At 39.7% G+C, this 105,883-nt stretch carries 90 protein-coding genes and 2 tRNA genes; 47 read left to right on the forward strand and 45 right to left on the reverse strand.

Translation table 11 applies throughout. From position 1 onward, the window contains the following. Positions 1–19: 19 nt before the first annotated feature. Complete coding sequence (locus EHO58_RS09660) at positions 20–1,153, reverse strand: putative glycoside hydrolase (RefSeq protein WP_135628834.1); 1,134 nt, start codon at positions 1,151–1,153, stop codon at positions 20–22. Between the two features lie 92 nt (positions 1,154–1,245). On the opposite strand from EHO58_RS09660, the gene EHO58_RS09665 reads away from it, so the two are divergent. The 7 genes from EHO58_RS09665 (at position 1,246) to EHO58_RS09700 (ending at position 10,867) form a co-directional block, all read left to right on the forward strand. After that, positions 1,246–2,172, forward strand: a complete 927-nt coding sequence (locus EHO58_RS09665) for a histone deacetylase family protein (protein ID WP_135679770.1) — start codon at positions 1,246–1,248, stop codon at positions 2,170–2,172. A gap of 82 nt (positions 2,173–2,254) precedes the next feature. Next, a complete protein-coding gene (locus tag EHO58_RS09670) occupies positions 2,255–2,485 on the forward strand; it encodes a hypothetical protein (protein WP_207766685.1) in 231 nt (76 codons plus the stop codon). A gap of 455 nt (positions 2,486–2,940) precedes the next feature. Further along, on the forward strand, positions 2,941–4,980 hold the full coding sequence (locus EHO58_RS09675; protein ID WP_135679771.1) for a 6-bladed beta-propeller: 2,040 nt from the start codon (positions 2,941–2,943) through the stop codon (positions 4,978–4,980). After that, a complete protein-coding gene (locus EHO58_RS09680) occupies positions 4,977–6,998 on the forward strand; it encodes a tetratricopeptide repeat protein (RefSeq protein ID WP_135679772.1) in 2,022 nt (673 codons plus the stop codon). Before EHO58_RS09675 ends, EHO58_RS09680 begins: the two co-directional genes overlap by 4 nt. A gap of 35 nt (positions 6,999–7,033) precedes the next feature. Continuing rightward, entirely contained in the window at positions 7,034–7,531 is a 498-nt protein-coding gene (locus EHO58_RS09685; RefSeq protein WP_135679773.1) for an SRPBCC family protein, read from the forward strand. Between the two features lie 529 nt (positions 7,532–8,060). Continuing rightward, positions 8,061–10,469 carry a TonB-dependent receptor gene (locus EHO58_RS09695; RefSeq protein ID WP_135679775.1) on the forward strand — a complete coding sequence of 803 codons (2,409 nt, stop codon included), beginning with the start codon at positions 8,061–8,063 and terminating at the stop codon, positions 10,467–10,469. 8 nt (positions 10,470–10,477) lie between these two features. Continuing rightward, positions 10,478–10,867: a hypothetical protein gene (locus EHO58_RS09700; RefSeq protein ID WP_135679776.1), complete on the forward strand. Its 390-nt coding sequence runs from the start codon at positions 10,478–10,480 to the stop codon at positions 10,865–10,867. A gap of 1 nt (position 10,868) precedes the next feature. On the opposite strand, the gene EHO58_RS09705 is transcribed toward EHO58_RS09700, so the two are convergent. Next, complete coding sequence (locus EHO58_RS09705) at positions 10,869–11,315, reverse strand: methylglyoxal synthase (protein ID WP_135679777.1); 447 nt, start codon at positions 11,313–11,315, stop codon at positions 10,869–10,871. Positions 11,316–11,408: 93 nt separating this feature from the next. On the opposite strand from EHO58_RS09705, the gene EHO58_RS09710 reads away from it, so the two are divergent. Beyond that, positions 11,409–12,215 (forward strand): FcpA-related putative periplasmic flagellar protein, encoded by an 807-nt coding sequence (locus EHO58_RS09710; RefSeq protein ID WP_425269439.1) that lies wholly within the window; start codon positions 11,409–11,411, stop codon positions 12,213–12,215. Between the two features lie 197 nt (positions 12,216–12,412). Here the strand turns inward: EHO58_RS09710 and EHO58_RS09715 are convergent, their stop codons facing one another. The 3 genes from EHO58_RS09715 to miaB form a co-directional block, all read right to left on the reverse strand. Further along, positions 12,413–13,249, reverse strand: coding sequence for a hypothetical protein (locus tag EHO58_RS09715; RefSeq protein ID WP_100723149.1), 837 nt, complete (start codon positions 13,247–13,249; stop codon positions 12,413–12,415). 74 nt (positions 13,250–13,323) lie between these two features. Continuing rightward, complete coding sequence (locus tag EHO58_RS09720; RefSeq protein WP_135679778.1) at positions 13,324–15,105, reverse strand: LptF/LptG family permease; 1,782 nt, start codon at positions 15,103–15,105, stop codon at positions 13,324–13,326. Beyond that, entirely contained in the window at positions 15,102–16,451 is a 1,350-nt protein-coding gene (gene miaB, locus EHO58_RS09725) for a tRNA (N6-isopentenyl adenosine(37)-C2)-methylthiotransferase MiaB (protein WP_135679779.1), read from the reverse strand. The genes EHO58_RS09720 and miaB overlap by 4 nt, the downstream gene beginning before the upstream one ends. Positions 16,452–16,564: 113 nt before the next feature. Between miaB and EHO58_RS09730 the strand changes: the two genes are divergently transcribed. Both EHO58_RS09730 and EHO58_RS09735 read left to right on the forward strand, forming a co-directional pair. Beyond that, on the forward strand, positions 16,565–17,209 hold the full coding sequence (locus EHO58_RS09730; protein ID WP_135628851.1) for a J domain-containing protein: 645 nt from the start codon (positions 16,565–16,567) through the stop codon (positions 17,207–17,209). Beyond that, entirely contained in the window at positions 17,181–17,822 is a 642-nt protein-coding gene (locus tag EHO58_RS09735) for a hypothetical protein (protein ID WP_135628852.1), read from the forward strand. Before EHO58_RS09730 ends, EHO58_RS09735 begins: the two co-directional genes overlap by 29 nt. 31 nt (positions 17,823–17,853) lie before the next feature. Here EHO58_RS09735 and EHO58_RS09740 read toward each other — a convergent pair whose 3' ends face one another. The 6 genes from EHO58_RS09740 to ribH form a co-directional block, all read right to left on the reverse strand. Continuing rightward, on the reverse strand, positions 17,854–18,489 hold the full coding sequence (locus tag EHO58_RS09740) for a hypothetical protein (RefSeq protein WP_135679780.1): 636 nt from the start codon (positions 18,487–18,489) through the stop codon (positions 17,854–17,856). A 121-nt stretch (positions 18,490–18,610) separates the two neighbouring features. Further along, positions 18,611–19,018 (reverse strand): GxxExxY protein, encoded by a 408-nt coding sequence (locus EHO58_RS09745; protein WP_135679781.1) that lies wholly within the window; start codon positions 19,016–19,018, stop codon positions 18,611–18,613. A 102-nt stretch (positions 19,019–19,120) separates the two neighbouring features. Further along, entirely contained in the window at positions 19,121–20,437 is a 1,317-nt protein-coding gene (locus EHO58_RS09750; RefSeq protein WP_425269440.1) for a HEAT repeat domain-containing protein, read from the reverse strand. A gap of 20 nt (positions 20,438–20,457) precedes the next feature. After that, positions 20,458–22,527 carry a tetratricopeptide repeat protein gene (locus EHO58_RS09755; protein WP_167483205.1) on the reverse strand — a complete coding sequence of 690 codons (2,070 nt, stop codon included), beginning with the start codon at positions 22,525–22,527 and terminating at the stop codon, positions 20,458–20,460. After that, positions 22,475–22,939, reverse strand: coding sequence for a transcription antitermination factor NusB (nusB, locus tag EHO58_RS09760; protein ID WP_135628859.1), 465 nt, complete (start codon positions 22,937–22,939; stop codon positions 22,475–22,477). The genes EHO58_RS09755 and nusB overlap by 53 nt, the downstream gene beginning before the upstream one ends. 3 nt (positions 22,940–22,942) lie before the next feature. Continuing rightward, positions 22,943–23,404 (reverse strand): 6,7-dimethyl-8-ribityllumazine synthase, encoded by a 462-nt coding sequence (gene ribH / locus EHO58_RS09765; RefSeq protein WP_100723158.1) that lies wholly within the window; start codon positions 23,402–23,404, stop codon positions 22,943–22,945. Between the two features lie 47 nt (positions 23,405–23,451). On the opposite strand from ribH, the gene EHO58_RS09770 reads away from it, so the two are divergent. Next, positions 23,452–24,255, forward strand: coding sequence for a tetratricopeptide repeat protein (locus EHO58_RS09770; protein WP_135628861.1), 804 nt, complete (start codon positions 23,452–23,454; stop codon positions 24,253–24,255). Between the two features lie 62 nt (positions 24,256–24,317). On the opposite strand, the gene EHO58_RS09775 is transcribed toward EHO58_RS09770, so the two are convergent. Together EHO58_RS09775 and EHO58_RS19560 are read right to left on the reverse strand one after the other, a co-directional pair. After that, positions 24,318–24,707, reverse strand: a complete 390-nt coding sequence (locus EHO58_RS09775) for a GxxExxY protein (RefSeq protein ID WP_135679782.1) — start codon at positions 24,705–24,707, stop codon at positions 24,318–24,320. 123 nt (positions 24,708–24,830) lie between these two features. Then, positions 24,831–24,998 carry a hypothetical protein gene (locus tag EHO58_RS19560; protein WP_167483206.1) on the reverse strand — a complete coding sequence of 56 codons (168 nt, stop codon included), beginning with the start codon at positions 24,996–24,998 and terminating at the stop codon, positions 24,831–24,833. Between the two features lie 76 nt (positions 24,999–25,074). Between EHO58_RS19560 and EHO58_RS09780 the strand changes: the two genes are divergently transcribed. After that, positions 25,075–25,653, forward strand: a complete 579-nt coding sequence (locus EHO58_RS09780) for a hypothetical protein (RefSeq protein ID WP_135628862.1) — start codon at positions 25,075–25,077, stop codon at positions 25,651–25,653. Further along, positions 25,647–26,981, forward strand: coding sequence for a peptidoglycan recognition protein family protein (locus EHO58_RS09785; RefSeq protein WP_135679783.1), 1,335 nt, complete (start codon positions 25,647–25,649; stop codon positions 26,979–26,981). The genes EHO58_RS09780 and EHO58_RS09785 overlap by 7 nt, the downstream gene beginning before the upstream one ends. Here EHO58_RS09785 and EHO58_RS09790 read toward each other — a convergent pair. Further along, positions 26,962–28,182 (reverse strand): helix-turn-helix domain-containing protein, encoded by a 1,221-nt coding sequence (locus tag EHO58_RS09790; protein ID WP_135679784.1) that lies wholly within the window; start codon positions 28,180–28,182, stop codon positions 26,962–26,964. The genes EHO58_RS09785 and EHO58_RS09790 overlap by 20 nt on opposite strands. Before the next feature lie 324 nt (positions 28,183–28,506). Between EHO58_RS09790 and EHO58_RS09795 the strand changes: the two genes are divergently transcribed. Further along, the gene (locus EHO58_RS09795) at positions 28,507–30,810 is read left to right on the forward strand and encodes a hypothetical protein (RefSeq protein WP_135679785.1); all 2,304 of its coding nucleotides are present in this window, start codon (positions 28,507–28,509) and stop codon (positions 30,808–30,810) included. 104 nt (positions 30,811–30,914) lie between these two features. On the opposite strand, the gene EHO58_RS09800 is transcribed toward EHO58_RS09795, so the two are convergent. The 3 genes from EHO58_RS09800 to lon form a co-directional block, all read right to left on the reverse strand. After that, positions 30,915–31,382 (reverse strand): Dps family protein, encoded by a 468-nt coding sequence (locus tag EHO58_RS09800; RefSeq protein WP_016543993.1) that lies wholly within the window; start codon positions 31,380–31,382, stop codon positions 30,915–30,917. Between the two features lie 176 nt (positions 31,383–31,558). Continuing rightward, positions 31,559–32,674, reverse strand: coding sequence for a DegT/DnrJ/EryC1/StrS aminotransferase family protein (locus EHO58_RS09805; protein ID WP_135679786.1), 1,116 nt, complete (start codon positions 32,672–32,674; stop codon positions 31,559–31,561). Positions 32,675–32,769: 95 nt separating this feature from the next. Beyond that, complete coding sequence (lon, locus tag EHO58_RS09810) at positions 32,770–35,229, reverse strand: endopeptidase La (protein ID WP_135679787.1); 2,460 nt, start codon at positions 35,227–35,229, stop codon at positions 32,770–32,772. A 176-nt stretch (positions 35,230–35,405) separates the two neighbouring features. On the opposite strand from lon, the gene EHO58_RS09815 reads away from it, so the two are divergent. After that, the gene (locus tag EHO58_RS09815) at positions 35,406–36,830 is read left to right on the forward strand and encodes a pectin acetylesterase-family hydrolase (RefSeq protein WP_135679788.1); all 1,425 of its coding nucleotides are present in this window, start codon (positions 35,406–35,408) and stop codon (positions 36,828–36,830) included. Between the two features lie 63 nt (positions 36,831–36,893). Then, a complete protein-coding gene (locus EHO58_RS09820) occupies positions 36,894–38,414 on the forward strand; it encodes a pectin acetylesterase-family hydrolase (RefSeq protein WP_135679789.1) in 1,521 nt (506 codons plus the stop codon). 4 nt (positions 38,415–38,418) lie between these two features. Here the strand turns inward: EHO58_RS09820 and EHO58_RS09825 are convergent, their stop codons facing one another. Beyond that, a complete protein-coding gene (locus EHO58_RS09825) occupies positions 38,419–38,976 on the reverse strand; it encodes an O-acetyl-ADP-ribose deacetylase (protein ID WP_135628875.1) in 558 nt (185 codons plus the stop codon). 470 nt (positions 38,977–39,446) lie between these two features. Between EHO58_RS09825 and tmpT the strand changes: the two genes are divergently transcribed. Then, positions 39,447–40,076, forward strand: a complete 630-nt coding sequence (gene tmpT, locus EHO58_RS09830; RefSeq protein ID WP_135679790.1) for a thiopurine S-methyltransferase — start codon at positions 39,447–39,449, stop codon at positions 40,074–40,076. Between the two features lie 51 nt (positions 40,077–40,127). Here the strand turns inward: tmpT and EHO58_RS09835 are convergent, their stop codons facing one another. Then, positions 40,128–40,523 (reverse strand): DUF4345 domain-containing protein, encoded by a 396-nt coding sequence (locus tag EHO58_RS09835; protein ID WP_135679791.1) that lies wholly within the window; start codon positions 40,521–40,523, stop codon positions 40,128–40,130. Positions 40,524–40,565: 42 nt separating this feature from the next. Continuing rightward, a complete protein-coding gene (locus tag EHO58_RS09840) occupies positions 40,566–42,065 on the reverse strand; it encodes a hypothetical protein (protein WP_135628878.1) in 1,500 nt (499 codons plus the stop codon). A 331-nt stretch (positions 42,066–42,396) separates the two neighbouring features. On the opposite strand from EHO58_RS09840, the gene EHO58_RS09845 reads away from it, so the two are divergent. Further along, positions 42,397–44,109 (forward strand): methyl-accepting chemotaxis protein, encoded by a 1,713-nt coding sequence (locus EHO58_RS09845; protein WP_135628879.1) that lies wholly within the window; start codon positions 42,397–42,399, stop codon positions 44,107–44,109. Here EHO58_RS09845 and EHO58_RS09850 read toward each other — a convergent pair. Continuing rightward, the gene (locus EHO58_RS09850) at positions 44,106–44,840 is read right to left on the reverse strand and encodes a hypothetical protein (RefSeq protein ID WP_135679792.1); all 735 of its coding nucleotides are present in this window, start codon (positions 44,838–44,840) and stop codon (positions 44,106–44,108) included. The two genes, EHO58_RS09845 and EHO58_RS09850, sit on opposite strands and share 4 nt — an antisense overlap. A gap of 66 nt (positions 44,841–44,906) precedes the next feature. Then, positions 44,907–45,941, reverse strand: a complete 1,035-nt coding sequence (locus EHO58_RS09855) for a zinc-binding dehydrogenase (RefSeq protein WP_135679793.1) — start codon at positions 45,939–45,941, stop codon at positions 44,907–44,909. A 195-nt stretch (positions 45,942–46,136) separates the two neighbouring features. Here EHO58_RS09855 and EHO58_RS09860 point away from each other — a divergent pair, with 195 nt between their 5' ends. The 3 genes from EHO58_RS09860 to EHO58_RS09870 all read left to right on the forward strand — a co-directional run bounded on the left by EHO58_RS09860 (position 46,137) and on the right by EHO58_RS09870 (position 47,959). Then, positions 46,137–46,715, forward strand: coding sequence for a PaaI family thioesterase (locus EHO58_RS09860; protein WP_135679794.1), 579 nt, complete (start codon positions 46,137–46,139; stop codon positions 46,713–46,715). A gap of 76 nt (positions 46,716–46,791) precedes the next feature. After that, on the forward strand, positions 46,792–47,223 hold the full coding sequence (locus EHO58_RS09865; protein WP_135628883.1) for an MAPEG family protein: 432 nt from the start codon (positions 46,792–46,794) through the stop codon (positions 47,221–47,223). Positions 47,224–47,341: 118 nt separating this feature from the next. After that, entirely contained in the window at positions 47,342–47,959 is a 618-nt protein-coding gene (locus EHO58_RS09870) for a glutathione S-transferase family protein (protein ID WP_135616695.1), read from the forward strand. A gap of 42 nt (positions 47,960–48,001) precedes the next feature. On the opposite strand, the gene EHO58_RS09875 is transcribed toward EHO58_RS09870, so the two are convergent. From EHO58_RS09875 to EHO58_RS09910, 8 genes are all read right to left on the reverse strand, one after another. Then, the gene (locus EHO58_RS09875; RefSeq protein ID WP_100723180.1) at positions 48,002–48,385 is read right to left on the reverse strand and encodes a hypothetical protein; all 384 of its coding nucleotides are present in this window, start codon (positions 48,383–48,385) and stop codon (positions 48,002–48,004) included. Positions 48,386–48,468: 83 nt separating this feature from the next. Next, on the reverse strand, positions 48,469–50,370 hold the full coding sequence (locus tag EHO58_RS09880; protein WP_135628885.1) for a sensor histidine kinase: 1,902 nt from the start codon (positions 50,368–50,370) through the stop codon (positions 48,469–48,471). 70 nt (positions 50,371–50,440) lie between these two features. Then, on the reverse strand, positions 50,441–52,552 hold the full coding sequence (locus tag EHO58_RS09885; protein WP_135628886.1) for a sensor histidine kinase: 2,112 nt from the start codon (positions 52,550–52,552) through the stop codon (positions 50,441–50,443). A 136-nt stretch (positions 52,553–52,688) separates the two neighbouring features. Next, positions 52,689–53,417: a histidine phosphatase family protein gene (locus EHO58_RS09890; protein ID WP_135679795.1), complete on the reverse strand. Its 729-nt coding sequence runs from the start codon at positions 53,415–53,417 to the stop codon at positions 52,689–52,691. Between the two features lie 2 nt (positions 53,418–53,419). Continuing rightward, on the reverse strand, positions 53,420–53,815 hold the full coding sequence (locus EHO58_RS09895; RefSeq protein ID WP_135628888.1) for a DUF6285 domain-containing protein: 396 nt from the start codon (positions 53,813–53,815) through the stop codon (positions 53,420–53,422). A gap of 10 nt (positions 53,816–53,825) precedes the next feature. Then, positions 53,826–54,869: a phosphotransferase family protein gene (locus EHO58_RS09900; protein WP_135679796.1), complete on the reverse strand. Its 1,044-nt coding sequence runs from the start codon at positions 54,867–54,869 to the stop codon at positions 53,826–53,828. Positions 54,870–54,871: 2 nt separating this feature from the next. Then, complete coding sequence (locus tag EHO58_RS09905; protein ID WP_135679797.1) at positions 54,872–56,047, reverse strand: acyl-CoA dehydrogenase family protein; 1,176 nt, start codon at positions 56,045–56,047, stop codon at positions 54,872–54,874. A gap of 21 nt (positions 56,048–56,068) precedes the next feature. Next, on the reverse strand, positions 56,069–57,289 hold the full coding sequence (locus EHO58_RS09910) for an SMP-30/gluconolactonase/LRE family protein (RefSeq protein WP_135679798.1): 1,221 nt from the start codon (positions 57,287–57,289) through the stop codon (positions 56,069–56,071). A gap of 32 nt (positions 57,290–57,321) precedes the next feature. On the opposite strand from EHO58_RS09910, the gene EHO58_RS09915 reads away from it, so the two are divergent. From EHO58_RS09915 to EHO58_RS09930, 4 genes are all read left to right on the forward strand, one after another. Next, the gene (locus EHO58_RS09915; RefSeq protein ID WP_135628892.1) at positions 57,322–57,954 is read left to right on the forward strand and encodes a Crp/Fnr family transcriptional regulator; all 633 of its coding nucleotides are present in this window, start codon (positions 57,322–57,324) and stop codon (positions 57,952–57,954) included. A gap of 3 nt (positions 57,955–57,957) precedes the next feature. Beyond that, positions 57,958–59,154 carry an acyltransferase family protein gene (locus EHO58_RS09920; RefSeq protein WP_135679799.1) on the forward strand — a complete coding sequence of 399 codons (1,197 nt, stop codon included), beginning with the start codon at positions 57,958–57,960 and terminating at the stop codon, positions 59,152–59,154. Positions 59,155–59,284: 130 nt separating this feature from the next. Then, positions 59,285–60,271, forward strand: a complete 987-nt coding sequence (locus EHO58_RS09925; RefSeq protein ID WP_135679800.1) for a hypothetical protein — start codon at positions 59,285–59,287, stop codon at positions 60,269–60,271. A 91-nt stretch (positions 60,272–60,362) separates the two neighbouring features. Continuing rightward, on the forward strand, positions 60,363–61,016 hold the full coding sequence (locus EHO58_RS09930) for a response regulator (protein ID WP_244241124.1): 654 nt from the start codon (positions 60,363–60,365) through the stop codon (positions 61,014–61,016). Here EHO58_RS09930 and EHO58_RS09935 read toward each other — a convergent pair. Then, entirely contained in the window at positions 61,013–63,343 is a 2,331-nt protein-coding gene (locus EHO58_RS09935; protein WP_135679802.1) for a sensor histidine kinase, read from the reverse strand. The two genes, EHO58_RS09930 and EHO58_RS09935, sit on opposite strands and share 4 nt — an antisense overlap. 104 nt (positions 63,344–63,447) lie before the next feature. Between EHO58_RS09935 and EHO58_RS09940 the strand changes: the two genes are divergently transcribed. Beyond that, positions 63,448–63,521: transfer RNA gene (locus EHO58_RS09940), tRNA-Ile, on the forward strand. A gap of 84 nt (positions 63,522–63,605) precedes the next feature. Continuing rightward, positions 63,606–63,678 (forward strand) — tRNA-Ala (locus tag EHO58_RS09945). 7 nt (positions 63,679–63,685) lie between these two features. On the opposite strand, the gene EHO58_RS09950 is transcribed toward EHO58_RS09945, so the two are convergent. Beyond that, the gene (locus EHO58_RS09950) at positions 63,686–65,329 is read right to left on the reverse strand and encodes a hypothetical protein (protein WP_244241125.1); all 1,644 of its coding nucleotides are present in this window, start codon (positions 65,327–65,329) and stop codon (positions 63,686–63,688) included. Positions 65,330–65,405: 76 nt separating this feature from the next. Between EHO58_RS09950 and EHO58_RS09955 the strand changes: the two genes are divergently transcribed. Then, on the forward strand, positions 65,406–66,662 hold the full coding sequence (locus EHO58_RS09955; RefSeq protein ID WP_208728760.1) for a PQQ-dependent sugar dehydrogenase: 1,257 nt from the start codon (positions 65,406–65,408) through the stop codon (positions 66,660–66,662). Between the two features lie 33 nt (positions 66,663–66,695). On the opposite strand, the gene EHO58_RS09960 is transcribed toward EHO58_RS09955, so the two are convergent. Next, positions 66,696–68,336, reverse strand: a complete 1,641-nt coding sequence (locus EHO58_RS09960) for a hypothetical protein (RefSeq protein ID WP_135679804.1) — start codon at positions 68,334–68,336, stop codon at positions 66,696–66,698. A 63-nt stretch (positions 68,337–68,399) separates the two neighbouring features. Between EHO58_RS09960 and EHO58_RS09965 the strand changes: the two genes are divergently transcribed. The 5 genes from EHO58_RS09965 to EHO58_RS09985 all read left to right on the forward strand — a co-directional run bounded on the left by EHO58_RS09965 (position 68,400) and on the right by EHO58_RS09985 (position 76,051). Beyond that, positions 68,400–70,667 (forward strand): NAD(P)-binding domain-containing protein, encoded by a 2,268-nt coding sequence (locus EHO58_RS09965; RefSeq protein WP_135679805.1) that lies wholly within the window; start codon positions 68,400–68,402, stop codon positions 70,665–70,667. An 84-nt stretch (positions 70,668–70,751) separates the two neighbouring features. Further along, the gene (locus EHO58_RS09970; protein WP_135679806.1) at positions 70,752–71,243 is read left to right on the forward strand and encodes a TfoX/Sxy family protein; all 492 of its coding nucleotides are present in this window, start codon (positions 70,752–70,754) and stop codon (positions 71,241–71,243) included. Positions 71,244–71,286: 43 nt separating this feature from the next. Then, positions 71,287–71,646, forward strand: a complete 360-nt coding sequence (locus EHO58_RS09975; protein WP_208728762.1) for a hypothetical protein — start codon at positions 71,287–71,289, stop codon at positions 71,644–71,646. A 42-nt stretch (positions 71,647–71,688) separates the two neighbouring features. Further along, positions 71,689–72,978 (forward strand): TolC family protein, encoded by a 1,290-nt coding sequence (locus tag EHO58_RS09980; protein WP_167483207.1) that lies wholly within the window; start codon positions 71,689–71,691, stop codon positions 72,976–72,978. Further along, on the forward strand, positions 72,944–76,051 hold the full coding sequence (locus tag EHO58_RS09985; protein WP_135679807.1) for an efflux RND transporter permease subunit: 3,108 nt from the start codon (positions 72,944–72,946) through the stop codon (positions 76,049–76,051). The genes EHO58_RS09980 and EHO58_RS09985 overlap by 35 nt, the downstream gene beginning before the upstream one ends. A gap of 24 nt (positions 76,052–76,075) precedes the next feature. Here EHO58_RS09985 and EHO58_RS09990 read toward each other — a convergent pair whose 3' ends face one another. Beyond that, entirely contained in the window at positions 76,076–76,645 is a 570-nt protein-coding gene (locus EHO58_RS09990) for a hypothetical protein (protein ID WP_135679808.1), read from the reverse strand. Positions 76,646–76,724: 79 nt separating this feature from the next. Here EHO58_RS09990 and EHO58_RS09995 point away from each other — a divergent pair, with 79 nt between their 5' ends. After that, entirely contained in the window at positions 76,725–77,117 is a 393-nt protein-coding gene (locus EHO58_RS09995) for a MerR family transcriptional regulator (protein WP_135628905.1), read from the forward strand. 9 nt (positions 77,118–77,126) lie between these two features. On the opposite strand, the gene EHO58_RS10000 is transcribed toward EHO58_RS09995, so the two are convergent. Further along, positions 77,127–78,323: a DUF3095 domain-containing protein gene (locus tag EHO58_RS10000; protein ID WP_135679809.1), complete on the reverse strand. Its 1,197-nt coding sequence runs from the start codon at positions 78,321–78,323 to the stop codon at positions 77,127–77,129. 113 nt (positions 78,324–78,436) lie between these two features. Between EHO58_RS10000 and EHO58_RS10005 the strand changes: the two genes are divergently transcribed. From EHO58_RS10005 to EHO58_RS10025, 5 genes are all read left to right on the forward strand, one after another. Continuing rightward, positions 78,437–79,858, forward strand: a complete 1,422-nt coding sequence (locus EHO58_RS10005; protein ID WP_244241126.1) for a proline dehydrogenase family protein — start codon at positions 78,437–78,439, stop codon at positions 79,856–79,858. Continuing rightward, on the forward strand, positions 79,855–81,435 hold the full coding sequence (locus tag EHO58_RS10010; protein WP_135679810.1) for an aldehyde dehydrogenase family protein: 1,581 nt from the start codon (positions 79,855–79,857) through the stop codon (positions 81,433–81,435). The genes EHO58_RS10005 and EHO58_RS10010 overlap by 4 nt, the downstream gene beginning before the upstream one ends. 67 nt (positions 81,436–81,502) lie before the next feature. Then, complete coding sequence (locus tag EHO58_RS10015; protein WP_135679811.1) at positions 81,503–82,258, forward strand: alpha/beta hydrolase; 756 nt, start codon at positions 81,503–81,505, stop codon at positions 82,256–82,258. 63 nt (positions 82,259–82,321) lie between these two features. Then, positions 82,322–83,056: a hypothetical protein gene (locus tag EHO58_RS10020; protein WP_135679812.1), complete on the forward strand. Its 735-nt coding sequence runs from the start codon at positions 82,322–82,324 to the stop codon at positions 83,054–83,056. A 69-nt stretch (positions 83,057–83,125) separates the two neighbouring features. Next, complete coding sequence (locus tag EHO58_RS10025; protein ID WP_135679813.1) at positions 83,126–83,977, forward strand: alpha/beta fold hydrolase; 852 nt, start codon at positions 83,126–83,128, stop codon at positions 83,975–83,977. A 1-nt stretch (position 83,978) separates the two neighbouring features. Here the strand turns inward: EHO58_RS10025 and EHO58_RS10030 are convergent, their stop codons facing one another. After that, a complete protein-coding gene (locus EHO58_RS10030) occupies positions 83,979–85,052 on the reverse strand; it encodes a winged helix DNA-binding domain-containing protein (protein WP_135679814.1) in 1,074 nt (357 codons plus the stop codon). Between the two features lie 173 nt (positions 85,053–85,225). On the opposite strand from EHO58_RS10030, the gene EHO58_RS10035 reads away from it, so the two are divergent. Both EHO58_RS10035 and EHO58_RS10040 read left to right on the forward strand, forming a co-directional pair. After that, positions 85,226–86,347 carry a DNA alkylation repair protein gene (locus tag EHO58_RS10035; RefSeq protein ID WP_135679815.1) on the forward strand — a complete coding sequence of 374 codons (1,122 nt, stop codon included), beginning with the start codon at positions 85,226–85,228 and terminating at the stop codon, positions 86,345–86,347. 9 nt (positions 86,348–86,356) lie between these two features. Then, entirely contained in the window at positions 86,357–86,812 is a 456-nt protein-coding gene (locus EHO58_RS10040) for a DMT family transporter (protein WP_135679816.1), read from the forward strand. A 232-nt stretch (positions 86,813–87,044) separates the two neighbouring features. On the opposite strand, the gene EHO58_RS10045 is transcribed toward EHO58_RS10040, so the two are convergent. The 3 genes from EHO58_RS10045 to EHO58_RS10055 all read right to left on the reverse strand — a co-directional run bounded on the left by EHO58_RS10045 (position 87,045) and on the right by EHO58_RS10055 (position 90,140). Continuing rightward, the gene (locus EHO58_RS10045; RefSeq protein ID WP_135628914.1) at positions 87,045–88,541 is read right to left on the reverse strand and encodes an ABC-F family ATP-binding cassette domain-containing protein; all 1,497 of its coding nucleotides are present in this window, start codon (positions 88,539–88,541) and stop codon (positions 87,045–87,047) included. Between the two features lie 337 nt (positions 88,542–88,878). After that, positions 88,879–89,286, reverse strand: a complete 408-nt coding sequence (locus EHO58_RS10050; protein ID WP_135679817.1) for a GFA family protein — start codon at positions 89,284–89,286, stop codon at positions 88,879–88,881. A 182-nt stretch (positions 89,287–89,468) separates the two neighbouring features. Continuing rightward, the gene (locus EHO58_RS10055) at positions 89,469–90,140 is read right to left on the reverse strand and encodes a TetR/AcrR family transcriptional regulator (protein WP_167483208.1); all 672 of its coding nucleotides are present in this window, start codon (positions 90,138–90,140) and stop codon (positions 89,469–89,471) included. A gap of 178 nt (positions 90,141–90,318) precedes the next feature. Between EHO58_RS10055 and EHO58_RS10060 the strand changes: the two genes are divergently transcribed. Then, a complete protein-coding gene (locus EHO58_RS10060) occupies positions 90,319–91,206 on the forward strand; it encodes an NmrA/HSCARG family protein (protein WP_135679819.1) in 888 nt (295 codons plus the stop codon). A gap of 279 nt (positions 91,207–91,485) precedes the next feature. After that, a complete protein-coding gene (locus EHO58_RS10065) occupies positions 91,486–92,337 on the forward strand; it encodes a metal-dependent hydrolase (RefSeq protein ID WP_135679820.1) in 852 nt (283 codons plus the stop codon). A 72-nt stretch (positions 92,338–92,409) separates the two neighbouring features. Here the strand turns inward: EHO58_RS10065 and EHO58_RS10070 are convergent, their stop codons facing one another. Further along, positions 92,410–93,156, reverse strand: coding sequence for a sterol desaturase family protein (locus EHO58_RS10070; RefSeq protein WP_135679821.1), 747 nt, complete (start codon positions 93,154–93,156; stop codon positions 92,410–92,412). 79 nt (positions 93,157–93,235) lie between these two features. Between EHO58_RS10070 and EHO58_RS10075 the strand changes: the two genes are divergently transcribed. Beyond that, complete coding sequence (locus tag EHO58_RS10075; RefSeq protein ID WP_135679822.1) at positions 93,236–93,751, forward strand: hypothetical protein; 516 nt, start codon at positions 93,236–93,238, stop codon at positions 93,749–93,751. A gap of 164 nt (positions 93,752–93,915) precedes the next feature. On the opposite strand, the gene EHO58_RS10080 is transcribed toward EHO58_RS10075, so the two are convergent. Beyond that, entirely contained in the window at positions 93,916–95,340 is a 1,425-nt protein-coding gene (locus EHO58_RS10080; RefSeq protein ID WP_135679823.1) for an MATE family efflux transporter, read from the reverse strand. Positions 95,341–95,761: 421 nt separating this feature from the next. On the opposite strand from EHO58_RS10080, the gene EHO58_RS10085 reads away from it, so the two are divergent. Beyond that, entirely contained in the window at positions 95,762–96,373 is a 612-nt protein-coding gene (locus EHO58_RS10085; RefSeq protein ID WP_135679824.1) for a hypothetical protein, read from the forward strand. Between the two features lie 239 nt (positions 96,374–96,612). Continuing rightward, complete coding sequence (locus EHO58_RS10090) at positions 96,613–97,509, forward strand: HTH domain-containing protein (RefSeq protein WP_135679825.1); 897 nt, start codon at positions 96,613–96,615, stop codon at positions 97,507–97,509. Positions 97,510–97,528: 19 nt separating this feature from the next. Here EHO58_RS10090 and EHO58_RS10095 read toward each other — a convergent pair whose 3' ends face one another. Genes EHO58_RS10095 through EHO58_RS10110 form a run of 4 tightly spaced genes read right to left on the reverse strand, consistent with a single transcriptional unit; the run spans position 97,529 to position 104,727 of the window. Beyond that, positions 97,529–100,672 (reverse strand): type I restriction endonuclease subunit R, encoded by a 3,144-nt coding sequence (locus EHO58_RS10095; RefSeq protein ID WP_135679826.1) that lies wholly within the window; start codon positions 100,670–100,672, stop codon positions 97,529–97,531. Beyond that, entirely contained in the window at positions 100,669–101,706 is a 1,038-nt protein-coding gene (locus EHO58_RS10100; protein ID WP_135679827.1) for a virulence RhuM family protein, read from the reverse strand. The genes EHO58_RS10095 and EHO58_RS10100 overlap by 4 nt, the downstream gene beginning before the upstream one ends. After that, on the reverse strand, positions 101,703–103,103 hold the full coding sequence (locus tag EHO58_RS10105) for a restriction endonuclease subunit S (RefSeq protein WP_135679842.1): 1,401 nt from the start codon (positions 103,101–103,103) through the stop codon (positions 101,703–101,705). Before EHO58_RS10105 ends, EHO58_RS10100 begins: the two co-directional genes overlap by 4 nt. After that, positions 103,093–104,727: a class I SAM-dependent DNA methyltransferase gene (locus EHO58_RS10110; RefSeq protein ID WP_135679828.1), complete on the reverse strand. Its 1,635-nt coding sequence runs from the start codon at positions 104,725–104,727 to the stop codon at positions 103,093–103,095. The genes EHO58_RS10105 and EHO58_RS10110 overlap by 11 nt, the downstream gene beginning before the upstream one ends. A 299-nt stretch (positions 104,728–105,026) precedes the next feature. Between EHO58_RS10110 and EHO58_RS10115 the strand changes: the two genes are divergently transcribed. Further along, positions 105,027–105,779: a hypothetical protein gene (locus EHO58_RS10115; RefSeq protein ID WP_135679829.1), complete on the forward strand. Its 753-nt coding sequence runs from the start codon at positions 105,027–105,029 to the stop codon at positions 105,777–105,779. Positions 105,780–105,883: the final 104 nt, after the last annotated feature.

The raw sequence follows: 105,883 nt of genomic DNA on the forward strand, positions 1-105,883 counted from the left end.
CAACATGGCGATTTACATATCAATCCTCTATCTTCAACTTTCCATTCTGTATACTTTCCTCGATCGCTCTAAAAGTATCTCCGTATTTTCCTACGATATTCCAGACAACAAAACCGTCGCTATCGCTATCCACACTTGCTTCGATCTGAGCCTTGATATAATCTTTCAAAGATTTTCCGGAAGGACCAAGACTCATTCCAAAACCTTGGATCCAACCGACCACTTTCGTTGTTGATAAAGATCTTTTTCTAGTATTTTTCAAACCATCATAAACAGTTTGGTAAGGATTTGCGATACGACCAGGTTGGCCGTAAAAATGAGAAGGATATAACATAGGATAGATCACATCCACAAGCTGAGCGAAATTTTCCACCTTCTGCCCGATCTGATCGTCACGATTAAATGGAATTCTACCAAAAATATCCGCACCTAAGTAAGGAAGTTTTTCACATTGATTCGCTTCCCCACGAATCCTTGTCACAATCTCGTTGATATTATTATATTTTTCCTTCAAAGAAAGATCTATATCAGTAACATCCGCATAACGTATATAATCCAATTGAACTTCCGGAAATCCGGAAAGACATGCCTTTCTAACATAACCCAAAATAGAATTTAATCTTTCAGGACTAGGATACTTAGTCTTAAGGCCGCCGTCGAAATTTACCAATCTTCCCACGGGATAAAAACCCATTCCTTTAATACGAGAGATCTCTTCCGGAGAAGGAGTTTTAGGTTGGAGATCGATCACTAAAACATTCACTCCGTAATCGGAAGCATCCTTTAATAAGGACTCCCATTCATTCTTACGGGACTTATCCGAAACTAAAGAATTATTCACATAAAGACCACGATAGAATTTAGGACGATCTCCATAAGTCCCCTTGCTCGTAGACCTTGTAAAAAACTTTTTAAGTTTCTCTTTTGGAGCTTCCTTTTCGCTTTCCTCCTGAGTGTTTCTGGAAGAAAGTCGTATCTCCTTCTTCTCCTTTTCTTTGGAAACAGATTGGGGTTTGGTTTTCATTTCCGGAGACGATTCTAAAACAGGAATTTCCTTTTTATTAGAATTCTCGGGATAAGGAATAGTGAACTCTGCACAGACCGGAAAAGCGGTAAGAACTAAGATAGGAAAAAGTGAAAACGGTTTGCGCACAAATTTACTCCGGGTCTATATTATAATATCGAACCGGAGACCTCGGTACTTGTCCTCTTTGTAGGACTTCCAACAAAAAACGGGAGAAGAAAATGAAACTCGGCTACGCCTATGACGATACATTTTTGCTGCATGATACCGGGACATTCCACCCTGAATCCCCTCAAAGATTGGAATCCATACTCAATCGACTACATAAGACCTCCTATTTTAAGGACATGCATTGGATTAAACCGAATAAATTACCGTTAGAACTGATCGAGTCTGTACATGATCATCGACATAGAGAAAGGTTTTCAGTCATCCAAGGGAAAAGAGGAAGTTTCGACGGAGACACACCATATTCAGAATCCAGTTTCGATGCTGCACTCTTAGCGGCCGGGAGCGGAGTGGATCTCGTAAATAAGATCCGATCCAATGAAATAGAATCAGGGATCGCGCTCGTAAGACCGCCAGGACATCACGCAGAAACAGGAAGGTCCATGGGTTTTTGTTTGCTAAATAATATAGCCATCACCGCTGGTTATCTTCTTACACAAGGAGTGGAAAAAGTTTATATACTGGATTGGGATGTGCATCATGGGAACGGAACCCAGGAAATATTTTACGACTCAGACAAAGTATTCTTCACTTCACTACATCAATATCCATATTATCCCGGAACAGGTTCAATCCATGAAAGAGGAGAAGGAAGAGGAGAAAACTTTACATTAAACATCCCGTTGCCAATGGGCTCAGGAGATAAAGAATACCTGCATTATTTCCAAGAAACGGTGGTGCCTTCCATGTTGGAATTCCAACCAGAGTATGTATTAATCTCAGCAGGATTTGACGGACATAGAAGAGATCCATTAGCGGGTATGAACCTAAGCACAAATGCATTCGCAGAATTCACACGTTTAATATTATCCGCAACAAATCAGATCGGTGCCAAAACAATTTCCTTCTTAGAAGGAGGTTACGACCTGGATGCTTTGGCCGAAAGTGTAGAAGCCCATGTAGCTGTCCTCGCAGGCTAACAGCCCGATTTCTTTTTTATTTCCGCCCTAAAATTCCGAGAAAAAATGCCTCTTCCCACCCTCTCGGGCCGATATGAAAACCATGCAGGAACTTTCCTCAAACACCGACCTGGCCCTGCGATTCAGAAACTATGTGATCTTATTGGACCGATTGATGAGAGAGGTCGAAGAGGAACTCCAACAAAACCAATCCGTCCGCAACGAATGGTCCGAATGGCATTCCAACTGGAAAAACGCCTGGCTCTCCCCTACGGGCAATTCCCCTTCATCCAATCTAAAAGAAAGATTCTCAGTCAAAAGAAGACTCGGATAATTTTTAGGGCGGCCCTTCGCTTCGCTCAGACCGAGCTACTACGGGCTTCGCTATCGCTTCGGTCCCTTCGCAGCGACCCATAGGGAGCGAGAAGACGACCGTCTTTGACGAGTCGGTGGCTGAAGGCCAATCTTAAGTCGCTGCGATCGGACTTCCCCTTCGTATCTCTGCCGCAGTCTTGTAATGATGATTTTTTCTATGTAGGAACTCCGACTTGGTAGGGATCTCGGGCCCCGCCCGATTTGGGTGGGGGCCGGAGCGTAGCGGTGGAGAAAAACGGACATTTTCATAAAACGCCGATTTCCACAATCTAATTTATTACTGCCAGCTTGTAGGAGCTCCTACAAAATCATGGCCTTAAATCGCTTGCAAGAGTGATAAAACCCTAATAGAAGGCCTGAAAAATGGGTTGAAATTATGTCTCTTAAGCTGTTCTATCGACTGAGAGGATTAGAATGGGGAGACATACGCAAACAAAACTTCTAGTTTTCATTCTACTCTTAGGAATTCTCACCCAATCCGGATGGTCCGAACCTCTACCCAATTTCGGACTAAAAGAAAAAGAAGCCAGAACATTCTTCAAGCGAGGTCTCGCTTATTATAATAAGGGAGAATTCGCGGCTGCCAGAGAGAATTTTGTCCGTTCCCTTTCCATCAAACCGGATTTCGTTCATCCAAAGTTCTTTCTCTCGGAAGCATATTATCTTAGCGGAGATTGGCAGGAAAGTCTTTCCGAATTGGAACAATTAGAATCTTCTAATAAACTAGATTTGATCAGCAAAAATCGTTTAGATGCGCTTAGATACAGACTAGGCGGCGGAAATAGAAAAGATAATTTAGAATATTATAAATCAATTTTCGGAGATGATCTAAGAAGATTTCGCTTCAGGAATCCTTCTGACTTAGCGGTAGATGAAGAAGGATATCTTTACGTAGTAAGTTTCGACACAGCTAATATTGTAAAATTCGATGCAAACGGTTTTCCGGTCGAAAATTTCAAAGGTTCATTCGGTAGAAATTTAGAAGGGCCGGTCGGGATCAGCATCCGAGGTAAATCTATCTTCGTAGCGGATTATGCTGGAGATAAAATTTATGAATTTGATACCAGAGGCACTTATGTAAATCGTTTTGGGTCTACTGGAAAAGACCCCGGAAGTTTTCACGGACCGGCAGGACTTTATTTTACCAAGGAAGGATTTTTATATGTTTCCGATATGGGGAATAATCGGATCCAAAAACTTTCCAGAACAGGGGAACCTCTCCAAGAGATAGGTGTTGGGATCTTAAAACAACCTGCGGGTATCAAAGTTAATAATCGTGGAGAAATTTTCGTAGCAGATCGAGGAAACAAAAGACTCGTCGTGTTCGATCACGAAGGAAACTTTTTAAAAGAGATCAACAATCCTTCTTTCAAAAGACCCAGAAACCTTTCTATTAAAGACAATAAGGTAGTAGTCGCGGATGAAACCGCAGGACTTTTTATATACGATTCCGTTTCTAAAACTTGGTCGGGTTTTGATAATTTTAAGGATTCCAAAAATACGGTCCGAAATTTCGACCAAGCATTTTCCGTTACTTTTGATTATACCGGCTCCATGTTTGTTGCAGATTTTAACAGACATAGGATTGAGTCCTTTTCTCCCAAAGGACAACTTTCTTCCAACTTGGATCTGATTGTGGAAAGAACTATTAGTTCCGATTATCCTGATGTCTCTTTAGTTCTTCATGCGAAAGATAGACATGGGGTTCCAGTAAAAGCAATTCCTAGGGATTCTTTCCGCATCTATGAGATGGACAATCTTTCTCCTTTAATCGGTTTAACCGATATGAAAAAATATAATAACAGAGTTAGTGTTTCTATCGTTGCGGAAAATTCTCAAATCGTATCTGATTCTTATGCTACAATAGAGAAAGCGATCCGTCCTTTTTTATCAGAGATCAGAGTAGACGATAAAATCCAACTTCTACGCTCCGGAAGAGACACTCAAACCGCCTACCCTTTCGGAAAAAGTATGTATGATATCCTGAAAGCGTTACGCTCCTTTGTCCCGGAAGAAGAATCTCAAATCGGGAAATCATTGCAAAGAGGGATCACGGATCTATTGGATAGTTTAGGTCCAAGAGCAATTGTAGCAATCGTTTCCGGAAAAGATTCTAAAGCGGCATTCACACAATTTTCACCTACAAAGATCATTCGTTTCGCGGTGGCTCATGATATCCCTATCTACTTTCTATGTTTAGGAGAAAATGGAGAATCAGTTTCCGTGTATAAAGAAATCGCGGAAAAAACGGGAGGAAAGTTCTTAACAATTCCTTCCGGCGGAACCGAGAAAAATCTAAGAAGCTGGATAGATTCCAAAAAAGACAGAAGGTATCTTCTTTCCTTCAAAAGTAGGATCAATCCAGAAGGAATGGATGTCTATGTCCCTGTGGTTGTAGAAGCTATTTTCAGGAATTCTAATGGAAAAGCGGAGACCGGATTTTTTACGCCATGATATTCGGATCCAAAATCTTAAATAAACATCTAGGCTTAAAACTCCTTTTACGGAATTTTGCGGTTCTTCTCGTTTTATCTTTTTCCTTCTCCCTTTCTTCCAAACAAACCATAGATTGGATCAAAGAAGGAGAAGCAGCATTAGCTTCCAGAAATTATCCTGCAGCGTATGATTCGTTTAGAGAAGCGGTAAACTTAAATCCTCTTTCTGTTCGTTCCAGACTGGGGCTTGCAGACTCAGCATTAAAACTTCATAAAGAAAAAGAAGCATTACAGTCTTTAGATAAAGTCCTCGAATTAGAGCCCAAAAACAAAAAAGCAGTCCGCGAAAAAGCGATCACACTTGCAAAATTAGGACGTTATGAAGAAGCATTTTTGATCCTAAAGCCTTTCTTGGAAGAAGATAGATATGATTCCGATCTATTTCCTATCTATATAGAAGTACAACTTGCCTCCGGAAAGACCCAAAAAGCAAGTTTCGAATTTCATTCCGCTTATTCGAGGATCCCTAAAAATAAAGAAGTCAAAACCTTAGAGGCAAAAGTAGAAGCATTCGATGGTAACTTTACTAAAGCTTCATCTCTTAGAAATCAACTAGAAGCGGAAGCTTCCGATGATCCCGGGATCTTTTTAGAATCGGGGAAATTTTTATTGATCTGGGCGGAAAAATCCCAAGGTAGTAAACGAGATTCTAAAATTGCGGAAGCTGCCGAAAAATTCGAAAGATCCGTTTCTTTACATCCTAATGAAGAAGAAGCTCTTAAACTTTTAGCGAAAACTAGGATCTATTTTGGAAGATACCAAGAATCGGAAGAATATTTAAATCGTTTATTAGGCCTCTTTCCGAATTCCACGGAATATTTATACTTACGCTCGTACGCAAGATTGAAAAAGGATCCTGCCTCTAAAGAAGCCAGAACCGATTTAGAAAAATTAATCTCCTTAGATGACCTAGATCCGATCGCCAGAAATCGTTCGGAATTATATGCGTTGGAAAACCTACCAGAGGGAAATTCACTTAGAAGAACCTTAGGAGAGTACAGGCTCCAAAGATATAGGGCGAATAAAAATGCATTCTTATATGATTTAGCTTGGTATCATTTAATCAGAGCAAAAGAACTTCTTCCGAATCGCCCTGAAATCTTAGTTTTAACATTAGAAGAATATAAAAGAAGAGGACTTTTTCCGAGCTACTTTAACTTACTTCTGCTTTTAAGAGATAAATTTCCGGATAATAAAAAATACGGATATTCCGTAGAGAACAACTTGGAAGGTTTTAAAACTTCCTTAAGTTATAGAGAAGGTCTTGTTAAGATCGGGGAATTCGGCATCCAAGAAGATTATGGAAGAACTCCTCCTGAAGTCCTCGTATTCGATCCGGATGGAGAAGATTTTTTAGCAAAACATACGGACCTTCCCGCTTTAGCAGGAAAAGTTCTTCGCCATTTCCTAAACTCAGATCCAAGAATCCGTAATATCGATTTAGACAATATTAGAAAGTCTGAAAGTTTAGAATCGGAGCCTTATTCTGGGGCCATCCACAAGACGGAAAGAAACTATTCCTCTATTAAAAACTCCAGAGGCGAGAATATTCGTTTCGTCGTGAGTGGAAAAATTTCCTTCCAGGATGGTAACTTGCGTATAGAATGGAGCCTCAGAGATCATAAAGAAGAGAAAATTTTAGGCAAATTTAGGATCTATGCAAAAGGTAGAGATGCTTTAGCAGAAGCCACCTTAAGAGCTAGAGACAAAATTCTCGCCTTAATTCCTGCAAGTGGTAAAGTGCATAGAGTAAAAGAAGATTCACTGATCGTAAATGCAGGAATCATAGACGGGCTCAAAAAAGGAACAACTGTATACTTCTTCAATTCAGCTACTCTACTCGGAGAAGGGACCGTGACCGAAGCAGATCTTTATACTGCAAAAGTGGTTCCGAAAAACCAAGATGCTGTATTAAGAAACATCGCAGTAGGAAATAAGGCCTACTGGAAAAAGACAGAAAACTCTGCTACCAATTAGGAACATTCTGATTCTATAATATTTCAGGAATTCTCATGATATTCATTTGTCGTTCCGAATTCGATTGTAAGGCCTCTGAATTATTCGAATTTCATGCGGGCCTGGACGGATTTTCTTCCCTAGTAGGCTCTTCTAAAAAAGCACAAGTCATTTCCCCTCCTCCTTCTTTGGAGCCTGGCTCAAAAGCGGTTGTTAAAGTAAAAATTTTTCCCGGGATTTCTTTTCGCTGGGTAGCCTTACATACTGAATTAGATCCGGGGAAACGTTTTGTAGATACACAAGAATCCGGCCCCTTTTCGAAATTCAAACACGAACATATTTTTATCCAGACCGATAAAAACACTTCGGTCTTGGAAGATCGGATCACTTGTATTCCTCCTTGGTATGCGAATCATTTTTTGTTTGAACTCCTACTCGAGAAAACCATGAAGAACGAATTTTACACTAGGCATAAGATTACTGCGAAACAGATCGGTTGTAGCTACAGGACTGATTTTTGCGGAAAAATGAAAGATTTCCCTACCTCAGCGTAGCCAGATAAGCCGCCATTTTCCTTGCCTTTACGAAGATAAGAGATGGCCAAAAAATTGATTGCTTATTAATAACGATTTATCATTATTGAGAAAATGGGAGTTTTGGCAAAAAGGCGAAAAAACGGACTTAGATCCTTCTTTGCGTTGTTCGCGTTTTGTGGCGGACTTTTACTTACCAGCGCCCACTCACATTTGGATATATCCGAAAAAGGGATATTCTCAAAACACTCCTCCAAAATTTCCTCGGAATCCTGTTTTGTTTGTCTTCATTCTCAAATCACTTCCGGCGCGGAATTCGTCCAAACTCCGAGATCAAAACAGCCCCTTCTTGAATATAATGAATTTATAATTTTTGATTTTATTCCTATTCAAATTTCCCGATCGGGGATCTTGAGAGGACGAGCCCCTCCTTATTTTTCCTAATTTATCTGCATCTACTGTTTTCAATAGCTTTCGCAGTCGCGATCGACTTTGAATTTTATTTTGTATATGAAGAACCCGACCTTAATAGGTCTGGAGTTTAGGAAGAATGAAAAGTATTTTATATAAATTTAATTTATTATCTGTTTTTATTGGCTTATTTTTGCCTTTTTCAGAAGTTTTTTCCCTGGATGTGAATGTCAAAGGAACTATTAAAGATTCGGAAGGGCGCCCAATTATAGGCGCCAAATTATTCCTTACGGAAAACAAGTTTGTAGCAAGATCCGACAAAGACGGTAGTTTCGAATTCCAACATGTTTCTCCGGGAAGTTACACGTTAGTTGCTTCTTCCCCGAATTATGAATTAAAAGTGGAAAGATTCGAAGTGAAGGATCTGGATAAAGTTTTGGATATCGTTTTAAAACCTTCTCTATTAGAAGGTGTGGCGATCAACGTCACGGCCAAAACCTTGGCATCCGACTTTTTATCCACTCCACAACCCACAACGGTTTTAGAAGGCAGGCAATTACAAAGATTAAGAGGGCAGAACGTGATGTCTGCCTTGGAAAATACTCCGGGAACTGCGACCTTAACTACCGGTGCAGGAACTTCTAAACCGGTAATTCGAGGTCTGACAGGCCAAAGAGTTTTGGTGATGACTGACGGAGTAAGGCAAGAAGAGCAACAGTTTGGAGATGATCATACTGTCGATTTAGATGCATTTAATATAGATAAGATGGAAATTGTTAGAGGCCCTGGATCTGTTCTTTACGGTTCCGATGCTTTGGGAGGTGTGATTAATGTAATCCGTTCCAAGGCACCTACTGCAAAGGATGGTGCTCCTTTATTAGGTGGAACGATTTCCACAAATAGTTTTTCGAATAATAAACAAGACGCAGGTGCCCTCTCTCTCTTCGGTTATCATAAAGATACAAATTTCGGATATAGAGTGCAGACGGATACTCGAAAGGCCGGAAGAATCACTACTCCAAAGGGAACTCTTCCCAATACCGGTTTTCATGAAAGAAACGTAAATGCATCTTTGGGAACGGATGGTTCTTGGGGAAACTTCTATGTGGATTCTTTTCAAAGATACCAAGAACAAGATTTATATGATAATCCGAACGAATCTCCAGGCGCGAGCGCTTACCAGACAGTTCTTCACCAAAAAACTCATGTGCATGCTTTCTTCATTCTTCCTTTTGTGAATGTGGAATTAGATGCGGCTTACCAAAGAAACAATCGTAGAGAGATCGAAGATAAAAATAGATATATGCCGATCAAGGATACACTATTAGATCCTTCCATCGATTCTTTCACTAAAGCCGCTTCTGCTTATCAAGTGAATAAATATGATTATAAGCAGGGTTTAAACCTTTCCTTGGATACCACGACTGCAGATGCAAAAATCCATCATAAAGAATGGAAAGGGCTCAAAGGTACGGTTGGTATTTCGGGTATGCAACAAAGAAGTAATACTATCGGAACCGAACCTTTGATCCCTGGTTATGGGTTAAACAATATCGGATTTTTCCTTTTTGAAGAATGGAAACTAGGAGACTTTAGTTTTTCTGCAGGTGCTAGAACTGATAAAAGAAGTATGGACATCAGAGCGAATGCGGATCTTGGGAATTTAGAACAGACCAGAAATTATTCCGCAAGCACGGGATCTCTCGGAACCGTCTGGAGATTTGCAAAAGATTTTTCTTTAGCTCTAAATGCCGGTCGAGGTTTTAGAGCCCCGACTCCTTTCGAATTATTCGCCAATGGGGTTCATGAAGGGAGCGGTCGATTCGAGATCGGTAAAGATAGTTTAAGACCGGAAACTTCTTTGAACTATGATGCTTCTGTCCGTTTTGCTAACGATAAATTTCAAGCAGAGCTAAGTGTTTTTAGGAATAAAATAGATAATTACATTTATTCAGTAAGTGCAGGTGCTATCGATTCCGATTCCGGCCTTCCTGTTTACAGATACAGACAAGATGCTGCAAAATTAGAAGGTGGAGAATTCAGCTTCCAAGCCCAAGCAACTTCTTGGTTAGTCCTCACTGGTGGTATTGACATTCTTAGAGCTACTATCCAAAAAAATATTCCGCCGGAAATCGCTCTAAATCCGGGAGGTACCGATCCTAATTCAGTATATTCCGATATTAGAAATAAATATCTTCCAAGGATGACCCCGAATCGTGCTCGCTTGGGCCTTAGATTCACCACGAATAAACTTTTAGGAATTTCCAAACCCTATATTTCAGTGAACGGCACTTTCGTTCAGTCCCAGTATAAGGTGGATAAATTAGAAACTCCAACCCAAGGTTATAATTTATATGATATCGGTTTCGGCGGAGAAATTCCCGGTTTAACGAACGGAACCGAGTCCGCGACCTTTGACATCGCGGTCCTGAATATCTTCAATAAGGAATACGTGAATCATCTAAGCCGCTATAAGGAATACGCCTTGAACCCTGGGACAAATGTCACTTTCAAAACGACTATCCCATTTACTTTGATTTCTGAATGAGGAATTTTATGGAATTTAGATATTTTCCACTTTATATATTTATAATATTTTTACTTTCTTTTTGTATTTCCGATCCGCAAACGAAAAAGGAGAAGGAGGACTATCAAAATCAATCCTTGATTTCCGCCGCATTAAACGGAAACGAAAGGTCTGATTGTATTTATTGTTCGGATACTCGAGCTTTCGAAGGAAATTGTTCCTGTTATAAACAGATCCCGGTTTTTTCTTGCGCAGGCATTCCTTCAGGTAAAGGCAAATCAAACTCCTATAAGATTTCTTGCGATGAGTTGATAGAATCAGGGATTTGGAGCCAAACTTCTTCCGAATCTTATTCTTGTAGTTATCTAACCTGCCCTCCCGAAGCATATCGGGCGGCATTTACGGAAGAGGGTAAATAACTTAGTAAATCGGAAGTCCTGTATTATAATCGATTGTAGTTTTTTTATAAGACGTAGCGAGAAGGTCAGAAGAGATTAAATAATCAGCGGATCTTCTATTATTCGCAATTGGAATATTATAAAGTACTGCAATCCTTAAAAGAGCTTTCACGTCCGGGTCATGAGGTTGAGCAGTTAATGGATCCCAGAAGAAGATTACCACATCTATCTCTCCATCTACGATCTTCGCGCCGATCTGTTGGTCCCCGCCGAGTGGTCCGGACAAAAATCTATGAACAGGCAGATCCGTTTTTTCATGGACGATCTTTCCGGTTGTCCCTGTCGCATAGAGATGATGTCTGGAAAGTATGTCCTTATGTAGTTGCACCCATTCCACTAAATCTTCTTTTTTATTATCATGTGCGATAAGCACGATACGTTTCGTTTTCGGGACTTCGGGGCTTTGCATATTCTGCTCCTAAATCAAATTCATCGGAAGGCTTTCCGAATGAAACCATTTTTATGGTTTATCTCTCGAAGTGATTTCCCGATCCTAGTGCTAATGAAACTCGTTAAGCTTTCATGCTTAAGATCTTTATTCTTAATCCTTCTGATCGCCTCTTCTTCCTATCTATTTTCCCAAGAAGACCCTCATGATCGCCCCAAAAAACTGGAGATTCTGATCCCTGAATCCGCAAAAGAGGGTCCTTGGAGCGACGACCCGAATGAATTTAAAGATATAGATTTCTTAGGAGATTTTTCAGAAGGAAATTCCAAACAGGCTCTAGAAAAAACGGAAGAATATCTCTCCGCCGCATTGGACGGTTTCAGAAAAGTTTCAGATAATATCAAATCCAAAAGAGAAAAAGAAGAAGGTAAACTTTTAGATTCGGAAAGATTCCCCTGGCAAAGAAAAAGCAGGCTGGAAAACGCAGAAAGAGCCTGGAATAGAGAGTTAACCAGGGCAAGATTGGATTCGGTCAAAAATCTTTCTCTCGCAATGAAAAATCTGGACAAAATCGCAAATCCAAACATTAGAAAATCTGAATCTTTTTTGGAACTACAAGCGGGAGTTTACAGAGAATTTATTAAGCACCAGTATGCTCTAAAAAATTTCAACCAGTCCGCGGAGTTCTTGGAAAAGTATATCTCCCTGGACCCTAAGTTTAACGACGAAGCTGAACCTCATCGTATTTTATCCCATTGTTATGAGAGACTTTATCTATCAGCGAAGAAGTCCGGCCATCCAGAAGGTATGGACTATTATAAGGATAGAAGAAAGAAACACGGGATATTATACGCAGAAAAAGCCTACGGTAGGAACTCCTACGAATTCAAAAAAGTTTTGGAATTGTTTGCGAGAGAATAGATCAATAAACTCTGTGTTTGGACAAGTAGAAGATCCGAGCTTGTTGGAATTCCAACAAGGATTAGTGGTAGAAAATTCTGTTGTAAATTTTGAGGAAATGTGATAGCGGGAAAGGAGCTCTCCCACGGGCCACTCCCCCCTCCCTATGCAGGGCGGGGGCGAACTCCTAACTCGTGTAGGAGTTCCAACATATAGTTCTAATTATTCTCAGGAAGTCCTAGTTCTTTTCTAAGACGTTTATTTTCCTCAACTAGATCTTTGATCTCTTGCTCGGTGTATTCGAACAGTTTAGTATGAGCTTCGAGGATATTTTTCATTTCGATCTCTTCGATACTGGAATATTCCAAGGCCCTTTCAGTTGCTTTTTTCAACTCAAGCGCATGTTTTAATTCCATCGTTTTGAGATTATCTATGATCTCGGAAACTTTCAATCTTTCGTGAAGTGTAAGAAGCTCTTGGTTCTTGAGTTCATTCACTCTTTCGATCGCTTTATTAATATCTTCGTTATTCTTTTTAATCTTTGCTTCGAACTCGAGGATGGCATGAAGAGCTGCATTCGCCTTGTGAGTATCTTTATATTCTTTATTAGCGAGTTCGAAAACTCCTTCAAAGAACCCCACGTTTGCCAGGCAGCTGTTCCCAATCTCATTCGCTACCATTTTGAAAAACTCGGTTTGGATCACTCTATCCAAAATGATCCTTAAAGACCTAGGCTGAACCGGATATTCTAAAACTTCGGTTTTACCCTTAGGAGAAAGTTTATTATAAATTTCTTCCGCCTCAGGAGAAGAGATAATGGTAAGCGCAACGAAAGGATGTAGTTCAAAACGTTTTAGAAAATCGTCTTTAATGTCTGTCCATTCTTTCAGGTTCGTATTCACATAGAATACGTTGATATCCTGAGCATCCAATTCTATCGATCTATAGTCCTTTAATTGGACTTTGCGAAGTTCGATATTAATTCTCGGATGTTTCCATATATGTACGGGGAATTCAGCTCCGGAAGTTATGTGCCAAATATTCGCGGTTTTCAAAGCCGACTCTCCCCCTTACTCGACGTCATAGATAAGACGTCGAAAGCCGATCCCGTCCTTCTAAAAAACGGAAATCAGTATCGATTTTCTCGATTTCTCCATAAGGATAATTTTTTGAGTCCCTCTGTCAATTTTGTTTTTAGGGAAGAAAGGGGTCCTTGTATCCGGGCAAAAACGCGGGCAACGGGGGAAAAGAACTTAGCAAGGATTTGAAAGAAATTTACTACAGCTAGCGGAAAACGCATATCGGTTCGTTTTAACATAACAACTGAACCAATGATCGCGATCGCAATATTTCCACTCCAAGGTCCGAGCCAAACCGGAAACTTGGAATTTTCAGAAACATTCGATCCAAATGTGAAAAGTGCCCAATACACGATGATCAGTACCACCGCCATTGTAAAACTCATCCCTTTTCCGGAACGTTTTACTACGAGACCCAATGGTAAGGAAACTAAGGAAAAAATAATACAGGAAATAGGGATTACGTATCTTCTCTGGATCTCTACATCGAATTGAGAGACTCTTTTTTTAGCCTCTTTTAATAAAGTAGTCAGCTGAAGAACGATAGTGACACTTTGAGACTTTTGGGCATCCGAAATTGTAGGATCCTCCATGATCTTCGGCAATTCAAATTGTAGGCGCAGAACTCTATCTTTTAAATTTTCAGATCCATCCGAAGGAATTCCCATCTCTTGTAATATTTCAAGTCCTGGAATCTTTTCCAATCTTCCCGCTTTTATATTATCCCGGATATCGATCAGTGTCCAGAGAGTGAAAGAGCCTGGATCTACATTGATAACTAGGCTTTTTTTCTCTTCGGTTTTTGGAATATTATAATCCATCTCACCTTTTCGAAGATCACCGACCGAAAATTGTTGTTTGGCTCTATCCCATTCTAAGATCCAAGCATCTTTCAATCGAATTGATTTTTCGAATTCACCGTCAGGCCCCTTCTTCTCCACTAACGTTCCCTTTTTAGCGGATATAATTTGTGTAATATAAGATTCTCCTAATTGAATAGGACGACTCGCGGCCCCCATAGAAAGAAGAAATGGATCTTGGTTTTGCGGAATAAATACTGTCCACTCCCGGATTTGAACTCCGGAAAGTTCTCCGGTCTTTGCATTTACTCCTTCCGTGTACATCGCGATCGCTTTTTCGGAGCCGGCATTCTGAACTTGATCCCCCGCAAACTGACCAGGAGTTAATGCAAGAAGGGGATTATAAGCCAAAACCCATTTATTGAACTCGGTCATTTTTCGAGTATTAATGGGAGAAAGATAAAAACACAAGAACGCAACTACAGCAGCCAAGAATACGCCGAAGCCTACGAACACTACATAAATCCGGGAAAATCCAATTCCAGCAGAACGTATCGCAGTGATCTCAGAATCACCGGAAAGCCTTCCCGCTGCCATAACACCACTCATCAAACAAGCAAGAGGCGCAGTTGTAGGAAGAATATTCCCCAATAGATAACCGAAATAATCCAAAAGTCGAAAAGGATCTACACCCTTCCCCACAAAAAGACCGATCATACTTTTAAGTGCGATGGCCATATAGATACTTGTGAAAAATAGAAGTGCAACTAAGAACGAAGGAATAATTTCAGAAAGAATGTATCGATCCAAGATAGGAAGCCATCTCCAGAACTTCTCTCTATCCGTATGGACAAAAAAACCGGGAGGAAGGTCTGCAACGCTATGCACCCTTACTGAACGTAGATCTTTTCCTTCCGCTACCTTTCCGGCGGCTTCTGTTCCAAAACCTGTAGTATCACTCCGATGGACTGCCTCGGACTTTTTTTTCTTAGGAGAGGAATCGCCTCCCGAAGCACGGGAGATCTTCTTCACTCTATCACCTCTCCTTTGAGAGTAGCACTAGTAGCAAAATTGATCTTAACGGAAACAGTCTTCCCGATCAGAGAATCTACGCTAATATTCTCCGGTAATTTAAAAACTGTCATTCTTCCACAAGGAGTACGACCACAGGCTTCCTTAGAAGATTTTTTGGAAGCGCCTTCTACCAAAATAGGAAACGTTTTACCGATCCTTGCTTTGTTCTGCTCTGCGGAAATAGAAGTTTGAAGATCCACCAACTTGGTTAGACGTTCTCCCTTTACTTCTTCCGGCACGTCGTCAGGATATCTTTTCTGAGCGATAGTACCTTCTCTCTCGGAATACTTGAACATGAATGCCATATCGAAGCCAACTTTGCGAACCATGTCCAAAGTATCCTCGAACTGCTCTTCCGTTTCCCCAGGAAAACCTACTATAATATCTGTCGTAAGTCCAACATCTGGAACGATTGTTTTGATCTGTTCCACTACTTCCAAAAATTCCTCTTTGGAATAAGTCCTTTTCATATTCTCTAACACATCCGTATTTCCGGACTGTAATGGAAGATGAATATTAGGACAAAATCTAGGATTTTCAGCCATAAGCTCCAAAAGATGCATCGGAAAATCTTTAGGGTGGGGAGAAGTAAAACGAATTCTCTCTATATCAGTTTCTTCTAATAGAAGTCGAACAAGCCCTGCAAAGTCTACACCTTCCGACTTGTAAGAGTTCACATTCTGTCCGAGCAAAGTAAGTTGTTTTACACCTTGTGCAACAAGATCACGAGTTTCTCTTACGATAGAATGAGGATCTCTACTTCTTTCCCTTCCTCTCGTATAAGGAACCACGCAGAATGTGCAAAAATTATTACAACCTCTCATGATCGTAACAAATGCTTGGATGCCATTTACGACTCTAGGTTCTATCTCATCATAAGTTTCGATCTTAGAAAGACGTGTTAAAGAAACAGGTTGTTTGTCTGAACGAATCGTTTGGATCAGTTCAGGAAGAGTCCTATAATTATCAGGACCAACCACCAAATCCAAAGGAAGTTCCTGATGAAAAAGATCATCGCCCAGGTTCTGGGCCATACATCCAAGAACTCCAATGACCAGGTCGGGATTTCTTTTTTTCAGATATCCAAGACCTTGGAGTCTTGCATAAATTTTTGCGTGAGCATTTTCACGGATTGCACATGTATTTAAGAAAATAACGTCAGAAAGTTCCGGGTCCGAAACTGTCTCAAACTGAGCGCCTTGCATCAAACTGGACACGATCCCCGAATCGTATTCGTTCATCTGGCAACCATAGGTCTCTATATAAACCTTACCGGCCTTTTTCTCTACTTCAAGCACGCTCATAGGTCCAGTTTTGGAGAAGGAAAGGCCCTGTCAACCCGCTCGAAACCTTAAAAAAAAGTTTCCTTTCCCGCTAAGATAGGATCATAATCAGAATTCTTCTAAAGACGAATAAGATGAATCGATCCGGAGCAGGACTCAGCCGTAAAACGGACTATTATGTACTATTGGATCTTTCCAGAGATGCCTCTCCCCGAGCTGTGGAAGAAGCTTTTCATCAATATGTACAAAATTTAAAAGAACATTCTTGGGTGCCTTGGAAAGAGGCGGAATTGAGAGAAGGCGCTGAGGCATACTATCATCTATCAGATCCCATAAGACGAAAACGTTATGATTCTTCCTTAGATTATGAATTGGTGCTTCCGGATCCGGAAGGCGTGCCGGAAGAATTCGAACAATATTTCGAAGTCCAAAAAATTTCAACACCTAAGGAATATGAAAGATTATACAAACAATTCCTAATGTTAAAATACGAAAGAGAAGATAAACTCTGGATATTCAGAGCCACAGTCTATTTTATACTGGCCTGTTTTTCCGCATTGGTACTTTCTTCTCTCGTTTTTGTAGTATTCCAGAAAAACGGCTGGCTCTCCACAAGCGCAGACCTTTTCTATCGTAGATGGGGACTCTTATTTTCCTGTACGTTTATGGGAACAGCATATACTCTGTTCCGAGTATTCTATTTGGAAAAAGTGATCTCCCATAGAGAGAAAAAAAGAGAAATAGAGCAAAATGAAGAAGTCTCGGACATCGGACCCTAAAGCCTTAACGGAAGACGAAATACAATATTATTATACGTTACTTCAAGAAGAAGTCACGGAATACAACTGTGGAAGTTTATGTGCTCCTTCCAACGGAGGGGTTCCCGTATGTTGCCAAGCGGACAATGCTCTCCCTGCATTATATAAAGCGGAATATGAAATGTTATCCAAAAGAACCGACTTATGGAAAGCATATGTTCCGATGACAAGGGAAGAAAAAAAAGAATTTGCAGTATATGATCATAGGAAAATTACATTTTGCGAATGTAAGGGAGTGGCTCATTGTGAAAGAGAAAATCGCTCCATTAGCTGCAGGACTTTTCCATTAGAACCTTATTTGGATACGAGAGGAGTTTTGGTAGGACTTGTATTCATGCAAGAATTCCAAACAAAATGTCCTTTAACTTCCAGAGCCAAAGATGTAAGGCAAGAATTCATAGATAATCATTTCTTATTTTGGGAAAAACTTCTGTTTAGAGTCGAATCAGAATACGAAGTTTATACTGATTCCAGTAAAGCCTATCGCAGAAAAAGAAAGCGTACTGGTGTTGAATTTCCTATTTTATATCCGAGTCATTTAAAAGGGAAAGAATACTTAAAGCAGTATATTTAAGTGATGTTGGAATTCCAACAAGCTATTAGTTCTAATACTCGAATAAAAACCTAAACGTAAAAAGTTCAAAACTCAAAATCTGAACTTCCAACGGATTCGGACCCTTTTGAAAACAGGATTCCGGAAACGCTGCTAAAACCTTTTTAGTCTCTTCTTCATAAGAATTTTTAGGTTTCACTTTTACGGAGGAAGAAGAAGGTTTAGAATTTTCGAATTTGTGTTTTGTGATCTGGCTCTTACCGTCTCGTCCCCCGCCATTCTCTACAGGGAAAAAATAATACGTATAAGGAAATTCTATCTTATCTTTCCCTTCACACTCGCCTAAACGAATACCGATCTCTCCTAAAGAATCCACTGGGCGATAAATCGTATTAGGGCGAATATCCACCAAGAACACTCGTTTGCCCTTAGGGTCCCAGCCAAGATCCGATTCCAAAAGACTTTCTTTGGATTTAGCAACAGTCGTATTATTATTAGGATCTTCTAATATATTTCTTAAAATTTCCCCTCTGACTTCCCAGACCCGGACATCGTATGCAAGTCTTTCTCCTTCGGAACGTTCCGCTCTTCCTTCCTTCTTATCCCAGGAACTCTCAGGCAAATATTTGCGTTCTAAAGTGGTTTTACAGGAAGCTATAAGTAAAATAATAAAGATAAGAAATCTCATAACTTTTTCAGTTTTTTATCACAGTCCAGCTAAAGCAAATATCTTCTTCCCTTAGCGGCTTTGCGTGGAAATTATATAGAGATGATTTTGGTTCACGCAAAGGCGCTAAGATAAGAAGGTACTATTCTTGAAGTTCAGTTTCTACATAACGATTTGCAATCCTAAAGATACCGTCTCTCATAAAGGCCGTTCCAAAATTTAACAAAAATCCGATCTTTAAATCCATTAGTCTTAAATATGTAAGAACTTGCTTAAAGTGAACAGGCTGAGTTCTTTCGACAGATTTCAGCTCAACGATAATACAATCTTCCACAAGTAAATCTGCCCTAAACGCATCATGAAAAACTACTTCTTCATATTCGATTGTTACAGGCTTTTGGGAAACTACTCGCAATCCTCTTTTTCTAAGTTCACGAAAAAGTATTGTCTCATAAACCGATTCCAATAATCCAGGGCCTAAATTTTTATGAATCGCCATCGCCGCATCTACGATCTCTTTTGCTGTTTGTTCAATATGTTCTGACTCCATGACTTACCTCTTCATAACCAGGTAACGTTGAGTCAAAAGTGCGTGTACTTTTTATAAAATTTTTTTCTTATCTTTGCGGCTTCGCGTGAAAATCTTCCAAGTTTACTTAGAGACTTTAATAGAAATGATCTCTCTGACTGCTTTTTCCATTTCAGATTTTACTTCGGGAGTTTTTTCGATTACATAAGCATCAAATAATGCAGGCAAACATTCCGGATCACCAATAATCCGAACGGTATCGACGGCCTGTAAACGAAGGGGAAGATATTCTTTTTTATTATTAGAAGCAAAAGAGATCAAAGCTGGGACAGAAGTTTTGTCTTTCAATTCTCCCAATGCTTTTAAAAGAGAAAGTTTGACTTCGTTTACTTTTTCTTTTTCGAAGATACGTTTGAGTTCGTTTGTTCCAGGATTAAATCCTAGTTTTCCCATTACTTCTGCAGCGCGAGAACGAAGACCTGGATCTTTGTCTCCATCAAGAACTGTAAGTAATCCCTGACCTCCGCCATGTGCGCCAAGCTCCAAAAGTAGATCGATCAATCTTGCTTTGAGCCCTGGAACGGTTTCTTTTACTAATTGTTCGGAAACCGATTTAGCTCCTTGTTTATCATTCAGATAAAATAATGCCTCAGTGCAGATTTTTCTAAGATCCGGATTCGGCTCCGTAATCCCTTTATAGAAAAGAGAAATATACTGCCTGCTTTTTCGATTTTTCAGGATCTCCAATCCGTGAAGACGAACGTCCTCATCCGGATCCGCAGCCGCCATTCGAGGAATATTCCCGCGGTTATCAGGTATATTATTCTTATTTAATACTGTAAAAAATCTTCTGCGAAGAGCAGGAATATCGTCCGTAGCGAATTTATTGATCAGGTTCTGGACCCTTTCATCTTTGATCCAGATAGCAGATTCTAAAAAATATTCTCTATATACCGGATTATTTGAAACTGCAAGATCCAAAACATGAGGCATTGCTCTGTCGTCTTTGATCCCTTGCACATATCTATAAGAAGACTGTCTGACTTCAAAATCAGTATGGGTGAGTCCCGCAATCACCGCGTAGATCAGTCTTTTTTCTTTTTTTCGATCTGCGAGTTCGAGGATCCTTGTTTGGATCTCAATGTTTCGAGTAATTTTAAAAACAGTGTCTAACTCATTCGCCCAATATGGAGCGAGTGAATCCAAATCTTCTAACTCGGAAAATAACGCTAAGGAAGCGAAGATACTATCTTCTCTCGCTTCCGGTTCTGAAATAATTTTAGGAAGTTCTTTAACTAGATCCAAACGATTCTTGGATTTTATTTCGGAGATAGCTCTGGCCTGGGATCTTCCTTTGGAAAGGACGGACTCCTTAAATGGATCCTTTTGTTCTTCGGCGAAAATATTTCCGCCGAAATATAAAGTGAAGAATAGAACCAGACAAAAGAATGGAATTCTTTTCAGAAAAGACCGTCCCTCTTGGAGGAATCCTCCAATGCGGCCGTCGCGGCTCGCTTATTATCGTAAGCTTCCGTATTGGACGGATCTAAGTCTATTGCATTTTGGAAGGAACGGACCGCCTTTTTATATTCTCCATTCTTGTAAAATGCGACGCCCAGATAATTATAAGCGGTAGATGCAGTCTTAGGTTTTACTTCCGATCTTACGATCGAGGTCAATTCCTCGATCGCTTTTTCACGATCCAAAACCGAATTGGAATCCAATAGAATTTTAGAAAGAACCAAACGTCCTTCGTAATCTTCCGGATCCATATGAGCGGAACGATATGCCTCGTCTTTCGCTCTATTTTTCATATCGGGATCTTTGGATTTATTATATAGAAGTGCGAGCTTCTTATGAGCCTGTTTGATCTCATTTGAATTTCTGGATCTGTTCAACACTTGTAATAAGATCTTTTCAGCACTGGAAGATTCTCCCGTGCCCATATATGCTTCTGCAAGTTTCAAGGCTACTTTGTAGTAATCTTCTTTTTGTTTAAAGAGTGCGGAATATTCTTCTATAGCTTCTCTATAAAATTTATTTTCCAGATAATAATCGCCCAAGGCTTCCTTAGGTTTTATATCGTCCGGATCTAAATAAGATGCCTTGCGGAAATTCTCGATTGCTTGGGTTCCGTTGCCTGTATGTTTATAAACAAGACCTAAATTATAATATGCTTTTGCATTTTTAGGATTTAGATCTAAAACTCGGTTCAGATAGGTGATCGCTTCTCCATATCTTTCCATTTGATCTAAAACAACGCCTAAGTTTAATAATGCTGTCTCCGTAAAACTATCTCCAGGAGTAGAATCTACTATCCTTCTGTAAGTTTCTTCTGCAGCGAGAAGGTCCCCTTTATTATAATATGTTTCTGCGAGTTGGAATAATAAATCCAGATTGTTGGGATTATACTTCAGACCTTTTTGGAGTGCATTGATAGATTGCTCTCCTTGGTTCAATTGCTCGAAACCTTCTGCAATGGAACGGAATAATTCCGGATCGTTGGAACCGGCTTGGTTAGCAAGCTCCAGATATTTTACGGACTCTTCTAACTTACCGTTTTTCTTCAAGACGATAGAAAGATTATACAATGCCTTTGCATCGTTAGGAGTTATAGTTGCCGCTTCTCTAAAATAATGTTCTGCGGAAACATAATCCCCTCTATTATAGGAAATATTACCCAGATAAGAATTAGAAAGTGCTGCGAGTTTTCCTCCTCTCGCTCTCATCACCACAAGTTTGAAATGTTCTTCCGCCTGTGGGATCTCTCCTTTTTTAAAATAACTTAATGCAAGGTTATAAGTCAGATAAGGATCATCCGGAGAAGAGGAAAGTCCCTGCTTATATGCATCTATTGCTGCATCCGGATCATTGATCTCGTTAAAAAGATTCCCGGCCATTAGAGCAATACGGGGATCATTAGGCGCAATCTCTCTTGCTTTTAAAGCGGTACTTCTTGCAGCAGAATTTTGTCCGCTATGAGCATAGGCTAAAGTTAAATTATAATAAGCGTATACATTATTCCCATCTAGGGTGATTGCCTTCTGCAATGAATCGATCGCTTGAGGAAATCTTCCGTCCTCATCGTAGATCACTCCAAGCACTGTTAAGGCCAATGACTTCTCCTGGCTTGTAGCTGGACCGGTCAAAAACTCCGTGCAATAATCGAATGATTGCTTTCTATAATTCTGTTTATATAAAGTAACACATTTAGTCAGAAGTGGATTGTTTGTGCCATCAGGGAGATAAGGTCTTTGTAATTCCTGAGCCAAACTTCCCTTAGGCATCAAAGGAGATTTGCCGTCAGCGACTCCAGTTCCGAAACCTGGTTTACCTTCTCTGAAAAAAGAATACCAAATCGCAAGACCGATCAAAAGAAGAAGAGACGCAGCTAAGGCTCCCCAAGCAAATGCGGTCGGATTATAATGACGTCTGGGACGAAACTCTTCCGGTTCGTCTCCGTAATAATAAGAAGGTTTAGGTTCTTCCGTCTCCAGGAAGATTCGGTTCTTGCGGATCGGGTTTTCCATATCGGTTCGTCTCGTACTGAAGGATGGAATCCAAGATCCCGTTGATAAACGGAACCGAATTCTCGCTTTCAAATTCCTTAGTCAACTCGACCGCCTCGTCGATGGTGACTCTGGGCGGAATTTCCTTGGAATGCAATAACCCATAAATGGACAAACGTAGAATACATTTGTTCACCGGAGAAATTCTAGCAAAATCCCAATTCCTCGAGTACTTCTTGATGAGAGTATCGATTGTTTCCGCGTTTTTCACAACACCATTTATGATAGAAATGGCAAAATCCCTTTCTTCAGTTTCTATCTTTTTGTCGTACCAACGGAATTTTAGGACCTCAGACAATGCCGAATTCACCAGTTCCAACTGGTATAAAGCCATTAATGCGATTTCGCGGGACTTCCTTCTGGAAGAAGACATAGATTAGAGAAGCTTAAGAAGATTTGTCATTTCCACCGCAGTCAAAGCAGCCTCGTAGCCCTTATTACCTGCCTTGGTACCGGCTCTTTCAATGGCTTGCTCGATTGTATCTGTGGTCAAAACTCCGAAAATCACAGGCACTGAGTGTTGCACTCCGATAGAACCTACTTTTGCAGATTCTCCGGCAACAAAATCAAAATGAGCAGTAGCTCCTCGGATCACTGCGCCTAAACAAATGATGGAATCGTATTTTTTACTCTGTGCAGCTTTGGAAACTACGATCGGAAGTTCGTATGCTCCCGGGATCCTTACTACAGTGATATCTTTATCTTCGACTCCAGTTGCATGGAGTCCATCTATGGAACCTTTCAAAAGGCTTTCGACTATGAATTCGTTAAAACGGGAGACAACTATACAATGTTTTTGTCCCTTTCCGTCCAGCTTGGCTTTCAATTCTTGAGGCATCTGTTTCCTGGTTGCTTCTTATATCGAGAAAACACAAGTTACCCTGAGTGGCAACCGGAAAAGAAGCTTCCAAATCCAAATTCTGCATATTCCTGATCTTATTAGGAGTCCAGGTTTTCACCCTCTCTTCCTGTGAGACCATTCGATCTTTCTGGAAACCAAAAGACGCATTCATAAAAAGTTTAGATCTACCGGATTGGGTGCTTGAATCCTCCATCAAGCTCCGAATATTCAATGATTCTCCCAATGTAATCAATCCGGAAGACGCAATGCCGGAAGATGATATCGCTTCTTACGGAAACCAACTCAGAGTATTACTCGCAGTTTCACCTGCAGCGATGAGAGACATATATGAGATGGCAGGATGTTTGGACGGAAGCGATCTCATCAAGGTCCGCGGAAACAAAATGACGGATAGCGGAGAAGATATTTGGTTCGGACTGTGCAAGAGTGGAGCTCAAGACGCGATCGTATTCAGAGTATTAGAGATGGGAAACAACCAACTCTATTATTTATACGAAGAAGAGCTGATCAAAACCTGGGACGAATCCAAGAAGAATGCAAAAACAAATCCAGATAAATCGATGAGGCTCGCCACAAAGATCATAGAACATGAACCTGCTCATCCAGGTGCCAGACGATTATTGGGAAGTTTATACCTAAAGAACGGATATTGTCCCGGAGCAGTTCGCAATTATAGGATTTATTTGCGGATACTTCCACACTCTGCTGAAAAATCTAAAATAGATTCTCTACTTAAAAAAAGTTGCGGAGACACTTTGGTCCCTAAAAAACCGGAGCCAAAAGAATTTTCAGATGAATTGCCTACGATAGAGGAATCAGCGCCTTAGAGACACAGAGTTTCGAAGAGTCGCTGAGTTTTTTCACGCAGAGGCGCAGAGACGCGAAGGGTTTAACTCGGATTATATTGATTTACGATCCTATGAATCCCATCTTTCATTAATGCCATTCCGAAATTTAATAAAATCCCTACCGGATTGTTCATTAATTTAAGGTACGTAAGCAATTGTTTTGAGTGAACTGGAAGGATCTTTTCGAGAGATTTAATTTCTATAAGTACAGTTTCTTCTACTAAAACGTCTATTTTAAAAGCATTTTTAAAAACCATACCTTCATATTCGAAGGATATATATTTTTGAGTCTCGATTTTTAATTTTCTAAGCTGAAGTTCTCGGACGAGAACCATTTCATAAACGGATTCTAAAAGCCCTGGTCCGATTTGTTTATGAATTTTTATCGCCGCGTCGATAATCTCTTTTGTAATTTCATTTATATTATCCATATTAAAACCCCTAATTTTCCGGGTTTTAAGGATATAATTTCGCGCGTACTTTTTTAAAAACTCAGCGGCTCCGCGTCTCTGCGTGAGAAATCTTTGTTTCTCTTAATTCTCTGCGTCTGCGCCTTAATCTTTCACTCTTAACACAAGAGTGATCTTGCCGTCTGCCTTTTCCACTACTTCGAAACCTTCTTCCCTAAGAGTTTTTTTGATCCGATAAAATCCAAGGTTCACGACTTTAGGCGGGTCGGATTTACGGGAAGAAGAAGGTAAATGTTTCGCAGAAGCATCCATCACTATTTAGTTTCGGCTTCGAGAAGGTCCGTCTTGACCTTGACAGAAAGAAAACCTTTTCATAAATGAGAAAGAGATGAGGCGATTTCTTGCTCTCGTATTATTTTTAATCCTATTAGCCCTAGGGGGCTCGGCCTTTTATTTTCAAGAATGGTTCGATTCTCCTGGATTCCGCTGGGTCATCTCCAAGTTTTCCTTTTGGGTCTTTTTATCCGTTCTGATTCTTTCTGCTTTGGCAATGCTCCGGATTTTCAGAAGAGCCAAAAAGGCAATCCACACACAAAGACAGGCCATTGAAAAACATTTAAGCGGAATTTTGGAAGAGCTGGTCCAAGACTCCCAGGCATTAAGCGAATTCCTAAAAATAGACCTTCCTCAGATGGAAGAACGTATCAAAGTTTCCAGAGATAAACTCCCGAAAGAGATCTATTCTTCTTATACTGCAAATTGGACTAAGATCAGAACGGATGCAGAAGCTTCTCTTAGAGATCTGGAAACACTTCCCTTAGAGCCGGACTTCGGAGAAGAAAAAAACCGAGCGGTCCCTGAATATAAAGATCTTCTAAACAAACATACTAAAGCGAAATCCATTTTAGAAAGAGTCAGATCCGACCTTTCTCTATTAAAAGAAAAACTAACGGAGAAAGGATGTTGAGAACTGTCCTTCTATTACTCACTATCTGTATTATATCTAGTTGTTCTTCTCTTCCTGAGACAAACTTTTCTATCGCAGAGTTTGCTTCTCCCATCCATCCGCTCTCTCAGCTATTGCCTAAAGATAAAAGTGCCTCTTCCCTTTCGACACTTCGTAAAAAGACAAAGGTAAGCGGAATATTACTCCATCATACCAAGGGACTTTCCAGCGAAGAATATATTACAAAAAGTGCAAATTCTGGATGGTTGGTTCACTATATCGTAGATAAAAAGGGCAAGATCTACGGAGTAGAAGATCCCGGAACTTCTCTTATCAAGGCCGCGCCAAAAACAGATACAAGTATGATCCATATTTCTTGGGAAGGAGATAAGGAAGATATACTCAAACGTCCCGCTCAGAAAAAATCTTTGCTCTATGCTATTGCAAAGACCTCCCAAGAATTCGGGATCCCGGTCACAAATTTTGACGTGGGTAGTCGTTCCGGGATATTCACACATAGCCAGGCCAAAAAGAAGTTCGGTGGTTTCTTAAATGGAAGCGATTGTGGAAATGAGAATGTTCTAAAAGCGCTTCTGGAAGAATTAAAAGGTTCCTACTTTTCCGAAATGGAATGGAAGGATAGATATGGAGAATGGGTCCTCAGAAAAGAAAAACCATTTGTAGGACAAAACGGAGAAATTAAAGATCCGAGCTATGATAAAGGTAGATCCGTAACTCCTACTCCTAAAGCGGAGCTGGAGAGTATCGAAAAAACTGCAGACGGACTTCTTCCGGAAGAAAAAAGACTCAAATACAATTATAGAGGTGCGATCACTGCCGATTGTGTTGTATTACATTTCACTGCAATCAACGATTATGATGGAACTCTAAGAGTATTAGAAAAACGGAATTTAGCAGCCACATTCCTCGCAGATAAGGACGGAAAAATCTACCAATTATTGGATTCTCCGCTTCATATGGCTGCGGCCGCCACAGGCACAAACCGAAATTGTTTCCAAATAGAAATTGTGGGCAAAGACACTGAAATGTTACTTGCAAACCCTGCACAAACTGCCGCGGTTTCAAAACTTGTACATGAACTTTGTCAAAAATACCAAATCCCTTTAAATAACCAAAGAATTGAATCTCTAAAAGGAGTATTCTCCCATACTCAGGCTAAGAAAAAATGGGGAGGCTCTATCTTTTTGGATGCACAGGACTTCGATCCAGGTGAACCATATATGAAAAAAGTAATAGAGACCCTGGGCGGGACTTATTATTCTGAAAAAGATTGGTACGATAGAAATGGAGAAGAATGGATACTTCTCTTTACCGATTTTCAGCCTTGATCGGGCGATTTCTCACAGAAATCCGCTCTGGATCTCCGAGCTCCACCATACCACCCAACCCTTTTCCTAGAGGAGGAACTCCTGTGCGGGCAGTATGTAGTTTTTGTTTTTCAGGAATATCCGACTTCTTCTGACGAAGTTGTGTGGGAGTTTTTCCAGTCACCTTTCTGAATGCATCATTAAAAGAGGATTTGGAATTGAATCCTACAAAATAGCAGATGGAAAGAATATCCTGATCCGGCTTTTCTTCCAGAAGATTGACTGCTTCTTCTATCCTAAAACCGTTTATATAATTATGAAATCCTGTTTGCAAATGTTCGTTTAAAAATTCAGTCAACTGATATGGTTTGATCCCCAAGTCTTCCGACAAAGAATGAAGAGTTAGCTCGGGATCTCGATACAGTTTATCTTCTCTCATTAATTCTTGGATCCTAAGTTCTAATAGATTCAGATCCAAACCGATCAAAAGGGATTTTTCATACTTCTTCTTTCTTACTTCTCTAGTCAAAGGAGCAAAAAAATCCGGATACCTAGAGGGAGCCAAAAATAGAAGTGTCACAATCCCGGTCACAAGAAGTCCACCGACTCTAAACAATACATCCAACCCGAACATAAATCCGAAAACCAGAGAGTACATTGCAAATACTGTAATGGTCGCCAGAATAAAAATGAATCTGATCTGTGACTTTAACTCGGGGATTGAGATCACAGTTATTAACATTCTATATCTAAATCCAAAGTAAGCAGTAGTAAGCGCAGTTGTTAGAAAAAATCCCCAAGAAAGATAATGTTTATATCTGATATTTCTAAAGTCGCCCAAGTCCGAGATGATAGAATCCCAAGGCCTTCCAAAAAAAAGTAACTCACCTAATAAAAAAAGACCAGGCACAAGAAAGTGAAGTCGTATGTCCCTATACAAAGTCTGATTTGGGTATATCAAAGAATGTGTATATAGTAAAGATAAGGGTCCGATGGCTGAAAAAGAAGTGAGTAATAAGAAGATTGCATGTGGATAAGTCCTATCTATTTCCAAGACCACATTCGCAACGGTGAATAGTATGATCCCCAACGAAAGAAACAGAAGGGCTCCAATCCTGTCTTCTCTACGTTTTATAGGTGGAATTAACTTTTGGACCACCAATAAAAAGGAAAGGCCACTTCCGAAGTAGAATATAGGAGTTACCACTTCGGGATTTAACATAGGCGGTATATTAAGAAAATACCAAGGCTTGTCAAGTGTTCTCATCCGAAACGAATGATAGAACGATTTGAGATCCAATAAAATAAGTGAAAAATTTTTATTTCGAACACTTGCATTCTTCTTAATTTTCAGAAATTGAATCCGCTATTCTCTTATATCTTACTTATTTTATAAGTTTTGATTTTTACACAACTGTTCGAATAATGAAACTCGAACGTTCGAATTCCGTGGTTCGGACGACCCAATTTTTATTTTGGAGTATTCTTCTCCGCCAGAACTGATCCGGGATTTTCGCATTCCGGAATAGGGAGCGGAAAAATGGAAATGCAAAGAATACGTGCCGCAAAACGTTATTTGCGGTACGCCTTGTTAGGGATAGCTGTGTTAGCTGCGGGTTGCCCCGTAGGAATTTTTACGGAATTCCCAAACCAGGAAGAAGTGTGTAAATTTGATCCGATCCGAGAAGGAATTCGCGCAGTGTCCGCATCTTCTTTCCCGGAACCGGTACTACAATCGGTGTTGGTAAATGGAAATCTTGTATGGCAGACTGTAACGGATGGGCCGGCTTACCCAACTCCTTCTCTCAGCCCTGGCCAAACCATCACTCTTAGAGGAACAGGTTTCGGGGCCGGACCTGAAATCGATTTTTCTAAAATTATGATCGGTAATACCAGAATTCTGGAAACCGATCTGAGAATGTTCGAACAGAGGCTGGACATTACCAAACAGGTGAACTTCGAAGTAGATGAACCTTTGGATAGCTGGAGCAAGTATATTCTTGCTTGGACGGATACTCAGATCCAATTCAAGGTCCCGGAACACACAACCTCAGGGCCTCTAATCATTCAGATCCAAAAAAGAGTCGGATATAACGATTCTTTACTTCGTCCGGGACAACCACATAACGTGATTGATGCCCAAACTCGAAGAGTTACCGACGATGATTTCAAACATAAATGTGATGTTGTTTCTATCTTGAGCGATGCAAAAGGTACTACACCTTTACAAGTAAATGTGAACAACCCTGGATTCTCATCCATCATCGCACTAGGTGAGAAAATTTTCTGGTCTTATGATTTCAATATCGGTGTAGCTCACGCGATCCGAAATCTGGATTGGAAGAAAATTTTCGCATACCAAGCAAAAGATCCTGTTACTGGATACACTGCGGATCCACTCCTTTTGTTCGGTGCTTACCAAACAGTTTCTGGCCAAGTTCCTTCTGTGGCGATCGATAATGTATACTTCGATCGTTATCCTCAACCTACTCCAATTCCTGGATACTTAGGTGGAGACCAATTGTTCAAAGGAAATACTAAGAGCAGCGGTTGGGCAGGTTATAGATATGCTGAAGCTTCTCATCCATATACCGGAAAAGGAGAATGGATCGGATTCAACTGCGCTTCTTGCCATGGATATAAAATCACTTATGAAGCTTCTCCAGGTAACACTGTAACCAAAGTAATTCCTGGACTTCCGAATCCTAAATGGTCCATGAAATGGTCTTTATTAGGAGATTTCAAAGGAATCAAGGAAAACGAACCGGGACCAAGTTTCGATTCTTCTTCCAAAGACGTAGATAAAACAATGTTGATCTACGTTATGCCTCAAGGGGCTGGAGAACATTCTTTGATCCGTATCAAAGGAGAAGGTAGCGAAACTGATAACGATTATGAGTTCTCTCCAATCGCAATTCCAAACGTTACCAACTATATGGGAGTCAGAAGATCTCTTTCTCATACAGAATCTTACGTGGGATTCGAAGGTTCTTATATCCATTCGGAAGAACCTGATGGAGCTACCGGTGCAATGTATGCAAAAGAACTACAAGCTCTTACCGCTTATATGACTAAGTTGGATCAAAATGATAAGGCCCTTAGACAAGTAGGAATGTATCGTTGGTTGAAATCCAAAGGTAAACTAATCGCTCAAGCAGGGGCAGATTCAGGAGAAGGTGCTTTCGTCCAAGCTGGATGGGAAAACCAACCTGGTATTGCTGCTGCAGTTGCGAGAGGAAAGGCAACCTTCCAAAGAGATTGTGGATCTTGTCATAATGATAAGGTGGGTTTGAATTCGAACGAAAAGATGTTCAAACTGAACGAAGTCGGAAGATTTTTCGCACCGACCATTTATCAAAAGGCAATACAATCTGTTCGTGCTACTTTCTTAAGAGATATGTATTGGGTACAACATAGAGGTCTATTGAGCGACGGTCACGTTCGTAACTTAGAAGACCTGGTCAATCCTGCTCGATGCACGGAAGGATCCCCTCTATACAATCAGTATTACACTCTTCATGCACCAGTATCTCCTGCTTTAGGTGGACCGGATCATCCAGATCCTTATCCTCCTCAAAACAGAAAGTCGGATGTGTTCAGAGCATTCAAATCTCCTAATAATGATGCCGGAACAAAAAGAAACAGATTCATCGAAAGACATAAATATTTCGTAACTGTTCCTTGGGATCCGGATTGGTACTATTGGGATTACCAGAAGATGAGAAGAGAATATGGTGTTCAAGAGTTGGGAACTTCTCAACCAATCGGAATGCCGGCTGCTCCTCACCCATGGTGTTCAGCCTCAGCGACTGAGGTGGATGATCTAGTGGAGTATATCCTCACTCTCTAACTCTCTACGGCCCGGGGAGAAAGATCGAATACCAGATCGATCTCTCCGGGTTTTTATTTCGGGGAATTCTCCCCGAAATATTTGTTTTTCAGAATATTCTAATTCTATTCCAACATACTTCTAAGCATCCAAGCAGTTTTCTCATGGATCTCTAATCTTTGGGTAAGAAGGTCTGTAGTCACCTCATCCCCACCTGAATCCGCAGAAGGAAGGATCGCTCTTGCAGTTCGGATCACTGCCTCATGTCCTTCTACAAGATTTTTTAACATGTCTTCCGCTTTAGGCACTCCATCTTCTTCCTTTAAGGAAGTTAAGGAAGAGAATGCTTTATAGGTTCCCGGTGCAGGATAACCAAGAGAGCGAATTCTTTCCGCAACCAGATCCAAGGCGTTCCAGAGTTCCGTATATTGGGTCATGAACATTAAATGTAATGTATTAAATAAGGGTCCGGTAACGTTCCAATGATAGTTGTGAGTTTTTAAATATAAAAAGTACGTATCTGCTAAAAGTTTTTGCAGGCCTTGGTTGATGGCCTCTCTATCCTTCTCCGGGATTCCTATATTCGGTTTCATACTTATCTCCTTTTTAGTTTCGCCAATTTAGAATCATTCTAAATCTAGATCTTAGACAGTGGCAATCTAATTTCTTTCGGAATAATGATGATTTTTTTCGGATTTTGGCGAGAAAGAAATGAAAAAGCCGCTGTCTCCAACGGCTTTTTTACATTTTTCAGATGATCTTAAGGATCTTACTTTTTGTATTCCTTAATCGCAGCAAAAACCTCTTCCAACTCGGAATCGGTCATATAAGGAAATAAAGGAAAATTTAATATTGAATCGCAAATCTTTCCGGTTCTATGTTCTTTTCCGAATTTGCCTACGATATACGGTTTTGCACCCGGTTGATCACTCATTGCTCCAGGATAAATAACCGCAAAACCGATCCCTTTTCCTTTTAAAACTTCTTGGATTTTCGGTCTTTCCGCAGGATCAAAAAGAGTAACGTTACAATATCCGTTTTCTTGAAAGTCTTTTGGAGGATGGATTACATTCACTCCTAAACTCGGAAGGACTTGGTAATATTTTTCAGCAGCCTTTCTGCGAGATACAATCCTTGCGTCTAAATGAGGAATATTCAAATTTAAGAATGCAGCTTGTAAGGTATCCATTCTGGAATTCCAACCCACATCTCCGTATCCGTAGTGAGAAGTTCTTCCGTGGTTTCCAAGCATTCTAACTCTATTTGCGAGTTCCTCATCATTTGTGAAAACCGCTCCGCCGTCTCCTGCCCCACCTAAAACTTTCGCAGGATAGAAAGAAGTAGTAGTGATCAATGCGTCTTGGTAAATAGGTTTTCCCTTATACAAAACTCCGAAGGACTGAGCTCCGTCTTCTAATAAGAAAACTCCCTTTTCCTTACAAAGTTTGCGATAATCTTCTAACTTTGCACTTCCCCAACCGTATAGGTGAACTATGATAGCAGCTTTCGGTTTTACTTCTTCGAGTGCTTTTTTGAATTCTTCGAAATCCATTTGTAAGTCGTCTGGATTTGTATCTACTGTAGCAGGGTCAGCACCTACGTTTACTACCGATTCGAATGTTGCCCAAAAGGTAGAATCAGGAACTAATACCTTATCTCCTTTTCCTACTCCTAAGGCTCTTAGCGCTAATTGAAGCGCGTCTGTTCCATTTGCACATGCGATCGAATATTTGGTTCCAGCAACTGTTGCCAGATTTTTTTCTAATAATGCGACTTCTTCTCCTCCGATAAAGGAGGCGTTCTTGCTGAGAGTTTTTACTTTATCTTCCCAAGCTTCCAGTAATCCCGGTTCGAATCTTTTGATATCTATGAAAGGTACGCCCATTATGGTCTCCTCCGAACAGGGTCGGAAACGGGTCCTAAAAAGCAAATTATTTTGATCGTTAATACTGTGGGCAAAAAGAGACAGCCTTAGTAGATTTACTTCTTCTTGCGAGGAGCTGCCTTCTTTTTAGGAGAAGGTTTTGACTTCTTCGCAGAAGCTACTTGTTCCATTTTTGGTTTTAAAATCCCATCTATCATTTTAGGTTCGAATAAAATTTTAGCTACCTCTTCGAATCTAGAAACCGGAAAGAATTCCATCCCCTTCTTCACATAATCAGGTATTTCGTCTAACTGAGGTCTATTATCCGAAGGAAAAATGATCTTATGGACTCCGACTCTTTTTGCAGCCACGATTTTTTCTCTTAAACCACCGATCGCTAAAACTTCTCCCGTAAGAGTTAATTCGCCGGTCATACCGAATCCGAGTTTGATCCTTTTGTTTAGAACCAAGGAAAGAATGGTGGTCGCCATTGTAATCCCCGCACTCGGTCCATCTTTAGGAGTAGCACCGTCAGGAACATGAAGATGGATCGTTTTTTCGGTAAACAATTCTTCGCTACCTAATAGATTCTTAATATAGCTAAGTGCGATACTGGAAGATTCCTCCATGGATTTTCCTATCATTCCGGTTAGAAGTATCCCACCTTTTCCTTTTACGAATACTGCTTCGATGAGTAATGTTGCACCTCCTACAGAAGTCCAAGCAAGCCCCAAAGCGGTTCCAGGAACCGTAGGTTTAGTCATTCTATCATCCGTGTATTTAGGAACTCCTAGGAGTTTTTCCACATCGGAAGGTTCTATATGTTTCGGATATGACTCGCCTTTTACGATCTGCAGTGCAAGTTTTCTTGCCAACTTATCGGATTGTTTTTCAAGACCTCTCACTCCGGATTCCCTGGAATAATGATCAATCAGAGAAACTACTGCTTTTTTATCTATCTGGATGCCATATGGTTCTATCCCGTTTTTCTCCAGGACCTTCTTCCATAAATGTTTATTAAAGATCTGGACCTTTTCATCAGTTATATAACCGGAAAGATTGATCACTTCCATACGATCTAAAAGTATTCGACTAATGGAATCCAAAGTGTTTGCTGTAGCGATAAAAAATACGGAAGAAAGATCGAATGGAAGATCCAAATAATGATCTCTAAAAGTTTTATTCTGCTCCGGATCTAAAACTTCCAAAAGAGCGGCTGCAGGATCTCCTTGCATTCCAAGACCTAGTTTATCTATTTCATCCAAAAGAATTACGGAATCTTTTTCTTTAGTAATTCTTAATGCAGTGATGATCTTACCAGGCATCGCGCCGATATAAGTCCTACGATGTCCTTTGATCTCCGCCTCATCTCTCATTCCGCCTACGGAAAATCTAAAAAACTTTCTGCCCATAGCTTCTGCTATAGATTTTGCTATAGAAGTTTTTCCCACTCCAGGAGGTCCAACCAAAAGAAGAATGGAACCTTTCTCAGTCGGCTTCAACTTCTTCACCGCCAAAAATTCTAAGATTCGCTCTTTTACATCATCCAACTTATAATGATCTCTATCCAAAGTTTTTCTGGCTTTTTCTAGATCGATCTCACGAGAAGGAGCTGCTTCCCAAGGAAGACTTTCCATAATATCTAAATAATTTCGGATAACATTATAATCTGCTGTATTTTGATCCGTATAGAAGAACTTTTCCATTTCACGTTCTACTTCTTCTATCACTTCCGGATCCGCAGGAATGGCCTTTAGTCTTTCTAAAAATTTCTCATACTTCTTCTCGTATTTGCCTTCTTTCTGACCAAGTTCCGCCTGAATGGCTTTCAATTGTTCTCTTAGGAAAAATTGTCTTTGCTGTTTATCAATTTTGTCCTGGATATTTTCCTGGATCTCTCTTTGGAGGGAAACTAGATCGATTTCCTTTTTCAGATAGAGTAAAACTTTTTCGATCCTATCTTTTAGATTTACGGATTCTATTACGGATTGATAATCTTCTTTTTCTATATTCAAAATACTGCATACAAAGTCTGCCATCTTACCCGGTTCATTTACATTCAGCATTGTAAGTTTCATCTCCTCCGTAAAAAGAGGATTGTTCTGAGCGAGTTCCCTTGTCATAATAAGCAGGGTTCTCATCATAGCTTTGATCGTATTTTTAGAAGCGCCCGGCTCTTCTTCCGGATAATTTACTTTCGCTATCAACAAAGGTTCTACTGAAGAAAAAGATTCTACTTTAAATCTGCGAACCGTATTGATCAGAATATTCACCGCACCGTCAGGAAGATTCACCTTCTTCAGGATTTTGGCAACGACCCCATACTCGTAAATATTCTCTTCCGTTTTCTTTTCGTTCTCTTCATCCTTTAGAAGAACAAGCCCGATGAAAGAATTACCTTTTAAGGACTCATCCACTGCCTTAGCAAATTTTCCCCCTGGAACGATCAGAGGAGTAATGATCCCTGGAAATACCGGTCTGGTTTTGATAGGCACCAAGAATAATTCAGGGGGAAGAATGGAGTCTACCGGTATGATACTTCCTTCAACTTCGCCTATATCATCAAAAAGATCCACGTTTCACCTTCGATTCAAAAAATAATCGGACTGATTCCAGTTTCTGGGCTCGCTCCTAGTACTCAAATCTTTCTTTTTCTTCGACAATGAAAAGGGCTTGAATCTTTAAAGAATTGCGTCAGTCTAAATGGAAAATATAAAACAATTCGACTGTTTTCTAGAACGGGGATGAACGAATGCAGGCTAAAAACCTATCTCTTCTATTTATAGTTCCGATATTATTTTTTGTCGGATGTAAAAAAGACGAACCGGACAATACCAAGGCGCTCACGGGTGCAGTTTTAGGAGAAGTTCTATATAATCCTTACGAAAGGATCACCCCCGCAGACGGCAACATCTCCATACCAAACACAAATACCAGCTATCAAAATAACAGGCCATATTTCCCGAAATGTTTCGGAAATGCCGGGAATACTAAGTTTTATTTTTTCAGAAAGACTGCTTCCGCAAATAATAAAAAATTGCTCATCAACTTTATGGGAGGAGGGGCTTGTTGGAGTAGTAATAACTGCTTCGGAAAGAATACCACAACATTCTTCAATTTCCTAAATGATGTGCCTGATCTATTCGTTAAGGTCGCTTTCCAGGGGATCTTGGATGCCGGGAATTCCTCTAATCCATTAAAAGATTATGATGTTCTATTTATTCCGTATTGCACCGGTGATCTTCATATAGGTTCCAGCGATGTAGCTACGTATGACGATCCTTATGTTACACCTGATCCTTCCGTTTATAGCCATAGAGGACATGATAATGTTCTTTCAGTCTTAAAGTATATCCAGTCAAATTACACACAAGTAACCGATGTAGTAGTAGCGGGACAAAGCGCAGGGGGATATGGAGCAATATTAAATTATCCTCATATTCGTAAAGTATTCTCGGACGGCACAAAATTCACTAGCTTAAATAAAATGAGCTTAGTTGCGGATGCTTCTAACGGAGCGGTAATTAGCGGATTTTTCTCTGGCATTGTAAAAACAAAATGGGGAAGTGCGCAGAATATGCCGGATTGGGTAGTAGGTGCCAGCTACTTAGATGGATCTCCTTCTATCCAAGATTATCTCAGCAAGATCACTACTGCATATCCGAATGACGTTGTAGGACAGTACACTGCAGCATTCGATTCTACCCAAAGATGGTTTTTTAACGTGATGGGAATTATAGCTGGACCTGGTTCTTATTCAGACTCCAGTTCTTATTTCGGCCCAGGGGATGCTCGGGATGTGGCAGACCTTCCTAAGGACGCCTCCAATACCCCTTCCAATTGTAATTGGGCGATCAACGCGAATAATGCGATGAATGCTACAACAGGTTCTAAATATTATTTCTACAGAGCCCCCGGGGATATACATACGATCACTACAAGTGATACTATGTATGGACTGGTAAGTAACGGAGTAAATTTTAATACCTGGTTAAAATCGATCATATCCAATGGTGGATCTCCAATAACAGTGGATTGTTCTGACGGTTCAGGCTCTCATCCTTGCACTGATAAAAATTTCGGGTCAAACTCTCTAAATGATACCTTAGGAAGAGCGACCTCTCAGGACTCTTTCGATAATAATAAAGATCTATACGAGACCTGCTTCGGTCCTTGACATTCTATAAACCAGGAATAAAATATAGTCGATATCGTCTTTTTGAGACGATATCAGGCTTTTATGAAAATCAGATACTTTGTAATTTTAGTTTTATTCTCTCAAATATTCTGCACAAAAGATAAAGACAATTCCCAGGAACTACTTGCCACTGCAGTCATTGCAGATCTGGTTACAAGCCCATTTACAAGAATCACTCCGAAGCCCGGGACATTTACCACCCAGGTGGATCATGGAGCCACACCTTACACTTATACGGCAACCTTTGATCCGAAATGTAGTGGGACAGAAGGAAATGTGAACTTCTACTTTTTCAGAAAAACTGTAGCGGCGAATAATAAAAAACTTCTAATCAATTTTATGGGAGGAGGAGCTTGTTGGGACAATGCAAATTGTTTCGGAAGTAATACTGTCACTTATTTTAATCAATTGAATGTAATCCCGGATTTTGCATTAGACCTTATATTCAAGGGAGTCATAGACCAATCCGTGGCTGAGAATCCGTTCAGAGATTATGATATTATATTCGTACCTTATTGTACTGGAGATCTGCATATAGGAAGTAAGGACAAAACCTATACGAGCGGGACCATCAAACACCACGGTTATGATAATGTGATCTCTGTTCTAAAATTTATCCAAAATTCATATCCTCAACTGGACAGAGTTTTCGTAACCGGCCAGAGTGCAGGAGGTTATGGAGCTATATTAAATTATCCGATTATTAGAGAAACCGTAACCACGATAGATTCAGGCGCTCAAGTAAGAATGTTATCTGATGCTTCCAACGCAGTTGTGCCTACTGCAGCTTATGCTTTAAGTAATCCGGCGTTTTTTCCATTATTAGAAAGTTCTTGGGGAGTAGAAACGAATGGGATCGGAAGTGGAACCGGTTTTTCTTCTTCTAATCTTCCAATTTGGGTGAATGGGATCAGTGCAAATTATACAACCGGCAGTTCACCTTCCATCAATGACTTCTTCAAAAAAGTGGCTACTGAATATCCGGGAGATGTTCTAGGGCAGTACACAGCATTATTCGATGGAAACCAAAGATTTTTTTATCATACGATGGGGCAGATCAATAAGATCAATAATTCAGCTTTGACTTATTCGAATGCGACCACTTCTGATCCTTACCAAGCCGGAAAATCATATTCCGTTATTTACGGAGATAGCGACGGAAGTTCGGTGCCGGATGGAAGTTCTTCCAGTTCCAATGATTATACTACTTGTGATTGGTCGAAACAGGCAGTTTCTAAAATGAAAGACTCGGCTACCAAAACCAACTATAGATATTATATCGGTCCTGGAGATATTCATACAATTACCACTTATAATGATATGTATTCTTTAAATAGTGGAGGAGTTAATTTTGCCACATGGCTGAATACTTTGGCAAATGGCGTAAGCCCTCCGGCAAACGTTCAGTGTAATGATTCTTCCGGATCTTGTGTGAATACAAATCTGTTCAATAGCACGATCAATGGAAATTTAGGAAAAGCAACATCCGACGAGTCCTATTCATTGAATCCAAAACAAGACATATATACTACTTGCGGAGGAGCAGCGGGTATAGGTCTTTAAAATATTATAAAGAAGAAATTCCTTCTTTAAAATTAACCCCGGATTGGTTTAGAATTTTCTCATATAGATCCTTTGTTTCCTGATCAAAACAAACAAAGATCAACTTTCTAGGGAATTGATCCTTATGATCCAAAACTGTTTGGATCGCAATAGGAGCGGCCAATTCTTTTGGATAAGCATAAATTCCTGTACTAATGCTCGGAACTGCGATCGACTCAAATGCACGATCCGAAGACAATTGTAGAACATTCTTATAGCAGGTTTCTAACAGAGAAGCCTCTTGATAATCTCCCCCTTTCCAAACGGGACCCACCGCATGTATCACATACTTGGCAGGAAGTTGCCCTCCGGAAGTAAGAACACATTGGCCAGTAGGAAGACCATTCGGATATTTTTTGATCTTTAATATCCTAGATTCTTCCATGATTTTTGGTCCGCCCACCCTATGAATGGCACCATCTACACCTCCTCCTCCCGCCAGGGAAGAATTGGCAGCATTTACCACCGCATCCGTTTGAATGGACGTGATATCACCTTTCCAAACAAAAATTTCCATCGCCATTTAAAGAGACCATAAACAATCCTCTTGCAAGTAGAATTTGTATTTTATTTTCATAATTCGTTTAATAATAAGAAGATATATCTATAGTTTGGCGGAAGATCGGGCAAATACAGCGGTTCAATATAATTTTAGAATAAAATAATGGTTATTTTATAAAAGAAAAAGAAGGTAAACTCCTACGGAGAGGAAAACGTGGGCGGTGATATTGCAAGTTAAACGGTTAGGCGAAGATTCGCCCATGCAAGCATATCCAGCACATGGACGCAAGTTCGCATATGCCCGCAAATTACCAAAGATATCCGTTGGTTCGCCCATCCTCCATACAATCCATTTCGATTGACAACTCTAATATTTTCTTTCTAGCCGTCTGCCCCCTCCTCTTCCTCTAAATTGTTGCAAGACTTCTCAAAACAATTAACATGGATCGGAGCTCCTACAAATTAACAGAGTTCAAATTCGAGGGATAGGAAATGGAAAAAGACTTTTGGTTAAGTAGATGGAAAGAAAACAATATTCCTTTCCACGAAAGCGAAACAAACCCGCTTCTATTCAAATATTTCAAAGAACTTTCTTTGGCAAAAGATAGCCGTATTTTTATTCCATTATGCGGGAAAACATTGGATATAGCTTGGCTTCTTTCGAACGGATATAGAGTCGCTGGCGCAGAACTTGTCGAAATGGCAATCCAACAATTATTCCAAGAATTAGGAGTGGAACCTAAAATTTCTAAAATAGGCAAACTGATCCTATACAGCGCGCCGGGTATCGATATTTTCGTAGGAGATATATTCGATTTGTCTAAAGAAGTTTTAGGCCCTGTTGATGCCGTATATGATAGAGCCGCACTAGTGGCTCTCCCTCAAGAAACTAGAGTACGTTATTCTACACATTTAACTCAAATTACGAATAATGCCCCTCAACTTCTGATCACATTCGAGTACGACCAAACTAAAATGGCAGGCCCTCCTTTTTCCATCTCGACGGAAGAAGTGAACTTACATTATAAAAACGTTTTTACTTTAAAAAATCTATTAAGTCAGGAAATGGTAGGTGGATTGAAAGGACATTCTGCAAAAGAGAATGTTTGGAAATTATCCTAAGAAAAGGTCAATGCTCGTATATAAACATACGAGCATCTAAAAAATTTGCCCTTATTGGATTTCTTTTCGCCTAGACTGGGCGATTGTAAGAATGATAGGAAGTAATATCTCTGGAGTTAAATAACCGATCCAAAGTTCGGGAGGTTCAGGCAATCCCACGATTGAAATGGAAAGTATCCTTCCAAGAGCTGCAATAAAAATTCCCAAAGCAACCAGATAAACTAAAGTCCTTTGGATACGAACAGTATAAGCCGCCCAAAAACAAATCAATCCCATCGATAAATAGATCCCTGCCATGAACCTATGTACATTATCCAGCCTTGGGCTAACAGTAGGTTCCCCCAGATACATTTGTAAACTTCCGCCAAAAATTGCAATGGCCGCAGCTAAAAACAAACAGACTTGGACTATACGAGTACTAATTGATACGGATTGATTTGTTTGCATAATTCTCACAATCGGATCGAATAAATCTCGATCCGTAAAGTGTTAAATTCCTTTTAATAATAGATCGATTGTTTTGGAAAGAACCGCTCTAATATCATCCTTAGCATCTTCATCCGGAAGAACCTTATGGTTCCAGATCTTTAATCCGAATCTGATAAAGAAATTATCCAAAAACTCCGTTTCTATATGGGTCTTCATAGTTGTTCTGGAAGAATCTCTGTCCCATCGTAGTACGATGCTCGTCCCTTTTCCATTATTCGCTTTTACTAAAGTTTCTGTGAACTCGTAGATAATGGACTGTAAATTTCCAGGAATGAATATATTGATCGCCCAAGAAGGTGCGAAATATCCGAAAGCACCACTCACATCGAACTCTTCTATTTTGGTTAATTTTAAATTCAAAATACCCGAAGTAGCAGTGTTAGAAAATCTACCCAATAGCTGAACATCGTTGTTTTCGAGCATTAAACCGTAGAGGTTCGCTTCTAAACTTGCTTTCACTACGAAAGGAAATTCCGAAAGAGAGTTAAGAGTAAAAGCTTCCTGAGGATAAAAATTTCCCTTTGTATCATAAGGAATAACTTTACCGTTTAATGTGAAAAACTTGAAGCGGATCTCTCTTGTTTTGGATTCGATCGCAAATTCCGCTAAAGATCTTCCGGAAACATTAGTAATTCTTAACTTAATAAAACCTAAATATTTGATATCATCCAAATAATCGCCTAGATCCGGATAATCTCTCATCAAGGTTTGTTCAATATTTCCCTCGAATGCAAAAGCAGTAACTCCAGGGAGTTTTCCGTCTTGTTGGACCTTCAACAAGGAATCCAAACCGAAATAATAACCCATAAATTTCGCAAGAGCAGGGAATGATTCGGTAAAATCGTTGATCGCCTTTCTAGCTTCCGGGTCTTTAATTTTTTTGAAAGAAGTTGTCTCAGGAGCGTTGATAGATTTCAGATTATTCGCATCTAAGAAATGTAATCCAGAATCCATAGCACTCAATCCATGTTTATGAGTGAATGGTCCCATATGAGTTAGAACATCCAGATTTCCCGAGTAGGAATTCCCACCATAAGTAGGATTCGGGTTATGTTTTAAAGCAAACTCAGCTGTAAAATCGCCGAAACTAGGGATTGGAACCTCTTTCATGCGGATGGTTTCAAGACTTACCTTATACCCGTCGTTAGCAAATCTTCCTCTATAGGTAACATAATGTTGTCCGTTTTCATCCTTATTCATGTATTCGGAATTAAACAGATTTTTTAATTCGAATCTTTCTAAGGAACGGTCCAGGTATTTATGAAAACCTTCCGCTCTTCCATCGTACTTGTTTTTGATGATTGCAGTTTTCAAAAATTGGAAGAACTGTCTGGAGATGTTTCTTCCATCCGGACCGATAGAATCCGGAATTTGTTTTAAAGAAAACGCTGCGGATAAGGACAGTGCGGATCCACTGATCGCAAATATTAGGATCAGTGAACGAACTAGCAGTTTCCCGGATTTTTTTTCTCTTTCTATTCTTTGTTTCAGAAGGCTCATTACCGCCTCTCCCTTTTTATAACGTTCGTATTATATAAAGCCAGGGGGCTTGATCTCCGACATTAGTCGTCATTCCGTTACTGTCAAGTCTATAGCAATCGCTACAATGATCTAAACCGGGGTAAATCAGATAACTAACAGTTGTTTCATTACGGTAAATTCTATTTCGTATACTGAAATCGATTTTGTATAGAGGAAGAAGAAGGAACTATCCCCTAGGCTATAAATTTTTCTGACCAAAATTCGATCTTCTCATTTAGTTGATGGAAGCGTTCTAATTTGCTCGATTTAAATTGCGTTCTATGTTACACTCCCCGGCCGGAGTGTTTTCATGAAATGGTATTTACGACTAAGCTTAAAATCTAAACTTGCAATCTTGTTCTCTTCCGTATTAATTCCTTTTTTAATTATATTGGCGCTTTCTCTCATCAATTCCGCTTCTAGGATCAAGGATATAGAAAGTATCCGGAACGATAGATTAATTCCATTAAAACAGTTAAAAACAATCTCGGACCACTATGCAATTTCAATCGTAGACTGTGTTCATAAGACAAGAAGTGGAGCATTCACATACGAAGAAGGAATAACAAATTTAGACAAGGCGATGAAAGATATCAAGTCAGAATGGAATACATATCTCCAAACGTACTTGGTCCAGGAAGAAACTGTACTTATCGAAAAATTAAAACCCTTATTCGAAGAGGCGGACAAAAGTGTAGAAGAAGCAAGAGCTCTTATGGTCGCCAAAGACAAAGTAGGTTTAGGAGACTTTGCGGACAATAAGATGTATTCTAAGATAGATCCGGTAGCCGGGAATATCGAAAAGTTGATCTCGGTTCAACTTCTTATCTCCGAAAGGATTTACCAAAGAGCGGAGACAGAGTATGCATTTAGTCTCGCACTTTTTCTTTTTATCTCCGCGATCACTCTTGCATATATATTGTATGCCTCCATTAAATTTTCAATCCGACTCGTAAAGGGATTGAATCGGGTAAGGAATTCGATTCGAGACGCTGATTTTAGTAATCCGATAGAAGTGGAAGAGGATATTTTAAATTTAGACGAACTTTACCTTCTATCCTTGGTATTCCGGAATTTTCAAAGTAAGGTAAAGGAGATGCTTTCATCTATCCTTACTTTCTCGGAATCCATCTTGGTAGCTGCGGAACAACTTTCTAAATCTAGCGAATATCTTTCTGAAAATGCGCAGACTGAATCGGCTTCGGTAGAACAAATTTCCGCTTCCGTCGAAGAGATCAGTGCAGGTATGGAACAGGTGACCACCAATGCAGAAGGTCAGTATAAGCTGATACTTTCCTTCTCCGGAGAAATGAAAGAGTTAGACGGTTTGATCACTCAGGTAGGAGATTCGGTGTCCGATTCCTTAGGAAAAATTTCGGATATGTATACCAAAACGGAAGCAGGTAAAAAAACGATGGGAAGCCTCTCCGAGAGTATGATAAAAATCGAATCAAGTTCGGGAGAAATGAGATCCATCACCGCTATCATCCAGGAGATTTCCGAAAAAGTAAACCTTCTCGCATTAAACGCTGCGATAGAAGCGGCAAGAGCAGGCGAACATGGAAAAGGATTTGCGGTAGTCGCAACCGAGATCACAAGATTGGCGGAACAAACGGACCAAAGCACTAAAACGATCGAAAGTCTGATCCGCACGAGTAATCAGGAAATTGAATCAGGCAAAAACTTTGTGGATAGTTGTGTGAAAGTGTATGCGGAAATCCTGGAAGGTCTTTCTTTTATCAAACTTTCTTCTGATAATATCGTCTCCACAATGAAAGTCCAACAAGAGAAGAAGTCAACGATCATCAGCGCTGTCAACGAAGTGGATTCTAAATCGGAAGAGATCCGAACCTCCGTTAAAGAGCAAAAGGTAGCAATATCCGAGACTGCAAATGCTGTTTCGAATATTTCAGTTACTGTACAGAATAGCGCTGCGAACTCGGAAGAGATCGCAGGAAGTGCAACCGGTCTTTTGAATATTGCAAAAAGTTTAAGAGATACTATGAGCTTCTTAAAAGCTTAAATGTTATCGGAACCTTCTGTGGTCTTCTTCTCCGTGCGAACCAAATAGTAAGTCGGATATTGTAAAAAAATATCCGAGGTAAGCATAAAGAAGAAGATCACGATCAGTAAGACCTGTCCGAATATAGAAACCATCATTTCTTCCGAATTGGAAATAAGAGAAACCAAAAGATCCGGAACAAACATGATCACGAAAGGTGTCCATGCCGCGACTATATAGTCGGAACGTTTGACCGAGTTCGGTAATTCTTTCAATCCTTGGATCAAACTTAATTTTGCAAAGAGTACTGGCAGGATTAGATGCAGAACAAGCCCTAATACGAATGCGAATATCAGATAGAATCTAACGAATTCTGCAGGAAGAGGAGTGCTCGGTTCTGCACTCTGCTTTTTTAGAAACTCTTGTAATTGTGTTCCTAAAAACGGTTCTATCAATCTAGCAACAACCAAAAAGAAAAGTATCAGGAACAAAGCTAAAGTAAGTAAGAATATAAAGTATTTGGAAAACTCTATAGGCTTTTCCGGGTCCATTCCGGATCGGATCACAAATCCGTTTACCACATAAGTTCCGAATAATCCTAAGATGATCAGAACTCCGCCCAACGCAACTGCTCCTCCCGCTTGCATCGCAGGAATTGCACTAAATACTAATAAAAATAAAACGGATCGGACAAGTACGATAAATCGTATTTGCCCTCTGGAAAGTACGTACTGTAAGTATTCTTTAAACATCAGCTATCTATCTGTTAGGATTTAAGAAGCGGATACGATAGCAAGCAAAGTTCGTTTCCGGGATAATTAAGGAGAGATCACGAATCGGATCGGATTTCCTTTTCTGTCTTCCAGATCTTCCAAACTTTGGTTAATGTCCTCTAATTTTCTCACATCCGTAATCGATCTACTTAAGTTCAATTTTCCCTGCACATAAAGATCTATCAATTCAGGGATAGCCCTTCTGTCCGAACCGTAAGAACCGGCAACAGTGATCTGTTTTTCAATGATGGAGAATGGGATAGAAAACTTTAAGGGCTCTCTTCCTATTCCAACTAGCACCATTCTTCCTCCAGGATTCATTGCACGAAGTGACTCTTCTATATTTGTCATCCTTCCTGAAAAGTCTGCGAGAAGATCCACCCCCCCTTTGCAAATTTCTTTTAAGGTTTTACCCGGATTTTTGATGTCTCTTAAATTTACTACTTCGTCTGCACCGTAAGCTCTAGCGTTTTCTAAGGCTCCGTTGTCCACATCCAAAGCAATTACTTTACCTTTGGTCAGAGCTCTTGCGATTACTACTCCGTGGATCCCAAGTCCACCACATCCGAAAACGGCAACATTATCTCCGTCTTGTATCTTTCCTCTGAACTTGATAGCATTATAAGGAGTAGAAACTGCATCGGCTAAGATCGCACCTTGTTCAAAAGGAACCGAGTCAGGCAGAGGATAAAGATAACGTTCTTCTACTATATTATATTCTGCGAAACTACCTTCTCTATCAAAGCCGAATACTCCTATCTCTTTGCAAAGATTTTCTCTTCCTGCAAGGCAATGAGCACATACACCGCAGCTTGTTCCTGCAGCGATCACCACTCTATCCCCTTTTTTGATACGAGTGACTTTTTCTCCTACTTCTTCCACTACACCCGAAGCTTCATGTCCGGGGATCTGAGGATAATGTTTACACTTTAAGGTTCCATGTAATACTAAATGTAGATCCGAACCGCAGATTCCGCAAGCTTTGATCCTTACCTTAGCTTGTTCTGGTCCAAGTTGAGGGATCGAAACCTCTTTGATGATCAAATTTCTTTTTCCGGATTCTAATACTGCGGCTTTCATTATTCACTCCTCAACGGAAATGAGATTATAAACAGGCAGGAATCGGTCAAGGGATTTGAAGAAGTATTTTGGCCTTCTTCTTTTAAGTTCGGGAGCAAAACAAATACACTGTTCGTTACAGCCTTATCTCGAATTTCGTCCTTGTTAGGGATCTTTAAGATTTTTCCATGGTAGTTGAAAAGATAATATAAACAGATGACTGCGGAAGACATTTATAAACATATCAAAGCCAGCCAAAATGGACAAGATTGGCATCATAAGAATTGTTTCGGTTGCGGACCTGAAAATAAAAGAGGCTTACATGCAAGCTTTCCTTTTCATGAACCGAGTGGAGAAGTCCGTTTTGCTTGGACCATAGAAAATGATTTTGAAGGAGCACCTGGTTATGCCCATGGAGGAGCGCTCGCTACTCTATTGGATGAAGCACAAGGTGTTTTATGTTTTCATTTAGGTCATTTCGTAATGACCGATCAATTGTATATGCGTTATTATAAGGCATGTCCTTTAGGAGAGGAGTTAGAAGTCCGTTGTTGGGTCACCATGGTCAGACGCAGAAGACTTTACACGAAAGGAACCATACATCTGAAAAAGACGGGAGAACTTCTTCTTTCCTCTAAGGCTCGTTGGTATGATATGCCTGATCGAGTTTTTTCTAGAATGTTCCAAGGCACAGCATTTCCTGTGGATACCATCCTGAAAGTTTTAGAAGAGAACCAAAAACGAGGAAAAGAAATCAGGAAACGACTCAAAAAAGAGAAACTGAAATCCGAGTAAGTTTATTTTTTGCTCGCATTAATCCGATTCAAGTTCGATCCTATGCTCCGTCAATCTTTGCATTTAGGAGTGTAGAATGGAATCTTCTTGGCAGGTCTTTGCGATCGTTTCAGTAATTCTGTTTTTAAAATTACTTTCCACTTCCATCGTCCAAGGTTTGGTCCGGATAAAAACCAAAACATTCCGCTGGAAAGAAGACGCGGAATTTTTCACCAATTCATTTCCGGCCACCGATGATCATACGATAGTCGCAACTGCAAACGGAGTATTCAGGAACGATTTAGAGAATATTCCAATTTTCTTATTCTTATTGATCGGATATATTCAGACTTATAGCTGGCATGAAGGAGCAATCATCTATTCGGGAATATTTATAGTATCCAGGATACTTCATGCGATTTTTTATTTTCTTCATAAACAACCTTGGAGAAATATCGCATACGATCTGGGAATTTTGAGTAAACTCCTTCTATCCGGGCATATCGTTCATTCGGTATTTTTTGCCTGATCTCGAGAATTCTTCGCAAAAATGAAAAGGATTTACTCCAAAAGAATTCCATAGAGAGTCTAAAAACCATAGTTCATATCATATCCGGATCTTTCCGGCCGAATCATAGGAGAATCATTTGATCGAATTATACACCGCAGGGACGCCTAACGGAAAAAAAGCTTCCATCATGCTGGAAGAATTAGGGATCCCTTATACAGTACATCCAATCGACTTCAGTAAATTAGAACAAAAAGAAGAATGGTATCTAAAGATCAATCCGAACGGCAGAATACCTGCCATCGTAGACAAAGACAATGGAGATTTTCCGGTTTTTGAATCGGGAGCCATTCTGATCTATCTCGCAGAAAAATACGGAAAATTTTTACCTAAAGACCCGAAAGAAAGATCCATCGCTATCCAATGGCTGATGTTCCAAATGGGTGGAGTCGGTCCTATGCAAGGCCAAGCAAATCATTTCGTTAAGTTTGCGCCTGAAAAAATTCCTTATGCAATGAACCGTTATGTAGATGAAACAAAACGTCTATATTCCGTTTTGGAAAGACGCCTTAAAGAATCGGAATACCTTGCAGGAAGCGAATTGAGTATCGCGGATATCGCAACCTGGCCTTGGGTCAAGGCTAGATCCTATATCGATCTTTCCTTGGACGATTATCCAAAACTAAAAGCCTGGGAAGAAAAACTGGGAGCAAGACCTGCATTCATCAAAGGAAGCGAAGTCCCTAAAAAATCTTAAAGCCCCAAAGCCGCTTTCCAAAGAGAGCGGCTTTTTTAATCTTCAAGCGTGTTTGTCTATCGCTGCCCCGATCGCTGCGGATACGAATAAGATCTGCACATAACGAAGACCGATCTGAACAAAATAATCACTTACACTCATTCCGCTTAAAGGAAGAAGGATCACAAAATCCAAGATCCAATTCTCGATCAACCAAATCGCTCCTATAAAAAGAAAGGTTTTAAACGCAGGTCTTGGAACTCTTTTAGAAAGTAAAAATAAAAGATAAGAACCTGTTGCAGTTCCAACAAGAAGCATGACTGTTTTGAAAGTAAACATATCCACCAGAAGTTTTCTTTCAGGGGAAAAGAAGCCCATAGCTACTACAAAAGGAACCAACCAAACCAAAAAGCCGAAACTAAGCACTCGAACCAAAATGTTTTTCATTCCGGAACCTATATATGTTTTCTTTAAAGAGTAAACTAATCTTTGAAAGGATGGAAATAAAAAGTTTAGAATTAGGAATCCGTCTAAATCAGAATTTTTTCTGCCAAAGGTAAATGGACCCGGAATGTAGTCCTTCCGGGAGAAGAGTCAAAATCTATTTTTCCTTGGTGTCTTTCTACGATCTTTTTGCAGATATCCAGACCTAAGCCACTTCCTTCTCCTTTTTCTTTTGTGGTAAAGAATGGTTCGAAAATCCTATCCTGAATTTCTTTCGGAACCCCAGGACCATCATCAGTCACCGAAACGATGAGATAATCATCTTTGATATGGGACTCAAGATCCAATCTACCTTGGTAAGAAATAGCTTGGAATGCATTGTTGATCAAATTAGCCCAAACCTGGGTCAATTGATCTGCCTGTCCTTTTACAAGCGAGTTATCTGCGAAATTCCTGCGGATCTCGACTCCCTGTTTTACCTTATTATAATATAGAGTAAGAACAAGATCCATTTGTTCTCGGATATCGATTAAACTGATACCTGCATGATCCTGATATACATAGGTTTTTAAAGCTCGGATCACTCTCGCAGCTTTGGAAGCAGCCTCTCTGACAACATTACTGTATCTTAAAATTCCGGAAAGATTATAGGCATTTGCAACTAAGGTAGGAAATTTTTCTTTCTGAATTCCTTGGACTAAATCAGGAATATCTTCAATTCTTATTCCCAATTCGGCTAAATTTTCGGACAAAAACTCGGAAGATGGAAATCCAAGATTTTGTAATGTTTCTCGGATGATCTTTCTGTTTTTTCTTTCTTCGGAAGAGTCATAGAAGTCGGGAAATATACTTCCTTTAGTGAAAATTTTCTTCCAGGTTTCCCTCTCTTGACTATCTAGATCCGCAAACTCGCAGAGTAACTTCTCCCAATCCTGGCGAAACACACTTTGAATTCCTTCATTCGAGGAAATGATCGCACCTAGAGGAGTGTTCACTTCATGAGCGATACCTGCGATCAATTGTCCGAGCACCGCCATCTTTTCAGATTGGACTAGTTGTGCCTGAGTGGATTTCAATTCTTCTAACGCTAATAGTAGATCTCTATTCGTATTTTCTAAATATGTGTTCGTTGATTTTAGCTCTTCCGTTCTCAGAACTACTTTTTGTTCTAGGTCTTCGTTTAATTTTCGGATTTCTTCTTCCGCTCTTTTTCTTCCGGAAATATCTCTTACAATCGCTTGCAATAAAGCTTTTCCATTCAGAGTGACAGAGGTTAAGGTCACCTCCGCATCAAAATTCGTTCTATCTTTTCTACAATGTAACCAATCAAAAGTTTGGGGTTTGCCTCCAAAAGCTGCCTGTATTTTTTGGAACGCCCTTTGAGATGAAGGAATACCATCAGGCTGTATCTCCGGAGAAAAATCCACAGGAGAAGCTCCTATAATATCTTCTCTTTTACAACCGAACATTTCTTCCGTCTTAGGATTACATTCTAAAAAGACCCGATCGTCCATGAGAAAGATTGCCTCTCCCGCAGATTCGAATAATGTCTTAAATTTTACTTCGTGTTCTTCTAATGCTTCTTGAGCGATACGAATGTCTGAAAGTGTTACCGCTAATTTTTCTTCCGTCTTTTTTCTCTCAGTCAGATCTTCGAAAATTAAAGTGACACCGAAAACGCCTGAATTATCAAAAAGAGGATTCACTCTTATTCGAACCTGTAATGTGAGTCCGCTGACTGTGGTATTATAAGGTCCTTCGTAATCGGAAGCTTCTCCCTTTAAACCCTTGCCGATCAATGAGGAAACTCTTGTGTCTTTGAGGCTGGAATAAGAAAGCCCGATAATTTTATCTTTTCCCGCTTTTAAAAAACGCAGAGAAGATTCGTTTGCTTCTATAATTTTACCCTGCCTATCGAAGATCATGAGTCCGATAGGAGATTGTTCGAATATATCGCGATATACGTTTTCGCTCTTTGGTTCGCTCATAAAGATCTGGAAAAAAAATTCGAAAGCTCGCACAACTCTGTACGGGCAATTTTTCACATCAACCTAATAATTAGGGCGAGGCAGGAAGCGTAACGTAGAATGTTGTACCTTCTTCCGAGCTTACAAATCGGATGGCTCCACCATGTTCTTCTGCCACATTTTTGCAAATATCTAGACCGAGTCCGGTTCCTTCTCCGGGAGACTTAGTAGTGAAGAATGGATCAAAAATCCTATCTCTGATCTCTACAGGAACTCCGCTTCCGGTGTCCTGGACCGAAATTTCCCAGAACTCGCCTTTTCGTTCCGCATCTACGAATATTCTGCCTGAATAGTTCATAGCATGTAATGCATTCGTGATCAGATTGGTCCATATCAAGTACAATCTTTCCGGATCTCCCAGTACACTTGCGGATTCCGGAATATTGATATCCACGATCACCTTATTTTTCATTTTAGAATAATATAATGTAATAATATTTTCTATCTGTTCCTTAGGAGAAACAGATTCTGAGTGAGGTTTCCAATCCCCTTCTCCTGAAGCATAACTTTTTAGCGCTTGGATCACTCTGGAGGCTTTGATAGAAGCATCCAAGATTAGTTGGCTGGATCTGGAAATACTCGAGAGCGCGGATGCATTACTTACGATCATCCATCCTCTCTCTCCCTTGGGGATCTTCCCCACTAATTCTGAAACCTGATCGGGGGAAATTCCCAGATCTGTCAAAGCATCCGCCATCACTAGGGAATTTTCTATGCCGAATTCTTTCAGAATAACTTCCGTTTTTTTTCTTTTAGATCTTTCTTCTTTGGAATCGAAATCGGAATTTACGGTCCCTCCGTTCTTGAATAAGATCCCCCAAAATTCCCTTTCTTCTCTGTTAAAACTGGAATAATCTTTTAGAAGTTTTTCCCAAGGTTCGCTTAGAATAGAACGTATCCCCTCAGTAGATGAACGAATCGCGCCTAACGGAGTATTTAATTCATGCGCAATTCCTGCCATCAATCTTCCTAAGACGGCCATTTTTTCGGATCGGACCAAATTCTCCTGGGTTTTCTTGAGTTCGTCCATCGCAGATCTAAGTTTATCGTTGGCAGTCACCAAATACGTATTAGTAGATCTTAATTCTTCAGTTCTCTCTGCGACCGTGACCTCTAATTCTTTATTTGCATTTCGGATCACAAATTCTGCGGTTGCCAAATCCGACACGAGTAAACTTTGCCTAAGACTCGCGATCACTACCATTACACCGGCTGAAAACCAAATCACTAATCGAATGATCTCCGGAAGGCCTGGTAGAGTTAAGGAAAGGATGATTGCAGCCGAACAAACTATCACTTCCAATAAGGGAAGAATTCTCAAAAGCCCACTTTCCGTTCCGGACTCTCTTTCTATCTCTCCAGAAAAATCAGGTGCCCAGGTCAAGGTGCCATATCCTAAAAGCAAGATACTGGCTGAAAATCCTGCATTAGTTAAGGTTCCATCTTCAGGAACAACTATCAAAAATATAGAATTCCATTGTAACCAACTGATCCCCATTCCTGCGAGCCCGATTACCAAACATAAAAAGGAAAAGTCCGCCTTTAAACGTAAGGAGGGTTTCATCAAAGCTCCGATGCAGGCAGCAGAAAGTGTGAATACAGGATAAACAGATAAGGTCAATAACTGGAACCAAGGCCTATCTTCTTTTTTAGAAAGATATAATACTAGGGTGACTGCAAGAACTGCGATCGCAAGCCCTAATGCGTCCATTACTGCCACCTTCATTCTGTTAGATGGAACTCTATCCTTTAAGAATCGAGCAAATCCTATTGCAAAGAATGGTCCTAACCATGGATAGAATAGATCGCTAGGTGCTGGAAAACTATAGAACTTGGAAATTGCTTGGATATCCCAAACCACCTGGCCAATTAAATATGAAAGAAGTCCTAGAAAAAACCAGAATCTAAATCTTTTAGTTTCTCCTTCGGAGGATTTATAACCAAACCAAGCAGTGATCGTAGCGATCGTGATAGACGAAGTCCAATGTATATTATCGTAAATCCGTAATAATTCCGTTTCATCCGTGAAATATATGAGAAGAAACAGTACTAGAACGAATGCAGATCCCAAGTATATAGATAGAAATCCTAAATTTCTATCCTTTGAGGAACGAATTTCTAGTGTGGATACCAAGGAATTCATGCGGATTAGCGGGGCAGAATCCTACACCTTCGAACATCTAAGTCCACACTTTTTTATTTCCAAAAGGATGCACCTCGCTGTTGGAGTTCCTACAAATGTATTACAACAAGGTTCTTATCATTAAACAAGTTTAGATTTAATATAATGTCCTCGAACTTTTATCCGGAATATGAGGAAGGAAATTTAAACTCACAGGTATATATCTTCCTCTTACCCAACGGAACATACTCACGGAACTATTCCAGATCCAAGGCATCCAAGTAAAAACATCCTCATCTTGTTTCAGCATCTTCTTCAGAGTTAAAGAAATAGGAGTACCTGAAGTAAAAATAAAGGTCCTCTCCGAATTAGAAGGCTGAAAGTAAGTTTCACAGGCAAGATCCACTCTGGATTGAAAATTTTTAAATGTCTCAATCCCCGATGGAGTAAAATCCCCTTTTCTCCAAACAGATAGGATCTCCTCAGTCAGTTTGAAAAACAGAGCAGCGGATCGAACTCCACCTTTTAATCTAACTTTAGAAAATTGTAATAATGATCTTTGGAATTCAGGTCTGGTCCCGGAAAGATGCTCCGCATACTTCTTCCATAACTCGGAAGGGAATTCATTCCAATTTGCATCGAATGAATGAAAATCAATATCCGTCTTGAGATCGGAACGAATCGAATTGATCCCTTTCATAAAAAATTCTGCGGTTTCTTTATGCCTTCTCATTGTCCCTGAGATGATCTTATCCGGAAAATCCCCATTAGAAGCCATATACTTTCCAAGGGCAAAGGCTTGTTCCTTGCCCTTATCGGTCAATAGATCGTAATCTTCTCCCGTGGAGTTCGCCTGTCCGTGGCGAATCAGATATATTACGGACATACTTAGGATTCCGTAGTGAATCTAGGATTTACGATCTCGACTTTTTCGATAACGGATTCTTTTATATGTTTCCAGTATTCCGTATCTTCCAAAGATTTTTTTTCCTTTCGAATGATATCTCTTAGTTCTTCGTTCCAGGTAGAAGTCAGGTTCTTTTTCTCATTCCATGTTTTAGGAAACTCTGATTTTTTTTTGAGTAAAGAAGAAAGTCTGGAGAGTTCCTTGTCTAAAGATTCTTCTCCGGAGCGTATTTCTCTGGAGATCACTCCCAGCATATTCCAACTTACTAATGTTTTATATGCGAGAAGGTCCTTGTCCCTAAACTCGGGTAGGACCTCCTTCATTAGAAAATCCTGGATCGCTTCCAATAATTCCGTGGCACTTGGTTTATCCTGCATTATGATTTCCTCATTTTAAGGACTCTTCAATGAGTCTCATTGCCTCGTATTCCATCTCACAGGCCCTTCTTCCTATGGACGCGAGCTCTATTCCTTTATCCTTTCCTGAAAGGTGACGTTCTGCTTGGCCGATACAACCGATTGCCCAACGAAGATTTCCCATCACTTCCCAATATCTGATCTTGATAGGATCTAGTTTTACACCGGATGCCTTTTCGTAGATCTCGTAAAACTCGGAACGATCTGCAAAACCACCCGCTTCTTTATTCAGTTTTCCGAATCTCCAATCTCTCATACATAACCAAGTCAGATCTTCGTGACGATCACCCCAATGAGCGAATTCCCAATCCACAATTCCTTGCAAACCTTCCGAATTCACCATGAAGTTTCCTGTTCTAAAATCTCCATGGATCAGAACGACTGCATCACTTTCCGGAGCATTTTTCTCTAACCAATTCAAAATGATTTCCATAGCCGGATAAGCTCCATCCATGGATTCCAATTGAGAACGTAATGCTTGGACGGATCCTTGGGCTACCGTTTTGCCGCTTACATGTTGTCCAAGATTCAAAACTTCTTTTAGTTTTTCATCCTTACATTTCTCAGGAGTCACCGAATGGATACTTGCAAGATTTTCCGCAAGCTCTTGTGTGATCTGTTTACGGACCTTATTTAAACTTGGATCTTTTACTACGAATCTTCCCGTAGCCTTACCTTGGATCCTTTTCATAAAGTAGAATGGATTACCGGTGACAGAGTTATCAGACTCCAACCAAAATGGTTCAGGAGTTTTAACTCCAGCTTCAAATGCCATTCTACAAACCTTGAACTCGTTGATCCGAGACAAAGAAGCGAGCAAAGAAGCTCCCTTATCGGTTCTATATACGGTTTGGTATTGGCCTGATTCAGGACCGCCATTCACTTTGATGTCTGCGGAAAAATTTTCCTGGCAGGCTCCTCCCGAAAGAGAAACCATATTAGCGATTTCTACTGTTCCTTGGAGCCTTTTTCCTAAATATGATTCCAGCCTTTCCTTCAATTCGGAATCTTTCACGATCAGAAGCTCTCCTTTCCGGATATTAAATTCCTGCCGATCACCATCTTATGAGTTTCGGTAGGACCGTCTGCGATCCTTGCGGCTCTCGCATCTCTATAAAATAATTCTAATTTAAGATAACGGCTAAAACCATGAGATCCACAAATCTGGATTGCCCTATCAATACATTTGTTCAATGTTTCACTTACCTGCCACTTAGCTAAAGAGACAGCCTGTCTTGCGTCCCCACCTTTGCGAAGAATATCGGCTGCCTTTAATGTAAGTAAAAAACCCGATTCTATTTCCAATGAAGATTCTGCAAACATCCATTGGATACCTTGGTGATCGGATAATTTTCCGCCAAATAATTCTCTTTTGATCGCGTATTCTCTTGCGATTTCCATAGATCTTCTGGCAAGTCCTATCCATCTCATACAATGTGTAAGTCTTGCAGGCCCTAACCTTTCTTGTGAAAGTCGGAAACCTTCTCCGATTTTTCCGAGTACTTGTGACTCATGCACTTTTACATTTTCGAATTTTAATTCGCAGTGACCGCCTGGACCATGTGAACCTAAAACTCCGATTTCCTGCACCATAGTATATCCAGGTGCATCGGTAGGAACTAGGAACATAGAAGTTCTTCTGAAACTATCATTCACCTTTGACATCACGATCAAGAATGAAGCGCCATTCGCTCCAGTGCAGTACCATTTATGACCGTTAAGAATATAATGATCTCCATCTTTCTCCGCGTTAGTCGAAAGAGTAGTAGGATCCGAACCGGCACCTGGAGGAGGTTCTGTCATTGCAAACCCTGAGCGGATCTTTCCCTCCACAAGAGGATGATAATACTTCTTCTTTTGTTCTTCGTTTGCAGCTAAATGAAGAAGATGCATATTTCCTTCGTCAGGAGCGTCGCAATTACAAAGATAAGGAGCGATAGGAGAACGTCCCAACTCACTGAATACGAGTGCAGTTCCAACTAAGTCCAACCCCAATCCACCTTCCGATTTAGGAAGATGAGCGGTCCATAATCCTCTTTTTTTGGCTTCTTCTCTTAATTTTTGAACGATAGTTTCCGGCATTCTGCCATGATCGTAATCGTAATGATCTTCCGCGGGGATGGCGATCTCATCCACGAATGCTTTTGCTTTTGCCCTGATTCCGTCTAATTCCTTAGGTATGGATAAATCCATGATATATTCAATTTTCCTTATTTATTCTTTTATTAATTCAGGAGGAAGTTTAAACTTTCCGATCCTGTCGTTATGAAGACTTCCTAAATAGATATACTCCCCTTTCCTTTTCACGGAAGTGATCTCTTTTAGATGTTTTCCTTTCGGTTCTTGGAAACTTGCTTCTACTATTCCGTTTTCGTCCAGTATTACCGCAAAACCGTACGGTTGCGGCTTAGGCCAAAGGAATTTAGGTAGTTTAGCTACGATCGATTTTGTCCAAGGACGAGGATGTAAGATCTTATCCACCATATTGTTTCGAACGGTGAATAACGCTAGATAGAAATGACCCTTACGATCCGAGGAAATATTATCCGGGAACCCAGGAAGATTTTCTACCCAGATCTCGCTTGTTCCGGCCTTAGGCCCTTTGATCCAATATCTATGGATCCTATATTTATAAGTTTCGTTTAATACTAAAAAGTCCTCATTTTTAGAAAGTGCCACTCCATTTGGAAAGAAAAGATCCTTCATTAGAGTTGTGGTCTTTTTTGTATGAGGATCGTATTTTAATAAACGCCCATGAGGAACCGACTCCATTAGATCATACAAATATTCTGCAGAGCCGTATTTATCACTCGCATCCGAAAAATAGATCGTTCCATCTTTAGCAACATCCAAATCATCCGTGAATTTGAAAGGGACACCTTCGGATTCGGTGCTAAGAACTTCTACCTTTCCATCTTTGCTGATCTTTAATAATCCTTTGATTGCATCCGCAACTATGATGGATCCATCTCCTAATAATTTCATTCCAAGAGGTCGCCCTCCCGTGAATGCGTGCGCCTTCATTTCTCCGTCTTTGGAGATAAGATACACTTTGCCATCTTCACTCGCAGAGTATATATTACCTTCGTCATCCGGTTCGATATCTTCCGGACCATGTATCTTTCCGAGTGCGATTAGTTCTGCGGATTCCAAAGCTTTATTTTCCTGGAAGCCGCCGATCAAACCGGTATCGATAGGAGGTTGGTAGGCGATTGGTTTAATAGGAGAAGGTTTGAGTGCAAAACCTATTATAAAAATGATAATGAACGCTGCAGAGAGCAGGAGGATTTTTTTCGTGTTCACGATTCCCTCCTTAGGGAAAACGAATGAGACGCTACTTACGAAGGTCGGGCAGTCAACGTAAAATTCTGAGGTTCCCGCCTTCTTACCAGAATAATTGATTGCGGCTCCCAACCAATCGCCGATATCGTACATGAGGACTGAAAACTTTTCCAGTCCGTTTTAGCATGAAGATCTCTGAAGATATGGTAAACAAACACGGTCTCCGCTTTAAGGAATCCGCTGTTATTTTCGATGAGAACGAACCTGCAGATCAAATGTATCTGATCCTTTCTGGAAAAGTAGGAATCCATAAAAAAGTAAAAGAAGCATTCAAACTTCTGATAGAACTGAAAGAAGGGGATATGTTCGGTGAGATGGCGCTGGTGGATCGCAAACCCAGAAGTGCAAGAGCCATCGCAAAAACCGACGTATTATTATTTGCGATCACTGAGAGCGTGTTCTATAACTTAATCCAGACCAACCCTTCTTTCTCTTTAAAGATGGTTAAAATGCTTTCTTCCAGATTAAGAGAGACCAACCAAACCATAGCTAGTCTTTTAAAAGGAGACAGAAAGAATATTGTAACTTCTGCACTCATTACTTTCGCACAAACGAGAGGAGAGCAAGAAGATGGACAATACAAGGTACATTTGGCCGCATTCATGAAATGGGCCATCTTAAGAGTTGGATTAGAACATGCGGATCTGGTATCCGCGATCAATCTTTTGGTAAAAGACAAGATGGTCGAACAACCTAAAAACGATCCTAGCCATATAATGATACGGGACACGTTTTTTAAATACACATTGGACCAGTAATTCTTGGCTGAACAAAGCTTACCGGTCAAACAAAACAGGCTGGATTATTTAGACAATCTCAGATCCTTCGCATTATTATTAGGATTAGCATTTCATGTGGCGATCGTATATGCTGCAATCATCATATATCCATTAAGAAATGATGATAGATCTATCGCATTCGACGTATTCGGAGAATGGGTGCATCTTTTCAGGATGCCGATGTTTTTTGTTCTTTCAGGTTATTTTACTGAAAGGATTTATCTTTCTAAAACATTAAAAGAATTTTTAAGATTAAGAGCGTTAAGGATCATCCTTCCTTTGATCCCAGGGATCATATTATTCGCACCAATGCAATATTATGTGAACGCATTACAAGAAGGTTATCAAGGGAACTATTTCAAGTTTTTATGGGAAGAATTCTTACTCAAGAATCCTGCTCCTTCTCACCTTTGGTTTATACTATATCTAGCATTATATACTTTTTTATATTTAGGGGTTCGTCCTTTAGTCTCCAGGATCGGGAAATTTATACTTCCTTCTTCCAGATATGGAGAAGAAGGATCCGAAAAAAGACCAAGCGTAAAATGGGAAACATTACTGATTGCAGGTATTTGGTGCACCATCTGGACCTGCGGCATTAATTACTTTTTCCTAAAAGACCAAAAATACCTGAATATAGAGCCGGTACAATTCATATACGATTTCAGCTTTTTCTTATTCGGAAGTTTTTTGATCGGGAAAGAAAGTACGATCTTAAAAGGAAAAACGAATCGTTTCGAGATCATTTTACTCGGATTTTTATCCTTTATATTTTTCGGATTATTCTATTGGGTAAGCACAATCGATCCATACTGGTCTTATTTCGGATATACCGGATTCGGGATGAGAATACTTCATATTTTTCTAAAATGTTTGGGCGGATGGATCTGGATTGCGTTTTTTATCCGGCTATTCCAGTTGTTCTTTAACAAAACAGGAAAACTCAGTTCTTATTTAAGAGAATCCAGTTTGCCGGTGTATTTAATCCATCATCCGATTTCTCTCGGGGTCGGATTTTTGGTAATAAGCACAGGTCTTTCTATCTGGATCAAGTTTTCACTTCATATCTTCTTCGTATATGCTCTTACTTTCTTAGTGTATCATTTTGTTATTCGAGATTCTAATTTCTGGCTGACTGTGCTAGGAAATAAAGGGATCAGCTTTAAAAGAAATAAGTAACTTTTATCTTATCACCTAATATTAAATTCCTTCGGTTTCTACCCATAAGAGCTCGCAAACCTAGTAACTCTACGAATAGAAATTTATTTACTTACGGGTCATAATTTTCCTATAAAAAGGCAAGGAAATCATGAACCTCAATCGAAAAACTTGGATCTATATTCTTTTATTTTACACGATCGGCCTAGTAGGCTGCACAAAAGACAATAGTGGTACCGATCCTTTAATGTATTTGGTCGTATTTAATGGTCTTCCTGTTGCGGATATCGTATTCGAAAAAGGTTTTCCCGGCTCGGACAATACTCTTACTACAAATAATTTCACAGGAGTTGCGGGAGATTATACTATTACGGTAGGTGGAGAAGCAGCCACCGGGATCAATCTTCCAGGAGATGGAAGTTTAGAATTTATCATGCCCACAGTCTCGGGGATAACAGAGAACACTACTCTTCCACTGGTAGTTACCAAAAACGGAAATCCATTCCTTGCAAAAACGGTTAGATACAGACCGATTATAGATATTACGTTAGGAGCACCGAACAGTTACGGTAGACTCGTAAGTGCTTCCGACCAAAACAGTTATCTAAGAATCACATTAGGAAGCACAGGAGATGTTCTTTTTAATATATTTGGGTACATCGGAGCTAATTTAAATTTATACTATTATACCAGCCCGACAGGCTCTAAGACCACGATCGTAGAAGACGGAAGAACGGGAGCTCAATTTAAAAAAGCAAATCTCACTAGTGGCACTTATATTATAGAAGTCAAATATTCCGGCGGCGTATTTCCCGCAAGTTATAGAACCAATATCGCAAACGGTCAAATTCAGGCAACTGGCGTTTCCAACCAAATGGACTATGCCAGATGTTACGATACCTTGGGAGGTGGAACAACATACGTAGGGGCTTCACACGATTGTAACGGCTTAAATGGAAGCACATACACTCGCAGCGGAAGATGCACTTATCCTAGTGACGGGGGACTTACTACCAGAAGTTATTATACCAGCGGAACGGGGTTTGGCGGATTCGACCCTTGGTATGCACAAACCACCTGCACCCAACCTGGTTACGGATCTTATAACGAGTCTGAAGCTATCTACGAGTTTAACTAAGTAGAAGTCCTTCATAATTTTATAATATTTCCGCGGGTTCGGAAAATTTTAAGGATTGCCATTAGTGCTATATTCTTCAAAATCCGAGAAAATGTCCGTCCGAACCCGTCCCAAAATATTCTTAATAGACGATCACCCCATCGTTCGCTCCGGATTAGAATCAGAGATCAAGGCTTCCGGAGATTATGAATATTGTGGCTCCGCTTCTTCTATAAAAGAAGGCACCAAAATGATGAGCTTCACCCGGCCTGACCTGTTGATCTGCGATGTTTCTCTCCAAGACGAAAATGGGATCAAAGAGTTAGATTCCATTCGTAAAAAATTCCCGGAGATGAAGATCGTATTTTTGACAATGCATAGGGATTGGTCCTATTTACAAGAAGCTATTTCCGCCGGTGCGGACGGTTATATTCTAAAAAGTGATTCTATGGAATCGATTATGGCCTCCATTAAGAAAGTATTAAATAGAGGCAAGGTGTTTCCCGGAGAGATCGCAAACTTCAGTTATGACGAAAAACATATTAGAGATATCGCCGAAATCGTCAAAAAGCTCACCAAAAGAGAAGGCCAGATCTTGAACTTTCTATCCAAGGGAAAATTGAATAGAGAGATCGCAGAAGAATTAAAACTAAGTGTCAGAACGGTTGAGGCTCATAGGGCATCCATTTTCAAAAAGTTAGAAGTGGATAATATGGTAGAATTGACCAGGATCTTAGTTCAACTCAAGTCTTTAGATACGAATTAAGAACGAAGAAGTATCGTAAATCTAGTTCCCCTACCTTCTTCCGAAGAAACAAGTATCTCTCCTCCGTGAGCGGATACAATTTTACGAATGATAGAAAGTCCAAGCCCTGTCCCGTAAGGTTTTTTACTTCCGAAACCTGAATCGAAAATATATTTTTCCATATCCTTACTAAAACCTTCTCCATCATCCTCAAAGATCAGATAAACGACATTCTCCTCTTTTTCGATCCGGATAGAAAAGGTACCTTTTTCATCAGTAGCTTCCGCGGCATTTTTCGCCAAATTAAAGATCAACCTACGGATGCGAAGTGGATCCAGATGAATATTTCCTTTTGCATTTATTTTAGAGACCAGTTTCATCTCTGTAGATTGAAAGAAGGTCGCCAAATCCTCGAAAATTTCCTTAAAATAGGTTTTTATATCCACATTACGTAAATCCAAGATGATTCTATTTTTAGAAAAATCTAATATATCTAAGGTAAGATTTGTAAGTGCATCCACTTCCTTCTCCGCTTGAAAAAGAAGACCAGTCTTAGATTTACCTTTTTGAGATCCTAAATTTTTTAAATTTTGACGGATCATCGCGATCGGATGTCCTAGATCATGAACTATCTCCGCCGAAAGTTCTCCTATGATAGCAAGTTTCTCCCTATCTTGCCTTGCGATATTACGTACTGAAAACGCAAGTGCATCAGCGATCCCTCTTACCCAATCTACTTGAGAATCATCCGAATAACCTTCAAAAGGAAGATCGAAGATCAATTTGTAAAGCTGCTCATCTTGGGCAGAAACGATCAGTCTATTATTTCGAACCACCGGTTCGGCAAGTGAAGAAGGCTCCAAACCCAGAAGATCCTTCACATCATACTTATAAACTTCTACGGTTTCCAAATCGCCCTGGGAAGAAATAGAGTACCTTTTCCAAACGGAAGAATTCGGTTCTTCTAAATACACATAGACCGTTTGTTCTTTTCCGTTTTCATGAAAAATTTTCAGAGCAGTATCCGCGGCCTTATCATAAGAATAAGATTGCATAATCTCTCTTGTAGAGAAGACCAAAGATTTCATTTTGATTCCCAATGTGTCCGAACGTCTGAATGCTTCTGAAAAAATTTTAGAGATCAAAATCGAATATGCGAGGATCAGCGCAACTTCTCCATATTGGATCAAATACATACTCTTCCAAAATCCTAAAAAGAACATGATATCATTTAAAGTACATAAGCTAATCACTATATAGCCCGCAAATAGAATGACACCCCCCTCAATTCTTCTTTTCAGACCTATCGAAAGAAGAATCAGCCAAATAGGCATCGTGACTAAAGGCATATATAATGCGATTGGAAGAAGTGTAAGTGTATAGTATGTATTCGGAAAAAATAATACGATAATAACCGCTAAATAGTAAGGAACACAAAAGTATTGGCCGAACCTTCTCCAAAAATCTGTCTTACAATATCTATATAAAAAAGCATACAAAGTCGGCCCGGAAGCATATACACTGATATATTCCAAACGGTTCGGTAGCTCCCATGAAATCCCCTGTAGAAATTCATACGCAAGCCTTGAATCACCATTTGTCAAAGAACGGATCATGATCAAAAAACAATGAAATGCGAATAATAAGTGAGCGGATTCGTTCCTTCTAAAAAAATAAAAGAATACATTATAAAAAGACATTGTGGCCGCGATGAGCACCAAAGCCCACTCTAGGTCCCGCCGTTTCCTCACATCCTGCAAAACATTTTCCAATTCTCCCAACTGAATGGAATTCCAAACTCCTCCCCATCTGTTTTGAAAATTAGAAACATGAAATACCAACTCCAGATTTTCCGAATCAGGAGTTAGAGAAATTTTTAATTCATACTTTGCTATAGATTCAGATTTGGATTTTCCTACAGTTCCAACACTTGCTACTTTCTTTCCGTTCGCATAAAGTATATAAGAAGTTCCCAGGTCCGGGATCTTGAGAGCTAAGGTCTGCCTTCTTTCTCTCAATTTTAATTTAAGCCGATAAGTAGCGTAACCATGGCCTGCAATACCGGGATCTTTAGAAAAACTTTCCGTCCAAACAGAAGGAACAGTTACGATTTTTTTTTGGGATTTATATTTCGGACCTGAGAAGTCACCGGGAGAAATAAATTCTTCCCAATAAAATTCCCATTCTCCATCTAATGGAATGATCTTACCGTCTTGAAAAGAATGTTTACTTAAATCCAGAATTCCATTCTTCGCAGAAGAATGTTCCAGGCCCGATCCGATAAGACCGCAATGAAAAAGAAAAGAAGAGATTAGGAGGGCAAAGCAGGTTGTTTTTCCGAATCTCACGCGGCAAATCTATGGTGAATCTTGAAATCCGTAAATGCAAAACCTGTCTGTTATTCTAAAAATCCCTTGCCAGAGAATCTCGAATAAAAATCATGTCTCTTACCGGGCCTGTAGCTCAGCTGGTTAGAGCACACGCTTGATAAGCGTGGGGTCATAAGTTCAAATCTTATCAGGCCCAGGTAAAACGGTTTAGATAGAGTGGAATAGTCGGACTTCCGACAAACTTCTAAACCGTGAAAGTTTCCACTCATCCCTGAAACAAGGGGCGTTAGCTCAGCTGGGAGAGCATCTGATTTGCATTCAGAAGGTCATCGGTTCGATCCCGATACGCTCCAATGTTCTTTATTCCCTTCCCGTATTTTTTTTCCAAGAATCGATATCCGCTTTTTTCGATAGAATAAAGTTTTTAATCTCTTTCTCATTCTTTGTAGAGAATACGTAAATTTTTGCTCCGGGGCATTCTTCTTTATGCGCTCCTGGACCAAAAGTTTTTGATAAAACTTCTTCATCCAATTCATTTAAGATCGCAAAAGAATAATTCGTATCAAGCTGATACCATCTAAACGTATTTTGCCAAGGTCGAATGCTTAGATCCGGTTCGTAATAATCAGAGACTAGTCCTATCTTAGAGAAATTTCGAACAGGAGCAGAAGTCCAAAAACCTCCCATACCTCTTTGCCAATGCTTCTTTCTGCCTAAATCATCTAGACAAGATATCCACTCCGGATAATATTCAATCTTTAGAGATTTATTTTTAATGAGATAAGAAGATAAATAACTCCCTCCATAGATAAGAATGAAGAAGGTAATTATCTTTAAGACCCTTCCTTTGATCAGAATACAAAAAAGACCGAATAAACTTGGAATCAAAATTCCTAAATAACGAAATGGAATTTTTTCGGGTAGTGTATTTTCTGAAACGTAAGCGGTCAAAATAAGAAAGAAAGGTAAGATAACTCCGGAGAATATGTAAAATAGATCTAAGTTTAAGGACCGATTATCATCTTTCCTGAACCTTCTTAAACTAAAGAATAATATACCGCAACCGAAAGCGAGGATCCAAAGTATTCCGGTTAACGAGCCCAAAAAACTAGGAAAACTATTCCAAAAAGAGGGATCAAAGATTAATTTAAGATTTCCGAATATACTTTTTTCGAAATATCGATACGGAAAGAATACTGTATCATTTTTAACGAGTAGAGAATAAGTTTTAATTCCTGCAAATAGACCTAAAACAACCGGGACCCATTTCACTATATACGAAATCGAAAGTTTCGGTTCTTTAAAGATCTTACCCAGATTCGTAAATAATTCATATAAAAGAATAGGGATCAAAAAAGAAGGCAGAAATAATGGATCAGAAAGAACTGCTATGAAGATAAGTAAAAACTCGAGTATATAATGGGCCTTGTTCTTTTTAGGAGTGAAAAATAAAACCCAGGAAATCGGGAGCAAACACCAGGCTCCTGTATGAAACCCGGGAAGAAATAGAGGTAAGAAGCGACTCTCGAAAATGAAAAGTCCACCCAAAACAAACCAAATAGAGATCCTATAAAGAAAACTAATATTAGATTCTTCTGGCAGACATCTTTTAAATAAAATATTCCAAGAGAAGAATAAAAATGTCCATTGTAAGATTGTAAATCCTAAATGAACGACTTCAATTGAAGCATTGATCGGAATTGCAAGTAGTCTAAGTAGAAAATATAAAAATAGATCCGGAAATAAATAAAAGGCAGGTGTCCAGGTCCAATCTTTCAATCCAGCGAATACGTTACCTTCTTCGTATCCTTTAATAAGTTCCGAGAATACATTTGCAAAAAATAAGGAATCAGTGGAATAAAACGATCTTGCCGTTGATTCAGAACCGGAGATACTCCCCAAACTCATCAGAAAAATTGAAAAGGAGATAAGAAGGAAAAATAGTTTTATTTCCTTACGATCTAAGAACTGATCCATTAAACTCACTTCAGAAAGACTTCGCATCTAAATTGGACCGGTCAAGCGGATTCTAATCAGAAAAAGACTGGATATAATCTTGCTCAAAGGAAGAATTCGGATCATGAAACTTTCCTTCTATAGATCCTTTCTAATTCCGGCGATTTCCCTAATACTATTCACCATCTCTTGTGACGATATACGACGTCTACTGGTGGCCAATGTAGATGATATGGCAAAATACAAAGCGGAAGGAAAAGAATCCGGCTTGGCCGCGGTCTTCAATCAAAACGATGAAAAAAGAAAGAAGATCAAGATCGGCCTTACTACGATAGGAAAAGGATTCGAACAACCTGTAGATCTACTTATGATCCCCGGGCCAGATATCTTCTTGGTCGCGGAAAAAACAGGGGCCTTAAAATGGTTGGATCCAAAAGACGGAAGTTCAGGTATATTACTAAAACTTGATGGTATTTCTACGGACTCAGAACAAGGGCTTTTGGGAGTAGTGCTACATCCTGAATTCCCGGAAAAACCTCTTCTTTATTTGAACTATGTTGCAAAGAAGAATGGAGAAACAAGCAGAGTTTCCGAATGGACCATAGATCTTCCTAAAGATCCTAAAAAGGCAAAACTTTCCAAAGAAAGGATATTAATGGAAGTCAAACAACCTTATGGAAATCATAACGCAGGACAATTGGCCTTCGGAAAAGACGGCATGTTGTATATCGCTTGGGGAGACGGAGGATGGATGGGAGATCCGAAAGGTAACGGACAAAATCCTTCCACATTCTTAGGGTCTGTTTTAAGAGTGGACGTAAACTCAAAAGATCCAGGCAAAGAATATTCAGTTCCAAAAGATAATCCTTTCTTAAAAGATCCTGCATTCAAACCAGAAACATTCGCCTATGGTTTTAGAAATCCATGGAGATATTCTTTCGATCCTTCCGGAAGATTGATTATCGCAGATGTAGGCCAAGATCTATTCGAAGAAGTTGATATAGTAGAAGCAGGAAAAAATTACGGCTGGAACAAAATGGAAGCAACTCATTGTTTCGAGCCTAAAACAGATTGTGATAAAAAAGGATTAACAGATCCGATTTACGAATATGGTAGAGAAGATGGAAGTTCAATCACAGGTGGGTATGTGGTCACTAATGATAGAATCTCAGACTTGCAAGGCAAGTATGTATTCGGAGATTTCGTATCGGGAAGGATCTGGGCAATCGACCTTCCTAAAGACGGAAATCCTGTAAAGGAAGCATACTCACTCGGGAAATGGCCTGTATTAATTTCTAGTTTTGGAAAAGATGCAAGAGGTTCCGTTTATATTGCAGATTTCGGAGCAGGACAGATCCTAAGGATAGATCCGGGTAAATAATGTATACACCGGAACATTTTAAATTAGAAAATCTTAGTATCTGGAAGTGGAAAATTTCCAGATATCGATCTTACCTTGGTTCTCCTTTACAAACTTCAAACTTTTTTCCGGATTTCCAAATGTATAAATAGGTATCTTATCACAATAAGAAACTGAAATTGGTTCTCCCAATTTTTCTCTCACGATTTTTTCATCCACACCATCTATAATCGCAAATGTATAAGGTGGATTTTCTCTTTCGAACCATTTCAAATTGTTCTGCCAATAGAATAACATTAAATCATAAAGATAATCATCAGGCTCTAAATCTTTTTTGGAGAAGATCCTCATTGGTCTTACATACCAAAAACTTGCAACTCCTCGCTTCCAATTATACTTTTCCGCAAGCTCATCTAAACAAGCAATCTTTGTAGGATAATGAATTAGTCCTAAACCTTTAGAATACGAAGAATAAATCCCGAAAAGGATCCCAAGAGAAAACAAAGCGCCCAATACAAATTTCGCGACCGGAATATCTGAAATTCTTAAAATACAAATTATTCCAATCCCCAAAAATCCAAGAAGTATCTCTCCAAAATATCTATCGATCCCTTGGATACCCGCTCTTCCAGTTAAACCAAAAATAAATCCATATACCAAAAAAACAAAAGGAACTATAATCCCGAGAATGAGGAAGAGATAGGCAGGCTTATTTAAATTTTCTCTTCCTTCTTTTTTGGGCAAAAACTTTAAGACCACAAAAAACAAAATGATCAGAATAAGATAGATCCAATTTTCTTTACATAAATAAGAGAAAGAATGAAAGAAGTTTTCCCATTCCCAACTAGCAATAGCCTCCCCTATCTTTTTGGGCGCAGCAGTTCCCGGAAAGAATACAAAATTGTTCTTACGTAATATTTGAAAAACAATTCTGGAAGTTACAATTCCCAAAAACACCGGGAAATAAGTGTATGCAATTTTTTGGAGCCTATGAATGGATCTTTCTTTAAACAACCAATCTAAAAGATGTAAACCCAAAAAGGGGATCAGAAAATAAGGAATAAAAAGTAGATCACTTAAAGAAAATAAGAACACCATCCCGGCAACAAGAATGAAGTCTCGCTTGGAATTACTCCCTTCCCATTGATAAAAAAATCCCCAAGCCCAACATAGAACTGCCAGATTTCCACCGTGAAATCCCGGCAAAAACACGAACAGATCTTGTTTAAATAAAATTAATATAATCCCAATAAAAAAACCGAAAGTTAGAACTAAACTCGTATTCTCGTAAGAAATTTTTTCTTTCGTCAACTTCTGTAAAAGGAAAATAATCCCGAATAAAAGAAAGATCCATTGGAATGCAGAATAAGATAAATGGGTAAGCTCCCAAGCACTATTCTCCAGTGATAAAAAAATGGTTCTAAGTGCAAAATACTGCACTAAATCGGGGAAAAAATATAAGGCGGGGGTCCAACCGAAACCATCCAAAGATATTAAAAAGTTTGCCCCGGGTTTTAGAAAAAGTTCCTGGTAAATTACTGAAAAAAAAAGAGAATCAGAGTTATAAAAGGAGTCAGCCAGTATAGGATCAACTGCCACTCTTCCCAAGGAGATGCAGAAACCTATAAAGCCGAGTACAGCAGTGATAAAAAAGAAAAGTCGGTTTTTTGTATTGAATCCTTGCAAAAAATCCATCCAACAGGAGTTTTCTTTTTAGATCAGAGCGGGCAAGCCGATTTCTAAACATCTACAATAGTTATGAGCCTATTATCTTTTGTTCCTAAATATTTTGATTGGTTGAATAATAACGCTCCTCAAGGAGAGGCTGAAAAATATCCGGAAACAAATTCGGAATTTGAGAGTTCTATCCCCGGCATCTATATCTCGGGAGATCTGACCGGCATCCCTCTGCTAAAATATTCCGTGCAGAGTGGTGTTTCTGCGATCCGTAATATTCTTCAAAAGCCCAGAAAGAAAACAAAAGGTAACTTGGATGTTTTGATCGTAGGCGCTGGGCCTTCCGGAATTGCAGCAGGAATTGAAGCAAAGAAAAACGGCCTGGATTTTATTATTCTAGAAACAAACCAACCTTTTCATACAATCACAAGTTATCCGAAGGGAAAACCTATCTTTGCAGAACCTTCCGAACTGGAAGTCGATTCTCCCATCCAGATCAAAGATACAACTAAGGAAGATCTTTTAATATCCCTGGAATCCGTATTAAAAAAACATAAACTTCCAATTTTAAACGGAGAGAAGGTAGAATCTATCCTTCCTTCCAAAGGACCGGAGACTGGATTCACGATACAAACAGAATCTGGGAAAAAATTCAATTCTTCTTATGTTCTACTCGCAATCGGAAAATCAGGAGACAGCAGACGTTTAGGAGTTGCAGGAGAAGAACAAGCAAACGTATTTCACAGACTGATCGATCCGCAGGATTTCCAAGGACAAAATACATTAGTTATAGGAGGAGGAGATAGCGCGATAGAAGCCGCATTGTCTTTGGTAGATGTTTCTTCTTCCGTCACTCTATCTTATAGAGAATCCGAAATTTCCAGACCGAAAGAAGAAAATAAACGTAAATTTCAAAAAGCAGTCCAAGAGAATAAGATCCAATTTTTACCAAACTCTAATCCGGAAAAATTCGAATCCAAACAAGTCCGACTCAAACAAGGATCCAAAACAAGAACTGAAAAAATAGATTCTTCCTTGGTCTTGATCGGCTCGGAAGCGCCACTTTCTTTTCTCAAAAAATTGGATATAAAGATCAGGAATTCATTCAATTCTAAAGAAATCCTTGGATTTGTTTCACTATTTTCATTCGCATTATTTTTATATTTCGGAAAGGCATCCTTTTATGCTGCCTTTTGGTATTCCTGGGTTGCATTAGCTTCCGGGATCGTATTTGCAATCACTTCTATTCGATTCTTACTTTCCAAAGAAGCATTCTTTTATTGGAGATGGAGAACATTCAAAAATCTTTATTTAGTTTCCGCAGCAATTTACTTCTCAGGAGTATATTTGAGCGCCAAATACTTGGGATTTTATTTATTCGGAAAATATCCAAGCTTTCATTATACAGTTCTATATTCCACGACCATATTATTTTTCGGGATCAGAAGGATTTGGGTCAGACCTACACAGTATATCAAATTACAAACAACGACCTTGATCCTAATCCAAATCTTTCCACTTTTCTTATTACCTGAGATCATTCTTCCGTTTTTGGGAGATAAAGGATTATTAGGACCTTCTAATGGATTCTTGCTCACCCAGGTTTTTCCGGATGGAGCCTATTGGAAAGCTTACGGATTTATTCTGGCCTGGCCTTTGAATATGGGAGTTCTGTACGATGGAGGGATCACTACCTTCTGGTTAGTTTATGGATTCCTAATGAGCTTCGGGCTCATTCCGTACATGGTCTATAAATTCGGAAAAGGCGCTTATTGCGGATGGATCTGTTCCTGTGGCGGTTTGGCGGAAACCCTGGGCGACGAATATAGAAACAGAATGCCTCACGGAAAATTGGCATACAAATTGGAACATTCAGGCCAATGGATCCTACTCATAGCCGCAATCCTTACCATCGCAAAACTTGTAGGAAGTTCGGGACAATTTTTCTGGCCATTAGAATTCGGCGCAGACTCGATCAAAGTATATTATGATTTGATTGTGGACTTAGGTCTTGGCGGAGTTGTAGGAGTCGGAGCATATTTTATGTTCTCCGGAAGGATCTGGTGTAGAATGTTCTGCCCGCTTTCCGCACTCATGCATATCTACGCTAAGTTCAGTAAGTTCCGGATCTTCTCCGAGAAAAAAAGATGTATTTCTTGTAATATTTGCACCTCTGTTTGTCACCAAGGAATCGACGTAATGAATTACGCCAATAAGGGAAGACCGATGGATAGCGTTCAATGTGTCAGATGTTCAGCTTGCGTGGTAAATTGTCCTACCCAAGTCCTTTCTTTCGGAAAATTAGAAAATAACGGACAAGTGTTGGATAGGCTGAAAGCAGTATTATAATTATTTTCGGATTTTTCTTCCTAAGGCTTCTCTAACCGGATTTTTTCTTGTCAATTTATTGTTCTGAGAGACAATCCCCTGCCTATGAGTTCTTTTCTTACACATATCCAAGATAGATTAAAAGTCTGCGGTCCATTATCTTATAAAAATATGTTCGGCGGTTTCGGGGTCTATTCCGGATCTCAAATCTTTGCAATGGTCATCAAAGACCGTTTATATTTTAGAGTAGGACAATCCAACCAGGCAGAATACGAATCTGCAGGAATGGCGCCTTTCACGTATGCTGGGAAAGATGGAAAACTTGTCCGAGTCTCCTATTGGGAAGTCCCAGAAGAAGTTTTAGAAGATGACGAAGACCTTGTATTCTGGTTCAGAAAATCTTTGGCAGAAGCGAATAAAGCTTCTTCCTTAAAGAAAAAGACAATCCCCAAAAAGAAAATTATCGCAAAGAAGAAGGTTACAAAATCAAAAGTCTCTTCTTCTAAAAAGACTATTGCAAAGAAAAAAGCCGCCCGCAAAAAATCGATCAAACGTACGGTTAAGAAAACCACGACAAAACGCAAGGTCGGCAGGTAGTTTTTTCAATTTACATTATTGAGCCGACTGCTACTCTGGAAGAATGAAATCGAGATCCTTGAAAGTTCTGGTGGCCTGCGCCTTACTTTCTATTCTCGTACCTGCATTCAATTGCGGCCCTTTTTGTGAAATAGAAGCTGGCACTTCCGAATCTTCTCCCTGTCATCAAGATCAAAATAGAGACAGCGGTCCTGTTTGCGATTGGGATCTAGTTTCTATCAAAAAAGAAATAGAGGATTTCCGTTCTATTCTATCCTTTCCGGTCCAAGTTTTTGAACATTTCAGAATAGGTTTAGAGGATTTAGTTCACATTTCTTCCTTCTATCCTTTCCAAATCGAATTCCAAAAACTTTCCAGCTCGGAAACAATTACTCACCTTTCATTTATCAGAATTTTAATTTAGATCTCACATTATAATTTTCTGTTCTTATAATGTGAGGTTATTGTGCGTTTTTATTATATACTCGTATTCTTGTCTTTTTTCGGGATATTATTCCTCCCTGCCCAGGCTTCGGAGAACGATACCGGAAAAGAATTAGATTTAAATTCGATCATGACGATCGCGGAGAAAAATTCTCCTTTGCTCACCGCGATCCATTCCGACTTAGAAAGCCTTTTTTATAAAAGAAGGCAGGAAGGTAAAACCCAGAACCCTTCCGTTTATATCGATTACGGTCAAAGAAAGGCTGCAGATGAATCAGGAGCAGAATATGCAGTCCAGATAGAACAACCTGTTTATTTCCCGGGAAGGAAGGAACTCAAACAACTTTTGGTGGATAATGATTCCAAGATCAAGGAAGTCCAACAAATAGAAGCTTTCAACTCTATCCGACTCAGTTCGATCAAGTTTGCATATCGTTACTTGGTGGCGGCCGATAAGAAGAATCACGTAAAGGAAAGACTCAAAAGACTCTCTTTGATAGAAAGTTATATCAAGGCCAGACCATTCTTCACTCCTCAGGCAAAAACGGATCTGTTTATCATAGAAACGAAAATTTTAGCTCTAAGAAAACATTTTAACGATCTGGAACTTGGAGCCGCAAAAGATTACGAATCCTTAAACTTATACTTAAGACAAGAGTTCATTCCGAATCTAAAAATTCCTTATTACAAATCCGGCGTAAAATTCGATCGTAAGGATTTGGAAAAAAAAGCCGTATCCCAAAATCCTTCCATTCTCGCCGCTAAAGGAGAATTGGATAAGGCCAGAACAGAACTCAGATTGGCAAATTTAGAAAAATATCCCGATTATTCCATCACTAGCCAGATCGGAGAGGATAAATCCGGGGTAGCCAACAGATTTTACGATTTTGGATTGAAGTTCAGAATTCCGGTCTGGGACCAATTCCAAAACAAAGTGGCTTCTGCAGAGACAAATATGAAGTCAAAACAAGATAGGTTAACATATCAGGAAAACTTAATACAAACTTCCTTTAACCAGGCATTTTTAGAGTATGAACAATCCAAAATGAACCTGAAACTCTATGACCTGGCCCAGCTGGATCGGATCGATAGAGATCTGAACTTCGCGGATATGGAGTTCAAGCGGGGAAGGATTCAACTCATAAGTTATCTGGAATTGGAAAACCAACTACACGAAACACATCATGCGGTTCTGGACGCTCAAATTTCACATTTGGAAAGTCTTCTGAACCTACTTTATATCACGAACGAAAAAGATATTTTAGGAGTAATGGGCAATGCTAGCCAGACTTTTGAATACCAGCCTAAATAACCCGTTCTTATCCGTAGGACTGGTCTCATTTTTATTAATATTTTCATTTTATACCTTAAACGAAGTTCCTATAGATGCGGTCCCGGACATCACGAATGTGCAGGTGATCGTCACGACCGACACCGGTTCTTTGGATCCGGAACAAGTGGAGAAGGTGATAACTTTTCCTTTGGAAACGGAACTTTTGGGTCTACCGAATCTAATAGATGTACGTTCCGTATCTAAATTCGGTTTATCTAATATATCCCTGATCTTCAAAGAAACTACGGATATCTACCAGGCAAGAGCCATGGTAGCTGAAAGAATTTCAAGCGCTAAGGAAAAACTTCCTCCTGGTGCTGCTCCTACGATAGTTCCAAATACGACAGGTCTGGGAGAGATCTTCTTTTATTCGGTAGAAGCGATTCCGGATTCCGAGTTAGATAAACTTCCTGAAGAGAAAAAACTTTTATTGCTAAGAACCGTTCAGGATTACGTAGTCCGCCCTCAGATCAAAGCAATGGTCCCTGGAATTGTAGAAGTAGATTCCAATGGAGGTTACGAAAAAGAGATCCATATAGATGTTGACCCAAACAGAATGAAACGTTGGGGACTTTCCATTGATCAGATCATCCGAGATATTTCTACAATAGGAGAAAGTTTCGGCGGAGGATTCATAGAGAACTCGGGAAAAATTTCGATCGTAAGAGCTTATGGGCTTAAAAAAAACCTGAATGAGATCTCTGCAATTTCTGTCAGAAGGACTCTTACCGGCGCATCCGTAAAAGTTTCGGATATAGCGGATGTAAATGAACATGGCACACCAAGATTAGGAGGAGCCAGTTCCAACGGAAAAGAGATCGTACTAGGCACAGCATTAATGCTAAAAGGAGAAAATAGTTACAGAGTAAACGAAGATCTCCATAAAGCAGTATCGAATTTAAGCCTGCCTGAAAATGTAAGAGTGAGGATCTTATTAGAAAGATCTTTTTTGATACAATCCACCATCAAAACGGTCCTAAAAAACCTGGGAGAAGGTGCGATCTTAGTCATACTTACACTTTTCCTAATATTGTTCAACCTAAGAGCCTCTTTAATAGTAGCATTGATCATTCCGGGTTCCATGCTACTCGCTTCTATTTTTATGAGGTTTTTCGGGATCTCCGCCAACTTAATGAGTTTAGGAGCGATAGACTTCGGATTATTAGTAGATGCCTCTATCGTAATTACGGAAAACGTTCTCTCTAAATTCGAGACCGGAAAATTCACAAACAACGAAGAAAAACGAAAAGTCATTTTGGATTCGTCTTTGGAAGTATTGAAGCCTGTATCTTTCGGTATCTTAGTGATCATGTTGGTCTATGTTCCGATCTTAACTTTAGATGGGATCCCAGGAAGAATGTTCCGACCTATGGCAGAAACTGTACTTCTCGCGTTAGGGTTCAGCTTATTTTTAGCGGTTTTCCTTCTTCCTCCCCTTTTATACTTCTTCTTAGCACCGAAAAACATAGGGGCGCATAGCAAGAAGAAGGACAGTAAGATTGTAAACTGGTACGCGGAAAAATTACCGAAGATCTTGGATCAACCTCGAAAGATCATTATATATTCCTTAATATTCTTCGCGGTTACACTTCTTATCTATTTCAGAATGGGAACTGTATTCCTTCCTAAACTAACGGAAGGAGATCTAATGTTAGTCATTGTTCGAAATGGAAACACAGGATTAGAAGAAAGTTTAAAAGAACAAAAAGAATTAGAACTTTTCCTTGGACAAATGCCTGAAGTAGAAAGTGTATTTTCCAGGATAGGCACGAGCTCGGTTGCAAACGATCCGATGGGGCCATTCAATGCGGACACATTTATCATTCTAAAAAAGGATATCCTACCGGATCTTTTAGAAAAGAATACTTGGGAAAAATTTCTGGATAAGATAGAAACATCCGTAAAAGAAAAATTCCCGGAATCGGAACTGACCTTGAGCCAACCTTTAGAGGCTAGGTTCAACGAATTATTAGAGGGAAGTAGAGCGGATATTAGTGTCAGGATCTTAGGGAAAGATCTGAACATTCTATTACAACTACAGGAAGAATTAAAAAGCACATTAGAAAAGATCCCCGGAGCGGCAGAAGTTGAATTAGATCCCATCATGGCATTAAGAAAATCGAATGTAATCGATGTGATCCCGGATAGCACAAAACTAAAATACTATAATATCTCGTTACCTCTATTTAACTCAGTGCTGGAAAGTTCAATGAGTGGATTTGAATTGGGAGGATTTTATGAAGAAGAAGTCAGATTCCCCATCAAGATCAGACTTTCGGAAGAATTCCGAAATAGAGAATCTGAAATTGGAGATATCAATGTAGGCACGGAAGATGGAGGAACCGTACCCATCCGACTATTAGCTTCCATCCAGAAAAAGGAGAAGGTAATGACCATCTCCAGAAATAAATCCAGAAGATTCGTAGCTGTTTCCGTGAACTTAAGAGGAAGAGATTTGGAAGGATTTTATAAGGAAGCGATCTCAGAAGTTTCTAAATTACAGATCCCTAATGGATACTCCATTTTTTGGGGAGGGCAAATAGAAAACCTTTCCCAAGCCAAACAAAAACTCTCCGTAATTGTGCCTGTGACATTGTTCATGATATTTACCGTTCTATATTTAGGGCTTAGATCCATCAAACAGGCCTTATTGGTATTCTTCTGTGTTCCATTCGCTTTAACCGGCGGGATCTGGTTTCTATTTTTAAGAGGAATGGACTTAAGTGTATCCGCATTCGTGGGATGTATCGCTCTTTCCGGAATCGCAGTCTTGAATGGACTCGTAAAATTATATACGATCGATCGGATCAGAGCGGAAAGTAAACTTAGTGTACGAGAAGCCGTATTAGAAGGTGCGGTCAGTCGTATACGTCCGGTAGTCATGACCGCTTTAGTTGCTTCTTTCGGATTTATTCCTATGGCATTCGGAACAGGATTAGGTGCGGAGGTCCAAAAACCTTTGGCCACAGTCGTGATCGGAGGGATTTTTTCTTCCACGATCCTAACCCTAGTATTATTGCCTGCATTCTATTATTGGTTAGAAAAAGAATAAGCCCAATTTATCATCCGGTTGAGATTAACAACCGCAGCCGGATGATTTTTGGACTTCTTTATTCTTCTTCTTAAAAGAAAACCAAAACCATATTCCAGCAAGAGCGACGCCGATCACTGGAACCATATATCTTTCCAGATCCAAAAGATTTCCTAAAACTTCTGCGGAGAACCATCCGAAAAGTAAAGGTGCGAAACAGGATAAACATAAGATCCCTGCAAACAAAACGGAAAGTTTGGCAAACGATTTTGCTTTCGTAGGAATTCCTATATTCTCCTTCTTCCGACTCAAAAAAGCCGATCTGAAAAAATTGATCCCTTCTTTACTGGAAGAGATCCGGATCATATTCCCATCCTGATTTCTTTCTAATTTGAATTCCAGAAAAGGACAACATTGGTGTTCTTTGGAAAACCATTCCGTCAGTTCTTCTGCGGATAAAGAATGATCAAAGTAGAGTTCAAACCCTTCTTCCTTTTCCAAAAATCCTTTGGCGCGATCTAATACTTTTTCTGAATGGGAAATATGAGATCTTCTCTCCTCGTTTGTAAAAACTGTTAAATCACAGGCGATAGGCGTTTCTTTTTTAGTTAACATAGTCAACCTCCTGACTAAAAACAGGTCCAATATACAGGTTGGAGTTAGGTCCAAGGTCAAGAGCAGGGGCTAAAATTTTATGCAAGAAAATAGAAATTTTTTAATAGGCCAACTGGCGGAGAAAGTGGGAGTCTCAACGGATACTATCCGTTATTATGAAAAAGAGGGACTGATCCGCTCTCACAGACATACAAATAATTATAGGATCTATTCCGAATCGGATTATAAAAAGTTGGGTTTTATTTCTAAAGCCCAGGGTTCGGGATTTACTCTCCGAGAAATAAAAGAACTTCTATCTTTGATAGATGAAGGAAGAAGGGACTGCTCCGATTATGAAAATGTTGCCAAACAAAAGATCAATGAGATAAAATCCAAGATCAAAGTTTTGGAAGAATACAATAATTCTTTAATATCATCCTTGGAGTGCTGCAGCCCGGAAACAAAAGAATGCAAAAGTCTGCCATCTTTTTAGCTGAGATAATTATGCGGCTACAGCTTGCAACTTTTTCTTAAGGACTGTCGCAGCTAAAGCATAACCTCCGCCTGCCCCATCAATAAAATGAACTTCTCTTTCGGTCCCTGCATGTAATAAACAAGTCATTAAAGCTCTGTCGGAAATATGGATTCCGAAGTATAGTTTACCGGACTTCTCCGCTTCCGCTAAACTGGATTCTAGTTTTTTCCTATCCATAGTGTCGGTTGCAAATACCATCTTAAAAGTTCCGTCAAACTTCCTAAAATCGGAAGAAATGATCTGATAGTTTTTTAACTTATTCAGTTTATAATGAAATACTTTTAAAGGAAGATTCCAACGGATTGCAAGTTCTGCGCCATAAGTCTCGAATTTAATCTTCCATAGATATAATTTTCTTAATATACTATTTCCTTTAGAAGACGCAATCGCTTCATTATTCAAAACGGAAGAAGAATGTTCTATGATCAGATTTTCTTCTCTTAAAGGATGATATTCTCTCTCGGAACCGTATAAAGAGTCGATTAAGGATAATAGGCCAGAAAGAGTTTTTGCTGCTTCCGAATCGGAATCCGAATTGATCTTAACGATTAGCGAAACCATTTCTCCTTTCGGACTTTGGATATCCTTCCATCTACAGGTAAAGCCTGAAAAATCAGCGCGAATATTCGGAATATAGGAATTATCTGTTAAATATCTAGAATTCGGCTCCTTGATCTTAATCTCAGCATAAGCCACACCGGTCCCACCTAAAACAGCCTGAGTATAATGTTTGGAAATCCTAAGTTTAGCCATTGTCAGGCTATAACCCGCTTCATAAATATCGGAAACAGGTACGAATCCGATCCGAAGATCCATCTTAAAATAATCTCTTACGAACTCTCGTGTATCCGCAAGTATGTCCCGGATCTCATTCAATCTAGAACCTGGAAGTAAAATGGTCACACCATCCCCGCCGAAGAAAAAAGGAAACTCCATGTCCTTGAGGAGATTCGTGATCCCCATCAGAGTCAATCCCCCGGCCATATTTACATCCTTATACCTACCTTCTAAAATCGCCTCGGTAGATTTTACTATGTCCGTAACGATTACAATCCAATCATCCGGAACCTTTCTATAATGTTTGCTGTCCGTAACTTCTGAAAATTGGGAAATCTCGGGAAGCTGCTTATAAAAATTTATGGTAGAATGTGTTAGGATATTCATTGGCTGGCCTACCGAACTTTGACTGTCCATTCACTCAAAAGGCAATGCTTTTTTCCAACTCGTAATATTTGGTTTGGGAATAGTGGATGCAAAAGCTTTTTAGAAAGGTTCGCATGGCAAAACCGCCGGGATCAGAACAAAATAGAATGAAGGCTACAGAAGAAAACGAACCTAAAATAATTACTTCTTCCTCGGATCTTCAAGAAAGGATCTTGGAAAAAGGAAAGGAGTTATTTCGTTTAAGCGATTCTTTCGAAGACGGTTTGTTTAGCACATACAGATTATTCTCCAAAAGCCTTTTGTTTTTGGAAAACCGTCCTCTTCTAAAATTGCAAGCATTTAGATTCGCGGATCTATTCCCGAGTCTTAGCTCTCTTTCTTCTATCTCCCGCTATATCAAGATCTATTTTGTCGAAACTCCTACGGAACTTCCTAAATGGATCTTATTACTTCTTTCCTTATTTTTATCCAATCGACTCAGTTCCGTATTCGTCGCATTAGGCGCTAAGATCGGGATCAGACTTACGGCAAAATTTTTTATCTTAGGAAGGACCTACGGTTCCGATCGTAAAAAGATCCTAGATAGATACAAAAACGGGATCTGTTCTACAATAGATATATTAGGAGAAGCCGTACTCTCCGAAAAAGAAGCAGAACGTTATATCTCCGAATATTTACTTTTATTGGAAGAAGTTTCCAAAGATAAAGAACTTTCGGAAATACGCGGCTCTCAATTTCCGGGAGAACCTACAGGGAACGTTTCCGTAAAATGTTCTTCTCTTTATTCACAATTGGATCCGCTTGCACATGAATCTTCCGTGACTCATTTAATAGAGAAGTTACGGCCAATCCTTAGTTCCGCAGTTTCTAAAAATATTTTTATCAATCTAGATATGGAACAATATGAGACCAAGGATATCATAATGGATACTGCGTTCAGGATTTTTGCAGAACCGGAGTTCCAAGATTATCCACATTTCGGGATCGTAGTCCAGGCATATCTAAAAGTTTCTCAAAAAGATCTACAAAGAGTAATAGAATATTCTAAAAAACGAAAATACCCTCTGACTGTCCGTTTGGTAAAAGGGGCTTACTGGGAATATGAAATGACCCAATCGGCTCAAAAAGGTTGGGATCCTCCCGTTTTTCTTATAAAATCCGAAACAGACAGAAATTATGAAAAATGTTCGGAGCTCCTATTGAAATCTTATCCACATATTCGGCCTGCATTCGGTTCTCATAATATAAGAAGTCTTTCTTCCGCATTTGTTAAAGCGGCAGAACATTCGGTCCCGGAAAACTTTTTCGAAGTGCAGATGTTATACGGAATGGGGAATTCTTATAAACAAGCAATTCGTAGCCTGGGAATTTCCGTCAGAGAATATTCTCCAATAGGAGAAGTAATCCCTGGAATGGCTTATTTAGTAAGAAGGTTACTAGAAAATTCTACGAACGAAGGCTTTCTCAAAAACATCAACGCAAATAGTAAAGATAGGGAACGACTATTGTATTTGGAGAATACAAAATCAAAATGAACTTCCATAATAATTCCAATTTTCAAAATGAAACCCTAAGAGATTTTTCGAGAGAAGAAGAAAGATCCATCTTAAATAATGGATTCGCCTCTATCCGAAAAGAATTCCCAATACAAGTTTTTCCGATCATCTCCGGAAAAACAAAAAAATCCTCCCTTATAGTTCCCGCTTTAAATCCGGCAAATACATCGGAAAAAATTGCGGATATACATTATGCCTCCGTAACGGATGCAGAAGAAGCAGTAAAATACTCGGTCCAATTTTTCGAAATTTGGAAAAACACAAAGCCGGAAGTCAGAATCGGTTTCTTAAAAAAAGCAGCAGACATTTTACGATCTAAAAAAGCGGAACTTACCGCATTGATGTCCTTAGAAGTAGGAAAAGGGGTCAAGGATATAGACGCAGAAATCGCAGAAGCAATCGACTTCTGTGAATTTTATGCAAAAGAAGCCGAACATATTTTTCAACCCAGAAAAAGAGATCTTTTGGGAGAAGAGAATATCTACACTTATATACCCAGAGGAGTCACATTAGTTGTCGCTCCATGGAATTTCCCTTTGGCAATCCTTTGTGGAATGACGGTAGCTCCATTAGTCGCAGGAAATCCCGTAATAATGAAACCGGCGGAACAATCTTCCGCGATCGCATTCAAACTTTTTAATATACTAATTGAGGCAGGCATTCCTTCTTCTGCACTTCATTTTTTACCGGGAAAAGGAGAAGAGATCGGAGCCTATTTAGTAAAACATCCTGAAATACATACGATTAATTTTACAGGTTCCAGAGCAGTCGGATTGGGAATGATCCGAGAGGCGGCCTCCCAAAATCTGAAATTTGTAAAAAAGGTAATCGCCGAAATGGGAGGCAAAAACGCGTTAATCGTGGATGAAGACGCGGACCTTGACGAAGCTGTGATCGCTTCTATACAATCTGCATTCGGATTCCAGGGACAAAAATGTAGCGCACTTTCACGAATTATACTTTTGGAATCTAAGTATGATACGTTCAAAAACAGATTTATAGACGCGTTACAATCCTTAAAACCAGGATTACCTGAAGATCCTTCCGTCAAAGTTGGGCCGGTCATAGATTCGGAATCCAAAAAAAGATTGGATGGAATAGCCTCCCAGTTCTCCTCTAAAATTTTAAGCAGACTTGAAATGGAAGATAATCAAAAACATACAGGCCATTTTGTGGAGCCTATCATTTTTGAAAGTGAGGATCCGATATCTCCTTTGGGACAAACAGAATTTTTCGGACCTTACGTCGCCTTATTCAAAGCTAAAAATTTTGAAGAGGCAATCAAAATAGCGAATAACGTAGACTATGCCCTTACCGGCGGGGTTTTCTCCCGAAATCCTAAAAACATACAATATGCAAAAGAAAATTTCGAAGTCGGCAATCTTTATATCAATAGAGGGATCACTGGAGCCGTAGTGGACAGGCAACCATTCGGAGGTTATAAACTTTCCGGAGTAGGCGCAAAAGCAGGCGGCCCGGATTATCTAAAACAATTTTTAGAGCCGATCAGTATAACAGAAAATACGATGAGAAGAGGGTTTATTCCGGAAACTTAGGACCTTCTTCTTTTTTTCTTGATTCTATCCTTAAGATGTCCTCCAATAAGGATCCTCGGATCCGAACATGAAGATCGTCTTATTACACGGAATGTGGTCCAGACCGGATACTCTGGACTCTGTTAGGAAAGTATTAGAACAAAAAGGCCATGAGGTCTTTGCTCCTACATTACCATTCCATGTTTTGAATAAACCACCCGATCCCTCATTGGGAAAATATAGACTTATAGATTATGTTGAATTCCTAAAACAGGAAATTCAAAATAAAGGTTGGGAAAAACCCACATTGATCGGTCACTCCATGGGAGGATGGTTGGCACAAGCATTGGCTGCAGAAGGTTTTGCATCCAGGATCGTATTGTTTGCACCTGCTGCTCCCTCCGGGATTTTTCCATTAGGACCTTCTCCTTTATATACTTTGTTAGAAGTTCCTTTTCGTTGGAAATTTTGGGCTAAACCTTTCAAACCCACCTATCGTGGAGCGAATTTCGGTCTATTTAATCGGATCCCGAAGGATAAAAGAAAAGAATATTATGTTTCTTTAAATTATGAATCAGGCAGAGCTCTTTTCGAACTTGCATTTTGGTTTTTTGATCCTTTCAAAGGAAGTAAAATCCCGGCAGAAAAAGTAAATTGTCCGGTTCTAGTTTTAGCAGGGGAGAAGGACAGGATCATTCCGATCCGAGTTACGAAAGCCGTCGCAAGAAGATACGAAAATTCCGAATTTGTTGCCCTTCCCAACCACGCGCATTGGCTTACGGACGAACCAGGAAAAGAAAAAATTTTCGAGATCATGTTCGATTGGCTGAAACAAAATAGCTAAAACGCTCAAAAAAACAACGAGTCGTCCGTTATAAATAGGAAATACATATCCGGAGAAATATTAATGAAAGAAGAGATCGGGACATTCGTAAAAACAGCGGTTAAAAGTTCCGCAAAAATATTTTTACTTTCTTCCATAGCCCTCTTTCTTGGATTCATTTTTAATCTTTTTTTATTAGCATTCTGTTTTCCAGAAATGAAAAGTATCGCGTCCAACCTGGGACCAATGCCAATCGCAAGAGCCGGAGGAATAGGAGCAATACTTGCATTAATCGTAATAGTCTTAGAGCTCTGGCCTATCGTTCTGTTGGTAATCGGATTTGCATTCGTATTCCCTTTTCTCTATTTCCTCGGGATCAAAAAATATCTTTTAGGAAGGGAATTAGGAAATCTGGTCTCAGAAAACAAAACTTGGTTCACTGAAAATATTTCCAAAACACTTTCGGAAATGATCAAAAAGAAAGTTGGATCCGAAAAGATCGATAACTGGGGTAAATTTATCTCTTCTAAACTGAAAGATCTACCAACGTTTTTGCAAGAGAAGGAGAACTTGCCCAAGGTTCTTCGTTTCATTTTGCAAACCTTCTTAAAAAAGATCCGAATTGCAGAATTCGCGGAAGAAGTGGCAGCGGCGTATGAGCAAAAAGGTACCCAAGACATTTCCGTTTTAGAAGAAATTATTAAAACCAGTTTGAACAAGGCGATAGATAAACAAATGGAACCTTCCCCTCCATTATTTTTCTATATCGTATTCGGGGCAAATTTCGGGATCTTCTTGCTCGTCAAAATTTTATTATAAAAGGTCCTGTTCGTCGTAACGATTTCCAGATAGGACGAACTATTATTTAATCCTTCTAGGATTTCGCGTATGAAAAAATCGAAACTTCTTCTCTTATCCTTAATTCTTTCCTGTTGCAGCAGTTACGAAGAAATGAATATGGAAGAAGATAAGGCCTTCCAAAAACTCAAAGAATCGGAAATATTCTACCAAGAATATTTTATCCAAAACAGTAAGGAAGACAATCCGGTCCATTGGATTAGTACCGGATGTAAACCTGACAAAGATAAGATCCTAATCTTCATCCACGGGTCTCCCGGCAATTGGTCAAATTATCTTAGATATTTAAAAGACCCGGAATTATTAAAAATTTATTGTATGTTTGGACTAGATAGGCCAGGTTTCGGAAAGTCTCCGGGGACAATCGCAGATGTAACCGGCCAAGCCGAAAAAATTTTGGGGAATCTATCCAAACTTTCTGAAATACAAAAAGGAAAAAAATCGATTTCTATATTAGGGCATTCTTATGGAGGTCCGGTCGCTGCAAGAATGGCTTCGATTTCTCCTGAAAAATTCCAATATCTGTTTTTATTGGCCGCCGCCATGGACCCGGAAACGGAAGAAATTAAATGGTATAATAAAATCGCGGATACATGGATCGCTGGTTGGATCTTACCTGAAGAATGGACCCATAGTAATTCGGAAATGTTACCCTTAAAGGAACAGTTGAAAAGTTTGGCCTCGGAATGGAAAAGGATCAAGGCGAAAACAATTGTGATCCAAGGAGAAGAGGACGGACTTGTAGATCCAAAAAATCCGGATTTTATTCAGAAAAGTTTCTCTACAGAAACAAAAACATATCTTCTACCGAAAGAAGGACATTTTTTACCTTGGAAAAACTATGAGCTAATTCAAAAATTATTAATAGAGTTCTCGAAATAATTCAAACCTCTAAGATCAGGTTTTTTCCGAGAAAATTCGCGTATTCTTTCGCAACCTTCTTCAGTTTCTTTTTAAAATTCGCATTTAAGGGTTTATAAGGATTTACTTTAAGAATAACATCTTCCTTTTTAAATTCTCTCTGCCAAATCCCACTTACCCAGCCATTAATAACCAGTGTAGGTCTAAAAAGATCATCTGCCGGAGTCAAAAGTCTTTTAGGAGGAGGATCCATACAATCTTTACGATCAGTAAACGCCAATAAGAACTCGTCAAATGCAGGGAGAAGGAATAATGTATCGGAGTCCTTTTCTACTAGATCCATCTTTTTGGGAATATAATAAGTCTGATCTTCCTTTTGAAAATTGGTCAATTTAGAACCAAAACTTTCTATACCCGCTTTCGCATCCTTTACATTCAATCCGGACCACCATACAAAATCCGCCAAGGTAGCCGGAGCCCTAGTATCGAAATATTTTTTAGTGATATCGTATAGTGCTTCTTCTTTCGGCTTCTTAACCTTTTTGATCTTTGGGATCCATTCTTCGATCAATGTGTAAGTAAAATCTTTATCTTTTCTTGGACCGAAACAGATCAGACCTTCCAAACCTGCTCTTTGTAGAATATGAGATAATCTGGTGGTATTTGTTATAATCCCAGATTTTTCCAAAATAGAGGATATTTCCTTTCTGGTAAGAAAGTTTTGGTTCGTAAGATTTTTAGAAAGAATAGAATAACATTTTTTTAATACTTTAGAATCTAACTCTATTTTTTTATAATGAGCCGCATATTTGGAAATCGTAGGAGGACCCAATAAGTCCAATAACCAATAGATATCCTTAGCGGAAACCACATGTAATGTTCCTCTCAAAGGCCAAGATCGAATGATTTTTTTATCCAAAAAAGCAGACTCTATATCTTCCTCCTTCGAACCGGGAGTCCTAAGTCCGATGGCCCATTTAGAGGCAGCATAGTCTTGGCCTTGGATAGCCACCAAATCTTCGACCAACTTTTCAGGAGAAGAATATGGAGAACTCAAAACATTTAGATGTTTCAATCTTGTTAATGCGATATTCACGTAAGTGTATCTAATCTATAAGATGTGATTTTTCGGGAATCATTTTACTATTTCCGAATGAAAACCGACGCAAGTATCGTTATTCAGTATTTCTGTGATCATCAAGACTTTTCCTGAGCAAATGGCGAAAAATACTACCTATCCAAACCTATATATGGATCATAACAAAGTTTATGGCAGAAGCTCTTAAGAACTTTTATGATGACGAGGTTCTACTAGAGATAGGAACCCTACTCTCCACAATATTATCTCATAAAAAGCCGAAAGATTGGGTCCAAGAGATCAAACGAAACGATTGGAAGAAGTTAGAACTCAAACAAAGGATCAAAAGAATTGCAGAAGTATTATCAGACTCTCTTCCTAAACCGTTTCCGAAAGCGGTCTCATCTTTATTAAAAATTTCGAAAGTTCTTGAGGAAAAATTCCCGGGAACCCAAAGGTTTTATATCATCTTCTTAGGAGATGTTGTAGAAATCTCAGGGATCGATTATCCGGAAGAATCCTTACATTGTATGGAGAAGATCACTCAAATCATCTCTTGTGAATTTTCCATAAGAGAGTTTTTGATCCGATATCCGGATATTACTTGGAAAAAAATGTTAGAATGGTCCAAACATTCTCATCCGGGAACAAGAAGATTAGCGAGTGAAGGTTCTCGTCCTAGATTACCATGGGGAAAAGGAATCCCAGGATTAAAACAAGATCCCAAAAAAACTCTCTCCATTTTGGAAAATTTGAAAAACGATCCCGATGAAGTAGTTCGCAGAAGTGTTGCCAATCATTTAAATGATATTTCTAAAGATCATCCTGACTTAGTCATATCTATCGCGAAAAAATGGAAAGGTAAATCCGAAAATACGGACCTTCTACTAAAACATGCGCTCAGAGGTTTATTAAAACAAGGCAACTCCGATACTCTCTCTATCTTCGGATTTCCAAAAAATAAATCCGCTAAAATTTCAAAATTGGAACTCCTACCTAAAATCGTAGAAATTGGAAAACATCTGGTCTATAAGTTCGAAATGAAATCGGAAGCGAAAGATCCGACTCTCTATAGATTAGAGTCTAAGATCCATTATCTAAAACCTTCCGGAAAATTTTCCGTAAAAGTATTTCAAATAGAAGAAAGAGAATTTTTTCCGAACGAAACAAAAGTTTATGAAAGAAAACAATCTTTTCAACAAATGACAACCAGGACACATTTCCCCGGAATCCATAAACTGGAAATTATAGTGAACGGAGAAACAAAAACAAAAGCGGAATTTAAAGTTTCAAATCCTAAAACCAGAAAATAACATAAACATATGAATCTACTATTACCTATAATCTTCGCCCTTCTTTCGGGACTCGCTATGTCCATACAACCGGGTATCAATTCCATATTAGGAAAAAATATAGAAAGCCCATGGCTTGCCTCCACGATTTCTTTTTTTGTTGGAACCATCGCCTTAGGGATCATAACGTTCGCCTTGGGAGAAATGAAATCCACTGCATTCATAGTACAAACAATCAAGGAGCAACCTTGGTGGATCTGGATCGGAGGGTTTTTAGGAGCAATCGTAGTCACCTCTTCTTTAGTTTTTGCTCCTAAGATAGGAGCCACAAGTTGGATCGCTTTATTCTTATTAGGCCAAGTTATAACTTCTATCTTATTAGAAAAATGGGGAATATTAGGATTTCCTGAAAAACCGATTTCAATTCAAAAGATGATCGGATTAGGATTGTTGATTTTAAGCGCTTGGCTGGTCAAAAAAGGTTGATCCGAATTTGAAAAGCCGGCGCTCACTTTTCGGAATTATTCCGTAAACAGACTTTTATTAGAAATTTTGTAGGAGCTCCAACAAAATTTATGAGGAAATGTAATTGAGGGAAATGCGAAATTGTGATAGAAGGAATCAGCTTCTCCCACGGGCCCTCCACCACCACCCAAACCAGGGTGGGGGCCGCCTTCTTTCCCACGTAGGAGCTCCAACAGATTAAAATTAACTTTTTCTAATAATCTTCGTCGGACCAACCAACATCTTTGAGGAAGTCTTCGTAAGAACCGTCAAAAATCCGAATCGTGTCGTTGTCAAAAACGATCAACTTGGTTGCGACAGCCCTAAGATGCATTTCGTTGTGGGTCACCATAATAAGAGAACCATCGAACTCATCGATGGCTTCTATCAACGCGTCGCATGATTGCATATCCAAGTGGTTGGTAGGCTCATCCAAGAAGAGGAGATGGCAAGGAGTGACCAAAATTTTCCCAAGCATCACCCTACTCTTCTCACCACCCGAAAGAACTTTGATTTTTTTCAAAGACATATCGTCGGAGAACATCAATCCGCCTGCGATAGTTCTCGCGAGCCATTCGGTGCAAGACTTATCCGCACTCATAATTTCTTCAGTGACGGTCGCATTCTCATTCAGATTCAATTTATTCGTCTGACCGAAATAACCTTCTTTCAAGGCAGGATGTTTTTGGATCCTTCCGGAACTTGGTTGGAGTTCCCCAGCAAGAAGTTTTAGAAGAGTGGATTTACCCTTACCGTTTTTACCGATGATACAAATCCGATCTCTCTTACCAACGCTCAGAGAAAAATCTGAAATCAAAAAAGGTTCCTTACCGGAATAAGAAAACGAAATATTTTCCGCAGACAACATTTGGCTCGCAGCGAAAGGAGCAGAGTTAAAATATAATTCTAGACTTTCGATTTCTTCCAAAGCCTTCATCTCGCCTTGTTTCTCTAGTTTTTTCACCCTGGATTGAGCGCGACTCGCGAAACTCGCCTTCGCTTTAAAACGTGCGATAAAGATCTCTTCTTGTTTTCTTTTTTTCGCCTCGTTCAAACGAGTTCTTTCATAAATTTCTTCAGCCTGATTGATCTGATTATAAAGTTTGTCAGTATCACCTTGGACCTTGATCGCCTTCGTACGATGGATCGCCGCAGTATGGGTCACAACACTATCCATAAAACTTCTATCGTGAGTGACCAAAATGATCTCACCTTCCCACTCGCGCAGGAATTCCTCAAGCCAACGAATAGTAACGATATCTAAATAGTTGTTCGGCTCGTCTAACATGAGTAAGTCGGGACCGGACACTAAAAGTTTCGCTAAATTCATTCGGATTTGATAACCACCCGAAAACTCTTCCGGGCTTCTTTCCAGATCCGCTTCCGAAAAACCCAAACCGGACAAAACTTTTTCAACCTGCCAAGTTTCGTATTCTTCACCCTCAGGAAGACCAAGCGCACATTCTTCCAACACAGTAGGCTTAGTGAATTTCAAGTGCTGTTGTAAATGCCCGATCTTATAACCCTTCGGCACAGTGATAGAACCGGAGTCCGGTTCCACATTCCCCAAAATCATTTGGAACAAAGTAGACTTCCCGTGGCCGTTACGTCCCACAAGGCCTAACTTTTCGCCCCGATTCAAACTCAGGTTCAGATCATCGAATAACAAATTAGAAGTATAAGATTTATGAAGATTAGAAATTTTGATCATCTTTAAGTGCGCTCTATATAAACCAAAGTTTTCCAAGGGTCCAAGATTTCACCTAAAATTGACTGTAGGAATTCCAACAGATATAAGGATTAGGGCGTTCCCCGTGAGTAGGAGCTCCAACAATGAAACAACCCTCGAGGTCCTCACGGGGCCGGGCTACTCCAGGCTTCGGACTCCTCGCGAGTGACCCATAGGAAGCGAGGAAGCCCGCGATAATAAGGGGAGTTTATCGAGGGCGCGCTAAAACTATCGGCTTTCGGCTGCGGGGTCCGCTTCGCGCCTTCCGTATCCCTAACGCGAGCCTTAAGGTCACTCCGAAGGGGTGGAGCCGCGAAAATTATAAATGTCTGATCTCCGCAGGTTGGTTATGCCAATTATTATTCAAACCATCCGCATACCATAAAGGAGCTTCGATTAGTTCATTCAGATCCGCATTATCTAAAGTAGAAATAGCAACACTTATGAATGCACCGCCGATTTCTTCGATATATCCTTTTGAGAAAGTTCTTACTCCACAATTTTTGCAAAAATGGTGTTTACTACTTTTCGTATTAAATTCGTAAAAGTTAAGACTATCTTCTCCGCTTAATAAACGAAAAGATTCAGGCTTAACGATGATGGACCAATTTCGGACCTTTCTGCAGAAGGAACAGTTACATCTACCTGTGCCAGCGCTCAAATCCAAATCCGCTTCGTAACGAACTGCACCACAATGACAACTTCCGGAATATTTTTTAAGGCTCATAAATAACTCCTTTCGGACCTTTAAAGTGGATCAAAAACTTCGGATCCGTATATGAATAATATTACAGATTAAATATGACAAATTCTGTCATATTTAGAAATCGGATCTGAAAAAATTAAAAATTTCCGCAATTTTAGTTCATCATCTATGATTCATATCGGGCGAATATGATAATTGGAAATTTAAATCGGCCTCTTACGAACCTTCTTCCTTTTGGTGTTGCCTGCTCCCTTTATAAATAGGATCCAAGCCTTCTCGAAATATTTGGAACGTTTAGAATGAGAACTAAATTCTTTACTTCCTAAAAGAACTTCGCTCAAAGGGTAACCGGTCATAACCTGGAGCAACTGAGTAGTCAGAAAGTTCGGATCCATCTGGCTTAAGTCCTTAGATTTTTGTGAGGAAATTACAAGATCCAAGATCCTTAAAAACGAAGGATTTCTCTCGCATTGTAAGTTAGATGCGATCTTAGGAATATGTTCCACTTCCGAAATAGTCATTCTGTAAAAATCCACAATCTCATCAGAAACGATTAACTCCAACAATCTTCTACAAGATTCCTTTAAAGTTTCGAGAGGATTTTCTTTTTTACATTCTATACGAACGAGTAAGTCGAAAAATTTCCGTTTTTGGAATTCCATCACGGCTAAGAATAGATCCGTTTTGGATTCAAATCGCCTGTAAATGGTATGTTTGCCGGAACCGCATGTTAGAGCTAACTGCTCGATAGAAGTAGCAGTAAATCCCTGGGTAGTAAAAAGCCCTAGGGCAATATCCAATATCTTATCGAATATGCCGTCTGACACTTCTTTGGGAGGGCGCCCCGTTCTGATCTTGCGGACCTTCTTCGCCATAAACCTTTTCCGAAAGTTCAGTTCGGATTTGGCCATAAGATCTTGTTTCATTCTACCGGGTCAAGAAATCTTCTGAAAAACTTATCAAAAGCCTTATTTATAAATAATTTGACACAGAAAAATTAATTCCAGACTAATGGAACGGTACCGTGCCGTTCTATATTGGGAGAATATATAAATGAATCCGAAAGATAAAATCATATTGGTGTTAGGAGCTACCGGGCAACAAGGAGGAGAAACTGCAAAGTATCTGCTTAAAAATCATTGGAAGGTAAGAGCTTTTACTAGAAGCCCTTCATCCGAAAACTCATTGAAGCTCAAGGATATTGGAGCTGAAATTTTTCAAGGTGATATGGAAGATCCTTCTTCTTTGGACTCTGCTATGCAGGGAGTATATGGGGTATTTAATGTTCAACCACCCGAATGGGAACCGAATGAGTCTACTGATACGAACGAAATTAAAGTAGGAATATCGGTTTCCGATTCTGCAAAAAAGGCGAAAGTTTCGCATCTAGTTTATTCTTCCGTAATTGGAGCGGAAAGACAATCCAGCTTTAGGACCCATAAATGGGAGGTAGAAAAATATATACATAGCTTAGGTTTACCTTTCACGATCCTAAGGCCTACCGGTTTTATGGAAAACTTGATCCATTCTCGCTCCGGTATACCGGGCGGACTTTTATACGAAACGGTTTTTCCGGATAGTCGGATTCATATGATCTCGGTGGAAGATATAGGAGCCTTTGCAGGTTTAGCCTTCGAAAATCCGGAAAAATATTCAGGAAGGACAATCGATCTTGTTGGTGATAGTTTAACTCCATTACAAATTGTAGATATACTTTCCATGTTTTTGGACAGGAGAATAGAATATATGAGGATCCCTCTCGAAACTGTTTATTCTCATAATAAAATTCTGGGTCGATTGTCCGAATGGATCAATGGAGAAGGTTATCCAAAAGTGGATCTGGATTCACTTCGAAAGGAATATCCTGACCTTCTGGATTTTCCGAAATGGTTGGAAAAAACCGGAAAGGCAAAAATAGAAGAGGCTTCTATCAGGTCTTAATAGCAGGAATTCCGAGCACTGTTTACTACTTTTCGGACCTTAAACTCAATTTGGCCCATTTATTTTTCCAGGATTGGGATTGACCGAATTTTGTAGCAACCGTTACAGTGATTCAAAAGATAACTATTCCAATGAGGCTCGGACAAAAACTCAAGGAATAGATAGAAAGTCCGGATCAATATATAATATCTTTTTTATATTCTCTAATGAGCGGTGAAAATCCAAAGGATGGAGAAAGAAAAATCGAAAATCCAAACGATTTTATATTAGGAGAATATTATGGGCCAAGCGACTTCTATAAGAGTCCAACCGAAAATACGTAAACCGAAATTCCCTTTGGAAGATATCGCTAAGGAAAGAGGTTTCGGCAAAAACATCCCATTCTTTACGGCATTTCTTTCCAGCTTAAGCGTATTATTTCCGGAAGGAGAACGTTTCTTTATTCGTTCAGTCAAAGCATTCAGCGAAGTTGTCGATCCTTCTTTAAAAAAGGAAATAATAGGATTCGCAGGACAAGAAGCAGTCCACGGAAATGTTCATGATAAAATGAACGAAAGATTCGTAGAGATCGGATTAGATTTCCGCAGTCATGAAAAAATGTTCTGCTGGTTATTCTTTGATATTTTAGAAAAAAATATTCTAAAACTTTTTCCAGTTTGGGGTAAAAGACTAGCACTCTCAATCACTGCAGCCGCAGAACATTTCACTGCAACTCTCGGAAGATTTTTACTTTCTCTCCCTGAAAAACGTGTAGCTTGGATCGACCCTATCAGCTGGAAAGTAATCGAATGGCATGCGTTGGAAGAATTAGAACATAAGGCTGTAGCGTATGATGTGTATCGTGCTTCCGGTGGCGGGTATTTTACTCGGATCCTTGGAATGACTATCGCAGTTCAACTACTCGGCCTTTTGGCAATCGTAGGAACAATTAGAGCCTTATTCTATTTTGGTATTCCAAATCCTGCTCAAATCGTTCGAGACATTCGTTTCTTCTTTGGTATTCCAGGTTTTGCTTGGGCAGTGATCTTCTATATTTTAGAATATTATATTCCTGGTTTCCATCCAAACGACCAAGACGATCATAAACTTCTGGAAAAGTTTGAGAAAGTGATGACCGCCCACGGATATTAAAAATTGGTCGAAGAGCTCCAGCTTGTTGGAACTCCTACAATAGGAATTCTCATATAGGTCTCGCGGACCAGTCTAATTCTGGTTACGCGAGTCCTCCGGATAAAGAGTGCCAAACATCCGATCCCAAATGGAAGTATAGAAACCGAAATTATAATCCTCATTCTGATGATGCATTGCATGGAAAGTGCTGGTAGTCAGTGTATTGAACAAATTAGAACGAAGCCATTTCTCAGATAAAGGCTCCACTCCCAAGTGTCCAATCGTTCCGAATACCACATTCAACCCGAGATAAATGCTCATCCCTATCCAAGAGAAATCATAAACACAAAGCACCAATAGCCAAAGTGTTCCAAATCCAAGAGCCTCCAGAGGATTCAGAACGAATAGAGTTAAAGGACGAGGTTTATCATATCGATGATGAGTTCGATGAGCGAATCGATATACAAGAGGAATATGGGCAATCCTATGCAGCAAATACATACCGGCATCCATAACCAAAAGAAGGATCAGAATGTCGAGTAACGCGAAAATCCCTATATCACCACGAAATTGAATAGAACCCGTTCTCCAAAGCCAAAGCCCGAGCAATGTAACAACAGTGTTCAGGAATATAGTAGAGGTTGCAAATAAGATCTCTTTAGCCTCGATCTTCGGAGGGGTCGGAACAATGCGTCGATGGGCATAACGTATAGACAGAAGATTGCCAACATACACCGAACAAGTGAAGATCAGAAGATTTTCAATCAAGAACAATAAAGCAGCCCAAGTATAGGAAATTTCTTGCAGAAAGTGAACTACTTCGTTTCCAAAATCATACATAAGTTTTATTGAATTTAAAAATCCACCTTGCAGCAAATAGTCGAAAATGTTAAACTATGCCCTATTCTGGAAAATAAAAGTGAAACGTGCATCTATCTTCTTCTATATTTTACTTATATTCTTACAAGTCCAATGCGGGACTACTTACTTGCTATACGATTATCTACAAAAAGATACGAATGATACGTCGAATCTAAGCCCGCTTCTACTCTTACTCGGCGAAAGTACTTTACTGATCGTTGAACCGATTAGCTGGGTGAATTTCTCTGCGGCTTCCATCAGTTTTCCGAGCGGAGGCTCAGGTAGTTTTGCTATAAATACGGACTATCCTTTCGCCAGCTGTCCAGGTGCCCAATTACAACTCACTGTAACTAGCACCGGAGTCCCGATCAACTTAGGTGGCACTACAGATATCTATGAAGACGGTTGTCCTGCCAACGTCAATTATACTTACAATTACGAAGTAACCGGCAATTCCGCTGGGACAGGGCAAATCATAATTCGAGTTGCCCCGTACTATTACCCCCCTTCCAATTTTCCAGATATCAAAGTGAATCAAGTTGTGGGAGTGGTTGGGGTTACAGTAAGTCCGTAAAAAGAGTTTGGCGTTCCCGCGACTAAGAACACCAACAACACAACCCCAGCTCAAATCTCGCGGGTCGGGCTACTACGGACTACGCTACGCTACGCTTCGGACTTCTCGCCTTCGGCTGCGAAGTCCGCTACGCGTCCTACGTATCCCTAACGCGGAAAGTGAAATCAAACCTTCGAAGTCTTCCATCCACCTTTTCTAAATAGCCAAAGAGTAAACAATCCCACAGAAGTTTCTGTGATCATACTTGCCCAAAATACTCCCGAGTATCCGTAAGAAAGAACCTTCGCCAAAACGTAAGCAAAAGGAATTTGGAACATCCAAAAGAAAACCAGATTGATTAATGTAGGAGTAGTAGTATCGCCCGCTCCGTTAAAGGCCTGAACGCTTACCATCCACCAAGCATATACAAAATAGGAATAGGAAACAATCCCCAACCACTCGGAACCGATAGCGATCACTTTCGCGTCATCCGTGAAGATCGACACAAGAGATTCTCTGAAAATAAAATAGCAGATGGAAACTCCGATCAAAAAGATCATATTCCATACACCGACAATCCAAACGGACTGTTCCGCACGATCCGGTCTCCCCGCTCCTAAATTCTGACCAACAAGAGTCGCTACTGCATTCGACATTCCCCAAGAAGGCATCAGAGTAAACATCATGATACGAAGAGCGATTGTTGCTCCTGCTACAGCCTCACTTCCAAAATCAGAAATAATTCTCACAAGAAAGATCCAAGAAGTCATACCGATAATAGTTTGCCCAATACCACCAATGGAAGTACGAACTATATCAGAAATAATTTCCCAGTGAATACTGATTTGGGAACGAAGCACTCGAATATGATTTCCACCTTTAAGAAGAAGATAGATTTGAAAAAGAACCCCGACTCCTCTACCTATATTTGTAGCGATAGCGGCACCTTCGATACCCATTGCCGGGATTGGCCCAAAGCCGAAAATAAAAATCGGATCCAGGATCATATTGAGACCATTAGCAATCCATAATACTCTCATTGCAATCGCTGCGTCACCTGCGCCTCTAAAAACCGCATTGAGCCCGAACAAAAGCATGATTACGAGATTTCCGCCGAAGATCCATTGTGTGTAACGAGATCCATGCTCCACAACCCAAGGATCTCCACCCATGAGAATCAAAAGATCTTTCGCAAACCAAACTCCGAAGATAGCAAAAGGTAAGGAAACAAGTATAGAAAGAAAAACGGATTGGACTGCAGCAATCCCAGCTTGCTCCTTATCTCCTTCCCCGATCCTTCTCGCAATAATCGCGGTCACTGCAGTGGACATTCCAATCGCGAGAGAATAAAGAAGAAACAAATATGTTTCCGTAAGCCCAACTGCAGCAACGGCAGAAGGACCTAAAGCTCCCACGAAATAAATGTCAACGACTGCAAATGCAGACTCCATGACTAATTCCAAAACCATCGGAACAGAGAGTAAAAAGACTGCCTTACCGAGTGAAATTTGAGTATAATCCGCTTCCGTTCCCGTAAGCGCTTTTCTTAATTCCCTCCAAAGGGAAGTTCGTTCTGATTCTAACTTAGGATTTTTTTGTATAGCATCCATCACAGCACCTTTGCGATCAATATGTGAATAATCAGCAAAGAAAAGCAAGGTACTTTATGAGATCCTTTTTACGGTGAGAACATTATAGATGTATTTAAACACCCGTCGGCTGGAGGCCGAAATATATCTTCGTTCTTTTATGCGGAAAGATTACTCCATTAGGTATCGAAAAACTACTGATCTTTGATTCTATTTTACATACAAGAGAGTTAATTATAGTCTATACATTCAGCCCTAAGTCTCAGACATACGATCTTTATTTTTTTGAATGTAGATGAAAAGTTATTAGAACTAAATTTAATTTAGTCGCCTGCTTTCTGATTGCATCGCACTTCTTTCTTCATAATTTGACTCAATGAATAAATTCACAATAATCCTTCTTTCCGCGTTATTCGCTATCATTCAATGTGCTGGCCTCACCGTGAAAGATCCAAAATATATTTCAAACTCTCCAAAAAGTAGCGATGCAGAATTAAAAATAGAATTAGCTGATTTCGGATTCTACAGAAAGGTAAATGACGACTGGTGGGGAGAAGATTTTTACATCGCGGAGTTCCGCGTAGAAAATCTTTCTGAAAAGTACAAGTTTTATCAAGTTTGCGATCACAAATTAGGGCCGAGAAATTTAGAATATACGCTGAATGAATGGACCGGTGTAATAAGAGAAATGTATAAAACATCTCCAGATAAGTTCGACACTGCTGGGTTTTTCAAAGGATTTCCTGAAATGAAATTGGTTTTGGAAATATCTGACGAGCAACTAGCGCCAACGGCTATATATTCCGGCAAATTTGTATTTCCACCCCTTTCCAAAACTAACAAAAAAATATATGGCGCCGCTATGGTTGGTTGTAATTTCGGAGTTCCAATGTCCCGAGATACGGATAGTGGAAAAACTTCTTCAGGATGGATTTCACCGAAAGGCTCGAATACTTTTAAGGTAATTTTCTCCGTTCCTGCTGGCGCAAGATTTTTACGTTTGGAACAGCAGAATGTGTTTACTACTGACCTTAATCCAGTCGTAAAACCTTAATGAACTCGATAGCCTAAAATCAGATTCATAAATTAGATCCTCTAATTTATGAATCACGTTAAGGGACAGATAAGTATACCATCACGCCCCCATACTCTCAATAAAGAGATTAACTATTTGGAGTTGTTAGAAAAGAAACTTTCTCTATCTCGGTATGGTCGGGCCCTACGGACTACGCGTCCTGCGTATCCCTGGGAGAAATAGTTTACAATTTTTGTATGTACAGGAAATTTTAAAATATGTCGGATTCATTATCCTTTCTTGAAATTGCGGAAAAGGCTCTTGCAGAAACCAGAGAGCCAATGACGGTCACTGAGATTTGGAATTTTGCCCAAAAGAAAAAATTAAAAACAAATTCAGTCGGAAAGACTCCTTTGAATTCCTTATCTTCAGCTATTTACGTAGATATTAAAAATAATCCCAGAACTATTCTCAAACAGATAAGCAAGGGACCATCAAGATTTGCATTAACTGAATGGGGGGAATTTTTTTCCGACCAAACATTCAAACTACAGTCCATTCACTTAGAGGATGATAATACACCGCAGAAAGAGAGGGAATTACATCCAAATCTTGCCGCATTCGTTTATTCCAATCTCCAATTCAAGGCATACGTAAAAACAATTTATCATGAAGTTTCACTAAAGGCCAAAAGAGGGGCAAATCGTTGGCTGCACCCTGATATTGTGGGGGTTCGATTTGCCTTCGAAGAATATGAACCCGAAACATTAGCATTACAAAAGCTAATGGGAGCCGCGGATTGTATATTATATTCTTTTGAAATGAAAGTAAACTTGCATTTCGGAAATCTGAGAGAGGCATATTTTCAAGCTGTTTCAAACTCTTCTTGGGCAAACGAGGGTTACCTTGTAGCTGCATACATTGAAGAGGAATCCGACTTTTGGGACGAGCTAAACAGATTAAATAATGCATTTGGGATCGGAGTTATTCTGTTAGATTTAGAAAATCCAGAAAACGGCCAGATAATCGTTGCGGCAAGACCTAAAGCTGAACTCGACATTGGCACAGTAGATAGATTAGCTTATAGTAATAAGAACTTTAAGGAATTTATAAGAAATATCGCGGAAGATATTAAGGTCGGAAAAGTAAAGAGCGAGTATGATAAAAGGAATTAAATAAAAAGCGAATCAAAGTTTACCGATTTCTTTTAAAATTCTCAGCCTGTTCGTAAATTTCCTTATATACTTCGTCATGATCGACAGGGGGATACCCATGATCTCCCAATAATACAATAAGATCCGCCTTCAGCTCAGCCTTAATATCTCCTCTCTTGTTCCAGTCTATGTATTTAGATTTGTCATCCACTAATTCTTTAACAGCTTTTGCCAACGGAATAAGTTTTTCATCCGGATAGACAAAATCATATTTAAGAGTAAGACTTTTTAAAATATCGTAAAATGATTTCTGTTCTATATTGAATCCTAATTCAAAACCAGAATTTTGCTCGCTTCTCAATGCATGCATTAAGTCAAGAATTTCAATTGTGAAATCCTCCAAGACTGTACTTACAAGAACGTCTTCCTCTTTACGTTCATTGTAACGATGAACTAAAACTTCAAATCGTTTCGTAAAGTCGATCCCTGTAACCTTATTTATTTTTTTAAATTCCTCTATCCCTCTTGCAAGAAGTTGTAAGAGTAATTTAATCTTCGTATTCGGTAGTTTGATTTTTTCAATTTTAGCGAGATATTTATCATCGAATAATTCGATTACGGATGCAGATCCCTCACCCAATTTAAAAATTTCTTCCACCCCGTCAGACTTAAGAGCTTCTTCAATCAGTTTCCGAACCTTTGCATTCATCTGCGATGTATCAGGAGCCGGTCCTTTTGTTAATTTATAGATAATGGAGCGGACCGCCAAATAGAAATGGACCGTATCTCTCTCCTGACCAGTTAAAATCTCCGAGGCGCTACAAATATCGTACGCTGCTTTTAGCCGTTTGACGATTTCTATGAATCGTTTTTCAAGTTTATCGAAGGTTTGAACAAATTCAGCAGAACGATTCAGACATTCCAATTGTTGCAAAGGAGTTCCATTAAAATAAGCACTTGTATCAAATGAATGAAATATCCTTTGTAGGAGGTCCAACTGGTCACGGACAATGACTATCGACTGACGTATCTCCTCGATATTCTCCTGATCCGCCTTATTATACAAAGCAAGCGCTAGATTCAGTTGGCTTTTGATCCCGATATAATCTACTACCAATCCCTTTTTCTTTCCCTCGAATTTACGATTCACTCTGGAAATCGTTTGAATAAGATTATGCCTTTGCACAGGTTTATCTATATAAATCGTATCCAATTCCGGGACATCAAATCCTGTGAGCCACATATCGACCACAATGGCGATCTTAAAATTAGATTTCGGATTTTTGAATTGTTGATCTAAATCTTTTCGGTATTCTTTACTTCCTAAAAGGTCGTATAATATTTTCGGATCATCTTTCCCCCGAGTCATGACCATTTTGATCCGCTCTAGAGGTTTGATTTTCTTTTTTTCTTCTTCCGCAATTTCCAAACCTGGTTCACAAGGTAACGACTCATTCCACTGGGGACGAAGTAAGACCACCTCTTTCCAAAATTCATAAGCAATCTCTCTTTTGCTCGAAACAAAGATCGCTTTTCCTTTAATTGAAGACTTTTCCTCCATTCTTCTTTCATAATATTCAACGAAATCTGAGGCAAGTGCGCGAAGGCGGTCCGGGTCTCCGAGGATCACGGACATATTCGCAGAAGCTTTCTTACTCTCCTCGATTTGGTATTCACTGGAGCCCTCTTCCGCACATTGCGCGTAGTAGTCTTCGATATCCTTTAGTTTAGAATTATCTAACACAACCTTTGCGGCCCTTCCCTCGTAAACGATTGGGACAGTGATTTTATCTTTTACTGATTCAGTCATCGTGTAGGAATCAACAATCTCTCCAAAAACATCGAGAGTAGAATCAATAGGAGTGCCGGTAAAACCTACATAAGTCGCATTAGGTAAGGAATCATGTAAATACTTGGCAAATCCGTAAGTACGCTTTATGCCATCAGGACCAATTTTTATCTTTTGATCTAGATTAATTTGGCTCCGATGAGCTTCGTCAGAAATACAGATAATATTTGTTCTATCGCTTAGGAGTTCAGTAGCCTCTGTAAATTTTTGGATTGTAGTCAAAAAAACTCCACCGCTACTTCTGCCTTGCAATAATTGCTGAAGCCCAGATCTGGTTTCCACACTGAGAACGTGATTGTCTCCGATATACTTTTTGGCAGCTGTAAATTGTTGGGAAAGCTGATCGTCCAAGTCTGTACGATCCGTAATGAGAATAATAGTTGGACTTTCTAACTCGACTTCCTTCATGAGAAGCCGGGTCAAGAAGAGCATTGTAAAACTTTTTCCACAACCGGTGGCCCCGAAATAAGTCCCACCTTTTCCATCCCCTTTCGGCTTGATATGTTTCAGAATATTCTTATATAGTTTTCTTGCTGCATAATACTGAGGATACCTACATACGATCTTTTCCTGCTTATGAGAAGTATCCGGAAAATAAACGAAATGATGGAGAACATCCAAAAGCCTTTCCTTTTGAAACAAGCCTTGCACCATGCTATGCAAGGAATCAAATCCGGAAGCCTCCACAGATTCGTTCCCTGTAATCTTGCGCCAGGTGTAGAAGAATTCGTAAGGAGCAAACATAGATCCAATACGAGAATCCACCCCGTTACTGATTACACAAAGCATATTATATTTCATTAACTCGGGTATGCCGCGAGTATAACGAATAGTTAATTGTTTAAATGCATCGTCGAGTCCCGCATTTTCTCGGATTGCACTTTTGAATTCGAAAACAATTAAAGGTAAACCGTTAATATAAAGAATTGCATCCGGAATTCTTCTTTCGGATCCAAGAATTTCTAATTGATTAACTACTCGAAACCGATTCTTTTCCGGATTTTCAAAATCAATCAGATCAAGATGAAAATCCTGCTCCTCTTGAGATTCTCGCTTCAAAGCAAAACCACTCGTAATCCAAGTATGAAGTGTCTTATTCGATTCGTATAAATCCGCAGTAGAAACAGCTTCTAACTTTCGAATGATAGAATCCAATTCTGATTCTGAAACTTTTTGTTCTGAATAACGATCTATCAGAAATTCCTTCAAATCCGATATAATGAGCACTGATTCTAAAGAACGATCCAAGGATTCTCCCTTGGAATGGGGATATCCCTGTTCCGCTAGTAAGGCAATGATTGCCGCCTCCAATCGTTCTTCCGGGAAATGGTTCATGGCTTTTCCTGGGAGAGTTTTGTGATGGATTCTAATTGTTTTATGGAATCCTCCGCACCTTTATATTCTAATGTTTCCCTTCTAAGTTTGGAGAATGTTTCATATTCTCGAAATGCCTTTTCGTCTGCTTCGTCTTTGGAGATAGTTCCCGCATTGGGAAGAACGTTTCGCTCATTGAATCGAAGGAAATCGTCAAGCTTGTCCTTCCAATCTTTCTGGAAAATCTGCTTTCTTCTGTTAGCTTGGTCTTCTGCATAGTCCAACCACATGACTACAATCCGATTCATTTCTGAAATCTCCGATTCCAGAAGATAATTCTTCGAGGTAGTAACATCTGATTTACGAACCACTTCTCCTTTCCAAACTGTGAGTCCCATATTAGCTTTGCTTGCATCAGCTCGTTTGGAAATCAATTCTGCAGCTGTCATCCCAGTAACCGCAAAGAGAAGTTTGTTTTGGACAGTACTGAAAAAAAGCTGTGTCTCATGTTGGTTTAGTTCGTAGTCTGCAGCTAAAGCAAAAATTTCTAGGACCCGAAGATACATTCTTCGTTCGCTAGCGCGAATATCCCGGATTCTCTCAAGTAACTCGTCGAAATAATCGGGTAGCGTAGGAAGTCCGGAGACTGAGGGGTGTTTTAGGCGTTCATCGTCCATAATGAACCCTTTTACCAGATATTCCCTTAATCGGGAAATGGCCCATTTACGGAACTGGGTTCCCCGAAGGGAACGAACCCTGAACCCAACAGCCAAAATGGCATCCAAGTTATAATATTGAACCTCATACTTTTTTCCATCGGGGGCAGTTGTCCGGAAATTCCGGACAACTGAATTCAGATCCAATTCCCCCTCTTCAAATAAATTCTGCAAATGCTCGCTGATTGTTTGTTTGGAGCGATCGTACAAACTGGCCATTAGTCCTTGCGACAACCAAATCGATTCCTCCACGAACCGACATTCTATCTTGGCCCGTCCATCCTCCGTCGTGTACAGTAGGATTTCGCCTATCGATTGTTCGTCGGGAGAGAAATTCATAGGACTCCAGCAACCAACTTTTCTGCATCGGGAACCTGGAGTTGCCCTGAGAGGAGTTTTGGGAGGAGGGTGTCGCGGAGGGAGGATAAAGTCATATTTTGCTCGATTAGGAATTCTCGATTCTTAACGAACGATCGTAATTGTTTTTCAGCAACGAGTGCTATCTCTTTCTTAAAAATAAATCTTAAATGAGGGATATTGAAAACATTCAAAGCATTAAGTATTGTCCCGACATCTGTTTTTTTTGATATTTCTTGTTTCATAACTTTACTATTTAATAAAGTTATCAAGAATCCAGGAAAATCATTCCCCTCTTGAAGGCGAATCGCTGTGATATTCCTACCCAATGCAGCTTTTAAATTTCGAGGAACGATGGCAACTGCGCCCACTCTTCCAACGTTGGTTATGACACAATCGTTTTCAGCCAACTCGATTCTTGAAATCCATTTAGAATAATCAGAATTGCTGATAAGATATTTATCAGTGATATCTATCAAACCATCTTCGCGTATATTATTAAGTTGCAGTAAAATTTTATTTGAGGCTTCAAAAACTCGATCAGGTTTCTTAGCATGCAAACAATCTATCACTTCGCAAATTTTCCCAATTGTATTCACATCCCAACCTTCCGGAATCCAACCCATATCCTTATGCTGGACGAACTTGTTTGGAAATAGTCTCTGGATCTCTTCGGGAAGAGGTTTCCGAGCTGAGCCTAAATTGGCTCTGGCTTGAGCTCTCGCCTGAAGTGCTTCCGGAATGGGATTTCCCGAATCCAATGCGTTATCGATAACCGGATCAAAATCCACAAACCAACTTTGGAAGAGGGCTTGGGACATGGCTTCTAAGGTTTGGTTCATTTTGCGGTTGAGTTCGATTTTGTCGTCGAGGGTTTTTAGAATATGCCCAATCGACCATTGCTTATTAGCAGAAGGAAAAACAATGGAAAGATGCCCAATCATTTCATTGTTTAAGCTCGCTCGCGTTGACATTGTGGAAAAGCTATACATCTTGCTTCGGAACAATGGGCTACGGAAATAATACGCAACGTATTCAGGAATGAGAAAATTTGGATCTTTAGGTCTCAATCTTTTGGTAAAACCATTAAAGGTAGCATTTGGAAAATCGTTAAGAGCAACGCTACTCATTCCAAGCTCATTCATAGTCTCACTTGTTCGCGTTAAAAAAACATCACCTCGTTTAATCGAACATTTAGTTTTGTCTTCTTCATTGGATTCTACAAGCTTCTCTAATCTGCTAGGAACAAAATAATTATCTAGAACATCTTTGAAAGTTAGAAAAGGAAATCCACTTCCAAACGATTCCGCTGATTTTGAAAGACCAGAGGAAATTTCATAAAGATCAATTAATTTCCCTTCCTTCCACTCACTTCCCATAGCCCAGAACCTCCAGGTTTTTTCGGATCTGAGCATCCAGGGCTTTAGATTCTTCCATTTGCTTATAAAGAGTTTGAGTGAGTTCCCTCATTTTATGTTCAAATAAGATTCCATCATCCTCCTCTTCGGGCGTTCCCACATAACGTCCTGGTGTGAGGACAAAATCATTTGCTTTCATTTCTTCTAATGTAGCCGACTTACAAAATCCAGGTTTGTCCTCGTATTTGCCGTCTTTGGATTCTCCTCTCCAGGCATGGTAGGTACGTGCAATTTCGGAGACCTCTTCTGTAGTGAGTTCCTTATGAGTTCGGTCCGTCATGACACCGAGGTTTCGGGCATCGATAAAGAGAGTCTTTCCTCTTCTATCCTTATGATTGCTGTCGGTATGACCTTCTATTTTTAAAGTGCCCTTGTTCTTAGTTAGGAACCAGAGACAAACCGGAATTTGAGTAGTATAAAATAATTGCCCGGGAAGTGCGATCATACAATCGACTAGATCATTTTCGATCATTCTTTGGCGAATCGCTCCTTCTCCCTTGGTATTGGTAGACATGGAACCATTCGCCATTACAAATCCAGCCATTCCATTATCGGAAAGTTTGGAAATCATATGCAAAATCCATGCATAATTTGCGTTACCAGTTGGGGGGACCTCATATCCGGACCAACGAGGATCATCCAAGAGTTCTTTCGGGTTTCTCCAAGCATCCAAGTTAAAAGGAGGATTGGCCATGATAAAATCAGCTTTTAGATCCGGGTGTTGGTCTTTGAAGAATGTGTCGGCGGGAATTTCACCCAAGTTAGTCGAAATCCCTCGAATAGCAAGATTCATCTTAGCGAGTTTATAAGTTGTGGAGGTTTGCTCCTGTCCATAAATGGAGATGTCTTTTTTGTTTCCCTTATGATTCTCAACGAAGGTTACTGATTGCACAAACATCCCGCCGGAACCACAACAAGGATCATAAATTTTCCCTTCGTAAGGTTCGATCATTTCTGCGATAAGATTAACCACACATTTCGGAGTATAAAATTCTCCGCCGCCTTTGCCTTCCGTCGCTGCGAATTTTCCTAAGAAGTATTCGTAGACTCGGCCTACTACATCTTCTTCTTTATCTTTGATCGTATCTATATCATGAATGGAATCGATAAGTGCCGCAAGCTTGCTTGGATCTAATCCGAGACGAGTAAAGTAATTATCAGGTAAGGCTCCTTTTAAGGAAGGATTTGTCTTTTCTACGGTGCGTAGAGCCTTGTCTATCTTAACCGCCAAATCTTTCTGTTTTGCGTTTTTCTGAATAAAAGACCAGCGAGCCTCTTCGGGAAGATAGAAGACGTTCTTCTGCGCATAGAATTCAACTCTCTCTATGTATTTCTCTTTTCCCTCCTGGATGAGTTGCTTGCGCCTTTCCTCGAACTTATCGCTGACGAATTTTAAAAAGATTAAACTAAGTACGACGTGCTTGTATTCGGAGGATTCCACGCTCCCGCGAAGTTTATCTGCAGTATCCCATAGGTTTTGTTCAAAGGATTTCTGTGGCTTGGTTGGGGTAACCTTCTCTTTTTTTACCGAGCTGGACTTCTTAGCTGCTGCTTTTTTTTTGGGGACAATCGCTTTTTGGGGCATAGATCTATAATTTTCCTTAATTTAAAGAGCGATTCTTTGAATTCCAGTGATTTTTCCTGTAGGATATCCTACGTTCGGAACAAAATCAGTCTCTCCATTCGTTTTTTTGAAAGTATTTAGCTTATTTGCAGTCTTGGCTTGATTATATACTTAAAAATCGAGACCAAACAAAAGGATTTTCCATTGAGATAAAATATGCTATCCAAAACCTTCCTCGAGCTTATCACTTTCTTCAAATGCAAAATTTTCCTTCTATAATCGATTTAGTAATTCATATTCTTTCGGAAACCAAAAAGAGCATGAACCATTTAGAAATTCTGGAATATGCAAAGAAGAGAGACTGGATTGTTGTTGGAAATTCGAATCTTTCTCTTAAATCAATTTCGAAGGAAATAAATCACGAGTTAAAAAGAAAAGATGGTCATTCGATTCGACGATTGATTAGCAATTTAGATAAGGTTTCACTTTCTCCATGGGGTAAAGCAGCCTTCAAAGCTATAAAAGGAATCAATAGTTATGCGATGCCACCTCAAAGAGAAGAAAGAGACCTGCATAAAGTTTTTTCAGTTTTTGCAAAAGGAAAATTCGGATGTGATGTAATTACAATCCATCATGAGCGTTCCAAAAAGGAACGTGGCCAGAATCAAAAATGGTCTCATCCCGATATCGTAGGTGCGGTTCAAAGAACGATTAATGCAGAGTTAAAATCCAAAAAGGAACTCTATACGATTTATTCTTTCGAGTTGAAAACAAATTTGAAATTTAACAATGTAACTCAGTCGTTTGCACAGGCATTTCTGAATTCTTCCTGGGCGCATGAAGGCTACTTAGTCTCTCCGAACATAGACAAAGAAGAAAGTTTCTTCCATGAGTTGCAACTTTTACATTCGATCTTTGGGATCGGAATCATAGAATTAATTCGTACTAACCCAGCTAAGAGTAAAATACTTGTGCCGTCAAAGAGAAGGTCTAAACTAAATCATACATTGATTGAGCGCCTTGCTTCTAAAAATCAGGAATTCGCTAATTTCATTGGTGAATTTGTTTTATGAATATGTTGTTCCCCCCCCCAAAAAAAAAAAATAAAAAAGCCAGAGTGTTGCTACTCTGGCTTTTCATAAACTTCAACATTGATATAACTGCGAATATCTCACAC

Origin of the sequence: Leptospira selangorensis (assembly GCF_004769405.1) — a bacterium.
Taxonomy (GTDB): domain Bacteria; phylum Spirochaetota; class Leptospiria; order Leptospirales; family Leptospiraceae; genus Leptospira_B; species Leptospira_B selangorensis.

Coding starts and splice junctions, on each gene's coding strand:
- EHO58_RS09685 (WP_135679773.1), top strand. CDS start 7,034: ATGATATTCATTTGTCGTTCCGAATTCGATTGTAAGGCCTCTGAATTA.
- EHO58_RS09755 (WP_167483205.1), bottom strand. CDS start 22,527: ATGGAAAACCCGATCCGCAAGAACCGAATCTTCCTGGAGACGGAAGAA.
- EHO58_RS09825 (WP_135628875.1), bottom strand. CDS start 38,976: ATGGCGATGGAAATTTTTGTTTGGAAAGGTGATATCACGTCCATTCAA.
- EHO58_RS09780 (WP_135628862.1), top strand. CDS start 25,075: ATGAGGCGATTTCTTGCTCTCGTATTATTTTTAATCCTATTAGCCCTA.
- EHO58_RS09875 (WP_100723180.1), bottom strand. CDS start 48,385: ATGAAAAACATTTTGGTTCGAGTGCTTAGTTTCGGCTTTTTGGTTTGG.
- EHO58_RS09895 (WP_135628888.1), bottom strand. CDS start 53,815: ATGCAGGATAAACCAAGTGCCACGGAATTATTGGAAGCGATCCAGGAT.
- EHO58_RS09745 (WP_135679781.1), bottom strand. CDS start 19,018: ATGGAGTCAGAACATATTGAACAAACAGCAAAAGAGATCGTAGATGCG.
- EHO58_RS09840 (WP_135628878.1), bottom strand. CDS start 42,065: ATGAGCCTTCTGAAACAAAGAATAGAAAGAGAAAAAAAATCCGGGAAA.
- EHO58_RS09925 (WP_135679800.1), top strand. CDS start 59,285: ATGAACCTCAATCGAAAAACTTGGATCTATATTCTTTTATTTTACACG.
- EHO58_RS10025 (WP_135679813.1), top strand. CDS start 83,126: ATGAAAAAATCGAAACTTCTTCTCTTATCCTTAATTCTTTCCTGTTGC.
- EHO58_RS10060 (WP_135679819.1), top strand. CDS start 90,319: ATGAATCCGAAAGATAAAATCATATTGGTGTTAGGAGCTACCGGGCAA.
- EHO58_RS09735 (WP_135628852.1), top strand. CDS start 17,181: ATGAAGAAGTCTCGGACATCGGACCCTAAAGCCTTAACGGAAGACGAA.
- EHO58_RS10010 (WP_135679810.1), top strand. CDS start 79,855: ATGAACTTCCATAATAATTCCAATTTTCAAAATGAAACCCTAAGAGAT.
- EHO58_RS09730 (WP_135628851.1), top strand. CDS start 16,565: ATGAATCGATCCGGAGCAGGACTCAGCCGTAAAACGGACTATTATGTA.
- EHO58_RS10015 (WP_135679811.1), top strand. CDS start 81,503: ATGAAGATCGTCTTATTACACGGAATGTGGTCCAGACCGGATACTCTG.
- EHO58_RS09850 (WP_135679792.1), bottom strand. CDS start 44,840: ATGTTTAAAGAATACTTACAGTACGTACTTTCCAGAGGGCAAATACGA.
- EHO58_RS10090 (WP_135679825.1), top strand. CDS start 96,613: ATGTCGGATTCATTATCCTTTCTTGAAATTGCGGAAAAGGCTCTTGCA.
- EHO58_RS10080 (WP_135679823.1), bottom strand. CDS start 95,340: ATGGATGCTATACAAAAAAATCCTAAGTTAGAATCAGAACGAACTTCC.
- EHO58_RS09845 (WP_135628879.1), top strand. CDS start 42,397: ATGAAATGGTATTTACGACTAAGCTTAAAATCTAAACTTGCAATCTTG.
- EHO58_RS09890 (WP_135679795.1), bottom strand. CDS start 53,417: ATGTCCGTAATATATCTGATTCGCCACGGACAGGCGAACTCCACGGGA.
- EHO58_RS10005 (WP_244241126.1), top strand. CDS start 78,437: ATGGCAAAACCGCCGGGATCAGAACAAAATAGAATGAAGGCTACAGAA.
- EHO58_RS09910 (WP_135679798.1), bottom strand. CDS start 57,289: ATGTACGATATCGGCGATTGGTTGGGAGCCGCAATCAATTATTCTGGT.
- EHO58_RS09665 (WP_135679770.1), top strand. CDS start 1,246: ATGAAACTCGGCTACGCCTATGACGATACATTTTTGCTGCATGATACC.
- EHO58_RS09995 (WP_135628905.1), top strand. CDS start 76,725: ATGCAAGAAAATAGAAATTTTTTAATAGGCCAACTGGCGGAGAAAGTG.
- EHO58_RS10000 (WP_135679809.1), bottom strand. CDS start 78,323: ATGAATATCCTAACACATTCTACCATAAATTTTTATAAGCAGCTTCCC.
- EHO58_RS09800 (WP_016543993.1), bottom strand. CDS start 31,382: ATGAAACCGAATATAGGAATCCCGGAGAAGGATAGAGAGGCCATCAAC.
- EHO58_RS09915 (WP_135628892.1), top strand. CDS start 57,322: ATGAAGATCTCTGAAGATATGGTAAACAAACACGGTCTCCGCTTTAAG.
- ribH (WP_100723158.1), bottom strand. CDS start 23,404: ATGCCTCAAGAATTGAAAGCCAAGCTGGACGGAAAGGGACAAAAACAT.
- EHO58_RS09705 (WP_135679777.1), bottom strand. CDS start 11,315: ATGCAAAGCCCCGAAGTCCCGAAAACGAAACGTATCGTGCTTATCGCA.
- EHO58_RS09990 (WP_135679808.1), bottom strand. CDS start 76,645: ATGTTAACTAAAAAAGAAACGCCTATCGCCTGTGATTTAACAGTTTTT.
- EHO58_RS09955 (WP_208728760.1), top strand. CDS start 65,406: ATGAAACTTTCCTTCTATAGATCCTTTCTAATTCCGGCGATTTCCCTA.
- EHO58_RS09885 (WP_135628886.1), bottom strand. CDS start 52,552: ATGAATTCCTTGGTATCCACACTAGAAATTCGTTCCTCAAAGGATAGA.
- EHO58_RS09815 (WP_135679788.1), top strand. CDS start 35,406: ATGCAGGCTAAAAACCTATCTCTTCTATTTATAGTTCCGATATTATTT.
- EHO58_RS19560 (WP_167483206.1), bottom strand. CDS start 24,998: ATGGATGCTTCTGCGAAACATTTACCTTCTTCTTCCCGTAAATCCGAC.
- EHO58_RS10070 (WP_135679821.1), bottom strand. CDS start 93,156: ATGTATGATTTTGGAAACGAAGTAGTTCACTTTCTGCAAGAAATTTCC.
- tmpT (WP_135679790.1), top strand. CDS start 39,447: ATGGAAAAAGACTTTTGGTTAAGTAGATGGAAAGAAAACAATATTCCT.
- EHO58_RS09775 (WP_135679782.1), bottom strand. CDS start 24,707: ATGGATAATATAAATGAAATTACAAAAGAGATTATCGACGCGGCGATA.
- EHO58_RS09865 (WP_135628883.1), top strand. CDS start 46,792: ATGGAATCTTCTTGGCAGGTCTTTGCGATCGTTTCAGTAATTCTGTTT.
- EHO58_RS09930 (WP_244241124.1), top strand. CDS start 60,363: ATGTCCGTCCGAACCCGTCCCAAAATATTCTTAATAGACGATCACCCC.
- EHO58_RS09975 (WP_208728762.1), top strand. CDS start 71,287: ATGAAATCGAGATCCTTGAAAGTTCTGGTGGCCTGCGCCTTACTTTCT.
- EHO58_RS09860 (WP_135679794.1), top strand. CDS start 46,137: ATGACTGCGGAAGACATTTATAAACATATCAAAGCCAGCCAAAATGGA.
- EHO58_RS09970 (WP_135679806.1), top strand. CDS start 70,752: ATGAGTTCTTTTCTTACACATATCCAAGATAGATTAAAAGTCTGCGGT.
- EHO58_RS09670 (WP_207766685.1), top strand. CDS start 2,255: ATGCAGGAACTTTCCTCAAACACCGACCTGGCCCTGCGATTCAGAAAC.
- EHO58_RS10110 (WP_135679828.1), bottom strand. CDS start 104,727: ATGCCCCAAAAAGCGATTGTCCCCAAAAAAAAAGCAGCAGCTAAGAAG.
- EHO58_RS09795 (WP_135679785.1), top strand. CDS start 28,507: ATGCAAAGAATACGTGCCGCAAAACGTTATTTGCGGTACGCCTTGTTA.
- EHO58_RS09805 (WP_135679786.1), bottom strand. CDS start 32,674: ATGGGCGTACCTTTCATAGATATCAAAAGATTCGAACCGGGATTACTG.
- EHO58_RS09700 (WP_135679776.1), top strand. CDS start 10,478: ATGGAATTTAGATATTTTCCACTTTATATATTTATAATATTTTTACTT.
- EHO58_RS09855 (WP_135679793.1), bottom strand. CDS start 45,941: ATGAAAGCCGCAGTATTAGAATCCGGAAAAAGAAATTTGATCATCAAA.
- EHO58_RS09905 (WP_135679797.1), bottom strand. CDS start 56,047: ATGGATTTATCCATACCTAAGGAATTAGACGGAATCAGGGCAAAAGCA.
- EHO58_RS09820 (WP_135679789.1), top strand. CDS start 36,894: ATGAAAATCAGATACTTTGTAATTTTAGTTTTATTCTCTCAAATATTC.
- nusB (WP_135628859.1), bottom strand. CDS start 22,939: ATGTCTTCTTCCAGAAGGAAGTCCCGCGAAATCGCATTAATGGCTTTA.
- EHO58_RS09965 (WP_135679805.1), top strand. CDS start 68,400: ATGAGCCTATTATCTTTTGTTCCTAAATATTTTGATTGGTTGAATAAT.
- EHO58_RS09695 (WP_135679775.1), top strand. CDS start 8,061: ATGAAAAGTATTTTATATAAATTTAATTTATTATCTGTTTTTATTGGC.
- EHO58_RS09950 (WP_244241125.1), bottom strand. CDS start 65,329: ATGCGAAGTCTTTCTGAAGTGAGTTTAATGGATCAGTTCTTAGATCGT.
- EHO58_RS10105 (WP_135679842.1), bottom strand. CDS start 103,103: ATGGGAAGTGAGTGGAAGGAAGGGAAATTAATTGATCTTTATGAAATT.
- EHO58_RS10040 (WP_135679816.1), top strand. CDS start 86,357: ATGAATCTACTATTACCTATAATCTTCGCCCTTCTTTCGGGACTCGCT.
- EHO58_RS09675 (WP_135679771.1), top strand. CDS start 2,941: ATGGGGAGACATACGCAAACAAAACTTCTAGTTTTCATTCTACTCTTA.
- EHO58_RS09680 (WP_135679772.1), top strand. CDS start 4,977: ATGATATTCGGATCCAAAATCTTAAATAAACATCTAGGCTTAAAACTC.
- EHO58_RS10065 (WP_135679820.1), top strand. CDS start 91,486: ATGGGCCAAGCGACTTCTATAAGAGTCCAACCGAAAATACGTAAACCG.
- EHO58_RS10020 (WP_135679812.1), top strand. CDS start 82,322: ATGAAAGAAGAGATCGGGACATTCGTAAAAACAGCGGTTAAAAGTTCC.
- EHO58_RS10045 (WP_135628914.1), bottom strand. CDS start 88,541: ATGATCAAAATTTCTAATCTTCATAAATCTTATACTTCTAATTTGTTA.
- EHO58_RS09785 (WP_135679783.1), top strand. CDS start 25,647: ATGTTGAGAACTGTCCTTCTATTACTCACTATCTGTATTATATCTAGT.
- EHO58_RS09790 (WP_135679784.1), bottom strand. CDS start 28,182: ATGTTAAATCCCGAAGTGGTAACTCCTATATTCTACTTCGGAAGTGGC.
- EHO58_RS09960 (WP_135679804.1), bottom strand. CDS start 68,336: ATGGATTTTTTGCAAGGATTCAATACAAAAAACCGACTTTTCTTTTTT.
- EHO58_RS10095 (WP_135679826.1), bottom strand. CDS start 100,672: ATGAACCATTTCCCGGAAGAACGATTGGAGGCGGCAATCATTGCCTTA.
- EHO58_RS09710 (WP_425269439.1), top strand. CDS start 11,409: ATGAAACTCGTTAAGCTTTCATGCTTAAGATCTTTATTCTTAATCCTT.
- EHO58_RS10055 (WP_167483208.1), bottom strand. CDS start 90,140: ATGGCGAAGAAGGTCCGCAAGATCAGAACGGGGCGCCCTCCCAAAGAA.
- EHO58_RS09880 (WP_135628885.1), bottom strand. CDS start 50,370: ATGAGCGAACCAAAGAGCGAAAACGTATATCGCGATATATTCGAACAA.
- EHO58_RS09740 (WP_135679780.1), bottom strand. CDS start 18,489: ATGAGATTTCTTATCTTTATTATTTTACTTATAGCTTCCTGTAAAACC.
- EHO58_RS09985 (WP_135679807.1), top strand. CDS start 72,944: ATGCTAGCCAGACTTTTGAATACCAGCCTAAATAACCCGTTCTTATCC.
- EHO58_RS10050 (WP_135679817.1), bottom strand. CDS start 89,286: ATGAGCCTTAAAAAATATTCCGGAAGTTGTCATTGTGGTGCAGTTCGT.
- EHO58_RS09835 (WP_135679791.1), bottom strand. CDS start 40,523: ATGCAAACAAATCAATCCGTATCAATTAGTACTCGTATAGTCCAAGTC.
- EHO58_RS10035 (WP_135679815.1), top strand. CDS start 85,226: ATGGCAGAAGCTCTTAAGAACTTTTATGATGACGAGGTTCTACTAGAG.
- EHO58_RS10115 (WP_135679829.1), top strand. CDS start 105,027: ATGAACCATTTAGAAATTCTGGAATATGCAAAGAAGAGAGACTGGATT.
- miaB (WP_135679779.1), bottom strand. CDS start 16,451: ATGAGCGTGCTTGAAGTAGAGAAAAAGGCCGGTAAGGTTTATATAGAG.
- EHO58_RS10100 (WP_135679827.1), bottom strand. CDS start 101,706: ATGAATTTCTCTCCCGACGAACAATCGATAGGCGAAATCCTACTGTAC.